The organism is Pseudobacter ginsenosidimutans, from assembly GCF_007970185.1.
Classification (GTDB): Bacteria; Bacteroidota; Bacteroidia; order Chitinophagales; family Chitinophagaceae; genus Pseudobacter; species Pseudobacter ginsenosidimutans.
The window spans coordinates 403,700-519,042 of sequence record NZ_CP042431.1; the positions used below are offsets into that span (position 1 = coordinate 403,700).

General features: G+C 47.4%; 93 protein-coding genes, 4 tRNA genes and 3 rRNA genes (2 of these 100 running past the window's edge). 35 read left to right on the forward strand and 65 right to left on the reverse strand.

Annotation, left to right across the window (positions count from 1 at the left end; all coding sequences use genetic code 11):
- Positions 1 to 843 carry the 5' portion of a sensor histidine kinase gene (locus FSB84_RS01575; protein ID WP_158643746.1) on the reverse strand. The gene continues 276 nt to the left of window position 1, outside the view, so 843 of the gene's 1,119 nt are visible here — the first part of the coding sequence; its start codon is at positions 841 to 843; its stop codon lies beyond the left edge, outside the window.
- A gap of 169 nt (positions 844 to 1,012) precedes the next feature.
- Between FSB84_RS01575 and FSB84_RS01580 the strand changes: the two genes are divergently transcribed.
- Positions 1,013 to 1,621: a Crp/Fnr family transcriptional regulator gene (locus FSB84_RS01580; RefSeq protein ID WP_130543317.1), complete on the forward strand. Its 609-nt coding sequence runs from the start codon at positions 1,013 to 1,015 to the stop codon at positions 1,619 to 1,621.
- A gap of 65 nt (positions 1,622 to 1,686) precedes the next feature.
- Here FSB84_RS01580 and FSB84_RS01585 read toward each other — a convergent pair whose 3' ends face one another.
- From FSB84_RS01585 to FSB84_RS01635, 11 genes are all read right to left on the reverse strand, one after another.
- A complete protein-coding gene (locus tag FSB84_RS01585) occupies positions 1,687 to 3,192 on the reverse strand; it encodes a glutamate synthase subunit beta (protein ID WP_130543316.1) in 1,506 nt (501 codons plus the stop codon).
- A gap of 40 nt (positions 3,193 to 3,232) precedes the next feature.
- Positions 3,233 to 7,753: a glutamate synthase large subunit gene (gene gltB, locus FSB84_RS01590; protein ID WP_130543315.1), complete on the reverse strand. Its 4,521-nt coding sequence runs from the start codon at positions 7,751 to 7,753 to the stop codon at positions 3,233 to 3,235.
- Between the two features lie 162 nt (positions 7,754 to 7,915).
- Positions 7,916 to 8,713: a hypothetical protein gene (locus FSB84_RS01595; protein WP_130543314.1), complete on the reverse strand. Its 798-nt coding sequence runs from the start codon at positions 8,711 to 8,713 to the stop codon at positions 7,916 to 7,918.
- Between the two features lie 149 nt (positions 8,714 to 8,862).
- Positions 8,863 to 9,312: a LytR/AlgR family response regulator transcription factor gene (locus FSB84_RS01600; protein ID WP_130543313.1), complete on the reverse strand. Its 450-nt coding sequence runs from the start codon at positions 9,310 to 9,312 to the stop codon at positions 8,863 to 8,865.
- Positions 9,313 to 9,840: 528 nt separating this feature from the next.
- Positions 9,841 to 10,548 carry a hypothetical protein gene (locus tag FSB84_RS01605; RefSeq protein ID WP_130543312.1) on the reverse strand — a complete coding sequence of 236 codons (708 nt, stop codon included), beginning with the start codon at positions 10,546 to 10,548 and terminating at the stop codon, positions 9,841 to 9,843.
- A gap of 174 nt (positions 10,549 to 10,722) precedes the next feature.
- Positions 10,723 to 12,792, reverse strand: coding sequence for an alpha-ketoacid dehydrogenase subunit alpha/beta (locus FSB84_RS01610; RefSeq protein WP_130543311.1), 2,070 nt, complete (start codon positions 12,790 to 12,792; stop codon positions 10,723 to 10,725).
- A gap of 132 nt (positions 12,793 to 12,924) precedes the next feature.
- The gene (locus tag FSB84_RS01615) at positions 12,925 to 13,536 is read right to left on the reverse strand and encodes a fumarylacetoacetate hydrolase family protein (RefSeq protein ID WP_130543310.1); all 612 of its coding nucleotides are present in this window, start codon (positions 13,534 to 13,536) and stop codon (positions 12,925 to 12,927) included.
- 147 nt (positions 13,537 to 13,683) lie between these two features.
- Positions 13,684 to 14,262 carry an aminoacyl-tRNA hydrolase gene (gene pth / locus FSB84_RS01620; protein ID WP_130543309.1) on the reverse strand — a complete coding sequence of 193 codons (579 nt, stop codon included), beginning with the start codon at positions 14,260 to 14,262 and terminating at the stop codon, positions 13,684 to 13,686.
- A gap of 184 nt (positions 14,263 to 14,446) precedes the next feature.
- A complete protein-coding gene (locus FSB84_RS01625) occupies positions 14,447 to 15,058 on the reverse strand; it encodes a 50S ribosomal protein L25 (RefSeq protein WP_130543308.1) in 612 nt (203 codons plus the stop codon).
- Between the two features lie 40 nt (positions 15,059 to 15,098).
- Positions 15,099 to 16,049 (reverse strand): ribose-phosphate pyrophosphokinase, encoded by a 951-nt coding sequence (locus FSB84_RS01630; protein WP_130543307.1) that lies wholly within the window; start codon positions 16,047 to 16,049, stop codon positions 15,099 to 15,101.
- Between the two features lie 175 nt (positions 16,050 to 16,224).
- On the reverse strand, positions 16,225 to 16,434 hold the full coding sequence (locus tag FSB84_RS01635; RefSeq protein ID WP_130543306.1) for a hypothetical protein: 210 nt from the start codon (positions 16,432 to 16,434) through the stop codon (positions 16,225 to 16,227).
- Between the two features lie 129 nt (positions 16,435 to 16,563).
- On the opposite strand from FSB84_RS01635, the gene radC reads away from it, so the two are divergent.
- Positions 16,564 to 17,277 carry a RadC family protein gene (gene radC / locus FSB84_RS01640; protein WP_130543305.1) on the forward strand — a complete coding sequence of 238 codons (714 nt, stop codon included), beginning with the start codon at positions 16,564 to 16,566 and terminating at the stop codon, positions 17,275 to 17,277.
- A gap of 3 nt (positions 17,278 to 17,280) precedes the next feature.
- On the opposite strand, the gene FSB84_RS01645 is transcribed toward radC, so the two are convergent.
- The 6 genes from FSB84_RS01645 to FSB84_RS01670 form a co-directional block, all read right to left on the reverse strand.
- Complete coding sequence (locus tag FSB84_RS01645) at positions 17,281 to 17,595, reverse strand: DUF3467 domain-containing protein (protein WP_130543304.1); 315 nt, start codon at positions 17,593 to 17,595, stop codon at positions 17,281 to 17,283.
- Between the two features lie 117 nt (positions 17,596 to 17,712).
- Positions 17,713 to 18,579 (reverse strand): BT_3987 domain-containing protein, encoded by an 867-nt coding sequence (locus FSB84_RS01650; RefSeq protein ID WP_130543303.1) that lies wholly within the window; start codon positions 18,577 to 18,579, stop codon positions 17,713 to 17,715.
- Positions 18,580 to 18,601: 22 nt separating this feature from the next.
- Positions 18,602 to 20,095 (reverse strand): SusD/RagB family nutrient-binding outer membrane lipoprotein, encoded by a 1,494-nt coding sequence (locus FSB84_RS01655; protein ID WP_130543302.1) that lies wholly within the window; start codon positions 20,093 to 20,095, stop codon positions 18,602 to 18,604.
- 12 nt (positions 20,096 to 20,107) lie between these two features.
- Positions 20,108 to 23,260 carry a SusC/RagA family TonB-linked outer membrane protein gene (locus FSB84_RS01660; protein WP_130543301.1) on the reverse strand — a complete coding sequence of 1,051 codons (3,153 nt, stop codon included), beginning with the start codon at positions 23,258 to 23,260 and terminating at the stop codon, positions 20,108 to 20,110.
- A 252-nt stretch (positions 23,261 to 23,512) separates the two neighbouring features.
- The gene (locus FSB84_RS31615; RefSeq protein ID WP_394367091.1) at positions 23,513 to 25,018 is read right to left on the reverse strand and encodes a hypothetical protein; all 1,506 of its coding nucleotides are present in this window, start codon (positions 25,016 to 25,018) and stop codon (positions 23,513 to 23,515) included.
- Between the two features lie 505 nt (positions 25,019 to 25,523).
- A complete protein-coding gene (locus tag FSB84_RS01670; RefSeq protein ID WP_130543299.1) occupies positions 25,524 to 26,342 on the reverse strand; it encodes a hypothetical protein in 819 nt (272 codons plus the stop codon).
- A gap of 82 nt (positions 26,343 to 26,424) precedes the next feature.
- On the opposite strand from FSB84_RS01670, the gene folD reads away from it, so the two are divergent.
- The 10 genes from folD to FSB84_RS01720 all read left to right on the forward strand — a co-directional run bounded on the left by folD (position 26,425) and on the right by FSB84_RS01720 (position 39,739).
- Complete coding sequence (folD, locus tag FSB84_RS01675) at positions 26,425 to 27,300, forward strand: bifunctional methylenetetrahydrofolate dehydrogenase/methenyltetrahydrofolate cyclohydrolase FolD (RefSeq protein ID WP_130543298.1); 876 nt, start codon at positions 26,425 to 26,427, stop codon at positions 27,298 to 27,300.
- A gap of 30 nt (positions 27,301 to 27,330) precedes the next feature.
- Positions 27,331 to 27,945, forward strand: coding sequence for a 7-carboxy-7-deazaguanine synthase QueE (locus tag FSB84_RS01680; RefSeq protein WP_225979957.1), 615 nt, complete (start codon positions 27,331 to 27,333; stop codon positions 27,943 to 27,945).
- A 101-nt stretch (positions 27,946 to 28,046) separates the two neighbouring features.
- The gene (locus FSB84_RS01685) at positions 28,047 to 29,963 is read left to right on the forward strand and encodes an OmpA family protein (RefSeq protein WP_130543297.1); all 1,917 of its coding nucleotides are present in this window, start codon (positions 28,047 to 28,049) and stop codon (positions 29,961 to 29,963) included.
- A gap of 716 nt (positions 29,964 to 30,679) precedes the next feature.
- The gene (gene dprA, locus FSB84_RS01690; RefSeq protein ID WP_130543296.1) at positions 30,680 to 31,783 is read left to right on the forward strand and encodes a DNA-processing protein DprA; all 1,104 of its coding nucleotides are present in this window, start codon (positions 30,680 to 30,682) and stop codon (positions 31,781 to 31,783) included.
- Positions 31,784 to 31,897: 114 nt separating this feature from the next.
- A complete protein-coding gene (gene guaB, locus FSB84_RS01695; protein WP_130543295.1) occupies positions 31,898 to 33,400 on the forward strand; it encodes an IMP dehydrogenase in 1,503 nt (500 codons plus the stop codon).
- Positions 33,401 to 33,427: 27 nt separating this feature from the next.
- Positions 33,428 to 34,600 carry an Lnb N-terminal periplasmic domain-containing protein gene (locus tag FSB84_RS01700; RefSeq protein ID WP_130543294.1) on the forward strand — a complete coding sequence of 391 codons (1,173 nt, stop codon included), beginning with the start codon at positions 33,428 to 33,430 and terminating at the stop codon, positions 34,598 to 34,600.
- Between the two features lie 10 nt (positions 34,601 to 34,610).
- Positions 34,611 to 35,432 (forward strand): alpha/beta fold hydrolase, encoded by an 822-nt coding sequence (locus FSB84_RS01705; RefSeq protein WP_130543293.1) that lies wholly within the window; start codon positions 34,611 to 34,613, stop codon positions 35,430 to 35,432.
- A gap of 168 nt (positions 35,433 to 35,600) precedes the next feature.
- Positions 35,601 to 38,285: a PKD domain-containing protein gene (locus FSB84_RS01710; RefSeq protein ID WP_130543292.1), complete on the forward strand. Its 2,685-nt coding sequence runs from the start codon at positions 35,601 to 35,603 to the stop codon at positions 38,283 to 38,285.
- A 72-nt stretch (positions 38,286 to 38,357) separates the two neighbouring features.
- Complete coding sequence (locus tag FSB84_RS01715; RefSeq protein ID WP_130543291.1) at positions 38,358 to 39,119, forward strand: SDR family NAD(P)-dependent oxidoreductase; 762 nt, start codon at positions 38,358 to 38,360, stop codon at positions 39,117 to 39,119.
- A 116-nt stretch (positions 39,120 to 39,235) separates the two neighbouring features.
- Entirely contained in the window at positions 39,236 to 39,739 is a 504-nt protein-coding gene (locus FSB84_RS01720; protein ID WP_130543290.1) for a hypothetical protein, read from the forward strand.
- 65 nt (positions 39,740 to 39,804) lie between these two features.
- Here FSB84_RS01720 and sov read toward each other — a convergent pair whose 3' ends face one another.
- Positions 39,805 to 46,896, reverse strand: a complete 7,092-nt coding sequence (gene sov, locus FSB84_RS01725; RefSeq protein ID WP_225979958.1) for a T9SS outer membrane translocon Sov/SprA — start codon at positions 46,894 to 46,896, stop codon at positions 39,805 to 39,807.
- A gap of 96 nt (positions 46,897 to 46,992) precedes the next feature.
- The gene (gene ruvA, locus FSB84_RS01730; RefSeq protein WP_130543289.1) at positions 46,993 to 47,577 is read right to left on the reverse strand and encodes a Holliday junction branch migration protein RuvA; all 585 of its coding nucleotides are present in this window, start codon (positions 47,575 to 47,577) and stop codon (positions 46,993 to 46,995) included.
- A 132-nt stretch (positions 47,578 to 47,709) separates the two neighbouring features.
- Between ruvA and FSB84_RS01735 the strand changes: the two genes are divergently transcribed.
- The 3 genes from FSB84_RS01735 to FSB84_RS01745 are packed head-to-tail and all read left to right on the forward strand — an operon-like array spanning position 47,710 to position 50,554.
- Positions 47,710 to 48,702, forward strand: a complete 993-nt coding sequence (locus FSB84_RS01735) for a beta-ketoacyl-ACP synthase III (protein WP_130543288.1) — start codon at positions 47,710 to 47,712, stop codon at positions 48,700 to 48,702.
- A gap of 10 nt (positions 48,703 to 48,712) precedes the next feature.
- Positions 48,713 to 49,177, forward strand: coding sequence for a GNAT family N-acetyltransferase (locus FSB84_RS01740; protein ID WP_130543287.1), 465 nt, complete (start codon positions 48,713 to 48,715; stop codon positions 49,175 to 49,177).
- Positions 49,178 to 49,216: 39 nt separating this feature from the next.
- A complete protein-coding gene (locus tag FSB84_RS01745) occupies positions 49,217 to 50,554 on the forward strand; it encodes a S41 family peptidase (RefSeq protein ID WP_130543286.1) in 1,338 nt (445 codons plus the stop codon).
- Positions 50,555 to 50,558: 4 nt separating this feature from the next.
- Here FSB84_RS01745 and FSB84_RS01750 read toward each other — a convergent pair whose 3' ends face one another.
- The 6 genes from FSB84_RS01750 to FSB84_RS01775 all read right to left on the reverse strand — a co-directional run bounded on the left by FSB84_RS01750 (position 50,559) and on the right by FSB84_RS01775 (position 54,043).
- Positions 50,559 to 51,005: a hypothetical protein gene (locus FSB84_RS01750; RefSeq protein WP_130543285.1), complete on the reverse strand. Its 447-nt coding sequence runs from the start codon at positions 51,003 to 51,005 to the stop codon at positions 50,559 to 50,561.
- 14 nt (positions 51,006 to 51,019) lie between these two features.
- Positions 51,020 to 51,442, reverse strand: coding sequence for a hypothetical protein (locus FSB84_RS01755; RefSeq protein WP_130543284.1), 423 nt, complete (start codon positions 51,440 to 51,442; stop codon positions 51,020 to 51,022).
- Positions 51,443 to 51,528: 86 nt separating this feature from the next.
- Positions 51,529 to 52,419, reverse strand: coding sequence for an ACP S-malonyltransferase (gene fabD, locus FSB84_RS01760; protein ID WP_130543283.1), 891 nt, complete (start codon positions 52,417 to 52,419; stop codon positions 51,529 to 51,531).
- 142 nt (positions 52,420 to 52,561) lie between these two features.
- Positions 52,562 to 53,158: a GTP cyclohydrolase I FolE gene (folE, locus tag FSB84_RS01765; RefSeq protein ID WP_130543282.1), complete on the reverse strand. Its 597-nt coding sequence runs from the start codon at positions 53,156 to 53,158 to the stop codon at positions 52,562 to 52,564.
- Between the two features lie 16 nt (positions 53,159 to 53,174).
- Positions 53,175 to 53,594, reverse strand: coding sequence for a 6-pyruvoyl trahydropterin synthase family protein (locus FSB84_RS01770; protein ID WP_130543281.1), 420 nt, complete (start codon positions 53,592 to 53,594; stop codon positions 53,175 to 53,177).
- A 38-nt stretch (positions 53,595 to 53,632) separates the two neighbouring features.
- Positions 53,633 to 54,043: a 6-pyruvoyl trahydropterin synthase family protein gene (locus FSB84_RS01775; RefSeq protein ID WP_130543280.1), complete on the reverse strand. Its 411-nt coding sequence runs from the start codon at positions 54,041 to 54,043 to the stop codon at positions 53,633 to 53,635.
- 66 nt (positions 54,044 to 54,109) lie between these two features.
- On the opposite strand from FSB84_RS01775, the gene mqnB reads away from it, so the two are divergent.
- Complete coding sequence (mqnB, locus tag FSB84_RS01780; RefSeq protein ID WP_130543279.1) at positions 54,110 to 54,784, forward strand: futalosine hydrolase; 675 nt, start codon at positions 54,110 to 54,112, stop codon at positions 54,782 to 54,784.
- Positions 54,785 to 54,793: 9 nt separating this feature from the next.
- The gene (locus tag FSB84_RS01785) at positions 54,794 to 55,633 is read left to right on the forward strand and encodes a 1,4-dihydroxy-6-naphthoate synthase (protein ID WP_130543278.1); all 840 of its coding nucleotides are present in this window, start codon (positions 54,794 to 54,796) and stop codon (positions 55,631 to 55,633) included.
- Between the two features lie 10 nt (positions 55,634 to 55,643).
- Here the strand turns inward: FSB84_RS01785 and FSB84_RS01790 are convergent, their stop codons facing one another.
- The 3 genes from FSB84_RS01790 to FSB84_RS01800 form a co-directional block, all read right to left on the reverse strand.
- Positions 55,644 to 56,951, reverse strand: a complete 1,308-nt coding sequence (locus FSB84_RS01790; protein ID WP_130543277.1) for a cryptochrome/photolyase family protein — start codon at positions 56,949 to 56,951, stop codon at positions 55,644 to 55,646.
- A gap of 62 nt (positions 56,952 to 57,013) precedes the next feature.
- Positions 57,014 to 57,862 carry an aminotransferase class IV gene (locus tag FSB84_RS01795; RefSeq protein WP_130543276.1) on the reverse strand — a complete coding sequence of 283 codons (849 nt, stop codon included), beginning with the start codon at positions 57,860 to 57,862 and terminating at the stop codon, positions 57,014 to 57,016.
- Positions 57,863 to 57,927: 65 nt separating this feature from the next.
- A complete protein-coding gene (locus tag FSB84_RS01800; protein WP_130543275.1) occupies positions 57,928 to 58,605 on the reverse strand; it encodes a response regulator transcription factor in 678 nt (225 codons plus the stop codon).
- Between the two features lie 1,318 nt (positions 58,606 to 59,923).
- On the opposite strand from FSB84_RS01800, the gene FSB84_RS01805 reads away from it, so the two are divergent.
- Both FSB84_RS01805 and FSB84_RS01810 read left to right on the forward strand, forming a co-directional pair.
- The gene (locus FSB84_RS01805) at positions 59,924 to 60,703 is read left to right on the forward strand and encodes a sensor histidine kinase (protein ID WP_130543274.1); all 780 of its coding nucleotides are present in this window, start codon (positions 59,924 to 59,926) and stop codon (positions 60,701 to 60,703) included.
- Between the two features lie 6 nt (positions 60,704 to 60,709).
- Positions 60,710 to 61,369 (forward strand): response regulator transcription factor, encoded by a 660-nt coding sequence (locus tag FSB84_RS01810; protein ID WP_130543273.1) that lies wholly within the window; start codon positions 60,710 to 60,712, stop codon positions 61,367 to 61,369.
- 280 nt (positions 61,370 to 61,649) lie between these two features.
- On the opposite strand, the gene FSB84_RS01815 is transcribed toward FSB84_RS01810, so the two are convergent.
- A complete protein-coding gene (locus tag FSB84_RS01815; RefSeq protein WP_127126772.1) occupies positions 61,650 to 62,309 on the reverse strand; it encodes a response regulator transcription factor in 660 nt (219 codons plus the stop codon).
- Positions 62,310 to 63,234: 925 nt separating this feature from the next.
- On the opposite strand from FSB84_RS01815, the gene FSB84_RS01820 reads away from it, so the two are divergent.
- The 4 genes from FSB84_RS01820 (at position 63,235) to FSB84_RS01835 (ending at position 66,715) form a co-directional block, all read left to right on the forward strand.
- Positions 63,235 to 63,642: a hypothetical protein gene (locus FSB84_RS01820; protein ID WP_130543272.1), complete on the forward strand. Its 408-nt coding sequence runs from the start codon at positions 63,235 to 63,237 to the stop codon at positions 63,640 to 63,642.
- Between the two features lie 795 nt (positions 63,643 to 64,437).
- Positions 64,438 to 65,277 carry a sensor histidine kinase gene (locus tag FSB84_RS01825; protein WP_130543270.1) on the forward strand — a complete coding sequence of 280 codons (840 nt, stop codon included), beginning with the start codon at positions 64,438 to 64,440 and terminating at the stop codon, positions 65,275 to 65,277.
- Between the two features lie 57 nt (positions 65,278 to 65,334).
- A complete protein-coding gene (locus FSB84_RS01830; RefSeq protein WP_127126780.1) occupies positions 65,335 to 65,991 on the forward strand; it encodes a response regulator transcription factor in 657 nt (218 codons plus the stop codon).
- Between the two features lie 43 nt (positions 65,992 to 66,034).
- Positions 66,035 to 66,715, forward strand: a complete 681-nt coding sequence (locus FSB84_RS01835) for a hypothetical protein (RefSeq protein WP_130543269.1) — start codon at positions 66,035 to 66,037, stop codon at positions 66,713 to 66,715.
- Positions 66,716 to 66,720: 5 nt separating this feature from the next.
- Here FSB84_RS01835 and FSB84_RS01840 read toward each other — a convergent pair whose 3' ends face one another.
- The 8 genes from FSB84_RS01840 to FSB84_RS01875 form a co-directional block, all read right to left on the reverse strand.
- Complete coding sequence (locus tag FSB84_RS01840; RefSeq protein WP_130543268.1) at positions 66,721 to 67,380, reverse strand: 3-oxoacid CoA-transferase subunit B; 660 nt, start codon at positions 67,378 to 67,380, stop codon at positions 66,721 to 66,723.
- A gap of 32 nt (positions 67,381 to 67,412) precedes the next feature.
- Positions 67,413 to 68,105: a CoA transferase subunit A gene (locus FSB84_RS01845; protein ID WP_130543267.1), complete on the reverse strand. Its 693-nt coding sequence runs from the start codon at positions 68,103 to 68,105 to the stop codon at positions 67,413 to 67,415.
- A 60-nt stretch (positions 68,106 to 68,165) separates the two neighbouring features.
- Positions 68,166 to 68,825 (reverse strand): DUF4296 domain-containing protein, encoded by a 660-nt coding sequence (locus FSB84_RS01850; RefSeq protein WP_130543266.1) that lies wholly within the window; start codon positions 68,823 to 68,825, stop codon positions 68,166 to 68,168.
- Complete coding sequence (porD, locus tag FSB84_RS01855; protein ID WP_130543265.1) at positions 68,822 to 69,742, reverse strand: type IX secretion system protein PorD; 921 nt, start codon at positions 69,740 to 69,742, stop codon at positions 68,822 to 68,824. Before porD ends, FSB84_RS01850 begins: the two co-directional genes overlap by 4 nt.
- The gene (coaBC, locus tag FSB84_RS01860; protein WP_130543264.1) at positions 69,735 to 70,931 is read right to left on the reverse strand and encodes a bifunctional phosphopantothenoylcysteine decarboxylase/phosphopantothenate--cysteine ligase CoaBC; all 1,197 of its coding nucleotides are present in this window, start codon (positions 70,929 to 70,931) and stop codon (positions 69,735 to 69,737) included. The genes porD and coaBC overlap by 8 nt, the downstream gene beginning before the upstream one ends.
- A 132-nt stretch (positions 70,932 to 71,063) precedes the next feature.
- Positions 71,064 to 71,405 carry a DNA-directed RNA polymerase subunit omega gene (locus FSB84_RS01865; protein ID WP_127126794.1) on the reverse strand — a complete coding sequence of 114 codons (342 nt, stop codon included), beginning with the start codon at positions 71,403 to 71,405 and terminating at the stop codon, positions 71,064 to 71,066.
- The gene (locus FSB84_RS01870) at positions 71,380 to 72,195 is read right to left on the reverse strand and encodes an outer membrane protein assembly factor BamD (protein WP_130543263.1); all 816 of its coding nucleotides are present in this window, start codon (positions 72,193 to 72,195) and stop codon (positions 71,380 to 71,382) included. Before FSB84_RS01870 ends, FSB84_RS01865 begins: the two co-directional genes overlap by 26 nt.
- Positions 72,196 to 72,354: 159 nt before the next feature.
- Positions 72,355 to 73,857, reverse strand: coding sequence for an OmpA family protein (locus FSB84_RS01875; RefSeq protein WP_225979959.1), 1,503 nt, complete (start codon positions 73,855 to 73,857; stop codon positions 72,355 to 72,357).
- A 348-nt stretch (positions 73,858 to 74,205) separates the two neighbouring features.
- On the opposite strand from FSB84_RS01875, the gene FSB84_RS01880 reads away from it, so the two are divergent.
- Positions 74,206 to 75,168, forward strand: coding sequence for a polyprenyl synthetase family protein (locus FSB84_RS01880; RefSeq protein ID WP_130543261.1), 963 nt, complete (start codon positions 74,206 to 74,208; stop codon positions 75,166 to 75,168).
- 37 nt (positions 75,169 to 75,205) lie between these two features.
- Positions 75,206 to 76,912, forward strand: coding sequence for a single-stranded-DNA-specific exonuclease RecJ (recJ, locus tag FSB84_RS01885; RefSeq protein WP_130543260.1), 1,707 nt, complete (start codon positions 75,206 to 75,208; stop codon positions 76,910 to 76,912).
- A 19-nt stretch (positions 76,913 to 76,931) separates the two neighbouring features.
- On the opposite strand, the gene htpG is transcribed toward recJ, so the two are convergent.
- Positions 76,932 to 78,773, reverse strand: coding sequence for a molecular chaperone HtpG (htpG, locus tag FSB84_RS01890; RefSeq protein WP_130543259.1), 1,842 nt, complete (start codon positions 78,771 to 78,773; stop codon positions 76,932 to 76,934).
- Between the two features lie 567 nt (positions 78,774 to 79,340).
- Between htpG and rpsF the strand changes: the two genes are divergently transcribed.
- From rpsF to FSB84_RS01920, 6 genes are all read left to right on the forward strand, one after another.
- A complete protein-coding gene (rpsF, locus tag FSB84_RS01895) occupies positions 79,341 to 79,697 on the forward strand; it encodes a 30S ribosomal protein S6 (protein ID WP_127126806.1) in 357 nt (118 codons plus the stop codon).
- Positions 79,698 to 79,702: 5 nt separating this feature from the next.
- Positions 79,703 to 79,969: a 30S ribosomal protein S18 gene (gene rpsR, locus FSB84_RS01900; protein WP_127126808.1), complete on the forward strand. Its 267-nt coding sequence runs from the start codon at positions 79,703 to 79,705 to the stop codon at positions 79,967 to 79,969.
- Between the two features lie 10 nt (positions 79,970 to 79,979).
- Positions 79,980 to 80,426: a 50S ribosomal protein L9 gene (rplI, locus tag FSB84_RS01905; protein ID WP_130543258.1), complete on the forward strand. Its 447-nt coding sequence runs from the start codon at positions 79,980 to 79,982 to the stop codon at positions 80,424 to 80,426.
- 362 nt (positions 80,427 to 80,788) lie between these two features.
- Complete coding sequence (locus FSB84_RS01910) at positions 80,789 to 81,157, forward strand: RNA recognition motif domain-containing protein (protein WP_130543257.1); 369 nt, start codon at positions 80,789 to 80,791, stop codon at positions 81,155 to 81,157.
- A 440-nt stretch (positions 81,158 to 81,597) separates the two neighbouring features.
- Positions 81,598 to 82,977 (forward strand): HAD-IB family phosphatase, encoded by a 1,380-nt coding sequence (locus FSB84_RS01915; RefSeq protein ID WP_130543256.1) that lies wholly within the window; start codon positions 81,598 to 81,600, stop codon positions 82,975 to 82,977.
- Positions 82,978 to 83,007: 30 nt separating this feature from the next.
- Positions 83,008 to 83,883, forward strand: a complete 876-nt coding sequence (locus FSB84_RS01920) for a universal stress protein (RefSeq protein WP_130543255.1) — start codon at positions 83,008 to 83,010, stop codon at positions 83,881 to 83,883.
- Between the two features lie 54 nt (positions 83,884 to 83,937).
- Here the strand turns inward: FSB84_RS01920 and FSB84_RS01925 are convergent, their stop codons facing one another.
- The 16 genes from FSB84_RS01925 to FSB84_RS02000 all read right to left on the reverse strand — a co-directional run bounded on the left by FSB84_RS01925 (position 83,938) and on the right by FSB84_RS02000 (position 101,035).
- Positions 83,938 to 84,810, reverse strand: coding sequence for a class I SAM-dependent methyltransferase (locus FSB84_RS01925; RefSeq protein ID WP_130543254.1), 873 nt, complete (start codon positions 84,808 to 84,810; stop codon positions 83,938 to 83,940).
- A 118-nt stretch (positions 84,811 to 84,928) separates the two neighbouring features.
- Positions 84,929 to 86,293, reverse strand: coding sequence for a 3-keto-disaccharide hydrolase (locus FSB84_RS01930; RefSeq protein WP_130543253.1), 1,365 nt, complete (start codon positions 86,291 to 86,293; stop codon positions 84,929 to 84,931).
- Positions 86,294 to 86,306: 13 nt separating this feature from the next.
- Positions 86,307 to 87,515: a Gfo/Idh/MocA family protein gene (locus FSB84_RS01935; RefSeq protein ID WP_130543252.1), complete on the reverse strand. Its 1,209-nt coding sequence runs from the start codon at positions 87,513 to 87,515 to the stop codon at positions 86,307 to 86,309.
- A gap of 49 nt (positions 87,516 to 87,564) precedes the next feature.
- On the reverse strand, positions 87,565 to 88,572 hold the full coding sequence (locus tag FSB84_RS01940; RefSeq protein WP_130543251.1) for an FAD:protein FMN transferase: 1,008 nt from the start codon (positions 88,570 to 88,572) through the stop codon (positions 87,565 to 87,567).
- Positions 88,573 to 88,837: 265 nt separating this feature from the next.
- Positions 88,838 to 89,653 carry a DUF3575 domain-containing protein gene (locus FSB84_RS01945; RefSeq protein ID WP_130543250.1) on the reverse strand — a complete coding sequence of 272 codons (816 nt, stop codon included), beginning with the start codon at positions 89,651 to 89,653 and terminating at the stop codon, positions 88,838 to 88,840.
- A gap of 102 nt (positions 89,654 to 89,755) precedes the next feature.
- The gene (locus FSB84_RS01950; RefSeq protein ID WP_130543249.1) at positions 89,756 to 90,454 is read right to left on the reverse strand and encodes a class I SAM-dependent methyltransferase; all 699 of its coding nucleotides are present in this window, start codon (positions 90,452 to 90,454) and stop codon (positions 89,756 to 89,758) included.
- Complete coding sequence (locus tag FSB84_RS01955; protein ID WP_130543248.1) at positions 90,447 to 91,163, reverse strand: glycosyltransferase; 717 nt, start codon at positions 91,161 to 91,163, stop codon at positions 90,447 to 90,449. Before FSB84_RS01955 ends, FSB84_RS01950 begins: the two co-directional genes overlap by 8 nt.
- Before the next feature lie 14 nt (positions 91,164 to 91,177).
- Complete coding sequence (locus FSB84_RS01960; RefSeq protein ID WP_130543247.1) at positions 91,178 to 92,689, reverse strand: DUF6056 family protein; 1,512 nt, start codon at positions 92,687 to 92,689, stop codon at positions 91,178 to 91,180.
- Between the two features lie 139 nt (positions 92,690 to 92,828).
- Positions 92,829 to 92,939, reverse strand: a 5S ribosomal RNA gene (rrf, locus tag FSB84_RS01965).
- Between the two features lie 99 nt (positions 92,940 to 93,038).
- Positions 93,039 to 95,918: ribosomal RNA gene (locus FSB84_RS01970) — 23S ribosomal RNA — on the reverse strand.
- Between the two features lie 195 nt (positions 95,919 to 96,113).
- Positions 96,114 to 96,186: transfer RNA gene (locus tag FSB84_RS01975), tRNA-Ala, on the reverse strand.
- 67 nt (positions 96,187 to 96,253) lie between these two features.
- A tRNA-Ile gene (locus FSB84_RS01980) sits at positions 96,254 to 96,331 on the reverse strand.
- Between the two features lie 108 nt (positions 96,332 to 96,439).
- Positions 96,440 to 97,966, reverse strand: a 16S ribosomal RNA gene (locus FSB84_RS01985).
- Together the 16S, 23S and 5S rRNA genes with 2 tRNA genes alongside form the textbook arrangement of a ribosomal RNA operon.
- 539 nt (positions 97,967 to 98,505) lie before the next feature.
- Positions 98,506 to 98,736 carry a hypothetical protein gene (locus tag FSB84_RS01990; protein WP_130543151.1) on the reverse strand — a complete coding sequence of 77 codons (231 nt, stop codon included), beginning with the start codon at positions 98,734 to 98,736 and terminating at the stop codon, positions 98,506 to 98,508.
- A 56-nt stretch (positions 98,737 to 98,792) separates the two neighbouring features.
- Positions 98,793 to 99,545 (reverse strand): tRNA pseudouridine(38-40) synthase TruA, encoded by a 753-nt coding sequence (truA, locus tag FSB84_RS01995; RefSeq protein WP_130543150.1) that lies wholly within the window; start codon positions 99,543 to 99,545, stop codon positions 98,793 to 98,795.
- Between the two features lie 29 nt (positions 99,546 to 99,574).
- On the reverse strand, positions 99,575 to 101,035 hold the full coding sequence (locus FSB84_RS02000) for a hypothetical protein (RefSeq protein WP_130543149.1): 1,461 nt from the start codon (positions 101,033 to 101,035) through the stop codon (positions 99,575 to 99,577).
- Between the two features lie 123 nt (positions 101,036 to 101,158).
- Between FSB84_RS02000 and FSB84_RS02005 the strand changes: the two genes are divergently transcribed.
- The gene (locus FSB84_RS02005) at positions 101,159 to 103,672 is read left to right on the forward strand and encodes a M1 family metallopeptidase (RefSeq protein ID WP_130543148.1); all 2,514 of its coding nucleotides are present in this window, start codon (positions 101,159 to 101,161) and stop codon (positions 103,670 to 103,672) included.
- Between the two features lie 317 nt (positions 103,673 to 103,989).
- Here the strand turns inward: FSB84_RS02005 and FSB84_RS02010 are convergent, their stop codons facing one another.
- From FSB84_RS02010 to FSB84_RS02025, 4 genes are all read right to left on the reverse strand, one after another.
- Positions 103,990 to 104,961, reverse strand: a complete 972-nt coding sequence (locus FSB84_RS02010; RefSeq protein ID WP_158643747.1) for a TPM domain-containing protein — start codon at positions 104,959 to 104,961, stop codon at positions 103,990 to 103,992.
- A 64-nt stretch (positions 104,962 to 105,025) separates the two neighbouring features.
- Positions 105,026 to 105,805, reverse strand: a complete 780-nt coding sequence (locus FSB84_RS02015; protein WP_130543146.1) for a TPM domain-containing protein — start codon at positions 105,803 to 105,805, stop codon at positions 105,026 to 105,028.
- 12 nt (positions 105,806 to 105,817) lie between these two features.
- On the reverse strand, positions 105,818 to 106,279 hold the full coding sequence (locus FSB84_RS02020) for a TPM domain-containing protein (RefSeq protein WP_130543145.1): 462 nt from the start codon (positions 106,277 to 106,279) through the stop codon (positions 105,818 to 105,820).
- A gap of 19 nt (positions 106,280 to 106,298) precedes the next feature.
- Positions 106,299 to 106,889: a LemA family protein gene (locus FSB84_RS02025; RefSeq protein ID WP_130543144.1), complete on the reverse strand. Its 591-nt coding sequence runs from the start codon at positions 106,887 to 106,889 to the stop codon at positions 106,299 to 106,301.
- 157 nt (positions 106,890 to 107,046) lie between these two features.
- Between FSB84_RS02025 and FSB84_RS02030 the strand changes: the two genes are divergently transcribed.
- The gene (locus FSB84_RS02030) at positions 107,047 to 108,141 is read left to right on the forward strand and encodes a PQQ-dependent sugar dehydrogenase (RefSeq protein ID WP_130543143.1); all 1,095 of its coding nucleotides are present in this window, start codon (positions 107,047 to 107,049) and stop codon (positions 108,139 to 108,141) included.
- A gap of 104 nt (positions 108,142 to 108,245) precedes the next feature.
- Here the strand turns inward: FSB84_RS02030 and FSB84_RS02035 are convergent, their stop codons facing one another.
- Positions 108,246 to 109,442 carry a phosphoglycerate kinase gene (locus FSB84_RS02035; RefSeq protein ID WP_130543142.1) on the reverse strand — a complete coding sequence of 399 codons (1,197 nt, stop codon included), beginning with the start codon at positions 109,440 to 109,442 and terminating at the stop codon, positions 108,246 to 108,248.
- 102 nt (positions 109,443 to 109,544) lie between these two features.
- A complete protein-coding gene (gap, locus tag FSB84_RS02040; protein WP_130543141.1) occupies positions 109,545 to 110,558 on the reverse strand; it encodes a type I glyceraldehyde-3-phosphate dehydrogenase in 1,014 nt (337 codons plus the stop codon).
- Between the two features lie 211 nt (positions 110,559 to 110,769).
- On the opposite strand from gap, the gene FSB84_RS02045 reads away from it, so the two are divergent.
- Positions 110,770 to 110,841 (forward strand) — tRNA-Glu (locus FSB84_RS02045).
- Between the two features lie 91 nt (positions 110,842 to 110,932).
- Here the strand turns inward: FSB84_RS02045 and FSB84_RS02050 are convergent.
- The gene (locus FSB84_RS02050) at positions 110,933 to 112,117 is read right to left on the reverse strand and encodes an ATP-binding protein (RefSeq protein WP_130543140.1); all 1,185 of its coding nucleotides are present in this window, start codon (positions 112,115 to 112,117) and stop codon (positions 110,933 to 110,935) included.
- Positions 112,118 to 112,324: 207 nt separating this feature from the next.
- Here FSB84_RS02050 and FSB84_RS02055 point away from each other — a divergent pair.
- Positions 112,325 to 112,396, forward strand: a tRNA-Glu gene (locus FSB84_RS02055).
- Between the two features lie 72 nt (positions 112,397 to 112,468).
- On the opposite strand, the gene FSB84_RS02060 is transcribed toward FSB84_RS02055, so the two are convergent.
- The 3 genes in view from FSB84_RS02060 to FSB84_RS02070 are tightly spaced (at most 21 nt apart) and all read right to left on the reverse strand, a layout consistent with a single transcriptional unit that may run on beyond the window.
- The gene (locus FSB84_RS02060; RefSeq protein ID WP_130543139.1) at positions 112,469 to 113,782 is read right to left on the reverse strand and encodes a MutS-related protein; all 1,314 of its coding nucleotides are present in this window, start codon (positions 113,780 to 113,782) and stop codon (positions 112,469 to 112,471) included.
- Entirely contained in the window at positions 113,775 to 115,100 is a 1,326-nt protein-coding gene (locus FSB84_RS02065; RefSeq protein ID WP_130543138.1) for a MutS-related protein, read from the reverse strand. The genes FSB84_RS02060 and FSB84_RS02065 overlap by 8 nt, the downstream gene beginning before the upstream one ends.
- A gap of 21 nt (positions 115,101 to 115,121) precedes the next feature.
- Positions 115,122 to 115,343, reverse strand: the final stretch of a protein-coding gene (locus FSB84_RS02070; RefSeq protein ID WP_130543137.1) for a Gldg family protein. The gene runs 2,088 nt beyond the window's last position; only the last 222 of its 2,310 coding nucleotides appear in the window; the start codon falls outside the window, past its right edge; its stop codon occupies positions 115,122 to 115,124.

Here is a 115,343-nt window from a genome sequence, read left to right on the forward strand (position 1 = left end):
TTGCGCATGCCTGGTAAGAGAAAGTACAATCACGCCGCCTTCCACGGATGGTTCGATCCCATGTTTCAGTGCGTTTTCGATCAGTGGCTGAAATAAAAGTGTTGGCACCATCACATCTTCCATTCCTTCTTCCATATGGATCACCACCTGGAGGCGTTCACCAAAGCGATGCTGCTCCAGGCTCAGATAGGTGCGGATAAAATCCACTTCCTGTTTCAATGGCACCCTGTCTTCCTGCGAAGCCATCAGCGCATACCTGAATATATCGGCCAGCCTTGCAATCAATTCGCGGGTGAACTCCTGTTGCGCAGGCACAGAACCACTGATGCTGTTGAGCGTATTAAAAAGGAAATGCGGTTGTATCTGCGCTTTGAGACCAGCGATCTCGGTCTCATATGCGATCCGGCGCAACTCTTTCTCGCGCACCACCTGCTCTTCCCTTTGCCTGAAATAATGGAAAAGGTGCAGGAAGGAGAATCCCTGTACATAGAAGAGGATATTATGCCATAGGTTTTGCAGAACCTGAGAGGCCGTCATTACGGGAAGGTTCATGAAAGAGTTATAGAAAAGATAGCCCAGCAACCATACGCCATAATAAACGGCAGCAGTAAAAACGTGCAGGAGTATACGCTTTTGCCAGTTCGCATTCTTAAAGATCCTGAAATGCAGATACCATCCGGGAATGCAGGCCAGGCTCATGATCAGGGTATCGGTGAGCACTTCTTTAATAATCCGCGCCGGAAAGCCATGATGCACCAGCTGAGGCATCGCGTAGATGAACTCAGTCACCAGGATGGTAATCACCAGCACGGCTGGCTCCTTCCAGGCAGTATGGGCATACATTGTTCTCTTTTGATTCATGGCTAACTCATTTCATGCATCGGACCGATCCGCACTTTCAATACAAATGTAATTGCTGCCGGTTCCTCCCGGTAATTTGCCGGCTACCATTCGCCATTATCCGACATAGGTCAGAATTTTAATAACTTACCACATCATTAATCATACAACCATGGATCCTTTTGAACCTGTACTAAATTGGCTGAACAGCAGAAATATCTTTCTCACCAGACGGCAAAAGGCCCTGATCCGGCAATACACCGTACCGAGAACTGCAAAAGCAAAAGAGATACTGATGGCCCAGGACAATACTGTGCATAAATTCTATTTTCTCAACAGCGGAATCGTACGACTATTCAGAATGGAAGAAGGGAATGATTATACGCTTGGACTGATCAGTAGTCGCGATTTCCTCTCGGCCCCTCAACTCATTTTTTCCGGCTGGATCTCTACCTGCAGCCTGGAAACCCTTACTGATGCGGATCTGCTGGAATGGGACAGTGAGGCACTGCATCTCATCAAATCCCAGGCGCCTGAATTATATAATATCGAACTGATGCATATGATGCGGTTACTGGATTGGGTGCAACAGAACCAGATAGAACAGATCTGTTTTCCGGCAGAGAAAAGATATCAATTGCTATTGGAGCGGCAACCAGAAGTTGTACTGACGATCCCTCTGAAATATATCGCGTCCTATCTAGGCATTCATACGGATAGCCTGAGCCGGATACGCAAGAGCCATCAGTCAGAGAGCAATCGTTCGCGCCCCCGCGAGTAACCGAAAACAGAAACGGTCCCTTACGGGACCGCCTCTACACTAAAACATTACGATCTATAGCGTAATCACATTGTTGCCAATACTGTGTTATGGTCTTTGCTTTCGAGCATGGACGATCCCATAAGGAACTCATCCACTTTGCGTGCAGCTTCGCGTCCTTCGCTGATGGCCCAAACCACCAGGCTCTGCCCTCTTCTCACATCGCCGGCCGCAAAGATCTTTTGAATGCTTGTCTGATAATCTTTTTCAGTGGCCTGCACATTGCCACGATTGTCCAGTTCAACGCCCAGTTCCTGGATAAGTCCTGTATGCTCAGGATGCACGAAGCCCATTGCCAGCAGCGCAAGCTCGCAGGGTATCTGCCTTTCACTGCCGGGGATCTCCACAAAATGAGCGGGTCTTCCGTCTTCAGTGATCTTCCATTCCAGGTCAACAATACTGAGGGCTTTGAGTTTTCCTTTTCCATCCCCGATAAATGCTTTGGTAGCGATGGCCCATTGGCGTTGTACACCTTCCTCGTGCGAAGTACTTGTTTTCAGCGTCATGGGATAGCTGGGCCAGGGCATGTAGGCAGTGCGCTTTTCAGGCGGCATCGGCATCAGCTCGAACTGGAAAATTGATTTTGCCTCCTGACGATTGGAGGTACCCACGCAATCGGAACCAGTATCTCCCCCACCGATCACTACTACATTCTTACCTGTGGCGAGGAGGTCTTTACTGAAAATATTGCTTTCGATAGTCGCATTGGCCAGCGGGTCCCTGCCGGCATTGCGCTTGTTCTGTTGTTTGAGGAACTGCATGGCGAAGTGAACGCCGTCCAGCTCACGGCCGGGGATCTCCAGGTCGCGGGGCTTTGTTGAGCCGCAGGCCAGTACAATGGCCTGATATTCGCGCAGCAACTCATTGATACTAACGTTAACGCCTATGTGCGAATTACATTTGAAAGTGATGCCTTCCTCTTCCAGGAGTTTGATGCGGCGCTCCACTACAGATTTCTCCAGTTTGAAATCAGGGATGCCGTAACGCAGCAATCCGCCGGGTGCATCATCGCGCTCATACACAGTAACGGTGTGTCCCGCATAGTTGAGCTGGGCAGCGGCGGCCATGCCTGCAGGGCCGGAACCCACTACAGCTATTTTCTTTCCCGTGCGTACATTGGGAATGCGTGGCTTCACAAATCCTTTATCGAATGCGATCTCGATGATATGCTTTTCAATTTCCTCGATCGCAACCGGAGGCTGATTGATCCCCAGCACACAGGCAGACTCACAGGGAGCAGGACAAATACGACCGGTGAACTCGGGGAAATTATTGGTTGAAGTAAGTATCTCATATGCTTCGAGCCAGTTCTTGCGATAAACGGCATCATTGAACTCAGGGATCACATTGCCGAGAGGGCAACCATTGTGACAAAAAGGAACGCCACAATTCATACAGCGCGCAGACTGCTCATTCAGCTTGGCTTCTGAATAGCGCTCCACAAATTCATCGTAGTGCTTCAAACGTTGCTCTACAGCAGTTTTGCCGGGAAGGGCACGGGTGAATTCCAAAAATCCGGTTGGCTTTGCCATATTGTAATTCGTTGACGAGGTGAGTAGTGATTGTTTAGGATCAGGAAGGTTTTACATTCCTGACCTTCGCTTTCTGCTGCAGGGCTTTCTTGTAATCAGCAGGGAATACTTTCACGAAATTCCTGGTCTGGTTCTCCAGATCATCCAGCACAAATTTCGCTACGGTGCTTCCGGTGTAAGCGTAATGCTTCGTGATCATATCCTGCAGGTACTTTATATCTTCCTGGTCCAACGGATCCAGCTCCACCATTTCGCGGTTCACACGTCCAGAGAACTGTCCTTTCACATCGTACACATAAGCGATACCACCACTCATGCCTGCTGCGAAATTGCGACCTGTTTCACCGAGGATCACCACGCGGCCGCCGGTCATGTATTCACAACCGTGATCGCCGGTTCCTTCCACCACCACTTCCGCGCCGGAGTTGCGCACACAGAAACGCTCGCCTGCTTTCCCCCTGATAAAAGCTTCACCAGCAGTAGCGCCATAGAAAGCCGTATTACCGATAATGATATTCTCTTCCGGTACAAAGGTTCCCTGACGATGCGGATACACGATCAGCTTAGCACCACTGAGGCCCTTCCCAAAGTAATCATTCGCATCGCCTTCCAGTTCCAGCGTAACACCTTTGGTATTGAAGGCGCCGAAGCTTTGACCGGCTGTACCTGTGAAATTGAAGTGGATGGTATCTTCCGGCAATCCTTCCCCTTTGTACACTTTCGTGATCTCGTTGGAAAGAATGGTGCCAATGGTACGGTCGATATTCCTGACAGGGAAAGAAGCGGTTATACGTTCCCGTGAGACAATGGCAGGTTTGGCAGCTTCCAGCAGTTTCCAGTCCAGCACTTCCGCCAGCCCATGGTCCTGGTCTTCCATATGATACAATCCAGTGAATGGAGAGGCAGGCTCTTTGTACAGGATGGGAGAAAGATCCAGTTTGCTGTATTTCCAGTGATCGATATTATCACGCATTTCAAGATTCTCCACTTGTCCAACCATTTCATTCACGGTCTTGTAACCGAGCTCAGCCATGATCTCGCGGAGTTCCTGCACAATGAATTTGAAGAAGTTCACTACATGGTCTGCATCGCCGGTAAAGCGTTTGCGCAGTTCAGGGTCTTGTGTGGCCACTCCAACAGGACAGGTATTGAGATGGCATTTGCGCATCATGATACAACCTTCCACCACCAGCGCCGCAGTAGCAACGCCCCATTCTTCTGCACCAAGCAATGTGGCAATGGCGATATCACGGCCTGTTTTCATCTGACCGTCTGCCTGCAGCACTACCCTGCTGCGTAATTTATTTTTCACCAGTGTCTGATGGGATTCAGCCAGACCGAGCTCCCAGGGCAGACCTGCATGTTTGATAGAACTGAGTGGCGATGCGCCGGTGCCGCCATCATGGCCGCTCACGAGGATCACATCGGCCTTTGCTTTGGCAACACCTGCTGCGATAGTGCCAACACCTGCTTTGGACACCAGCTTCACATTGATGCGCGCAGCGCGGTTAGCATTCTTCAGATCGAAGATCAGTTGCGCCAGGTCTTCGATAGAATAAATATCGTGGTGCGGCGGCGGAGAGATCAGACCAACACCAGGTGTGGAGTGACGGGTCTTACCGATCCATTCGTCCACTTTATGACCGGGTAATTGTCCACCTTCACCAGGCTTCGCTCCCTGCGCCATCTTGATCTGCAGCTCATCGGCTTCAGTGAGATAATAACTGGTCACACCAAATCGCGCAGATGCAACCTGCTTGATGGCACTGCGCATGCTATCGCCATTCTTCATCGGCAGATACCTGCTTTCATCTTCCCCTCCTTCACCGGTATTGCTTTTTCCTCCGAGGCGATTCATTGCGATAGCCAGTGTAGTATGGGCTTCCCATGAAATAGATCCGAAACTCATAGCGCCGGTAGCAAAACGGCGATAGATATTTTCTGCCGGTTCCACTTCGTCTATTGAAATGGCCGGACGTGTTCTCTTGAATTGGAACAGACCGCGCAGTGTAGCTGCTTTCTCGGCCTGATCGTTCACCAGTTTTGAATATTTCTTGAATGTGTTGTATTCATTCATCCTGGTGGAATACTGCAGCAGGTGGATGGTCTGTGGATTGAAGAGGTGGAATTCACCTTTGCGTTTCCACTGGTACACTCCGCCCGCCATCAGTCTGTCAACAGGAACATTCTTCCTGCTGAATGAATAAAGATGCTTGGCCAACGCTTCCTTAGCGATCTCATCCAGGCCCATGCCTTCAATACGGCTGGTTGCGCCGGAGAAATATTTGTCTACCACTTCGTGATTGATACCGATGATCTCGAAGATCTGCGCGCCCTGGTACGACTGCAGCGTACTGATCCCCATTTTGGAGAACACTTTCAGCAGGCCTTCATTCACAGCCTTGATATAATTCTTTTTCAGGTATTCTGCATCGAGGTTGGATTCGAGCTTTCCGGACAGCTTCATGTCGCGGATGGAGCTGAGCGCCAGGTATGGGTTGATAGCAGTAGCGCCAAACCCTAACAGACATGCGAAATGATGCACTTCCCAAACATCTCCTGCTTCCACCACGATGCCTACCTGGCCACGAAGTCCTTTCCGGATCAGGTGGTGATGAACTGCGGCTGTGGCTAACAGTGAGGGAATGGGCGCGTGATCGGAATCGATGGCGCGATCCTGCAATACAAGCACTTCAAATCCGTCTTCAACAGCATCCACGGCATAGCGGCAAATGCGGTCCAGCGCGGCTTTCAGCCTTCCTGGCTTTCCGTCTGCACGGAAATAGCACTGCAAGGTTTTTGCCTGGAAGATGCCCGTATCGATACTACGGATCTTTTCAAGTTCGTGATTGGTAAGTACAGGATGTTTCAGCGCAACAGTATGACAGCTCAGCGGATCTTCCTGCAGCAGGTTACCATTGTTTCCCACGAAAGTGGCAAGGCTCATTACCATTCTTTCTCGTATGGGATCGATGGGCGGATTGGTCACCTGTGCAAACAATTGTTTGAAGTAACTGCTGAGGTGTTGCGGCTGATCGCTGAGTACAGCCAGCGGCGCATCGGTGCCCATAGAACCGATCGGTTCTTTGCCATCGATGGCCATTGGCGCAATGATGGTTTCCAGGTCTTCTGTGGAATAGCCGAATGCTTTCTGGTATTTGAATACCTGCTCATGTTCCAGGTGCGTGAACATCACGCGTGGCTCCGGCAGTTCATTCAAACGGATCTTGTATTTGTTGAGCCATTCTGCGTATGGCTTTTGAGAAGTGATCTGTGCTTTCAATTCATCATCGCTGATGATGCGGCCCTGCTCCATATCCACCACAAACATCTTTCCGGGCTGCAGTCTTCCCTTCTCTTTTACGAGTGTGGGATGTACTGGCAGCGCGCCGGTCTCGGAAGCCATGATCACACGGTCATCCGTGGTAACGCAGTAGCGTGAAGGGCGGAGACCGTTACGGTCCAGCGTTGCACCGATCATCTTTCCGTCTGTGAACGAGATGGAAGCCGGACCATCCCAGGGTTCCATCATGGCGGCGTGGAATTCGTAGAATGCTTTCTTCACAGGGTCCATGTCTTCATTACCATCCCATGCTTCGGGGATGAGCATCATCATCACATGCGGCAGTGAGCGTCCGGAGAGCGTGAGCAGTTCGATCATATTATCGAGACAGGCGGAATCCGACTGACCTTCCGTTACAATGGGCAGCAGCATTTCCATTTCTTCTTTGGTGAAGAGATTGGAAGTGAAACCTTTCTCGGAAGTTTTGAGCCAGTTGAGATTTCCCTGCAGCGTATTGATCTCACCGTTATGAGCGATATAGCGGAAAGGCTGCGCCAGTTTCCAGCTGGGAAATGTATTGGTAGCAAAGCGTGAGTGTACCAGTCCGAAAGCGCTCACTACTCTTTTGTTGCTCAGGTCCGGGAAATAACCGCGAACCTGGTTACTGGTGAGCTGTCCTTTGTAAACAACCGTTTTGTATGAGAGGGAAGCGATATAGAAGCCGATGGCATCGCGCTTCACGGTATTGTTGATAGTATGGCTGGCATAGTTGCGCAGCACGAATAATTTGCGTTCGAATTCCTCAGGGTTGGTAATATGATCTGGGCAGGCAATGAATACATGTTCCATTTCCGGTTCCACACTGAGGGCTGTGGCGCCGATCCCATCGGGATTCACAGGCACTTTGCGATACGCGATCACTTCCAGTCCCATCTTTTCTACCGAGCGGTTGAAAATATCGCGGCATTCTTCACGGAGACGGATCTCGCGCGGGAAGAAGATCACACCAACGCCGTACCTTCCAAAAGCAGGCAGGGGAACGCCAAGGCGGATACATTCGTCGAAGAAGAATTCGTGGGGAGTCTGGATCATGATACCAGCACCATCGCCAGTATTGCTTTCACATCCACAGGCACCGCGATGCTCCATGTTTTCCAGAACAGTGAGGGCATCGGAGATGTGCTGGTGGGACTTATGCCCTTTGATATTGGCTACGAAACCGATACCACAGGCATCACGCTCAAAAGAAGGATGGTATAAACCCTGGTTGCTTGCCATCGTTGACAATTAGTTTTTGGAGATTATCTAATAATAAACGCACTTTTTAAAACGAATCTTAAAAAGCGGACAAGCAACTGCTTGAAATTACAACAAAAACATAATAATACCGTTGTTTTATTCAATTAATTTTTACATACAAACACTTGTTTGTATGGCCAATTATTGCAGGTCTGGAATGTCAAAAGAATGCAGGATGGTCAGATCATCTTCTTCTCTCTCGCCCAATAACTGAATAAAATATTCTCCGATATCCCATTGCTTCGAGCCCAGCATTGCAGACCAGTCTTTGAAGGTTTCGTCATCGGCGATATTTCCATTGCCGTCATAGCAATCACCCTGGCATTCAAAAGACATTGCACCCAGACTGGTTCTGTTATCGCCTGCGCCTTTTTTGTAAGCCACTCTTTCTATGTAGAAATATTTCCATCGGTCATCGTTCACATACACTTCGAAATAAGGATCTGTACAATCGAGTGGAATGGTGATATGAACGGATTTTACATTATCAGTCATCACGGTGTAGATCTTCCAGTCTTTCTTCAGTTCATTCACCGGTCCCTTGATCACAACGCCTGATTTGAGCACCTGTAAATCCTGCTCGTATCGGAACTGCCGCCAGATTGCACCATTGCCGTTTTTCATTTTTACATTGAGATGGATGGTGGTTCTGTATTTTCCTTCCTGCAGGTCATCGATATCGATCTTGAGGAATTTGTTTCCCTTCACAAAGCGTTTCAGGTATTGGTTACCGGTACCTTCCCTTTGCATCACTACAAAGCCTGAATCGTATCGTGCAAAATCCACTGTTGAATTATCGAAATAAATTTTTAGCTGGTTGGCAACTGGTGTATCCTGTTCATCCTGATCATTGTTACCGTCCCCGTTTTTCTTACAGGCGGTAAGCAGCAAGCCAAGGGTAGTAGCAAGCACCATAAATGTTCTGATTTGTTTTAACATGGTTGTTGATTGTTTAGGTATGACAAAAAAATGGGAACCGGCGCAGCAGGTGCAACCGGGCCAGTGTTCCCGATGATGAATTAAGGTTCCCCGGATGAAGCAGCAGGGTGCTGAACAGGAAAAAATCAGGGCCGGGATTGGGATGAAATTTACTCGCCCATCCAGGTTTTGAAAGCAGGCACTCTTTCACGGCTGATGATGATGGGGTCCGGATGGAGTGGCTTTACTTCCACCCGCAGTTTGCCGTGTGTACTGACCAGTACTTTTTCGATGGCCTCATGACTGATGATGAACTGGCGGCTCACGCGGAAGAAGCGTTCCGGAGAGATCAGTCTTTCAATTTCAGTGATGGTATAATCGAGAATATGTTCCCTGTTGTCTGCCATCTTCACGAAAGTGAGTTTATCGCGGAGATAGAAATACCTGATCTCACTTACTGCAAGTGAGATGAGTTGATGGCCTTTCTTTACAAGGAATCTTGATTTGTAATCAGGCAATACTTTTTCTGGAAAGTATTCCTGGAAGAATTGTTTCCAGGCGGTTTCGGAATCGGGCACAGCCTGGTTGAGTTGTTGCATAGCTGCGTGCATTGCATTCATGACTATTAGGTTTGTTGGTGATCAGAATCTGACAACAAATTTGCAGAGAACGTTTCCAATCCACCTTGCCATTCGGCCAAAACCACATGAATATGCGATCTCAAACGGTGAATTCAGCCTGTCTATCACACATTCCGGTACATAAAAAAAGCAGGTGGTAGAAACCACCTGCGAGTCACATGAGAAAAATTCTATACCGCAACTAGGTTAATGATCCAGGGATGAGTTGCGTAAGAAGTAGCATAAGGGAAATCCCCGGAGAAATATATCAAATAAAATAATTATTCAAAATCAGGAAGGAAAGGTTCGGCAGGTATAAGGCGAAGGTGTAGCAGCATACCACATGCAAAAAAAGATTTTTTTTGATCGTGGCAAACGTTAAAATGTGCGAATTGTCCTTTTATCTCTATCAACAGATCAAAAGCATATCTGATGAAGTTAAAAATAGGCAGTTCCGAAGAATCGGAACTGCGAGTCACATGAGAAAATTCGAATGCAGCAACCAATACACCGGGTGGTTGCGAGTGATTATTTTCCCGGAATGCTTTCTCTTGCAACCATAGCTTTGGACGTATGCAATGGTTGCTGATGCAATATGTCCAACAGCATTTCATAAATGTCTGATGAACGGTAATTGTATCTGAATTCAGTTTCTTTTACGTGCAGGTAAAGGGTGCTTCCATTGAGGCCGCGGAATTTCACGAGTCTCGACTTCAACATATTCCAGAACAGATCGATCTCATCCTGGCTGTTCTTATTGGAGATAGCGCCATTGATACGATGCAATCTGATATTGTTGAAATCCGCGATGCCTTTATAAATATGCAGACTATGTTTCTCTGCAATTGTTGTACCTTCTTCTATTCGTCCCTTCATCCAATCAGACAGCCATTCACTCTCAAGATCAGGCAACTTGTCTGCATGGATATGATCATCTTTACGATAGATCCCATAGAAAGGCTTCCTGTTTCCGTCACCGGAATTTTCAAGGCCGAGGGCTGTATTGTCGATTGGGATAAAAGCCAGTGTTCCTTTTGATATATGCAGGGGATTACGTTCTTCGCAGAACCTGGCAATATGCGTTCGGATCAGTTTGAAATAGGCATTCACCGTAATACGGCTGATGCCTGTAATGCTGGCGATCTGTGTGGCTGTCAGATCATCGCAGAATAGTTTAATAAGTTCCCTTACCTTCCTTTCGGAAAGGTGGGCACCTTTCAGGTATTTGTTCTTCATGGCGGCGCGAGGTGGTTAAGTACGATACTTTACGTAAATAAGGACATTTTTATGCGATTGGCATTGTTAAAATTTTACGAGCGGCCAATGGATGGGATGTATGAATTGGAAAGATAATATACTTATCTAGTCAGGTTCAACCAATTGGGTAGTATATCATTACAGGAAGCTTATTCAACAGTTCAGCAACTGATTGATGATGCTTGCAACCTTTGAGGGGTTGGGAAGCATCGCCTGCTCCAGCACCATATTCATGGGAACTGCGGGCAGATTGCGTGCGCCCAGCACTTCCACAGGTGCGTCGAGCCATTGGAAACAGTTGCGTGAGATCCTTCCTGCCAGCGCTTCTGCAAAGGAATTGTTCTGTTGTTCCTCCGTCAGCACCAGGCATTTTCCATGTTTCTTCACTGTGCTGTACACCAGCTCTTCATCCAGCGGGAAGAGTGTGCGGAGATCGATGATCTCCACCTGCCCGGGATATTGTCTGGCTGCTGCTTTCGCCCAGTAAACACCCATTCCGTATGTAATGATACAGCAGGAGCTGCCTTCATTCACTTTTGCTGTATCCGCTTCTGCTACAACCATGCCTTTTCCGAAAGGAAGTACATAATCACGGGAAGGCTCATACGCTTTTGCATCTTCAGTCCCCGGAACTTTACTCCAGTAAAGACCTTTATGCTCCAGCATTACAACAGGGTTAGGGTCCAGGAACGCTGCTTTCATCAGACCTTTCATGTCTGCAGCGTTGGAAGGATAGGCTATTTTGATGCCTTTGATGGATAACAGGGTGGTTTCAATACTGCCACTGTGGTAAGGGCCACCACCTCCATAAGCTCCTATCGGAATGCGGATCACGGTTTGCACCGGAAATTTACCACAACTCAGGTAAGAAGACTTGGAGATTTCTGTTACCAATTGGTTAAGGCCGGGATAGATATAGTCTGCGAACTGTACTTCAACAATGGGCTTAAGGCCAACAGCGCTCATTCCCACGGTTGAACCGATGATATAGGCTTCCTGGATAGCAGTATTGAAAACACGATGATCTCCAAACTGCTCGGCTAATGTGGCGGCTTCACGGAATACGCCTCCCAGCCTTCTGCCCACGTCCTGGCCATAGAGTACTGCTTCAGGAAAATCTTCCATCAGTTCCCTGATGGCAAAGAGGGCTGCATCCACCATGATGATCTTGTCGCCTTTTCCATTTCCTGTTCTGTCGCCTTTCTCTTCAGTTACTGTTGCTGGAACAAATACGTGGTCGGCAACGGTGGCAGGATCAGGCTCGGGGCTTTGTACCGCGAGAGCAAACTGATTGTCTACAAATTGAGCAGCATCTGTTTCGATCTGCTGCAAATCAAGATCAGACACGCCGGACTCCAGTAATCGCCTGCGGAGTTTGGGACCGGGATCATCCTGGAGATGTTTGTTCCAGTCTTCCTGCGATCTATAGAATTCTTTTCTCACGCCACTGGTATGATGGCCCAGCAGCGGCACTTTGGCCTGCACGAGGTATGGACTGCGATGCTGACGAACATACTGGATGATGCGGCGCATATTATCAAAGCTCTCTTCGAAGTTACTACCGTCTATGCGTACGCGCCCCATGCCGGGAAATCCTGCGGCATAATCGTAGGCATCCATGGCGCGGGCTTCATCGGAACTAACGGAGATGCCCCAGTTATTATCCTGCACCAGGTAAATGATGGGCAGTTTTTTGAGAATGGCGAACTGGAATGCTTCGCTCACCTCACCTTCGGTAACGCTGGCATCGCCGAGTGAACAGATCACAACGGGTAATTCGCCGGCGGGGCCGAGCGGTAAAGAATCTGCATGGATATTTTCCAGGAACTGCAGCCCCTGTGCCACACCTGTAGTTGGGATCACCTGCATGCCTGTGGCGCTGCTTTGGTGAATGATAGTTGGTTTATCGTTGCCCCTGTAGTTGGGGTGACTGTAATATTCGCGTCCACCAGTGAAGATGTCGTCGCGTTTGGCGAGCAATTGCAGCATCAATTGGTAGGGAGTGAATCCCAGGCCGAGGAGAATGCTCTCATCGCGATAATACGGGCTTACATAATCACAGGGAAGGAGCTGGAAGGCAGTGGCGAGTTGAATGGCTTCATGCCCGCGTGATGTGGAGTGTACATATTTACAAACCTGTCTGTTAGCTTCATATTTTTCAGCCATCGCCCTGGCAGTGCACATGAGGCGATAAGCTTTCATCATGGTGTCTATACTGGTCATAAAGTTGAAAGCGGGTATATCGGGCAAATGTAACAAAAACAATAACGATTGTTAGTTTGGTTTGGAATAAAACATAAAAAAAGCCATCCCGCAGAAGCGGAACGGCTTTTTCCTTGTAGTGATCTATAACTGTTATTTGATCTCGAGATTCAACATGCTTTCATCTTCGATGAATGCTTCCAACTCGTCTCCTACCACACACTCTCCTACTCCTGCAGGCGTGCCGGTGAAAACAAGATCCCCGATGTTCACTGAAAAATAATTCGAAATGTGAGCGATCACTTTGTCGAAATTATTGATCATGAGATTGGAGTTGCCTTGCTGAACAAGTTCTTTGTTTTTATAGAGGCAGAAGTTCAGGTCTTTTTTATTCTTGACATTTTGAAAGGGGACCCATTTGCCGATCACGGCGGAGTTGTCCCAGGCTTTCGCTTTTTCCCACGGTAAACCTTTCGATTGCAGGTCGCGTTGCACATCGCGTGCAGTGAAATCGATACCGGCTGTAACTGCGTCGTAGTATTTGTTGGCAAACCTTTCCTGGATGTATTTTCCGTTCTTTGATATTCTTAACACCAGTTCGCATTCGTAATCCAGCTCGTTTGTGAATTCAGGATAGTAGAATGGAGTGTGTGCCTGCAACAGAGCACTTTTAGGTTTCAGAAAAATAATCGGCTCATCTGGTACTTCGTTTCCCAATTCGTTTGCGTGTGCCACGTAGTTACGGCCTACACAGAATATTTTCATACACAACAAAGGGTTTAACTGTGATAATTGTTTTCAAGTTTCATAACCTGGACAGGTGTGGGTACAGTTGCATAGAAATATTGAATATCAAATTATTAGTGGCTATTCCGGGATATTATTGCGAAAATAAAGATTCAAATTAACAAATCATAGTGGAAACTCCAATTTATTCACTTCGTTCATGGTGCGTTCAATGCCAATGTGGGCAACGTTTTCAATAATTTCAACGCACTTTTCGATCTTGCGTAGAACTACTGGAATTTCTTCTTTCCACCACTTCCCGAGTACGAATTCAGCTTGCATTCCTTTGGGATAATTATTACCGATTCCAAATCTCAATCTTGGATATTGATCGGTTCCCAATGCTGCCTGAATGCTTCTTAAACCATTATGACCTCCATCACTACCCGAAGGTCTGAGTCGAAGTTTCGACAATGGTAATGCAAGCTCATCGAGTATCACCAATACGTTTGAGGTTGCGATCTTTTCTTTATCCAGCCAATATTTAACCGCCTTACCACTAAGGTTCATATAGGTGGTGGGCTTGATTATTATCAACTGTTTTCCACGATACTTAACTTCTGCAAGGTCTGCTAACCTGTCTGGCCGGAATGATGCGCCATGTTTGATTGCAAGTGCATCCGCCACTTCAAATCCAATATTGTGGCGGGTTCCTGCGTATTCTATGCCAATATTGCCTAAACCTACGATGAGGAATTTTGACATACCTGAATCTTTAAAATCTGCCCCTGTTACTGATGATGTGTAAAGGTTATGTGGGAACGACTAGTGGTTTCGAGAGCAGGATCAAAAGGATCTTTCAGTAACAGGAAATTCAACCGGAAACAAAATAAAGCCCGGCATTGGTTTTCCGGGCTTGGATCAATATCTCAGTTCTTTCTTTTCTGGATTACTTCTTGGCTGCAGGTTTAGCTGCGGCTGCGCCTTTGGCAGGAGCTGCTGCTTCTTCCTGTTTCAGTTGACGTGTCATCACCACAGAAGCGATAGGAATACGTGGAGAGTTCAGGATCTCGATATTATCGGCCTTCACGTCTTCTACACGGATATTACCGTTCAGTTCCAGGTTGGTCAGGTCTACTTCGATGTTCTCGCTCAGATGCTCGGGAGCAGCCTTCACTTTGAGTGATTTGATCTTTGTGATCAGTTTACCACCCGCTTTCACACCAGCAGAAGATCCTGTGAACTTGATAGGAATAGTGGCAACAACAGGTCGGCCAGCTACCAGTTCAAGGAAGTCGATATGGTTCAGCTCATCAGTAACCTTGTCGAATTGAATGTCTTTCAGGATAGTCCTGTAAGTCTTTCCATCCACTTTAATTTCTGCTACCTGAAATTCCGGAGTGTACACCAGCGTTTTAAAAGCCAGCACGGGAGCTGAAAAACTAACTTCCTGTGCACCGCCATAAATTACACCAGGCACCAGGCCCTGAGAGCGAAGTTGGCGGGTGGCTTTTTTCCCGGTTTCGGTCCTCAGTTGTCCTTCGATTGTAATTGCTTTCATTTTTTATGTTTGTTTAAATTGAACGCTTGGTTCTGTCAGGCTATTTATTCCTCATCTGACTATGGATGAAGAGGCCTGTGATACTTCTGTTCTCATATGCATTGCGGATGGCCACTGCAAAAAGCTCGGCTACGCTCAGCACTTTGATCTTTTGGATCTTCTGCTTCAGGGGGATGGTATCGCAAACCACCAGCTCATCCAGCACACTGTTCTCGATATTGGAGTAGGCATTGCCACTCAATACGGGGTGTGTACACAAGGCCCTTACACTTCTTGCTCCCTTTTCCATCAGCAGTCCTGCTGATTTAGCAAGGGTGCCGCCTGTATCGCAGATATCATCAATAAGAACTACATCCCTGTCTGTAACATCACCTATCACTACCATGCTGGCGATCTCATTGGCACGTTTACGGTGCTTATCGCAGATCACCATATCTGCATTGAAGTAGGTGGCAATTTCACGGATCCTGTTGGCGCTGCCTACGTCAGGGGCCGCAAAGGTAAGATTTTCCAGTTGAAGTTGCTGTATGTAGGGAATAAATATCGCGGAACTGTCCAGGTGGTCCACAGGGATGTCGAAATAGCCCTGAATCTGGGGAGCGTGGAGGTCCATCGTGATCACCCTGTCCGCCCCTGCTGCCACTAACATATTGGCAATCAATTTAGAACCGATCGCCACACGAGGCTTATCCTTCCTGTCCTGACGGGCATATCCATAATAAGGCATCACCACCACTACTTTGTAGGCGGAAGCCCTTCTGGCTGCATCGATCATCAGGAGCAGTTCAAGAATGTTCTCGGCGGGGGCGAAAGTGGATTGAACCAGGAAAACCATATCTCCACGGATACTTTCCTGGAAAACTGGCTGAATTTCACCATCACTGAATTTAGAGATCGTGATTTTGCCCAGCGTGGTGCCATATTGCTGCGCTATTTTTTCGGCGAGGTACTGCGACCCGGTGCCTGAAAAGATCTTGACAGTTGTTTCCATACCGCATTAAAAATGTGCGGCGAAGATAAAGCTAAGGTTGGGATTAGGGGTTATTCAGGGCAATAATAATTTTTCACCCCTGAACAAGAGAATAGGGTACGGATCAGCAGCAGGGCGCCGCTAAAAAGAATATAGAAAAAAAGAGCCGGCCGTGTTTCAGACCGGTTATTGATTATTACTGATTGGTAACGGTAAGCAATACCTGACGCCCGCCGGATCTTTCAACGGTAGTTTTCTTTTCTGCCATAGACTTTTTAGGATTGGCAGCATGAAAAATGGCAGAACAGATAAAGATGGAGAAGAAGAGCGCAACGAAATACATGCCTGCGCAAAATAAGAACGGTTGATAGCCACCGATGGCAGAGAGTGTAGTTTTTCGCTTCATGGATAAAAGATTTTAAGGGCTTCTGAAAAAGTATTGGATTTTCTACTGAAATATAAACGCGGGAATGGGACAATTAGTATTTCCGCTGTTTATATTAATTGGGGTAAAATTAACAACCCGCGGTGAAGTATGCAAGCGAAAAAATACGCAAAGAGGAAGAAAATTTATGGGATCCAAAAATGGGCCATGGAAGAGCGGCCCAGGGAAAAACTACTTAGTAAAAGCCCGCATCATCTTTCCAATGCAGAATTGCTGGCCCTGATCCTGAACAGTGGGGCTTCTCAAAAAACTTCTGTCGATCTGGCAACCGAGATCCTGAAATTGACGGAGAACAATCTCGCAGCATTGCAGCGAATAACCGTTCAGCAACTCATGGCCATCAAGGGCGTGGGACCTGCCAAGGCCGCGAAAGTGGCCGCCAGCCTTGAATTGGCGAGACGCATGCAGGCAGCCTTACCCGATCGGTTAGCCGAAGTGGATGGCATCAAGGATGCCGCGTATTATTTACAGAAACGCTTCAGCTATTATTCCCATGAAATATTCGGGGTAATGTTCCTGAACAATGCCAATAAAGTGAAAGCGTTCTCCGTGATCAGTGAAGGGGGCATCACCGGTACTACCGTAGATGTACGATTGATCCTGAAAAAAGCGCTGGAAACAGAAGCTACCAAACTGATACTGGGGCATAATCATCCTTCCGGCAATATGCAACCGAGCAAGGCAGACGAGGAACTGACCGCCAGGATCAGGAATGCCGCTAATCAATTAGACATTGAAGTGCTGGACCACCTGATCATCACCCAACAGGGTTATTTCAGTTTTGCCAATGAAGGAATGATATAGGTATTAAGCCTGAGCAGTAGGGCCGCCGAAGTTCATGGGAAGCTGGGTTTCCTCCAGGTCCTGGATCTTGCCATTGATGCTTTCAAATCGGCTGATGTTCTCCGTTAGGGCCTTCATAAAACGCTTGGCATGCTGGGGTGTGAGGATCACCCTGCTCTTGACCTTGCTTTTGGGAGTTCCGGGCATCACATTCACGAAGTCCACTACAAACTCTGCATGAGAATGTGTAATGATAACGAGGTTGGCATATTGACCTTCAGCTATCTCTTCCGAGATCTCGATATTCAACTGATTGTTTTGTTCCTGCTGTTCTTGCATAAGTGTAGTATTGCTGCGAAGATAACTATCAGGCTGTTTTGAATAAAAATTGGGGATATTTAAAATGATGAGGGCGGCATCTCGTGGATGACCGCCCTCAATTGTTGGTTGAAAGGATTATTTAAGTGCAATCTTTTCCCGAACGATCCTCGGCCCCCCTGCTCCATTATAGGAATAATTGAGCGTAAAGGTCTTTGTTGCCGGATCATATGTATTCGGACCCTGGTAATCGATATTGGGAGTAGCTCCGAATTTGGCAATGGAAACGGTATTGTCGGGATTGATGGTAAGGATCATCTGGTAGCCGCTGCCCCCCAAATCTCCCAGGTTAGCCTGCACTGAGTTGGGCTCTACAGTCACCAGTTCCTTATCTTCATCGATATCCCTTGTACCGGCAGTGGGGTGAATGAATTTACCGGTAGCATGATACAGGCCATGGTATTTGTTCTTCACGCGCAATGCAATTACCTGTTTGCCGTAATTGCCACTGATTGGATAGTTGGGTGAAGTGGAAGCGATCTTCATCCCCAACGCAAACTTGCCTGTTTCAAGAAAAGCAGGATTAATGATCTTTCCACTGAGTTCAGCTTCCCTGCTACCTTTTGGAATAGTGATCTGCAAAGTCTGGAAATTGTAATTATTGGCAGGAAGCGGTGAAAGCTGTGTCAGTGTTGGGTTCCGTTCATTATACTCAGTGATCACCGCAGGATCCACCACCAGCGTTACCTGGATATCTTCAGTAGCTGGCTGCTCTGATGCCAGGTTCACTGTTACCATCTTGAAAGAAGTGTCTCCAGTGCTGAAATTGAGCACCTGTCCATAAGCCCCGATGATGGGTCCCATCACTTCAATTACTTTACTGTTCTTATCGATCACAACATTGGCCATGTGATCATCATAAGCCTCGTCTTTCAGGCAACCTGTTCCGGCAACTATCAATAATCCGGCACAGGAGAAAGCAAGGAATTTATTTAGTGTGTTCATATCAGTAAGATTTTAGCGTTGTTTATTTATCCCAGAACACTGGTGTCATGGGTGTAATATTTCCCTGTGCCTGAACATTGGCGCTGTTCACGGCATATTCCGCAGAAGGATAGATCAGCCGCAATGGAATCACCCTGGATCCTCTTGCAGCGTTCACAGAGAGCGGAACATTGGCAGGTACGCCCAATCTCCTGTAATCGTTCCATGCTTCCAGCGGATTGATGCCGATCAGGGCAATATATTTTTGTCTGACGATGAATCTCACTTTTGAATCCACTGTAGCGCCAGCATTGGCCCAGTCGGCGCCTTCTGTTTCAAGGAAGGTGGCAGCTTCGTCATCCGCATCTTCCACACCTAACCAGTAGAAAGATTCATACACAGCATCTTCATAAGCTTCCTGTGCATCACCTGCCAGCCATCCCCTTGCCACTGCTTCAGCGCGCAGGAAAAGACTTTCAACAGAAGTGATGATCCATTGGTCCTGGTCAAATCCTTTCACCAGTCCTTCTCCGATATTTGAAGTACGGTCTCCATTGAAATTCACATCCGGGTCTCTTCCATATACGTTACCCACATAAGGCACTGAAGGGTTCAATGGTGAAGGTGCAGGTTTGAAGAAGTATCCCAGCCTTGGATCTGCGCCATTTCTCAGCACATCAATGATATAAGCATTGGCACGGAAATATTCGTTGGCCTGGTTACCGGAAGGTGTAAGTCCATAAGCGCCATAAAAAGGGCTTTGCTTATTGTTATCATTTAAATATCCCGGATTCACAGAAGCGCTTTCATCGAAACTCAACACACCGCCTTTGGCTTCGATCTTGGCCAGCTCAGCTGTTGGGTTGGGGTTGTTGAGGCTGTTGCGGATCAGCAGGCGCAATTTGATGGTATTGGCAAACTTCTCCCATAATGTATGTTCACCATGAAACACGATATCTACTTTTTCATCAACAGCAGTAGGAGAAGCTGCTTCCATCAGACTGATGGCAGTGTCCAGCTTAGCCTGAAGTGAAGCATATATATCTTCACCTTTATCATAAGCCGGCGTAGGGAATTCAAGTGCCTTGAAAGTTTGAGAGTACGGAACATTTCCATACAGGTCTACCAGGTTCTGGAAGAGGTGTGCTTTGGCGATCATCGCCATGGCGCGCATATAGGTCTGGCCTTTTTCACTGGCCTTCCTTTCTGCTACATCCAGGTCGAAAAGCACGTTATAAATGTTGGCCCATTTCGTTTCCTGGAAAGAGCTGGTGATATTATAGGTAGACTCTTCCGTATTCGGGTTATAGGATCCTGACGGTGACCAGTAACCCATCCAGTTGGCGAGCCAGCCATAAGCCAGTGCAGTTTGTGCTCCTGTACCGCTCAAAGCATTTGGGATGATCAGGTCTGCAGTGATATTGGATTCGGTCACCGCATTGGGATTCTTGTTGATGTCCAGTTGTTTCTTACATCCCGCCAAACCCGCTGAGAGCAAAGCAACAGGCAGTATTATTTTATAAATAGAATGTTTCATTGTAATTATAATTTAGAAGGTCAGCGTAATGTATCCTCCAAAAGTTCTGGCAGGTGGCGTAGAGAACACGTTGTTCAAACCGAAAGTGTTACCCGCAGCAGTATAGTTGAACTCAGGGTCAGTCCACTGGTTGGATGATGGTATGAATGCAAACAGGTTACGTCCGGTAAAACCAACTACAGCTTTTTTGATCACCTGTCCTTCTCCCACAAACTTGAAAGGAAGTGAGTAAGAGATGGCTATTTCGCGCAGTTTCCAATAGGCAGCGCTGGAGAAATAGTTGGTGCCAATTGAAGTGTTGGTGGCACCCACAGCCCAGAAGCTGCGGTTACCGCTGGATGTAGTTACGGTTTGATTTTCTACCATCTTGCCGGTACCATCGTCATACACTGAATTAGGGAATACGAAACGTTGACGGCCGAATTGTGCACTGCGTTGGGAGATACCGGTGAAGTCCATGTCGGAACCGATACCATGATAAGCGTAGTGACCTCCTTTATAATCCCAGGTCATGGAGATGGTAAGTCCTTTCCAGGAGAAACTCGGATTGAAACCGAGTGTCCACAGCGGCATCGATCTTCCACGAACTACCAGACTGTCTTCCAGGCTTGGGTCCCCGGTGATCCTGTCTACAATTACACGGCCCTGTTCATCACGCACATAGTCGCTGAGTTTGAACACGAATGCAGGTTTGCCCACAATAGCATAGTTGAAGGCATCTGGAGAGCTGGCAGCGATCTGCGTGAAAAAGTTGGTGCCTCCGATAGAAAGCTCATTGATACCGGGAAAGAGAGATATAATTTTATTGTCGTTATACGTAGCATTGAATCCGAAATTGAGTCTTCCGGATCCGATCTTCACTAGCGGTGTAAGATTAAGATCGATCTCAACTCCATAGTTTTTGAAGTCGGCAGTATTGGTCCTGTATAAAGTAGGTCCGGCAGCTGCAGATTGCTGTACATCCAGGATCTGGTCTGTATTTTTCTGCGTGTAATAAGTTACATCCACATTGAACCTGTTCTTCATGAATCCGAGCTCGATACCTATTTCTTTTGAATTTACTTTTTCGGGCTGGATCAGCGGATTGGTAACGAAATTATCTGCACCGAATCCGCCAAGGTTACCGAATGGGAATCCCCCTGACTGGCTGAATGTGGGTTCCAGCGCATATGTAAGGAGGTTCACGTTCGCTGATTTGGACCATGATCCGCGGAGTTTGGCGTAAGAAAGGATCTTGCTTTCTCCGAGAGCAGGTATCGCATCGGTGAGTAAGAGTGAGGCACTGACTGCAGGATAGAAGTAGGAATTGTTATCGATGTTGAGGCGGCTGTCCCAATCATTGGCTGCGGAGAATTCCAGATTGGCCCATCCCTTATAGTTCAGACTTGCCTGACCAAATAGGGAAACCAGCCTGTTCTTTGTATTGCTCTCAAAACCTACCGCCTCACCTGATCTGTTGCTCAGGTTATAGAGATAAGGAACCACCAGGTTATTACCCGTGGTGGTCATATTCTTGGTGCGGTTCTCGCGATACCGTCCACCAACGATATAATTCAAAGTGAAATCAGCTGGTAATTCTTTTCTGCCATTGAGGAAGAACTCATGTGTGATACGGCTGGCGAAATCACTTCCATCAGCCATACTGCCTGGCGCAGCATCAAATTGCTGACCACGATGATCCTGTGCAAACTGTGTTGTTTCGATGGGCTGGTTCTCGTTCTTGAAAGTGCCATAAGAAAAAGATGTACCCACACGGTAAGTGGCCTGCAGCCATTCAAAGAAATTGTAGTTGAGCTCCAGGGCGCCGAGCAGGTTATCGGTCCTTCCTTTGGAGCGATGTGCTTCAATAGCCCAGTATGGATTCACAAAATACTCATTGTAATAATTGGAGTATTGTGCATACTTGTTGTTCTTGATATCCTTGTAAGATGTGAGGGGCACATGCATCGGCGTATTGAGAACGGTGAAATATACGCTACCATTGTAACTGCTGGCGAAGCGGCCTGCATAGGCTGCATTATTCACCACATTGTAATTGCTCTGAACATAGTTGAGGTTGAGGGTTGCCTTGAGCTTTCCGTATTCCCTGCTGGTGTTGATACGCAGAGAGTTCCTCTTGTTCTGGTCTTTCGGCATCAGACCTTTCAGATCTGCAAGCTGAGCGGACATGTAGAAGTCTTTTGCAGAGAAGGCCACATCGGTCTGTAGCGTAAGACCATTGTTCCAGAATTTTTTCTTTTCGTTTTTGAGCGGGCTGTAGCGTACTCTTTGTACGTCGCCGTCTTCCAGTTCAGGACCGAGATCCACCATTTCGCCATTGAATTCCGGACCGAATTGCTGGTTCTCGATGGGGTCGTACAACGGACGTCCCAACGCATCTTCGGAAGTACCACCACCGAAGCGGGATTGCATTTTGGGCAGGAAGCTTACCCTGGCAAGCTGAACAGACTGGCCTACCTGGAGATAAGGTTTGGAGGAACCTCTTTTGGTAGTTACCAGGATCACACCGTTCACACCATCAGGACCATACAAGGCAGCGGCGGATGCGCCTTTGAGCACGTTCACATCCTCCACATCGTTCGGGTTCAGTACTGAGATGAAGCTGAGCGAAATGGGGATATTGTCCACCACCAGCAAGGGCTGGTTGTTACCCGTAAGGGAACGGAGACCGCGGAGATTGATCTTGGTTTCTTCAAACACACCGCTGTTCACCGTGGTGATGCTTAAGCCGGAAACCTTACCGGTAAGACCGTTCTGCAGATTAACGGTCTTTGCCTGGGTGATCTCACTGTTACGCACACGCGCAGTTGAGTATCCCAGCTCTTTGGCCTGACGGCGTACACCCAATGCCGTTACCACTACTTCCTGGAGATTGCCTGTTTTGGTGAGTGTAACAGAAAGAATGTCGCTGGAGCCGACAGTTACTTCGGTAGATTCGGTTCCCACCGCCGTGAAAACCAAAACATCCCCGGTAGCCGCTAAGATTCTGAAATTTCCGTTGACGTCTGAGGTGACGCCCTTTCCTGAAGATTTGAGAGTGACTGAAGTAAAAGGTACGGGTTCTCCCTGATTATCCCGGACCTGACCGGTTATATACCGGCTTTGGGCAGTTGCCGATACATATAATAGTACCAGCACTGCGAGCAGTGACAGAATTTTTCTCATGTGACTAGTGAGTTTAGATTTGAACTGTGTAAATATAGGAAGTTTTAAAACTTCCCAAAAAAATGTTAAAACAGGGAGCGGATAATTTGGTAGACAATCAGAAAAATGAAAATGCTGCCATAAATCCAAAATGTTTTTAAAAAGAAAAGCCGGCTGCGGTCCGCCACAGTAAAGGCTCCCGGCGTTTACGAATAACCGAATGATTGATAATTCGTTACACACTGCGGTTACCTGCATCCACTTATTCCGCCATTAATGAAGTTGGAACAGCCATTGAATCCGGAACTCGTTTGAAACTCCGTTTTCTTCGGGTTCTTCCGGCATTCTTACTCCTGAAGGGCGCAAAGCGAACGCATATTTGATCCAGCATTCCGCTGATAGTTTTTTCTTCATCCCCTGCGAATGCCGTCTTTCTAATTTATAACGTATAAGCGCATATGAACGAATTGCATTACCCGCGAATGCAGGCATGGAATAACTATACAGCAGATCACGTTCATAACTATAGATCCTGCTCTGGTAGCCACCGGTTTCATAGAAATGGAGCCTTGCATTGAACATCCATTTCCTGCCCGGTTTGTAACTGCCTTCCAGCCAGCAACTGAAACCAGTTTCCTCCAATGCATCTTTGCTGCCAGCCACCAGGTATTCTGTTCGCTGCGCGATTACACAACGGGAACTCATCTCCCAGCGCCATTGCAATCGCCACTGCCTGCGCTGCTGCCAGGCAGGGAACTTCAAAGCCAGGCTATCTGATTGATTCACAGGCTTGGAGGATAACTGGTACCTGCATTGCAGGCTGATCTTTTTGGAAGGCTGGTGGAGCACCAAAAACAGGTGTTCGTATCCGTTAGCCGGTGCATCGATCCTGTATTTCAACCAGGGAAAACGGAAAATATCCATTGTGGCCTGTACTTTCCACCGGCGTGCAGGCTGCCATTCAAAACGCAGGCCGATCCCTTCCTCATTGGATACTGCAGCGCTTTGTGAAACAGCAGTGCTGAACATGCTCTGGAATTCTTTACTGAAATAACGGTAGCTCAGTCCCAGTTGCAAAGCCGGATGCAGACTGCACAGCAGGCCATTGGTAAAAGCCAGCGCATTCCTTCTGTCGATCGCAGCTTCCCCGAAAAAATGAATATTACGGATCGTGACGCTATAATCAACACTGGCATTGGACCATCGATTGCCTTCGATGGCAAACAGTTTGTATAGCGGTGCAGGTTTCCGCATCGGAAATCCGAAATGATACTGAACTGCATTCAATCCCAGTTGCCAGGCTGTTTTCCGCCAGCGCAGGCTGGCCCCGGCAACGAGTATTGGCACGGATTGCCTTGCTTTTTGTTCTGATGGTGTACGATGATAACCGCTGCTGACAAAGTTGTTGAAATAAGTTCCGGCACTGTCCTGCTTCAGATGCGCCGATAATTTTCTGTGCGATACAAATGAAGTGAATTGCAAAGCCCGATGCTCAATGGTAAACCCTGCACCACGATGAAAATTGAATTCACCCGCGGAACTGTAAGGCTGCAAAACATCTGTTTGCTTTTTGAGCGAAAGCACTGCTCCAAAAGCATAGCTCATCCCCTGCCACTGGATCAGCCCCTGCCCCATATTCACCTGAAAATCGCCCAGTGCCAACACTTTGAAAGGGCCGGCCCTTCTGGCATAGAGATGAATGGAATAGAAATCGAAGCCATTCCGTTGTACGCCCTGAAAGAATGCTTCGCCTGCATCCTTCTCTGCTGTAAAACCCATTGAAGCTGCCTTTCCATTTTATAACGATACCGGATGAACGAAGATGGACTTTCTGTACTGAACAATTTCCCGCTTCTTACCAGCAGGTTCTTCTCCCCTCCCCGGAACCTATGAAAAAAGGGAAGATCAGCAGCTTCATCCGCTGCAATACTGAGAAATGGCAAGACCCTAAGGATGGTTTCATGGTCCCATCCCGGAACAGCCTGCAATTCATAAACGCTTAGTAGTTTACCGAATGTTTTCCGGTAAAGCAGCAGGCTCCTGATCTGCCAGGGCTGCAACAACTGAAGGCTTTGCAATTCTTCTTCACCGGCTCTGTTCAGTTGAAGGGGCCGCCTGCGGTATGCCGCGGCTTCCTGCCATTGTCCGTCATCTTCCGGGATCGTTTCTTCGCGGACCAGTTGCTGCTCCAGTTGCATCTCCTGGATCTCCAATTGTTCTTCTTCTTCCTGGCTCCATCCCCGGAAGCCGAGGACCATCAATAAAAGGAGGTGGATCATCTTTTTCATAACCCTCCTTTTTGGGTACCTGAAACAATCAGTAATAAGCCGGGTGAAAATCCCAGCAAGGCGTGATAACTACCGGTGACGCCTACTTGAAAGATACCGGCCTGCCATTTTACCCGGACAGATGGCCTTGTATCCGTCAGCTCCAGGAAACAGCTGGCCATCAGGTGATGATCCGCTTTATAATGAATAGCAGCCTGAAAAGATGCAGGCTGAGTTTCATATTTGAGGAAACTGCCTTCCATCAGTATTGAAGGCGCCAGCAAAAACCCTAACCCTGCCGAGTAACCGTAAGCAACTCTTTCACCCTGCCCGGCGCCCAACAATTTTCCGGAAAGATGATACAATTGCCAGCCGGCAGAAAGCGCAGAGCTCAGTTGCCAGATTGCGCCGATACCGGCGCTGAGCCATCCTTTATTGCCATAGCCATCAGTACTTTGTGCAGTGTAATTCATTTGTGCGCCCATTGAAATCTTCCCTAATTTTTTTCCAAAAGCAAGGCAGCCCTGCCATTGATGGTATACAGGCAAACCGGAATAATCCATCGAGAAAGCCCACCCTCCACCAGCGGCGGGTGCCCCTGTAACAATTGAATATTGTCTGAGTTCTTCCAGCAGGAATTTCTTTTCAACCCATGCGCCGCTATGGAACTGTGTGATGCCGGCGAGTGCAGCGGGGTTAATTTTAGATGAAAATATATCAGCAAACTGTTGATTATAAGCAGCGGCATGCATCGGTTGCAGTGCTGCAGGACGGATGATTTGGGCTACAGAACGCACGCTCAGCGTACATAACAGGCCCCAGAGGAGTGTTTTCAAATAGTAGATTTTCCATGGAAACAAAAAACGAGGAAAGTTTTACTATTCGTTCCATTTAAATTTCTTCAATTACCTTTGCGCCATGCAAATCTTAGACGGACAAGTTGTATCCCAGGCCACAAAGGACGAACTCAAAATGAAAGTAGGCCAGTTGACCGCAGCAGGAAAAAAAGTGCCCCACCTCGCAGCAGTACTGGTTGGAAGTAATGGCGCCAGTGAAACTTATGTTGGTTCCAAAGTGAAGACCTGCGAAGAGATCGGATATAAATCCACCCTGCTCCGCCTCCCGGAAGACATCAGTGAATTCAAACTGTTGCAGGCCATCGAAGACCTGAACAATGATCCGGATGTTGATGGTATCCTGGTACAACTGCCGCTCCCAAAACATATTTCTGAAGCCAAAGTGATTGAAACCATCGACCCTTCCAAAGACGTGGACGGTTTCCATCCCATGAGTGCAGGAAAATTGGTTCAGGGACTTCCCACATTCGTTTCCGCAACGCCGCACGGCATCATGCTGATGCTGGAACATTATAAGATCGATACCAAAGGCAAACATGCCGTGGTGATCGGACGCAGCAATATCGTTGGCCGTCCCATGAGTATCCTGCTCAGCGCCAATACCAATCCCGGTAACTGTACCGTAACCGTTTGCCATTCGCAAACAAAGAACCTGAAAGAGATCTGCCTGCAGGCCGACATTATCGTAGCTGCATTGGGCAGACCTGAATTCGTTACTGCTGATATGGTGAAAGAAGGCGCCGTAGTAATTGACGTTGGCATCACCCGCGTAGCTGACACTACCAAAAAAAGAGGTTACTCCATCAAAGGTGATGTAGACTTTCAGAACGTATCGCCAAAGTGCAGCTATATCACGCCCGTTCCCGGCGGTGTAGGCCCCATGACCATCGCAGCGCTGATGGCCAATACCTACCGCGCCTGCATGGAAAGGAACTAGCATTGTTCATCATTACCCTAACTTTGCATCATGTCTACCATTGTTACCACCCAGCTTCCTGTGATGGAATATTTCTACACCCTGCAGGGTGAGGGCTATCACCAGGGAAGAGCCGCTTACTTCATCCGCCTTGGCGGTTGTGATGTAGGCTGCGTATGGTGTGATGTGAAAGAAAGTTGGGACGCTTCCAAACATCCTTTACTGAGCCTGGAAACCATAGTGGAAGGTGCAGCTCAGTTCCCCGGCCGCATTGCCATCATTACCGGCGGCGAACCGCTGATGCATGATCTCGGCCCCCTCACGGATGCCCTGCACGATGCCGGCTTCCAAACACATATCGAAACCTCCGGCGCCCATCCGCTCAGCGGAGAATGGGACTGGATCTGCCTTTCGCCCAAAAAATTCAAAACCCCTCTTCCGGAGATACTCCCCCTGGCCAATGAATTGAAAGTAGTGGTATATAATAAAAGCGATTTCGAGTGGGCTGAAAAATATGCAGCACAGGTTGGCCCGAATTGCAAGCTCTACCTGCAACCGGAATGGAGCAAAAGCCAGCAGGTGACCCCGCTCATTATCGACTATATCAAGGACCATCCCCAATGGGAGTTCTCACTGCAACTGCACAAATACATTCATGTACCCTGATCCCAAAGGAATTATCCTTTCTGTAGAATAAACCGCATACACATACGTTTTTAATTTTTGGCATTATCTTTCCATCAGGAACTGACATTAAAAACACCGTCATGGGTTTCAAGCAACTCTGTACCATATCAATCGCCTTTGTATTCACTATCCAGATCAGTCAGGCTCAGTATGATCCGGAAAAGATCAATAAGAAAGTGGTAGCGCTCTACGAGCAGGCCATCACCACAGCCCAGGACGGAAATTTCAATGAGGCTCTCAAGATCCTGCAAAATGCCATTGCCAGAGAGCCAAAGTTCCTCGACGCCTGGCTCAGTATCGGCGGCCTCCATGGCGAAATGAAACAATACCAGCAGGCCATCGATGCCTACGAAAAAGCAAAATCTATCGACAGTATTTATTTCAGGGACTACAATCTTCCCTACTCCATCAATCTCGCAGGCAAAGGTGATTTTGAGAAAGCTGTTGCCGCCATCAACGATTTTCTCGGCATCAACAACCTCAGCGATAAAAGCAGGATGGTGGGTGAATACAGAAAGAAAAGCTACCAGTTCGCCATCAACTACGCAAAACAAAAGCCATTGGGCGCTTACCGTTTCGAGCCCACGAACCTTGGCGACAGTATCAACTCATCCAATTCGGAATATTATCCCACTATCACTATCGACGGAAAGGAACTGATCTTCACCCGCCGTGTGAACGGCATCAATGAAGACTTCTATGGCGCCAGCAGGAACGGTTCCGGCTGGCATGCCGCACAACCACTCAGCGGCAATATCAATACCCAGAGCAATGAGGGCGCTCAGAATATTTCACAGGATGGTCAATGGCTGATCTTCACCGGTTGTAATTTTCCCGGTGGCGCCGGCAGTTGCGATCTGTACATTTCCTATCTCACACCCAATGGCTGGAGTGAACCTCAAAGCCTCGGTAATCGCATCAACACGGAAGCATGGGAATCCGCTCCCTCGCTTTCGCCCGATAAAAAAGAATTGTATTTCGCCAGTAACCGTCCCGGCGGATTTGGTGGCAGTGATATCTGGGTGAGCCGACTCCTCCCCAACGGAAGATGGGGCGAGCCCGAGAACCTCGGCCCCGTCATCAATACAGCAGGAGAAGAAAGTTGTCCATTCATCCATGCAGACAACCATACATTCTACTTCACTTCGAATGGGCATCTGGGTTATGGAGGCGATGATCTTTTCATTTCCCGCAAGCAGGCCGATGGTCAATGGAGCAAACCCGTAAATCTCGGTTATCCCATCAACACCATCGAGAATGAAGGCAGCCTGGTAGTGTCTGCCGATGGCAAAACCGCCTGGTATGCCAGTGATCGCAGCGATAGTCGTGGTGGTCTCGATCTTTACACTTTCGAACTGCGCAGCGATATCCGTCCTGCACGCACACTCTGGGTCAAAGGCAAAGTGTTCGACAAGAAAACCGGCAAAGGCCTTCCTTCCGCAGTTGAATTAACAGATCTCAGCACACAAGCACTGCTCAGCAAAGTGCAGACAGATGAAACCGGTCATTACCTGGTAACGCTTCCTGTAGGAAAAGATTATGCTTTCAACGTAAACCGCAAGGGCTATCTCTTCTACTCTGAAAATTTCTCTCTGAGCCAGCAATCCGATTCTGTTTTCAATATCGATATCCCGCTTCAACCGATCGAAGCTGATGCCACCATCGTGCTTCGCAATGTATTCTTCGATGTAAATAAATTCGATCTCAAACCCGAATCCACTTCTGAGCTCGACAAACTTGCAGCATTACTCCACGACAATCCAACAGTCCGCATCCAGCTTAGCGGTCATACAGACAATGTAGGCAAAGCGGAAGACAACCTGGTACTTTCCAACAACCGTGCGCAGGCCGTAGTGAAATACCTTGTATCAAAAGGCATCGATCAGCAGCGCCTCACCTTCAAAGGCTATGGCGCAACGCAACCTGTTGCCGGCAATGATACCGAAGAAGGCCGTGCAAAGAACAGGAGAACCGAGCTCAAAGTAATCAGCCAATAATAGCTTTAGGCCGTTAGATGGGTAGGCCGGTGAGGGGTTATGAAACGCTGGCTGTAAAATATACCGCCGCGGGAGAATATTTGTTGAGCTGTGGATATATTGGATTGAGCTTTGGTAATTCTATTGATCTTCTTCGCTTATATTTTGAAGGCCAGGTTTTCATAACCCCTCACCGGCCCCGGCACCTTGAATGTGATGCATTTTTCTGATCATAGGAATTTCGATTGCTGATCTCTTTTTTCTTCAGCTCCCTCAATACATCCAAATTTCTCCTCCTAATGTTCTCCTGGCATTTCTTTGCCAACTATATTCGCATATCGCTATCCGTTACCATGCAAGTCAGATCCGTAATTCATCACGCATCCCGAAGCTTCCCCCCTCTCTCTCCCCTTAGCTGCTAAGTGCCGGCATCCGGAGACTCAAACTTCCATCATCAATGTGCCTGCTAATTGTGCAGCTGATGCACTATATCCGTTGCACATCCACAATGATCGGGCTGTTGCAAAGGTGGTATGAACAAGGCGCCTTCAAAACATAAGCGCAACAGCCCAATAGAATTACAAAAGCCCAATCCAATATATCCACAGCTCAAAAAAATCCTCCCGCGGCGGTATGTTTTACAGCGCCGTTTCATACCCCTTTGCAGCAGCCGAAGCAAAAAAAATAAATCTACTGAGACAGTAAATTCGTAAATAGCAACTCAACTCAATAGTCACATGAAGAAGGATTTGATCTACCAGCTGGCACTCAGCAGCGTCCCCCATATCGGTTATGTTCATGCGAAAAATTTGATACAGCATTTTCATTCGGCAGAAGCGATCTTCAAAGCTCCGATGAGACTACTGGAGAAAGTGGAGGGCATCGGAATGGCGAGAGCCAGAAGTATTGCAGGGTTCCGCGATTTTGCCGAAGCCGAACAGGAGATCAGGTTCCTGGAAAAATACCAGGTAACGCCGCTCTTCCTGAATGATGCGGCCTATCCGAAAAGATTATTGCAATGTTACGATCCGCCGACGTTGCTGTTTTACAAAGGCCAGGCGGATCTGAATGCACAAAGGATGGTGGCAGTGGTGGGTACACGCATCAGTTCGGGTTATGGGAAGAGGGTGACGGAAGAATTGATCCGCGATCTGTCTGACAGCATGCCCGGTGCCTGCATTGTAAGCGGCCTCGCTTTCGGGATCGATGCGGAGGCGCACAAGGCGGCGATGCGATATGGCCTGCCAACCATCGGCGTGCTGGCGCATGGGATGGGCACTATCTACCCGAAAGAACATGCAGGTCTGGCCAAAGAGATGATGCAGCAGGGCGCCTTACTAACGGAGTTCAGCAGCCGAAAGCAGCCCGACAAACATCATTTTCCTACCCGCAACAGGATAGTGGCCGGTTGTTGCGATGCAGTGGTGGTGATCGAAACAGGCATTAAAGGCGGTAGTATGATCACGGCGGAACTGGCCAATGGCTATAACAGGGATGTTTTTGCCGTTCCCGGCCGGATATCCGATCCGCAAAGTGCAGGATGCAACCAACTCATAAAGGAAAATAAAGCAGCATTATTACAGTCTTCAGAAGATCTGATGCAATGGATGGGATGGAAGGCAGTGGAAAAGAAAACCGTGACGCAGCCCCGGCTATTCCCCGAGCTTAATGAAACAGAATCCGTACTGGTGGAGCTCCTGCGAACAAAAGATTCCGTTCATATGGAAGAGATCTGCGTCCGTAGCGGATTTACACCCGGTACACTGGCAGGAGCCCTGCTGAACCTGGAGCTGCAGCAGGTGATAGAATCCCTGCCGGGAAAGATGTACCGGCTCCGGTAACAATTCACCACCGGAAAAAGTTTTTGGTTCAACCAAACCCGCTACCGGACTACATTGTGTGTGTTTAACAAAATTTCATTTGGAGCATATGGTTTTGTCACCATACCTTTGCACATGGCAAGAATAAATAACGCTCCCGGAACAAAATCCCCCCAATCAGGTAAGTTTTTTGGCGATGGTTTAACGTTCGACGACGTTTTACTGGTACCCGCGTACTCGCAGGTTCTCCCCCGAGATGTGAATATCTCAACCCATCTCACCAAAAATATCGTACTGAATATTCCCATGTTATCTGCGGCAATGGATACGGTCACTGAGGCCAATTTAGCTATTGCACTGGCCCGCGAAGGCGGCATCGGTATCCTCCACAAGAACATGAGCATTGAAAAGCAGGTTGAGCAGGTCCGTAAAGTGAAGCGTAGTGAAAGCGGTCTGATCATTGACCCCATCACCCTTCACAAAGATGCCACCATCGGCGATGCACTTCGCCTGATGAAAGACAACAAGATCGGTGGTATTCCCATCGTTGATAATGCAAACAAGCTCGTAGGTATCCTTACCAACCGCGATCTTCGTTTCGAAACTGATAGCAGGAAAAAGGTTGCCGAAGTAATGACCAGTGAAAACCTCATTACCGCTCCCGAAGGAACGGACCTCAAAAAAGCAGAAAAGATCCTCAAAGGATATAAGATCGAGAAACTCCCCGTGATCCGCAAGGACGGCACACTCGCCGGACTGATCACGTACAGGGATATCCTCCAGTTGTCAAGCCACCCCAATGCAGTGAAAGACAGCTACGGCCGTCTGCTCGCCGGCGCAGCCCTTGGTATCACCGGTGATCTGCTCGACAGGGCCTCGGCTCTCCAACAGATAGGTGTAGACGTGGTTTGCCTGGATAGCGCCCATGGTCATTCCAAAGGCGTGATAGATGCATTGAAAACACTGAAGAAGAATTTCAAAAAACTGCAGGTGATCGCCGGTAACGTTGGTACTGCAGCAGGTGCAGCCGCGCTCGCAGATGCAGGCGCTGACGCCGTGAAAGTAGGTATCGGACCTGGTTCCATCTGTACCACACGTATCGTGGCCGGAGCCGGTGTTCCCCAGATCACTGCCGTGATGGAAGCCGCTTCCGTTCTTCACAAAAAAGGAATTCCCCTGATTGCGGATGGTGGTATCCGTTATACCGGCGATATGGTGAAAGCCCTCGCGGCCGGCGCCAACCTGGTAATGATGGGAGGTGTGTTTGCAGGTACAGAAGAAAGCCCCGGTGAAACCATTATCTACGAAGGCCGTAAATTCAAACAATACCGCGGCATGGGCTCTATCAGCGCCATGAGCAAAGGCAGCGGCGACCGCTACTTCCAGGATGTAGAAGATGATATCAAGAAATTTGTACCGGAAGGGATCGAAGGCCGTGTGGCTTACAAAGGAAGCCTCAGCGAAATCGTTTACCAGTATATAGGCGGGCTCCGTGCAGGAATGGGATATTGCGGTGCGAAAGATATCAAAGCTTTGCAACAGGCGCAGTTCATCCGCATCACCAATGCGGCCATGAAAGAAAGCCATGCACACGATATCGAGATCACCAGGGAAGCTCCGAACTACAGCAGAAGATAATCAGCCTCATTCCCGAAAACACTGTTCATGAAAAAAGCGCCGGTCCTACTGTTGGCATTAGTCCTGCTTTGTTCAACATTTGCAAAAGCACAATCCGGAACCGATTCTTCCGACTGCCGCCTGCGCGTGAGCCTGCTCACCTGCAGCCCCGGTGATGAATTGTATTCCACATTCGGGCATACCGCCATCAGGGTGATCGACAGCGCCCGCTCCATGGATTATGTTTTCAACTACGGTACTTTCGACGACAGAGACCCGCAGTTCTATACCAAATTCACTAAAGGGATCATGCTGTACGCATTGTCTGCATATCCCTTCAGTGATTTTGTTTACGAATACAGCAGCGCTGGCAGAGGAGTAATAGAACAGGAACTCCGGCTCACCTGCGAACACAAAAAAGCGCTTATCCATGCGCTGATGAGAAACAACACGGAAGACAACCGGTACTACAATTATTATTTCCACACCGATAACTGTACTACCCGCGCCCGCGACATGATCACACAACATGCAGGCGATTCCGTTTCACTCGCCAATGTGTTACCCGGCAAAAAGATCACCTACCGTAATCTCATTCATCAATACCTCGATTCCTCCGGAATGTTCTGGAGCAAATTCGGGATCGATATCCTGCTCGGCGCCAATCTGGACGCAGCCGTCAACAATAAAGGAGCCATGTTCCTGCCGGACTACCTGATGAAAGGAATGGACAAAGCAACAGTGGACGGCCAACCGCTCGTAAGCGCCACCACTACTATCCTTCCAGCAGCAGCCCTTTCCGGCGAATCCAAAACGGCGGTGGCGCCGGTGATGTTCTTCGCTATTCTTTTGCTCACCATCACGGCTCTTTCCGTGATGAACAAAGATGGCCTGAACCAAATGCTCTACATCTTTGATGTGATCTTCTTCCTTTTCCTCGGCCTCCTGGGTACCCTTCTCCTCACCCTCTGGCTTATACGCGTAGACGATGTGTGCAGGAACAATTACAATTTGCTTTGGGCAATTCCTACCCATCTGATCGCGGCATTAGCCTTGCTGTTCAATTCGCGGAGAACCTGGTTAAGAAAGTATTTCCGCATCATCACGATGCTCACCGGACTGGTGTTGGTTTGCTGGTTCTTCCTGCCCCAACAACTCAATCCGGCCATCGCCCCGATACTCGGTCTGATACTGGTACGCTCCTTTTACAGAAGCAAATAAAACAACCCTTATGTTCATCGAGAAAACCATCCAAATAGCGGATCAGCAATGGTATTACCGCAAAGCAGGCAAGGGCACAGCCGTGGTGCTGGTGCACGGATTTGCGGAAGACAGCCAGGGATGGGGATTGCAGCAGGAATTTCTGCAGCAGCATTTCACGGTGATTGTTCCTGACCTCCCTGGCAGCGGCCATTCCACCGCAACATCCACTGAATGGTCAATGGAAATGTTTGCCGATGGCATTCACGCCATTCTGGAAGAAGAGCAGATCCAAACAGCCATTATCATCGGCCATAGCATGGGAGGTTATATCTCCCTGGCATTTGCTGAAAAATATCCGCAACAACTTCTCGGTCTCGGCCTGTTTCACAGTACAGCCATGGCCGATAGTGAAGAGCGTAAGAATATCCGCAGGCGCGGCATCGAATTCATCCAGGAACATGGCGCTCCCAAATTCCTGGAACAGGCCACGCCCAATCTTTTTGCGGAAGAAACCAGACAGCAAAATCCGCAACTGGTGCAACAGATCACAGACAGGTATGCAGGTTTCAGCGCACAATCGCTGATCAGTTATTATGAAGCGATGATCCGCCGCCCGGACCGCACTGCCCTGTTGCAGAACATCAGCCGACCAGTTCTGTTTGTGATCGGACAATACGATGCCACCATCCCCCCGGATGCCGTATTGCCGCAGACATATCTTCCTTCCTTTTCTTTCGTTGAGATCCTCAATCATTCCGGCCATATGGGAATGCTGGAAGAAACTGCCAGGGCTAACCAGCTCCTGTATCGCTATTGCGATGCCTGTCAGACAGTAGTTACTGATCACTGAATTATCTGACCTTCACACCAACGATCACCACATTTATATCGTATTAAATAATCGATCTCCAGCCCCAAAGGCTGGGCAGTTTGTTGTATATTCAATATCCCTTCTGCAACCACGGAAATAGCTTTCCGGCCAACTGCATTACACCGGCCTGACCTTAATCGGTAGTAAATGAAGAGAAAACTACTATGGACTGTTGTTCTTCTAATGACTTGTTACACATCACTCCGTGCTGCGCATATCAGGGGTGGGGAGTTGTCGTACAAGTATATCAGTCCAGGCACTACGCCCAATACCTCCATTTACGAGATCACGCTCAAATTATATATCGATTGTAACCAGAACGCTCCCGGGCAACTGGAAACCGAAGTGCCCATCACCATATTCAGGAGCGCCAGCAATACAGAGGACCAGACCATCATTGCTCCCATGAGCTTTGAAAATTTTATCCGTTACGATCCCAATTCAAATCCCTGTATTTCCAACGCCCCCACCGATGTCTGCTACCGGCTGCGGTACTTTACCAAAAGGGTTACCCTGCCAAATATTCCCGGAGGCTATACCCTGGCCTGGCAGCGCTGCTGCCGCATCAATGGCATCCAGAATGTATCAGCCCCCAGTGACAGCTATGGGGTTACCTGTGTAGCCAATATCCCCGGCACCAACGTATCGGGTGTGGCAGATGCATACAAAAATTCCAGTCCGCAATTTGACCCCCGCGATGCTGTAGCCATCTGCTATGGTTCTTATTTCACCTTCGATTTCTCCGCCATCGATTCCGATACCAACTCAGTTGGCAAGCTCACAGACTCGCTGGTATACTCGCTTTGCGAAGCATATAACGGTGGCGGACAGGGGAATTCATGGCCCAATGTTCCCAATCCCAATCCTGCCAACAATCCTCCCTACTATCCGATCGACTATAGTGGCGGCTATTCAGGTTCTTCACCCATGGGGCCCAATGCCACTATCGATCCCAAAACAGGTATTCTCTCCGGCATCGCTCCAACTGTGGAAGGACAATATGTGGTGAAAGCCTGCGTGAGCGAGTACCGCAACAATGTGCTCATCAATGTGCATCATAAAGAAATCCATATCCGCGTATCAGATTGCATTCCCCTGAAAGCAAGGCTGGAACCGGATTATTCCTATTGCGACGATTTCAATGTAACCTTCCGCAATGAACAGGTGAACCCAGCCGGCACCATGTATATCTGGGATTATGGAGATGGCTCCAAACGTGATACCGTGTTCAACGCCGATGGAATGGTCCGCCATCTTTATACCGCTCCCAACGATTATACCATCAAACTCAAAGTGATCCTCGCCGGACAATGTTTCGATTCCACTACCACCATCGCCAAAGTCTGGCCCGGCTTCAGGCCCGCCTTTACCTGGCGCGGCTCATGTGTACTCAACCCGATACAATTTGAAGACAGGACCACCACCGTTTACGGAGCAGTGAGTAAGTGGCGATGGGACTTCGGAGATGAAACAAGCAGCAGCGATGCCAGCACTCAAAAAAATCCATCCTGGCGCTATTCCACCACTGGCTTCAAGTCTGTGCGACTGATAGTGGAAAGCGATAAAGGTTGCATCGATACACTTGTGCAAAGCAATGTGGAAGTCAAAGACAAACCCACCATCACGCTTGCATTCAAAGACACGCTCATCTGCAGCAACAGACCTGTACAGGACACACTGCAACTGCAGGCCAGCGGCTTTGGTGTTTTCAGCTGGACGCCCACCACCGATATGTTGTTTCCCAATACCGGTACACCATTGGTATTCCCCGACAGGACCACTATCTACCGGGTATCATTGAACGAAGATGGCTGCGTCAACACAGACAGCGTGAAAGTGCGAACGGTTAGCTTCGTTACACTCGATGCCGGACCGGATACCACTATCTGCCTTACCGATACCATTCAACTGAGGCCCCGTTCAGACGGCCTCCGGTATACCTGGACTACCACTCCTGCCGGAAGCCCCATCGATGATCCCAATGCCAGGAACCCATTGGTGAGCCCAACAGGGAATACCAGATATGAAGTATTTGCAGAAGTGGGTAAATGCAATACCATGGACAACCTGAGTGTCACCACCGTTCCTTATCCCACTTCCATCGCCGGACCCGATACCACCATCTGCTATGCAGACACCATACGTTTGCATGGTTCTATGATTGGCGCCAGGCTCAGCTGGTCGCCCATGAACACACTAAGCAATCCTCTTATCCTCTCTCCATTTGCCTGGCCATTACGCACTACTACTTATGTGCTGCGCGTAACGGATACTATCGGTTGCCCCAAACCGAAATTCGATTCCGTGACCGTTACAGTAAGATCGCAGATCCATGCCTTTGCAGGCAACGACACAAGTATCGTGATCAATCAACCCCTCCGGCTTTCCGGAAGCGGAGCAGAATTCATAGAATGGTGGCCGTCGAATTTCCTGAGCACCACGCGCGGCTCCAATCCCGTTGCCCTGCTCACTGATCATTTCACCTATTACATGCGAGCCTACACTTCTGAAGGTTGCTACGCTGATGATACGATCAATGTGAGAGTGTTCAAAACCAAACCCGATGTATTTGTGCCCAATGCATTCCGCCCCGGAGGCACGCAGAACAATGTGCTTCGCCCTATTATGGCAGGCATCTCCAAACTGAGCTATTTCCAGGTGTTCAACCGCTGGGGACAACTCGTATTCCAAACCTCGCAACCAGGTTATGGTTGGGATGGCAGGATCGGCGGTAAACTACAGGACCCCGGAACATTTGTTTGGGTAGTGAAAGCAGAAGACTTCCTGGGGCAATCCATCATAAAAAAAGGGACCGCCATTCTTATCCGCTGATGAATTTGCACAACGGGCTGCCAGTCGCTCGCTGATTTTTTCTTTAGATTGCAGCCACAAAAAATTTCCATCATGCCACAAACAGTATTGATCACCGGAGCTACCTCAGGATTCGGAAAAGCATTTGCCTCCAAATTTGCAGCCAACGGATACAGGCTGATCATTACAGGCCGCAGGGAAGACAGACTTGAAGCCATCAAAAAAGAATTGGAATCAACATACGGCACAAACGTGCATACCCTGCATTTCGATGTACAGGACCGTGCTGCCACTTTCAACGCCATTGAATCGCTGCCCGCGGAATGGCAGCAGATCGATGTACTGATCAACAATGCAGGACTGGCGCTGGGCCGCGACTTTTTTGACGAAGCCAGCCTGGACGACTGGGAAACTATGATCGATACCAACCTGAAAGGACTGATATATGTGAGCAAAGCTGTGCTGCCCTTCATGATCAGGAACAAAAAAGGACATATCATCAATATCGGTTCTACTGCAGCAAAAGAAGTATATGAAAAAGGAAATGCTTACTGCGCTACCAAATCCGCAGTGGAAGCTCTTTCCAAAGGAATGCGGATCGACCTGCTGCGTCATGGCATCAAGGTAACCGCCATTCACCCCGGCGCCGCCGAGACGGAATTCTCCGTTGTACGCTTCAAAGGCGATGCCTCCCAGGCTTCCAAAGTGTACGATGGCTTCCAGCCTCTTAGCGCAGAAGATGTGGCAGATGTGGCGTTTTTTACCACCACCCTTCCCCAACATGTTTGCATTAACGACCTGGTTTTAACATGTACCGCTCAGGCCAACTCTTTATATTTCTACAAACAAGGGTAATACATAGAAACATTTATTCCTATATGAAAATTTGCCAGAAGACTTGGCAAAGTATTTGAATTGATTAATTTTGAAGTAGTTCCTTAATCCAAGTTCCGTCCAAAAAACCATACCGTATGCTCAAGACCCTGTTGAAATTCATTTCCGGCGCCATGCTGGCGCTAACAGTTGGCGTCCAGTCCTCACAGGCACAGGATGTGATCAGACAACAAAGCTGTGATATCAGCGGCTATACTACAGCGATAGATTCCATCAAACAATATTATGGTGAACGCGGCTTCAGCCTTCTTCGTGAGGCCAGCATGACCATGGAAAGCGAATATGAGATGCCAATCGTAATGCCAATGACTCAGGGAACCTGGTACCAGTTCGTATTCATCGGTGATCCCAGCTCCAGGCTGTACGAAGTGAGGATGTATGATTACAGTGAAAAAGAAGTGATCTTCAAGCAAAACAGGTGGGGCGATGTGGATGGCAATATCATCAACTTCGATTATGTTCCCAAGTTCTCGGAAATGCATATGATCAAACCAGTACAGGTGAACAAAAAGAAAAAGAAGCTCTGCGGCTATGTGATGTTATTCAAACGTACAGCTCCTCCCGGAACAGAACAGAAATAATTTCTTCCCATAAGATTATAGATAAAAGGAAAGTCCCGGTCTTTTGGACCGGGACTTTCCTTTTATCATTGCGCCAATGAGATCCTTACCTGCACACCTGCCCTCGTATTGGTGATAGGTGGTGAAGAGGATATTTTGGGCGTTACTCTTCTCTGTTCGAAGTACAGTTTTACATTCACGCGGTTGCTGATCACATAATCCACGGAAGGATTGATGAAGATGGTCTTGGCGCCATTCGTTGGCAATGTCTGTTCCTGGTCCAGTCGGCTGTTGGCGGTGATATCGTCACGCAGACTGAGGTCGAGGCGGAAACTTGCATCATTCTCCAGTGGTTTACCTTTCCACTTGATCCAGGAGAAAGCACCACGCTTTCTGAAACCGGCTCCGATAGTGAATTCTGTAGTGCGTGTTTCACTCAGTTGATAATCGATCAGGCTAAGGCTGAGCGTTCTTGATTTCTTATACTCAAACCTTGCCGTGAGCTGGTTGGTGAACTGCATATCCAGGTCGATCAGCGGAGAGAACTCTTCCGAGATCGTGATATTCGGTACCAGGAAATAAGGCACGTAGTTACCGGCAGAATCCAGGAAGCCCGGGAATCCATAACGCAGATCATCACGATACAGCAGAGCAGAGTTGAAACTGTTCATACCGAGTGTACTGTTGTATCCGTGCGAAACGGTAAAGTTCGTGAAGATCTTTTCCAATGCTTTGATACGGGTAAGTCCTGTATAAGTGATCCTCCAGTTCGGTCTCGGAAGGATGCCGGAGAATGGATTGGAACGGATGTTCGGATTGTTCTGTTTCAGCAGTGGCACAGATTTAGGATCCTTGCCGGTGTATGCAGCAATGAAGGCAGGGATCAGCACATCCTGCGCATAGCGGCTATAACCTCTGTAATAACCGTCGGAGAGGAATTTCTCTGTTTCGGGCAATGACTGCCAGTAAGGGTTGGACTCAGCCAATCGTTTGGAAAGAATATAACGGTAGTCCTGGAAACGCTGGAACATTTCGCTCACTGTATTCGCTTCCACTTTCTTGAACAGGGTCTGGAATGAAATATAAGTTACGCGGAAACTACCGGCACTGTACGGGTTGAGCCTTGCAAAGTGGAGGCCGGTACCGGTTGTATCTTTGTATAGTTCTGAATAGTTCTTACCAAATTGTTTATCGATGGTGATATCGATCATCAGGTCGCGGATGGGTTGCAGTTGCGCGGTGATATTGAATCGCTGCGTATAGTCCTGTCTGTTCTGGAAGTTGAAATTAGAATCAGCGGAGAGCCATCCTTTCTGCGCCATGGTACTGATGAAACTGGTGTCTGGCTGTTTACCGAAAATGAATGGCAGCCCCGGTGCGCCGGACTTGAAGTTCATTCCGAGTGCGCGTGTGGAATCCGTATAACCATAGATGGTAGCTCCTGCCACTTCGGAGTATTCGAGCTTAGCGCGTTTCACCATGGTGAGGAAGCGGCCTGCGAATTTGGCGCCGGGACTGAGCACCAGCGGTTCATTCCTGTCGCGTTTCCGTTTGGTGGTATCCTTCGGGTCCCGTGGCGCTTTGGGAGCAGCGGGATTATCATCTTCTATAGCGCGCAGGAACCTGCTTTTCGAATAGAGCTGTGTGAAGTCCATTTCGAAAGTGAGGGTCTTCCGTTGCTGGTTACTGAGCGTATTACCCAGTTCGCGTGCAATCAGTGATGCGCCGATCCAGTCGAAATCAGCAGCGTATGATGCACGGAGGGTAGTCCAGTTGAGCGCTGGTATCTTATTCATCGGCACATTGTAACTGAACTCAGCATGCTGATTGTAAGAGATGGTTCGGCCACCTTTCCAGAAATTGTGCCACATACTTTTCTTCTCACGATCATCCAGTCTGCCTGAATCTTCATCCACCCATGATTTGTTCACAGCAGTGAAATCGACATTGAATGAACGGGTCAGGTCCCAGCGAAGATTATAGAAACGATCGAACGTAAAGAATTTGTCGTAAGTCTCAGGCAATCCGCCTTTCGGTCCACCCACATTGCGCGGCCTGAATGCGCCGAACTGACGGTTCACATCCGCGCGGAATCCGAGCAGTGAAGGGATAGGATTGATATTGAAATCCTTGAACAGGGCCAGCCACGGCGATCTTGATTTGATCATACGTTTGGCAGGTTCCCAGAATTTAGGCGTGGATGTATAATTATATCCCACTGCTGCACGATGCCGGATCAGCTCATTGTTTTCGATCAGCGGGTTATGCTGCTCTTCCTTATAATAGGAGTAGCTCACATCGATATTTTCAACACTCCATATCTGTTGCTTTTTACCGGAGGTATTGTTTTTCCTTACGTTGGTAAACGCGAAGGAACGAATGGTCTTCACATCTATGGCATCGTCCCTTATGGAATCCTTGATATCGCCGGAAGCAGCTTTGAGCTTGTCCTTAAGTTTCACGTCCAGGTCATATGGATCGTATTCCGGAGTGGACACGGCTTTGGAATAGCTCGCATAGAAAGGAATGCTCATGCCCGCTTTCTGCGGGATCAGTTTACCCAGTTCCAGGTTGGTGGCAATATCAAACTGCGAGAAGTTATCGCGTGAACGTTCATTGATCCTTTGTTCAAGTGTACCGAAACCTGCAGTGTGTGCAGCGCCGGCAATGTAAAGTGTACCGAGATCTGCCAGTTGAATGTCAACGCGGCCGAGTGCAGCCCAGCCTCCTTTCTCATCGAGGTCGCTCAGTCGAAGCTCATTGAACCATATTTCAGTACAGGCTTCTTCACGATTGCGGTTCTCTACCCCAAGGAAGAAAATTCGCACTTCGCCGAGGTTGGGGTTACCTAAAATCGCATATTCCTTACCGTCAGCATCGGTCTGTTTATAATAATTGGATACCTGTCCATTATTGTTACGGGACACTTTCAATTGAATGAGTCGGTCCAGCGCAAGGTCCAGTTCATTCTGCAATGGCCAGATCAACTGTGCATCGCTGGTGAACCAGGGCGTCATCTTCAGCGGGATCTTGATCTCATAATAGTTATTGATGAGGTCAGCTCCGAGACGCACCACACCATATAATTCATTATCGCGGATATCACTGCTGGAGTTCACAGACTCTGCGTGGATGTACAACTGCATGCGGCCGTACTGACGGAGATCGAGGTTCATGGTCTTGAACACGCCTCTCGATTCCTGACGAGCAAGGTTGCACACTTTAAGGCTCATACTCTGCTCGTTCAACAGCAGGTTCACATTGTTGTTGCTCAGCGCCTGCTGACGCTCCACTCCGGGAGGTGTACGATAAGGAACAGGCCTGCGGGCATTGTTCTCTTCCACGTTCACCGCCAGTTGATTGAAAGTAGTGGTGGTGTTGGTGGGGATCGGTTTATAGGTACCGGTAGTATCCAGTTCAAAGCTGAATCGGCGCCATGTGTTGCGAACCAGTTCCAGTTTGGCAAAACGCAGCACCACTGAATCTTCAAATCCGGTGAGGAACATCCGGATAAAACGGATGGATTTGAAATCAGGGATATTACCTACTTTCTTTTCGTATTGAGCGATGGGAATGCGGAACAGATACCATTTCTCAGGGATACCGCCGTTAGGGGTGAATCCGATACTGTCTGTAATGAAGTTCTGTCCCACTTCAAATTCGCTCGACTTCAGTTCTACGCGATACTGGAAATATTCTTCCAGTTCGTTGAGGGTATTATCACGGTTGAATTCTTCCTGGTCAGGAAGCATGGTGAAGGCAGCCACATTGGTCTGGTTGGTGGCAACAGGAGAGTTACCCTGTGGTCCGTTATAGTTCTTATAACGTCCAAGGATACCCGAACGGCTCTGATCATACTGTCCGTCACGGTAATTGAGGAAGTCATCATTGCTCGGATCTTTCAAGGCATCCTGGTATATTTTGCTGCTGGTGCCGAAGCGGTTGGCCAGCTCCTGGAGATAGGCTGCAAACTTCTCTCTTTCGGCATCATTCACGAGACCGTCGAAGCCCGCATCCTGCAATTGCCTGTCGGCAGGATCATTACTGAATGCCTGTGTAACCTGGATGGGGTTGCCCGGCACCTTACCCCATCTTGTATCAGGATCTTCCAGGGCTTTGGTAACAGCTCCGCTGATACCATTTTCGAAGAATCGTTTTCCATCTTTCAACACATCTTCTGAAATATTACCGAGGTTGAAATACAGTTGGCCTCCGGTGCTGGAAGGGGTTTTGATATATGGGTCCTGCATCCAGAATTCGATGAATTCCACGTTACCGGTTTCGAAGTCCACCTGGTCAAGTCCACGCATGATACCTCCCCACCTTGTTTGCGGGTTCAGCAGTTTGCCATCGGCAGTTACATTTTCTGCATCGAAGTTATAGGGACCTTTATCAGTTGGATAATAAGCGATATCGAAAGTTACCAGCTGGCTCTGACCCAGGTCCGGTGTTCGGTTGGGATAGATCTGCGTGAGGTTCACCGGGCGGATGCGCGGATCGGAAAAATCTTCATAAGATCTTACAGGGTTATTACCCGAACGCCTGTCCTGCAATACCGGTTCGATATTGTACCATGCGATCTTGGCGCGGTTGAAACCATAGGGCAGCGAGTCCCGGTAATTGGCTTCAGGGAAGAGGCCATTGTTGGCGGGCGTACTGGAGATGCCCCAGCTCACCAGCGGGAATCGTAGGTCGATGGAGTTGCGTGATCCTTCAAAATCATCGATGAAGATGAGGCCTGCCTTTCCTTTTCCGATCTGTGGCGGGTGGCCCGGTTTCAAGAGGGCCGCTTCACCATAGGCGGTGATGGTACTCATCACATTCGTTTCATAGAATGGTAATTTGTTCAACAGGGAAGTTAGCTTGGGCGATTCTGTACGATAATTGAAATCCAGTCCGTACATGGTGTTTCGGATCGGATCATCATTGTATTGTGTTTTGGTGAAGAAGGGACGTTCACCCAGGCGCACCATACTGGCGCCGATACTCAGTGATTCACGGGCAGTATTCTTCACCTGGTACCCTAACCGGATACCCATGAAGTTCCGCTGCTGGATACCAATGCTGGCATTGTTCTCGAACTGCACATTCACGGGAACACCGGAAGCCAGGATCGCAGGGTTGATCACGCGCAGTGTACCTACGTTATAATCGATGGTATAGTCAACGTCTTCCTTGAGCAGTTGCCCCCCTGACATAACGGTAACGGACCCGCGGGGAATATTGAATGCATTGAGGTTGATCTCGGAATTGGAGTTTCCTTTCGCATAACCACTGATGATATACCTGTCCAGGTTCGCATAGGTCTGGGCGATAGCCTTGATGGTATCATAGAGCGGGTAATAAACGTATTTATCTTTCAGGTCCTGCGAGCTGTTCCGGAAGGCCACGGAATCGAGATCGCGACCAAAAGGCTCAAGGAATGGGAAGATGATCCTTGCCTGCTGGCTCATCACGGTGAATCCTTCTATATAGTCGAACACCCCATCGGGCATGGGGTCATTCCGCGCATTGAGCCTGTCCAGGTTCAGCAAGGTGATGATGGGCACTCCCACCCTGTCGCCTTCCGGCAGGAATCTTTTCTGTCCGAGGCTGGGTTGTTCATAGAGTACGTTCAGTTTGAAATCCTGTGGTTGTACACTGGAGAGATAGCTATTGTCTTTACTCTTCAGCGCATACACGTTCTTCATCATCAGGTCCCAGAGCGGCAGGTTGGTACGTTGCGAAGTAGCTTTCAGCAGTTTCAGGAAAAAGATCTTTTGAGTACCGCCTTTGTTCACCGTGGTATCCGGCGTAACATCCTGTGAGAACTCGCCCACCTGCAGGATCCGGCCGTTGTAGCTGTACTGGTAAGCAACACCCAGTACTTCATCAGGTTGAAGCGGCTGGTTCAGCGAAAGGAAGCCTACCTGCGGGTTGAAATAATATTCAGTGGGGCTCAGCTTGCGTGCGAATGTTTTTTCGAAGTCCTGCACAGGCTGCAATCCGAGCGTGGATAATTTGGAAGTGATCAGGGCGGAGTTCCGGCTATTGGGGTCACTCACGATCCGCTGATAGAGATCATTGGACTCGTTGGATGGGTAAGGCTGCGCGCTGAGCGGATTGATACCATTATTGAACGGATCAGGTTCTGCCAGGTCCATCAGACCTACCACATCGCGTGTTTCCGTAGTGGATCCATTACGGTTAGTAACCCATACCTCCATACGAAGGATCTGCACTTTCGAGCTCACCACAGGCAGTTTACTCATGGCCTGGTTGTACTGATTACGGAAATACTGCGCCAGGAGGAAGTGGCGGTTCTCTTCATAATCATTGGCCTTGAACTCGAAATACATATTGGAGCTGCCGCCGGCCACGTTCATGCTCTGGCGTTGTGAGCGCTGGTTGGCCATTACGGCAGATACGCTGAGTTTCCCGAACTGCAGTTCAGTTTTGATACCGAATAATTGCTGTGCTCCGGGAATGAGAGAGCCTTTGGAAGTCCAGCTGACGTTACCGGCTTCGATACGTTTGATGATCTCATCATCCGTTCCGGTATAGTCCAGTTTCAGCTGGTTCTCGAAATCCATATTGGCCAGGGTATTGTAATTGATCGGCAGTTTCAGCTTGTCCCCGATATTACCGATCACGCTGAGGTTGGCGTTCATATCGAAATCGAAGCCCCCGTTTCGTCTGGCCCTTTCAGGTAGTGAAGGGTTCTTGATATTCTGTCCCTGGTAACCGGCAATGAGGTTCACTTCGCCCTGTGGTCTGATCTCGATCTTTCCATTACCGAAGATGCGGTTGAAGAGATTGTCTGTAACGCTCATCCTCGGACGAAGTAATTTCCTGTTGAGGCTGCTGAGTATATTGGAGCGTTTCTGGAAATAATCGTTCTCAGACTTCCTCGCCTGCAGGTTAAGGAATTCTTCGAAAGTCATGGAGGTAGGCTTTCTGAAATAGAAATTGCCCACCTTTTCTATGATGTAATACTGTTTTGTTTTGGGATCGTACACCACGGAGTCTGTGATGTTGGCCGGATCAGGGAGATCGAAGGACCTTTTGCGGGGTGCGCTATAGCGGTCTCCCCTACGGTCATGAATAGGGTATTTGAGGGTATCTGCAGTCTTTTTTACCGAGGTATCCTGTTGAGGGGCATGATTTGCTTTGGCTGTTGTGCATAAAAGCACAAGCACAGCGATGCAAATTGCTGTTAAACAATTATGGTGGTTGATATTACGGGCCAATCTTTTTTCTCAAGAATTAGTTAAGTAGAAATCCTGACGATAGGCTTAGAGTGTTTTTAAAGCTTTCTTAATAATGTCTTCTACTACGGAAAGGCCCGGTTCAGCTTTGAGTACCTTTTGAATAGCCTGTTCACCGGCGGCACGGGCAATACCCAGCGCCATCAGAGCATTTAACGCATCCTGACCCGTTGGATTGTACGATGCTGAAGGAATATTTGCGTCCAGCCTTGATTTGGCCATCTTATCCTTCAGTTCCAGAACAATTCGTTCGGCGGATTTTTTACCGATCCCCTTGATGCTTTCCAGCAGCTTGGTATTGGCTTCGGCAATAGCCCTCACTATTTCTTCAGGCTTAACGGAAGACAGCATCATCCTTGCTGTTGCTGCACCAACACCAGACACACTGATCAGCTGGAGGAACAGTTCTTTTTCGACAGTATCAGAGAAACCATACAGAACATGTGCATCTTCCCGGATAGCGAGATGGGTATAAAGCAACCCTTTTTCGAGGCCCTGGATGGCGGAATAAGTGTTCAGACTGATCTGAAGTTCGTAGCCCACCCCATTGGCTTCCACCTGTACTACGGCCGGTGATTTATGCACGAAATTGCCCCGTATAAAAGCGATCATGACTGCGAAAATAGGGAAAAACCGCTTAATTATTATATAGATATGAATTGGTGAAATGATGATAACTTTTGGCGTATTTTTGTCGGCTTTATAAAGGCACCCTTTATTTTAATTCCATACTAAATCGCAAGGATGAGTCAAAAAATCACTGCCGCCATCACTGCCGTAGGCGGCTATGTTCCTGAAGATAAGCTGACCAATTTTGACCTGGAGAAAATGGTTGAGACCAATGACGAATGGATCCGCACCCGCACCGGGATCGAAGAAAGAAGGATATTGAAAGGTGAAGGAAAAGGTACTTCCGATATGGCAGTTCAGGTTGTGTTGCAAATCCTGGAGAAAAAGAACCTGAGCCCCCTTGACATCGACGCCGTGATCGTTGGCACTGTAACCCCGGACATGATGTTCCCCTCCACAGCCAACCTGGTTTGTCACAAGGCTGGACTGAAAAACGCCTGGGGCTTCGATCTCCTGGCCGCCTGCTCCGGATTCCTCTACTCCTTCTCTACAGGCGCCGCCCTCATAGAAAGCGGCCGCTACAAGAAAGTGATCGTGATCGGAGCTGACAAGATGAGCTCTATTATTGACTATAACGACCGCGCCACCTGCATCATTTTCGGCGATGGCGCTGCAGGTGTTCTGCTGGAACCCAATGAAGAAGGATATGGTATGAATGATACCATCCTGAAAAGCGATGGTTCCGGAGAGCCCTACCTCCACATGAAAGCCGGTGGATCACGCCGCCCCGCGAGTATGGAGACTGTTGCTAACAAGGAGCATTATGCGTACCAGGAAGGTCAGACCGTTTTCAAAGCCGCCGTTAAAGGAATGGCCGATGTAAGCGCTGAACTGCTGGAAAGAAATAATCTCACCGGTGAAGATATCGCCTGGCTGGTGCCTCACCAGGCCAACAAACGCATCATCGATGCCACTGCAGACAGAATGGGGCTGAGCCACGATAAAGTAATGCTCAATATCATGCGATATGGCAATACCACAGCCGCCACCATCCCTCTCTGTCTCTGGGAATGGGAAAAACAATTGAAGAAAGGAGATAATATAGTCCTCGCAGCCTTCGGTGGCGGATTTACCTGGGGCGCTACCTGGATCAAATGGGCTTACTAAAATAATCAAGATGGAATTCAACGTCCGGAGGGCCGTAAAGGCCGATTGCCCCCGATTGATGCAATTAGTTGTGGAACTGGCCGTGTTCGAGAAAGAACCCGATGCCGTTACCGTTTCTCCCCAACACTTTGAACAGAGCGGCTTTGGCGATAATCCCGTTTGGTGGGCATTTGTTGCTACCACCACCGACCCTTCGGGCGTTGAGACCATTCATGGATTTGCACTCTATTATATCCGCTACTCCACCTGGAAAGGTCAACGCCTTTACCTGGAAGACCTGATCGTTACAGAAGAGATGAGAGGCAAAGGCCTCGGAAAACTGTTGTTCGACAGGGTATTACAGGAAACCCGCGAAAAAAAATTCAGCGGCATGGTTTGGCAGGTGCTCGACTGGAATGAGCCGGCCATCGATTTTTATAAGAAATACGGCGCCAAACTTGATCAGGGCTGGATCAACTGTTCACTGGAATTGTGAAAAAAGGTGGTAACTTAATGGGACAGAAACTCTGTCACCATGAAACCAATCATTTTCCTGGCGATCATCCTCACACTCGCCATTTATCTTCCCGCCTGCAAGAAAAGCAGCGGAGGCGGATCCAGCAATAACGATCGCCTTAAAGATTCCACTATTCTGTACGCCCGCGATATTTATTTGTGGTACGATAAGATCCCCGCGTCTTTCAAAGCCAGGGATTATGCTGATCCCGACGCTATCATGGAAGCCATCAGGGATTATAGCATCGAGCCCGGATTTTCAGATCCGGTAGACAGATGGAGCTTTGCCGTTACCAAAAATGTATGGGACGATCTCAGCCAGGGCATCAGCAGTGATTTCGGTCTGGGCATTTTCTATTTTGCATCCAATGACCTGCGCGTAAGCTTTGTGGAACCCGCTTCACCGGCAGGTAAAGCCAATATCAAGCGCAGCTGGCAGATCAAACAGATCAACAACAGCTCCAATATCAGCACCAGCAATATCAATTTTGTATCCAACGCCATTTTCAACAGCACCAATGTTACGCTGTTACTCGGCAGGCAAGGTAAAGCAGACACCACCATTGCACTGACAGCCGCCACCTACCTGGAACAACCGATCATCCTGGATACCATCTATACAACCGGCGCCAGCAAGACCGGCTACCTGGTCTTCAACTCCTTCCTCGGAGATACAACAAAGATCAAGAACGAATTTTCACGCATCTTCAACAAGTTCAACACAGCCGGCGTGAGCGATGTGGTGCTGGACCTCCGCTATAACGGTGGCGGATATGTGCTTTTACAGGATGAGCTGGCCAATTACCTGGCCCCACCTGCTGCCAATGGCCAGATCATGGAAGAGCAAAAATTCAACAATAAATACTCCAACTACAATTCTACTTCAAGATTTAGCAGGAAAGGTTCCCTGGATCTGGACAGGCTATTCGTGATCGTTAGTCAGAACACAGCTTCTGCAAGTGAATTGCTCATCAACAGCCTGAAACCTTATCTCAATGTGCAATTGGTAGGACCAACCAGAACCCACGGCAAACCTGTGGGCTACTTCCCCATTCCTGTAATGGACTGGTATATCTTCCCTGTTTCTTTCCGCACTGTGAACAAAAATGGTGAAGGCAATTATTTCGATGGATTCACGCTGAATCACCAGGTTGGTGACGGGCTGGATAAAGCCTGGGGGGATATCACGGAGAGCTGCCTGGCAGCAGCCCTCAAATACATCAGCACCGGCGCATATGCAAGAGTGGTAGATCCGAATGGCATCATGCAACTGGAACCACAAACTGAAACCAGCAATGATCTGTTGGGAGCAAAACGGTTCAGGGGCGCCGTGGCTTTACCTAAAAATTTACGCTAATCGATTAACGTATCTGACGGAATTTGAGCTCATCTGAAAGTCCGGGCCGTTCATAAAAACGGCCGATTGTGATGGTCTTCTCTGTCGGATCCACTTTGAATTCATAGCCAGTGTAGTTACTGGAATTGTAGTAATTATAGATGTAAAGGCTATCGTTTTTCAGATAATACGCATATACACCACCGGGAGACTTGTTGCTTCCGTCCCCGGCTTTAAATGCTTCAGATCCCATAATGAACACACCTGCATTGGAAGGCGGCCTCCATGGAAGTTGCTCCAGCATGGTTTTGGGAGCATTGAAATTGAGCGTATCTTTTTGCATACTGCTCTCCACCCATACACCGGCGTAAGGGCCATTCACATCATAACTCTGGAGCTCCTGGTCCGACTTATCTTTTTTGCAAGCCGCACCCAGCACCAGCATCGTCATTAAGCAATACATCAACCTCATCAGTATCTAAGTTTTTATTCTACTTTTTCAAATTTCAGGATTGTACTTAAGCCCGGTCTGGAATAAAATTTTTCCATCATAAAACACTGTCCGTATTTGATCCATCTGAACTCAAACTGAGAAGGACCGCCAAAGACATTCAACTGCAGACTGTTCCCTTTTTTAATATAAGAACATAGTTCCGACAGATAGGCTTCAATCCCGGGAGCAGTTTCCACTTTACGGGAATAATAAAAATACCCGGCAACCTCTTTCAAAGGATATGAAGGATCATACAAAGCCAGACCCTTTGTAAAATCCAGCGTATCCTTACGTAATGTCGTTTCAACATATACACCCGTATAAGAACCTGTTTTCGGCCCTTGCTCATCTGAACTACCATTCTTACTGCAGGCACTAACTGCTAATGATAATAAAAGAAAACAGGTCAACCGCATAACGACAAGGTTTATACAGTTGACCCGTTTATGGGATAAAAACGTTGTTTCAGGCACTAAAATTTGACAAATGTCAACAATAACACTTAGGCAACTCCTTCAGTAGTGACAGTTTTGTCGATTTTGTTGATCAATCCCTGCAATACTTTGCCGGGTCCAACTTCTGTGAAGCGGTTACCGCCATCAGTGATCATCGCCTGAACGCTCTGCGTCCAGCGAACAGCGCCGGTAAGTTGATCGATAAGGTTCTTTTTGATCTCTTCCCTGTCCATTACTGCTTTGGCCACCACGTTTTGATAAACAGGGCAGGTAGGATTGTAGAAGGTAGTGGTTTCGATAGCGGCTTTCAGTTCTTCGCGGGCTGGCGCCATCAACGGAGAATGGAAAGCTCCGCCTACAGGCAGTACCAGGGCACGTTTGGCGCCGGCAGCCTTCATTCTTTCACAAGCCACTTCAATACCTTTGATGGTTCCGCTGATCACCAGCTGACCAGGGCAATTGTAATTGGCAGGCACTACCACTTCGCCGGTTTCGGCAGCAACGGCAGCACAAACCTCTTCCACTTTTGCATCATCCAGTCCCAGCACGGCAGCCATAGTGGACGGCTGGATTTCACAGGCTTTCTGCATGGCCTGCGCGCGGATGCTCACCAGTTTGAGACCATCTTCAAAGCTCAGCACGCCATTCGCCACCAGTGCAGAAAACTCACCGAGTGAATGACCTGCCACCATTTCCGGTTTCACGGAATCAATGCCCTTGAAGGCAATCACAGAATGGAGAAAAACCGCAGGCTGTGTGACTTTTGTTTGACGCAGATCTTCCTCAGTTCCCTCAAACATGATGTCGGAAATGCGAAAGCCAACAATCTCATTGGCCTGCTCAAACAACTTCTTGGCAAAAACGCTCAAATTATAATGGTCCTTTCCCATACCCGGGAATTGTGATCCTTGACCGGGAAACACAAAAGCATGCTTCATAAGTTACCTGGGGTTTAGACAGACAAAAATGCCATAAAGGAATTATAAAACCAAAATCTTTGTAGCATACGAAAATCCGATTCTTTGCAACAGCAGGTCCCGTGCGGTTTACCCGGAACAGGTCAGGTGCTGGCAAAAACTCCTAGTGTAATCTGGAGGAGATCAGTTTGGTGAATTCACTGCGTGTTTCACTTTTTTCGAATTCTCCCCAGAAAGCTGAAGTAGTGGTAACAGAATTTTGTTTCTGTACGCCACGCATCATCATACAAAGGTGGGAAGCTTCGATCACCACGGCTACGCCGAGGGGACGGAGCGTTGTTTTGATGGCATCCAGGATCTGGGTGGTAAGTCTTTCCTGTACCTGCAGTCTCCTGGAGAAAACGTCCACCACGCGGGCGATCTTGCTCAACCCGGTGATATGACCGTTAGGGATATACGCAACATGAGCTTTACCGAAGAATGGCAGCAGGTGGTGCTCGCACATGCTGTACAGTTCGATATCTTTTACGATGATCATTTCGCTTACTTCTTCACGGAACATGGCGCTGGCAAGGATTGCATTGGCATCCAACTGGTAACCCTGTGTGAGATATTGCATGGCTTTGGCCATTCTTTCGGGAGTCTTCACCAATCCTTCGCGCTGCGGGTCCTCACCCAGAAGATTCAACACTTCACGGTAGTTATCAATCAGCCCTGAAGTGATCTTATCTTCGTATTGTTCTGTTTTCTTGTAAGCCATTGTAACAGTTTTTTTGTTAGTTGTTCACCGGGTATTCCACGAAGTTCCGCTCTGTTTCATAGAGACGGACCTGCAGATCGAATTTGGGATCGATCTTTGCGCGCAGCAGTTCGTAGATCACGATGCAGATATTTTCAGCAGTCGGGTTACTGTCTTTGAAAAAAGGCGTATCAAGGTTAAGGTTACGGTGATCGAAATGTTCCAGCACTTCATCGCGGATCAGGTCACTCAGGATCTTGAGGTCCATCACATACCCGGTTTCAGGATCAGGTTCTCCCACTACTTTCACTACCAGTTCATAATTGTGCCCGTGAAAATTAGGATTGTTGCATTTTCCGAATACGGCATCATTCTTTGCCATATCCCATGCGGGATTGTACAACCGGTGAGCTGCATTGAAATGTTCTTTCCGGAATACGGCTACTTTCCTGCTCATATCAAATGTATTACGATAATAGCTTTAAAAAGTTTGGCTTACCCTCCAAAGTATTCAACAAAAATCCTTGGTGTTTCGTACAGTTTGATACAATGCAGCTTTACAGTCTGGGGCAAATGCGGCTGTAATTGCTGCCAGATGGCAATGGCCAGGTTTTCCGTAGAACAAAGCTGCCCCTGCATGAAATCCACGTCCATATTGAGATTCTTGTGGTCCAGCTTGTCCAGTACATGTTGTTGTATCAGTTTGCTCAACTGCTTCACATCATACAGGAATCCGGTATCGGGATCTGGCTTGCCTTTGATGGTGACCAGCAATTCATAATTGTGACCATGCCAATGCTCATTGGCGCATTTGCCAAAAACCTGTTCATTCTTTTCTTTGCTCCAGGCGGGGTTATAAAGCTTGTGAGCGGCATTAAAGTGTTCAACACGAGTCAGATACACCATAGATCATAATTAAATTGCCGCGCAAAGGTACAATTTAATGGGTTTACATCTCCTATCTTTGCCGGCATGGAAATAATGCTGGTGGCCGCCACTCCGCTGGAAATTGCGCCCACGCTGGAATGGCTGCAAAAAAATGAGCTCCGCACTAAAGCAGGAATAAGGGTGAATGCAGTGATCACCGGCATCGGCAGTATGCAAACCACTTACCGTCTGATGCATGCCATTCAGCAGCAAAAGCCCGATGCCATGATCCAGGCCGGTATCGCAGGCAGTTTTTCCCTCACCTGCCCACCGGGCACACTCGCCATTGTTCAGGAAGAATCTCTGGGTGATCTTGGCGTGGAAGAAGAAGGGAGTTTCAAAGACCTGTTCGATATGAACCTTCAGCAAGCTGCCGTATTCCCATTTACAGATACTGCATTGCTCAATCCTTATACATCGTATTGGGCCCATCTCGGGCTGCCATTGGTGAAAGCCGTTACCATTAACGAGATCACTACTTCGCCACAACGCATCAGGATCCTGCAACAAAAGTATTCCGCGATTGTTGAATCTATGGAAGGAGCTGCATTCCATTATGTGTCGCTTCAGCAAAAAATCCCTTTCCTGCAATTGAGAGCCGTCAGCAATATGGTGGGCGAAAGGGATAAGAAGAACTGGCTGATGAAAGAGTCTATCAACCTGCTCAACCAGCAATTGATCAACATACTGCAGGAACCGGAAATATTTAGTGAACAATAACTGATCAACATGAAACTTACTCTTGGCTTTTCTCCCTGCCCGAATGATACATTCATCTTCGATGCACTGGTGAATAAGAAGATCGATACGGAAGGTCTGGAAGTAGAACCGGTACTCGAAGATGTTCAAACCCTCAACGAATGGGCATTGAAGGGAAAGCTGGATATCACCAAGATCAGTTATGGTGTGCTTCCGCTGATCATCAAGGATTATATCGTGCTCAATGCAGGTGGAGCACTCGGCAAAGGCGTTGGGCCGCTCTTCATCACCCGAAATGATGGAGAAGTGAAACCAGTGGAGGAAATGACCGTTGCCATTCCCGGTGAACAAACCACTGCACATATGCTCTTCTCGCTCGCTTATCCGCAAGTGAGAAAAAAGAAATTCCTGCTCTTCTCTGAAATCGAAGATGCTATTTTGAATGGACAGGTGGATGCCGGTGTGATCATCCATGAAAATCGTTTTACGTATCAGGACAAAGGCCTCCTCAAACTCGCAGATCTGGGAGAATACTGGGAAACCACTACCAGCAATCCTATTCCACTGGGCGGCATCGTGATCAGGCGTAATATCGATCCTGTTCTGCAACGCCGTGCAGACAGTCTCATCCGCAGGAGCCTTGAATACTCATTTGCGCATTATCCTGCTGTTACAGATTATGTAAAACAGCACGCACAGGAAATGAGCGAGGCAGTGATGCGTCAGCATATCGATCTCTATGTAAATAATTATTCACTGGACCTGGGCTCAGATGGCAGATCAGCCGTGAAGAAATTCCTGGATATTTATGGGAACCTTCACCAGACTTCTGTGAATGGAACGGAATTGTTTTTGGAGAATAACCTGTAGCAATGAAGCATCATTCCCGTTTCAACGCTTTACTGTATGCTTCCAGGCAGCGCTTTCTTGCAAACTCATGATCCACTATCGGTTCGGGATAACCGAAATCGTCCAGCTCCGGCACCCATCTTCTTACATACTTCAATTCCGGATCAAATTTCTTTGCCTGCAGTGTGGGATTGAATACGCGGAAATATGGTGCAGCATCGCAACCGCTTCCTGCCGCCCATTGCCAGTTGCCATTGTTGGAAGCGAATTCGTAATCCAGTAATTTCTCCGCAAAATATGCCTCGCCCCATCGCCAATCGATCAGCAAATGCTTGCACAGGAATGATGCAACGATCATGCGCACACGATTATGCATGAAACCAGTAGCATTGAGCTCACGCATGCCCGCATCAACAATGGGATAACCCGTTCTTCCCTGGCACCATCTTTCAAATTCCATTTCATTATTGCGCCATCGGATCAGGTCGTACGCAGGCCTGAAAGCTTTTCCCTGTCCTACATGCGGGAAATGCCAGAGGATCATCTGGAAGAAATCGCGCCAGATGAGCTCATTCACAAAAGTGGCGCTCAATGGAATTGTCTGCTGCAACACTTTGCGAATGCTCACGGTACCGAACCGCAGGTGAACGCCCAAACGAGTAGTGCCCTGTAACGAAGGGATATCGCGCTGTTCACTGTATCGCTGGATGAGTAACTTCTTCAGCACTGTTGCAGGATATGGTTGGTCCGATTCTTTAAAACCGATCTTCCTCAATGAAGGAATGGCCATTGCTTCCTGCTGATAAAAGTTGTGGAAATATTTTCTGTTGGGATAAGACCCTTGATAAAAATCGTTCAGTGTAGCCAGCCATCGTTTACTGTAGGGCGTGAATACTGTGTAAGGTTTTCCATCATCTTTCACTACTTCGTTCTTCTCAAAGATCACCTGGTCTTTGAATGTATGAAGCGGAATATTGTGTTCATTCAGTAAGATCCGAACTGCTTCATCCCTGTCTTTTGCGTACAGTTCATAATCATGATTGGTGTATACTGCTGCAACAGGATAATGCTTCAACAACTGTGCAAATGCATTCAGCGGCGTATCGTGAACAACCAGCAATGCAGCGCCCTGTGCCAGCAGCTGCTCCTGCAAGCCTTGCAATGCGGCATGAATGAATGCCACTCTATTGTCTTGCTTATTATCGAGCTGATCGAGAATATTCGTATCGAAGATAAATACAGGCAACACAGGTTCAGCCTGCCTGAGGGCTTGATAGAGCCCGGCATTATCATCGAGACGAAGGTCTCGGCGAAACCAGAAAATGTTCAGTTTCTTCATACAACAAATGCGATTGACACATTCATCTGTGTTAGATGAAGCGTTGATGCAGCAGGATTGTTTTAATGATGCAATGGCCTGATCAGCTGATCATAGAGCTGTGTGGTGAGAGAATGACCGTATTTCTTATCTCCGCATTGCGCCACCCGGCGGATCCCGCTGATGGCATTGGTAAGAAAAACTTCATCGGCTTCTGCAAGGTCCTCTGCAGTGCCGGCCTGTTCTTTCATAGTTACTCCTGTAATGCGACCGCATTGTTCCAGGAGATGACGGCGCATAACGCCGGCCACACAGCCTTCAGTCAAAGGCGGGGTAAAGATCGTTCCATTTTTGACCCAGGCAATATTTGCGATACTTGCATCGCAAATCCGGTCGAAAACGTTCAACAAAACAGCATCATTGAGCTGATTCCGTTTTGCAAACTGTGCAGCCATCAGGTAAGGAAGATAGTTGTTCGATTTGAGATTGGCGAAAACGTCGCAGGCTTTCCGTGCGTCTGCATAGATGCCGATCTGCAATCCGTTTTGATTGAGCTGCATGGCATGTTCCGGCAATGGCCAGCATTGAATGAGCAACTGAGGTTGCATACTTTCAGGGTCATAAGGGCCGCCGTTTGACCGGAGTATACTTAAGCGGATGCGGGCAGCTTTTTCTGTTTTATTTTTTCGAACGAGCTGCAGGATGTTTTCTGTAATGAACCCGCGGGTGAAATGTTTGGGAATTTCGAATTGAAGCAAACTGAGTCCATGGAAGAGACGGTCGAAATGCGCATCGGCGAGAAGCAGCCTGTTATCGATGAGCTTCACCGTTTCGAAGAGCCCATCGCCATATCGCAGGGCGCGGCTGTTGGCGCCAGTAACCGGAGAGCCGCCGGGAATGAATGAACCGTTGAAATAATCGAATGTAGACATGGATGGTTGCGGGTGACTGTTCACAGTTGGGATCACTGTGATACAGCAACCCGCAACAAGTAGTATTAATTGCCGTTCTGATCGATAATGCCGTTCTTCACTGCATACATTACCAGGCCGGCCATTGATTTAGCTCCTGTTTTGGTTTTCAGTTTATCGCGGATCGCTTCCACAGTGCGGGGGCTTATTTCCACAATATCAGCGATCTCCTTGGTAGTTTTCTCCTCACACATAAGCTTGAGCACGCGCATTTCCTTGTCGGAAAGGTTTACATCCTGTGGACCGGCAAGGTCTGTTCTTTTGGTGCGAAGACCGGTGAGCAGTGCTTTATTGGTGAGCTCGTTGAAGAAGAACTCCTGCTCGAAACAGGTTTTGATGGCCTGGTAAATGGTTTCCGAGTCGGAGTTTTTGGTGAGATAGGAATTGGCACCGATCTCCATGAGCTTACTGATCATGGAGTGATCGTTGTGCATCGAGAGCACAATCACTTTTGCTTCGGGGCGAACCTTCCTGATCTCGGGGAGTGTTTGGATGCCATCCATGATAGGCATCTGGATATCAAGGAGAATAACATCAGGCTCTATGTGTTTCAACAGATTGATCAGTTGCATGCCATTGTCTGCTTCCGCAATGAGCTCCACATCTTTTTTAGCCGACAGGGCCGTTTTAACGCCTGCCCTGAAAAGGGCGTGATCATCCGCAATTGCTACTCTTATGAGCCTTTCTCCATCTGGTTTTTTCATACGGTTCTATTGTATTTTATATTGTGTTCCAGGTTTAGTTTGATAAGGCATCAAACTGAGGGGTTGAACACCTGGTTCTAACCGTGCTCAAAATGATAATTTTTCGTGACAATTACTATAGCAGATTTACGAAATTATACTATTTCGGAATATACAGGAAACTATTTATAAACAGGGAATCTACGATTTGAAATCGGTGTTTTACGATGATTTCAAAGGAAACTTTCTAATGCGGTTGGTAAATACCGTATTTTGAAAATGAAGCAAATCTGCTCTTGTGCACATAGTTATCCACAAGTATTTTTGTTACACAAGTTGATTGACGAGGATTAGCAACCTCACACCATCCAATGTCCTTATAATAACCGTCCAGAAAAGTATTCCAATATCTATGAAGCCAGCAAAATCCAATGTCAATCAACTTTCTTTCTTTGTATGTTTTAGCTGATTTTATTCTCCTGTCCGGCTTCTTAACTTTTTTCCTCTTATTATCAGCATCCTTTTTAATCAACTCAGGTTTTCATAATCATGGTTTTATTCAACAGCAACCTGCCACTTTGCAGCGTAAAGAATTGTGGTCTTGTTGAAGAAGTTCAATGCTTTGGAGGATGCTCTGCAGTATGAACGGAACTTTTCCCCAATAAAGACCGGACCAGATTTTGCATTATTTTTTTTCATAATTTTAGTTAGATCGCCTTCTTTCCAAACCTTTCCTTTCTGAAACCATTCAACGCTCCCCAACCTTTTTGTATTAGCCGGGTCCTGGTTACTATATTTCCCATCCCCGTCATTTGGCTAAGGTTCTGGTTAGTTTCTTAACCTGCACATTTCCCTTACAAAATTCTTCTCAAATAGCAAGGGGAAAAAAAACGCAAAATCCCGTTTTTTTTCCCCTTGCTTCTTTTTAATCTCCTCTTACTTTTGATCAGTACACATTTTTCGTATGCACATCACTGTTATACTGCATGCGCTAACATTAAACCTTTGTATCATGGTCACTGATCCTTCTGCTTTCTGCATCCAGATAATTATTCCATTTAAATGTCTTAGTTGCTCTGCCAGCAATGCCCCGGACCCTTCCGTTCTATTCGATGTTTGCTGCCCGGAGAGCTCATTCCCACCTATAAACAGCTCTCCCCCATTAAGTTCCATGGGTCTACCCGGGCCCATGGACTTATTATTCCCGGATGCTACGTCAACACAGCTGAATTAACCATTTTATCGCAATGCTTATCATTGCACTCAACTTCCCATCCCCTGATCTTACTGAGCCGCAGAAATTACACTGAATAAATCCATCATCAAAAACCAAATCTGTATGAATCAACTCTTCATCAGTTTTTTTGTAACCAGTGCTATGAGCATGCTGGTATTCATTGTACTCTTACTCATTACCATCACACTTCAGTTCCGGAAAAAACATTCCTGGTTCCACTGGTCGGTACGCAGTTTTGTTTCCGGTTTCAGGCTCCAGTTGCTCAACACAGAAATGCTGGCACAGGAAGCAATTTTCCGCATGATCTCGAGAGAGATACATGACAATATCGGACTTACCCTCACCGCTGTCAAGCATTTTCTCTACCGGCTCAAGCCAAGGCAGGATCCGGATGAAGCCCGGTATCTTAAAGGGTCTATGGGAATGCTCAGCCGGGCAATGGACCAACTCCGTCACATAAGCCACAGTATGAATGGCGATGTGCTGGAAGATCAGGGACTGGTGAATGCCCTTCAACAGGAAGTTGACAGGATCAATCAATTGGATCATTTGCAGATCGCATTGCGCGTGGAAGGTGAAGAGAAAAACTTCGAAACCTCCAAAGAGATTGCTGTACTGCGTATGATCCAGGAATCCATCAATAATGTAATCAAACATGCAAAGGCCAGGATGGTAGATATCCAGCTCAGGTTCTCTGGCAACCGTTTGGACCTTCAGGTTTGTGATGACGGCATAGGTATCGGTGCCGCGCTGGAAAAGAAAGTAATGGGCAGCGGATTGATCAACCTGCATAAACGTGCGGAATTGCTGCAGGGCTGCTGCAAAATAATCAGCAATCAACCCAAGGGAACCACTATCGCCATTTCAATACCCATCAATTGATAAACCATGAAAACAAATACTATCTATACTGTTGGTATCGCAGATGATCACAACATAATGCGTCAGGGTGTGGCAGTGATGATCAATACATTCGGCGGGTTTTCAGTAGTAATGGAAGCAGGTGATGGTGCGGAGGTACTGAAACAACTCGAAGCAGGTAATATACCTGACCTGATACTGCTGGATCAGAACATGCCTGAAATAGACGGCTATGCTACCGCCAAATATCTTATGCAGAATTATCCGGGCATCCGTGTGCTGATGTTTACCATGTATGACAACGACTCTTTCCTGATCCGTTTTTTACATGCAGGTGCAAGAGGATTTGTCCGTAAGGATGCGGACCTTGGTGAGTTGAAGCTGGCAATGCAGACCGTAATGGAGGAGGGCTTTTATCACTCAAACGATACAGCCGGCAGGATCACCACCACTTATCGCAGTCCTTTCCGCGATGAACTGCTCGGTAAAAGAACATTATCAGACCAGGAGGTCGAGTTCCTGAAACTGATCACTTCAGAAGCTACCTACAAAGCCATTTCTTCCATCATGTGTATCCCTATGCGCGCACTTGATACGATCAGGGATAATCTATTCATCCGTTTGGGAGTGAAGAACCGCGTTGGGCTGGCTATGTATGCCATCCGCAGCGGTATTGTTCATATCTGACGGATAACCTTTTGCTTTCTAGTTTGTCCATGTAATATTTAATCCCTCCCAATGAGAGCTCCGGAAGCCTGCATCCTGCAAGGCTCTGAACAAACTATGCCTGGTTCAGGAACAGCCAGGAAAGGAAACTGATTCATTACTGCGTCGTTACCGGCAATGAATACAGGGCCTGACCAGCAGGTTCAGGAATGATGCATGTTTTTCAGACAGGATGCTAAGCCGCGATCTGTGCGGGCGGCGTATCAACTGTGTAAGCTGGCAAAGGTGCAGGCTCCGGTTTTTAATCGATCAACTTATTGCGCATGCCATACATGATGAGTCCGGCAATGGTTTTTGCACCTACCTTGGATTTCATGTTTTGCCTGATAGTTTCAACCGTTCGCGGGCTGAGAAAAACCTCTTTGGAAATCTCTTCCGTGGTTTTGTCTTCCGCCAGAAGCCGGAGAATACGGATTTCCTTTTCAGAAAACTTGATGGGATTGGGGTAGAATTGTCTTACCTGTTTCTTGGTTTGAAGTTTGGAAAGTACAGCTTTATTAACGAGATCGTTGAAGTAGAAGTCTTCGTTCATGCAGGCAAGGATAGCCTGGTAGATCTCTTCAGGGTCTGATGTTTTGGTGAGATAGGCATTGGCGCCCATTTCCATCATCTTGGTGATCATTTCCTGATCATCGTACATGGTGAGCACCACAATTTTTACATCATTGTATTCTTTGCGGAGGATGCCGATAGCGTTCACACCGTCCACCTCCGGCATCCGGATGTCCATCAGGAGTACGTCAGGCTTCTTCAGCTTCATCTTGTGCATCAGGTCTTTTCCGTCCTCAGCTTCCCAAAGGATCTTCAGATATTCTTTGCCTTTGAGAGCCATCTTAATGCCGTCGCGGAAAATCTTGTGATCGTCGGCTATTGATACCTTGATTACCAGTTCAGCGCTCATAACGGGGCAGGTTTGACTTTATTGGTTGGGTTAGTAACGTAATAAACGAAGCCGGTGAACCATCATTGTATCGGGAGTAAAATCCCGTTAAAAATCCGTTGATTACACCGTGTCGGATACTCTCAATCAGCCACGCCATTGCCACGGCAAACGCTGCCGTTGCTGCTTCATGCCTTTATCTTTCTCTCCGGGTCCTTTTCAGGAACCGGATTCAGTAACAATGGTAGTTAGTTTTATTGAAACGGTATCGGGTTTTTACCAACACCCGGTACTGGAATATCTACGAACCTAAAAGTAATTACTGAACGGTCAAAATCAAGCAATAATGCTCTTGTAGCTTGAAATACACTACAATATATTTGTTCTGAAGTTGATTGGTACAGAATTGGCGACCTCTTCGATCATCCAATGTCCTGAGTTTACCGTCCAAAAACTAATTTCCAAATATCCACTGAAAGCCGTGTCAAATCCAATATCAGTCAACTTCTTCTTTTTTCCAATTATCTTCTGACAAGACCGGCTCCCTCTTTTATACTCCAGTTTATCATTTTTTACCTGAAAGGAAAAACTCAGCGGTTGATACACATTATCCACTGTTCCGGCAGCCCCGTTTTTAAAATCCGTTTAACTTTGGGAATACTTTTCCACAATCCGGCATGATTTGTGAATAAACCCGATAGGCTTCGTAAGTTTTACAGGCCAAATTTGCGATTTTTACCATAGTAAAAATACGGTCGCAAGCCAGAATTTCTACTCATTTTTGCATCGTAGTAATACCTTAAAATTTCTCGTAAACCCACGACACACTTGAATCGCAGGCAATTTAATCCATTTCGCCGAGCCTTTCTACCTGTTGCCCACCTTTTTTTTTGGAGGTTCTTTTACCACTCGGAACTACTATTCTAAACCTCTTAAACTTACTACTATGATGCAAAACGAACTCATCACTAAACGCGATATCAAGGCTATTGGTGAAGAGATCGGCTTCGAGCTCGGAGCTACAATGGTTAACGACTACCAAACAGCCAATCCACAGGACGCTTATTGCTACGTTATCGGTCGTAACATCATCGAAAACATCTTGGCTCAACCTGGTTGTGTAGGTATGCAGTTCTACAACGCTTACAACGAAATGGGCGAAAAAACTTTGGTTTATGTAGGTTTAGACGCTGATGGCAAAGCCATCCTGGAGTACTCTACTGTAAACAAAGAAGGTCAGCTGAACACAAAACAAGGTATCGTTGCTGACCGTATCGTTCGCAGGCCAAGCACTCAACCGCCTCCTGCACCTACTACACCTGATCCGGACACATTCACCTGGATCATCGATTAAATAGAATTTATTTGAACTTCATGATGCCTTTTATATATTTGACCCTAAATGCTGTTCAAATATAGAGGCTCTACTTCAACATATTACTATTTACTCTCACTTATTACCCTTATTACTGTTCGTCATTTTCTTTAAAAGAAACAGAAGAACAGAGATAAGGGTAATTTTATTTTATTGCGGATACGCTTTCCTGAATGATCTCACGATTTCCAATCTGAGCCTTCGCACCAGCGAATCGAATAATTTCCTGATCTATATCCTGTTAAGCCTCTTCACTGTTTTCGAATACCTGCTGTTCTCAGCATTTATCTGGCTCAACCTGCGGAAAGGGATCTTCAAGAACATCGTACTGATCGCATCCCCGTTCTTTCTGACCTTTTCTTTCTTTGAATTTTTCAGAACACAGGGGTCATCCATTGACTCCCTGAGCATTACGGTGGAATACCTTCTGCTTATTATTTTCTGCCTGTTCTATTTCTTCAAAGAGATCAATCAACCCGAATCTGTATTCATCTATTCTTCGTACACTTTCTGGGTTATTGTTGGCATTCTCATCTATTCCACAGGAACTTTCTTCTTTTTACCTATTCCAGGAATTTAAGTGATGAAGAATGGGCCAAATGGTCAGTCATAAATTATATATTTACTATTATTAAGAACATTCTTTTTGGAATCGCCGTGATCATGCCCAAAAAGAACGATACGCTCCAATCCCAGGAAAAACATTACAGGGATCAACTCTTTGATCCGCCACCACTAAACCCATTATAAAAACCAATTACCTGTTCATAGGCCATGCTCTTCCTCCAGATAAGCAGCACTGATAGCCCCGTTTCCCTGGTACTGTTCTTTGGTACAGTAGGTATGCTGGCATTGACCATCGGCCTCATCGTCTTTATCATATTCCACCAACGGAAAGTGATACGCTACCAATTACAGTTGCAGCGCCTGGAACAGGAGCAGCAGAAAATGTTGCTCAACGCTTCTATCCGCCTGCAGGAAGAAGAACGCCAGCGTATTGCAGCGGATCTTCACGATGATGCAGGCCCACTCCTCGCCACCGCCCGTTTATACCTGAACGAGAACCTGGTGAACCTCGATAAAACTTCGCAACTGCAAAGCATCTACAATGCCAAACAGATCATCGATGATACCATCCAGCTGATCAGGAATATCTCCCATAGCCTGATGCCTCCCACCCTGAAGAATTTCGGGTTGGAGTCTGCTGTGAACGACCTCTTCCAGAAGATCAGCGGTTCAGGCAGCATGAACGCCAGTTGCAGGTTCCATGATTATCGGGACAGGCTCCATCCGGACCAGGAACTGATCATTTTCCGCGTGATACAGGAATTGGTGAATAATATCCTCAAACACAGCAACGCCAGTTTCATTCACGTTACCCAGAACCTCGGCGGCACCAAACTGTATATCAGGATGCATCACGACGGAAAGGGAATCACCCAGAGCGATTTCGAGAAACTCAACAAGAGCAACCAGGGGCTGGGACTAAAAAATATCCAGAGCCGCCTCAAGCTCCTGCACGGAAGGATCTATTTTGAAAAAGATATGTCTCAAACCTATTATAAAGTAACCATTGAAATACCAAGAGTTGAGGAAGAAGTAGTAGCAGAATGATCCAATGGTTCATGTTCATACATTCTGTAAATTTAGACTGCCAATATCATAAAAACAATGGGACCCATTAAAGTTGCTATCGCAGACGACCACAAGATCTTTCGAAAAGGAGTGATACTTTCCCTCCGTCCCTACACCAATATCAAATTTGTGCTGGAGGCGGAGAACGGACAGGAACTGTTAGACAATCTCCCGGGATTGACAGAGCAGCCGGATGTAATTCTGATGGACCTGAGAATGCCGCTGAAAGACGGAATTGAAACCACCAAGATCATTGCCCGGCAATATCCGCAGATCCATGTGATTGCGCTTACCATGTATGAAGATGAGCGCTTCGTCAGCCATATGATGGAAATCGGCGCCAATGGATATTTGCTCAAAAGCGCTGATCCTGCCGAGATCAAGAAAGCCATTATGGAAGTAATGAGCAAAGGATATTATCTCAACAATTTCGTGAACAGGATATTGTTGAAAAAATCGCATGCCAGACAGAAAGTAGTGCCTACACTCAACAGTGAGATCACGCTGAGTGACCGTGAAAGAGATGTGATCAAGTACATCTGCATGGAATTCACAGCGCATGAAATTGCACAGAAACTGGAAGTAAGCCCCAGGACCGTGGAAGCGATAAAAGACCGGCTGATGGAGCGCTTTGGCTCCAAGAACACTGCCGGGCTCGTTTTCTTTGCCGTAAAAAACAACCTGATCGATTAGATTTATTACTCTATGAATTCCCGGTTACAGACTTGTAGCCACTATGGTAAAAGCCGGTACTATACAGAACATCCTTTGCATCATCGCCATGCTGGCTGCGCTGGCTCCGGCCCTGATCATCCTGTTCAGGCGCGTGTGGCAATCGGATATACTGAACTTCCTGATGGTGTTTTCTTTGCTCAGCTTCATGCACCAGTTGCTTGCGGGAATCATGCCAGTCAACCAGATCAGCTACCACTTCACTCATGCAGCTTTCAGTCTCAGTGAATTCATCCTATTGCTTTTCCTGCTCCGGCCACCGGCAAAACCAAAATGGATGCGCGACCTCTTCCATATCTTCTCCATCGCATTCCTCTCTGTTATCATTACGGTATATGCCATCATGGGGGCCACGTCTTCCGGCAGTACGGTAATGGTTTTACAGAACCTGATCCTGCTGGCTGCCGCCATTGCAGGTGTGATACAGCTTCTTAAATCGGATGAAGTATTCATCTTCCAGCTTCCGCTTTTCTGGATCATCGCAGGTACAATCGCCTTCTCCTGCATGGAGCTTTTGCTGGCAATGATCCCTTATAACGGGAACGGACAGCCGCAACGCGAAATGGCCATCATGCAATCGCTCGTGATCATTATCAGGAGCATCTTCTTCATCATCGCCGCTTTCACTAAAATAAAGAACCCCGCAGTGAAACACACTACAGGGTTCAAAGAGTTCAGGTATTGACCAGGTCAGATCTTCATTTCGGGAATATCTCCTTCGATGATGAGCTTACCGGCCGTTTTTGATTTGATCTCGTCCACAGACACACCGGGCGCACGTTCCAGCAATTTGAAGCCGCCTCCGGGCATTACTTCCAGCACAGCCAGGTCAGACACTATTCGTTTTACGCAGTTCACTCCTGTGAGCGGCAGCGTACAGGCAGGCAGCACTTTCGATTCTCCCCTGGGGTTAGTATGCATCATCGCCACGATGATATTCTTGGCGCTGGCCACCAGGTCCATCGCTCCTCCCATCCCTTTCACCATTTTCCCGGGGATCTTCCAGTTGGCAATATCTCCGTTCTCGGACACTTCCATCGCTCCGAGAACAGTGAGATCAACTTTCCCGGCACGGATCATTCCAAAACTTTCAGCGCTGTCGAAGAAAGCGCTGCCGGGAATGGTAGTAACCGTTTCCTTGCCTGCATTGATCAGGTCTGCATCGATCTGATCTTCGTCGGGATAAGGACCCATGCCGAGCAGTCCGTTTTCCGACTGCAGCATGATGCTCATTCCTTCAGGGATATAATTGCTCACCAGCGTGGGAATGCCGATGCCAAGATTAACATACATGCCATCGCGCAGTTCCTGCGCAATGCGTTTTGCAATACCGAATTTATCTAAAGCCATAAAAGCATTTGAAGATGAAAAAATAGAACAGGTCAGAGTTTTACGGTGCGCCTTTCAATCCGTTTCTCATAATTGGAGCCCTGAAAGATGCGGTGGACGTAGATTCCGGCCACATGTACGTCATCCGGATCGATCTCGCCGGGTTTTACCAGATGCTCTACTTCCGCAATGGTGATATCACCCGCTTTCGCCATGGAGGTAGAGAAATTCCGGGTGGTTTTGCGGAATACCAGGTTGCCCATGGTATCGCCTTTCCAGGCTTTTACGATAGAGAAAGACGCATGCAGAGCATGTTCCATCAGGTACATCTTTCCATTGAACTCGCGCACTTCTTTTCCTGCGGCTATTTCAGTTCCATAACCTGCCGGCGTATAGAAAGCGGGAATGCCCATACCGGCCATCTGTATGCGCGTAGCCAGCGTCCCTTGCGGAATAAGGTCCACTTCCAGTTCTCCATTGAGCAACTGGCGCTCGAACTCTGCATTCTCTCCCACATAGGAGCTCATCATCTTTTTGATCTGGCGGGTCTTCAGCATCAGGCCCAATCCAAAATCATCCACACCGGCATTATTGGAGATGCAGGTAAGGTTCTTCACCCCGCTGCGCACCAGCGCCGCAATACTGTTCTCGGGGATACCACAAAGACCAAAGCCACCCAACATGATGGTGGCTCCGTCCTGTATATCTTTTACTGCCTCATCGGCATTTGCAACAACTTTGTTCATATCTGACAAGCGAATTTTAGATGGCAAAAATACAGATAAACCCGAAGGTGGGTAAACGGCTTATGGCACGGGCTTCAAACGCTGGTCCCTGGCCCTGTTGCGTAATCTGTTGAGCACGGAATCCTTCCTGCGTTTCAGGTCTGCCGAATCCAGTTTCATTTTTGGATTGGCAGGTTTTATTTTTTTGGCGATAGAGTCTGCCCTCAATTTGTTGGCAACCGAATCAGCTTTCCGTTTATTGGCGATGGAATCTCTATATGATTTAGCATATACAGTATCCTTCATTTTCAGGTTCTGGAGAGAATCTTTTTTCTGCTGTTCACGCTGGCGCTCCTGCAACTCTTCGTCCCTTTTGCGATTGGCGCGGGTATAGATGGAATCGAACATCGATTTACTGATGTCCGGACGGGACAAATAGAACCTGTAGCTTTTCAGGAACTCTTCCTGTGAAATATCATGGATCTGGAATACCTGATCGTACAGCTTGAGGGTTTCAGTCTTGATATCCTTACGCTTGGAGGTATCCGAAGGGAAATAGGTGATAGCATACCGGTCTGCCAGGATCATATCCCACATTACTGCCTGCATAGACTCACGGTCCAGCACACCTGAAGGGACTTTGTTCTTATCGGAGCAAGCGCCCAAACCCAGCACCACAGCGATTCCTATGATCCATACAATACTTCCTCTCTTCCGTTTCACAAAGTGCGAACGCATCATTTCAATTCCGATTTATAGGTGTTGGCGTTGGAGATATCGATCTTCTGGAGGATATCCCGCGCTTTCTGTTTTTCTTCGGGTGTGGCTTTTTTGAAGATCCTGATCAGTTCCTGGGATTTGCCCTGGAGGAAGAAAGGGATGATCATCGTATTGCCGATATCGTTATTGAGGCTGTTGAGCATACTGAGGGTATTCAGTACTGCTGTACGGCCTTCATTTTCGTTCTCATACATATGGTCCATTCCGAGCCTGTAATAGCTGTACATGGCTTCGTGAATGGAATTGTAGCGGTTGTTCACCAGGTTCTCCACCAGCCAGTAGCGGTTGCGCAATCCGTCGAATGCTTTCCAGCCGGTGATATCCCTGTTCTCAGGAGCATTGTTCACTACATTTTGTGCTTTCTGGAAATAAGGATCGCCGCCACGGAGTGAAAAGGAATTGAAATCGAGGCCCAGGATCATGTACACATAATACGCAAACACGGCGCTGAGGTTGGATACCAGCGGATCTGAGCCGGACACGCGATTGTCGTTGAACTCGAAAGGCTGGAATTCCACGTAGCGGAAGGTAAGGCCATCGTCCTGAAAATTGATCAATGGCGTTTCGTAGTTGGTATTGAATACGGGACGTGCAGCCTGCACCGTTAGTGTGGCTTTGTAAATATTGCCAGGTTGCGCTTCCAGGATGTTCACCAGGAAATTGCAATTGATCTTTTCATTGGCCTGAAAAGTTTCATTGGTCCATTTTCTGGTATTGAGAAAATTGGTGATGGTGTTCTGCAGCGTGGAGAACACCTTCTTATCCGTTTGTGAGCTCACGCGGCCGGCATTGATACTGACGCGGGCATTGAGCTCCTGCGCCTGGATCATGATTGGCAAAACAGCCACTGTGAGTATCAGCAATATCTGTTTACGCATATAGCATTTTTACAATTCTGTCAACAATATCCCTGGCTACTTCCTTTTTGGGTTTCCGTTCGTAGGGGATCTCGTTTCCGTCTTTCTCGAAAATGGTGACCTTATTGGTATCAAAACCGAAACCGGCGCCATTATCGTTGAGCGAGTTCAGCACTATCATGTCTGCATTCTTCTTTTGCAGCTTGGATTGCGCATAGGCTTTCTCGTTACGGTTCTCCAGTGCGAAGCCAACCAGTACCTGTCCATTATGTTTGCTGGCGCCCAGGCTGGCCAGGATATCTTTTGTTTTTGATAATTCAAGGGTAAAATTATCTTCCGTTTTTTTGATCTTTTCCTGCGATAAGCTGGTTGGACTGTAATCAGCTACAGCAGCGGACATAACGGCCAGCGAGGCGGATGGCCAGTACATGGTACAGGCCTGGTACATTTCTTCGGCTGTTTGTACACGTTGTATGTGGATCCCCTTTGCAGTGGTTGTATAGGAAGAGGGGCCGAGCACCAGGTGCACTTCCGCTCCCCTGCGGGCCAGTTCTTCTGCAATGGCGATACCCATTTTACCGGAGGAATGATTTCCGATAAAACGAACCGGGTCCAGTGGTTCGTATGTGGGGCCAGCAGTAACCAGGGCGCGCTGTCCTTCCAGGTCCTGCCGTTGGAACAGGTGATCTTGCAGGTATTGCAGGATGGCTTCCGGTTCGGCCATACGGCCATCGCCGTGCAGGCCACTGGCGAGCTCGCCTTTGTCTACAGGGATCACTTTATTACCGAAGGATTCCAGGCGGGCCAGGTTTTCCCGCGTAGTGGGATGATGCCACATATCCTCATCCATTGCAGGCGCCACCACAACAGGACAGGTGGCCGAGAGATAAGTGGCGAGTACGATATTATCACATTGGCCGGTGGCCATTTTTGCGAGCGTATTGCAGCTAAGTGGCGCAATGAGCATTACATCTGCCCAGCGGCCGAGCATCACGTGATTGCTCCAGGCCTCCTCAGTGAAGAGCTCTGAAATAACCGGATGCTTTGATAGTGTTGACAGGGTAAGCGGGGTAACGAAATCTTTGGCTGAAGGAGTGAGCACTACACGAACTTCCGCGCCAGCCTTGATGAGCAGGCGGATGATGAGGATGGATTTGTAAGCTGCGATGCTTCCGGTAATGGCCAGCAGTATTTTCTTTCCCTGGAACATAGGCTAAAATTAAGAAGTTTCTGACAGGTAATGTTACGGGCGGTAAAGCAAGTTATGGGCCCTGTTCAGACAAAAAAAGCGACAGAACGATTCTGTCGCTTCACGAATTTTAGTTATCTCCAACAGCCATATTTAGCTGAACAGATCATCCTCGTTCTTGCGATGGTAGATCTTGTCTTCCAGGAATTCCTGGGTAGCCAGCAGCGCAGGATTGGGCATGCGCTCATAAGCACGGGAGATCTCGATCTGCTCTTTGTTCTCGTGGATCTCTTCGAGGCTGTCTGTATGGCTTGCAAACTCTTCCAGCTTGTTGTGCAGTTCCTCTTTCAGCCCGATATTGATCTGATTCGCACGCTTGGCAATGATGGCGATGGACTCGTACACATTACCAGTCTTGGACTTGATCACATTCAGATCTTTGGTTTCTGCTACGTTAGTGGTGTTGGCACTAATTTGGCGTCTTAGCTTGCTCATTAGATGGATCTTTGATGTTATTTTTAGATAATGTCAGATAACTGTCCACTTCCTTGCGCAATTTGCTATCAGGGAAGCGATCAATAAAATCGTTGCATTCAGTCACTACCTGCTCATAGCGGGCTAATTTCTTATCCTCGATACTGTTGGATGCGAACTGATAATATGATTTGATCACCTGAAATTTATATTCGTCGCTTTTTTCAGAATCCGGAAAATCGTTCATCAGGGAGGTGTATGCGATAGCGGCAGCCCTGAAGTGACCCATATTGAAATAGAGTGCGGCGCTTTTATGCGCTTTGTCTTCCATTTTCTCACGGCATTTATCAATGATCCCGGAAGCCTCTTTGGAGCGGGGTGATTCCGGGTGGGTATTGATAAAGGTCTGCATCAGGCCGATCGTTTTCTGGGTATTGGTCTGGTCCAGTTCAGCTTTCGGGCTCTGACGGTAAAAAGTATACGCTCTCATGTACTCCATTTCCTCTGCTTTGGGACTGTTGGGGAACACTTCCACAAATTGTTTGAAGAGTGATTCCGCATTGGGCCAGTCTTTGAGGTAATAGCTGCAATAGGCGTACTTATAAAAAAGATCTTCGAACTGTGGTTGTCCTTTGAGCAAGGGGAACAGTTCGGCGTAGAGCTGTGAAGCAAAATGATACTTCTTGGCTACATAATATTTTTCCGCCATCCTCAACTTATACTCATAATCGTTGCTCTTCTGCACTTTGGCAAATTTGGAGCAGGAAACGGCTGTAATGGCCAGGAATACGAAGATGACAGTTAATCTCATAAAAGTGGGCAAAGTTAAGGATTTAGGTACAAATATTAAAGGATTAGTTATTATCCTCAAAAAGAGGAAGTTAATAAAATTATAAAACCCTTTGATCCAGCCGCCGGTATTATCCGGCGGCCGACCAAAGGGCTTTTAGTATAGTCAAAGCAAAAATGATTATCCTCTGCGGCGTAAGTTGGGGTGAGGAGCAGGAACTGTAGTAGGTCCTTCTTCACCAGTACCATCGCGCAGGTCAACGGTGTTGCAATCTCCGTTCATTTCACCGTATTTGAAGATAAAGCGGTCAGCGCTGATACCTTCTTTTTCAACCAGGTGGTTGATCACGGCATTCACACGGTCCCAGCTCAATTGTTGTTCAGTTTTGTTGGTAGAGCAGTAGCCTACAACAGCAACTTTACAATCAGAGTGGTCGCGCATTTTCTGAGCTACGCTGGCCAGAAGGGCCTTAGAGTCGTTGCTCAGTACAACAGTTTTGCCTTTGAAAGAGATGCTTGGGAGGTCTCCGATCTGGCAGTTACCACCAGGTTTGTAGTTAGCCAGTTTATCACGGAGCTCTTTGCAGCACTCAGGCTCTGGGCATTTACCTACACCATCAGCGTCAACAGGCTGACATTGTGTGGGGGTAATGAGTTCTTTGTCTTTGTAGTCAGGAACACCGTCACCGTCAGTATCGCGGCTTACACCACGGGTATCAACAGGTGCACCGGCAGGTGTGTTTGGCTCCTGGTCGAATTGGTCAGTAACGCCGTCGCCGTCTGCATCATCCAGAACTGGCTTGGGCAGCTTCATATGACGTGGAGCGTTGAGCTCGTTGTAAGCGTAATCCAGAGGATTCAGCCACCAGAGTGGTTCAACGGATTTACCACCGATATTGAAGTTCAGACCAATTGAAGCGAAGTTGAAGATATCTTTATCGGGAGTCAGAGCAGGAGCTGTTGCATCATTCTCTTGCCATTGCATACCATCCAGCAGGTCAGTTTTAGCAACAGTAACCTTATCCTCGATAGAGAGGCTAAGTGTTTTGCTCAGCCTGAACTGCATACCGCCACCGAAAACAAAAGTTGGTTTGAAAGGCTTATCGAAGAGTTCTGCGCCTTTATCCCTTTCTGCTTGTGTTTCGTAAGAATCATCCTGCATGTCTTTCAGAGCTTTGCGGAGATCTTTTCTGTCCTTGTAAGGACGTGGGCTTGCCTGATACTGGTTATAAACATTAGTATAATCGTAAATGCTATTACCGTTCAGAGCATTCACTTTCACGTCATAAACCAGACCACCCACACCTACGAAGCCATAGATGTTGAAGCCGGATTTGGCTTTATGGAAGCGAATATTGTTCAACGTGAATACACCTTGTAAACTACCATCATACATTGTTGATTTGTAGTTGTAGAACACATGATCGCCTACGGTATAACCTGCGTATTGATTTTGAACAGTAATTCTGTTCACTGCTCCTGGTTGCCAATTCTGACCTCTCGCCTGGTAGTAACCGAAGTCGGCTCTCAGAGAGAATACATAACCTAAAGCCTTGCGAACGTGGAGACCAGCGCCCCAACCCGGCCTGGAACGAACGTCGCCGGAAATGGTAGCGTAACCGCCTTTCACGCCTATTTCCCATTTATTTCTGGGTTTGGCAGGAAAAGCGTAATTATTTGCCATGAACTCTGTGTGCTGAGGGAGTCTTTTTGAGGGAATTACAGAGGAATCCTGTACGTCATAACTTCCGCCTATCTGGGCAAACGCGCCTGACGAGAGCAGGCATAGTAAGCCAAATAAACCTGTGTACTTTTTGCTTGCCATAACTAAAATTTATGTGAAGGATTAAGAAAACCAATTATCCGAATTAGGTGCAAAAATATTAATTGCAAACTAAATACCAAATTTTTTTAACCAACGTTGCGTGCATTATCTTGCTGTCTTTCACCCTTTAAGAGTGCGCGAAAACAGGGCTGTTTTACCGTTAGTAATACACAGTAAAATAGTATGTTTGCCGTTCTTTTTCCAATCATGAAACTATCACAGGCAATACTACACGATGAACTGGCTGCTTTCGATAAAAAGTTCAGGGAGGCGGTCAAGAGTCAGGTTCCGCTGCTGGATCGCATCATGCGGTTCATCGTGAACCGCAAAGGCAAACAGCTGAGACCGATGTTTGTGCTGTTGTCTGCCAAGCTGTGCGGGCCTGTAAACGAGTCCACATACAGGACAGCATCTCTCGTTGAATTGCTGCATACAGCCAGTCTCGTACATGATGATGTAGTGGATGAATCTCCCGAACGAAGGGGATTTTTCTCTACATACGCCCTCTGGAAAAGTAAGGTGTCCGTACTCGTTGGTGACTACCTCCTCGCCAAAGGAATGCTTCTCTCACTCGATAACGACGACTATCGCATTCTGCAGATCCTCTCCCGCGCTGTTAAACAAATGAGCGAAGGAGAATTGTTGCAAATGGAGAAATCCCGCACGCTAAATCTCCGGGAAGATATCTATTTCGAGATAATTACCAATAAAACAGCCTCCCTCCTCGCCTCCGCCTGCTCCGCAGGAGCCTATTCTTCTTCCCAAAATGAAACAATTGCGGAGAAAATGCGGCTTTTTGGTGAAAAAACGGGAATTGCCTTCCAGATCAAAGACGACCTTTTCGACTACGGCAATGAGGCAGTTGGCAAGCCCACCGGTAATGATATAAAAGAAAAGAAACTTACCCTCCCGCTGATCTACACCCTCAACAATGCCGACAAGACCACACGTCGTCACCTGATCCGGATCATTAAGAATGAGAACCGTAACCCCGTGAAAGTGCAGGAAGTGATCAATACCGTGAAAGAAGCCGGCGGCATCCACTACGCCGAACAGAAGATGATGCAGTACCGGGATGATGCCCTCGCCATCCTGAATGATTTCGATAACCAGGAAGTCCGCAATGGCCTGGAAGAACTGGTGAGGTTCACCACAGATAGAAAATTCTGATCACATTTTCCTATTTTCATACACTACATATACCAACATGCAAAAACGCTGGAACATACTTTCTGCCGAAGACGCAAAACTCTCCGCACTCCGGCAGGATCTCAATATTCATCCGGCGCTCCTGCAGATCCTCATTCAACGTAATATAGATACCTACGAAAAAGCAAAAGCCTTTTTCAACCCGGACCTCTCCAACCTCCACAGCCCCTGGCTGATGAAGGATATGGGCAAAGCCGTGGACCGCATCCTCACAGCCTTCAACAACCGCGAAAAGATCCTCGTATTCGGTGATTATGATGTGGATGGCACCACAGCCGTGGCCTGCATGTACAGCTTTCTCAAAACCGTGTATGAACCTTCCAATATTGAGTATTACATTCCACATCGCTACCGCGAAGGTTACGGCGTATCCAAAGCAGGTATCGACCATGCACATACGATGGGCGCCACACTTATCATTTCCCTCGACTGCGGCATCAAATCTATAGACCTGGTGGGATATGCCAAAGAACTGGGGATCGATTTCGTGATCTGCGACCACCATACACCGGACGCCATCCTGCCTCCGGCCGTTGCCATCCTCAATCCCAAACAAGCGGATTGCAACTATCCGTTCAAAGAACTTTGCGGCTGCGGCGTAGGTTTCAAACTGATCACGGCCCTTGCCGAAAAACTTGAGCTCAGCAGCTCCGCCCCGATGGAATACCTGGACCTGCTGGCCACCGCCATCGCAGCAGACATCGTTCCCATGGTGGGCGAAAACAGGATACTCGTATACCACGGTCTGAAAAAAGCCAACGAAGAGCCCAATTACGGTATCCGTGCCCTCAAGGAGCTCGGAGGATTGCAAAAGGAACTCTACATCAATAACCTGGTATTCATGATCGCTCCGCGTGTGAACGCCGCCGGTAGAATGGACGATGGCAGCAAAGCAGTGCAGCTCTTCATCGCCAAACATATCGATGAAGCCAGGCAATACGCAGCCATGTTGCATTCAGATAATTCAGACCGTAAAGAAGCCGACAAAAATATTACAGACGAAGCGCTCGCCATCATCAGCGGGGACACAACTATGGTGAGCAGCAAATCTACCGTGGTATACCAACCGCACTGGCATAAAGGTGTAGTGGGCATCGTGGCTTCCAGGCTGATCGATCATTACTATCGTCCTACCATCGTACTTACACAATCGGGAGAATATATCGCCGGATCCGCCAGAAGTGTGGCAGGCTTCAACGTTTATGAAGCCATCCACCAGTGCCGCGACCTCCTCCTTGGATACGGCGGACATTTCTACGCAGCAGGTATGACCCTGGAACCCGGTAAGGTAGAGGCTTTCAGGGCAAGATTCGAAGAAGTGGTTTCAGCTTCCATCACGGAAGACATGCTGATCCCCGAAATCAATATAGACTCGGTAGTCACGCTCAGCGACCTCAAACAATCTTTCTTCAATATCATCAAACGCATGGAACCCTTCGGACCGGAAAACATGCAGCCCCTCTTCATGGTAAGCGGTGTTACCGATTCCGGATACTCGAAGATCGTAAAGGATGTGCATATCCGCTTCTCCGTGAAGCAAGGCAATATCCTTTTCAACGGGATCGGCTTCAACCTGGCTTCCAAATTCCATTTTTTGCAGAACGGAGAACCAGTGGATATCGTATTCACGCTGGAAGAGAATGAGTGGAATAATGAAAAGCACCTTCAGTTGAAGGTGCTTGACTTAAGGCGGCACGAAGCCTAATGATCTATTATCGTATCCTTTAATTCTTCAGGAGGTCTACACTTCGGCTAATGAAGCTGGTTAGTTCCGTTCCTTTCAGCAATCCCTGGCTCAGTAAAGCAAGATCAGCCAGGTTCCTTGTCATCTTCTCCTGTCTTCCGGCATCGGCAGTTGCCAGTACCTGCTGGTAAATAGGATGATTTCCATTGACCGTCAACGTTACCTCATCAGGCATATTGGCGTAGAAACTTCCCATTGGTCCGCTCATAGCAGCCATATCTTTCATACGGCGCATGAACTCAGGCCTGGTGGCCAGTACGGGAGGTGCTTCAGGGCTCAGTCCTTTCAACTCTACTGTTACCTGCAGCCCTGGAGGAGTAATGGAGAAAAGGCTCTTCAACTTCGTTTGATCATCCTCGTTCAACACCATCTCAGTATTCTCCTGTTTGTCTATCAGGTTGTCTGTGATATCTGAATCAACACGGTTGAAATGAACATCATTCCATTTAGGCTCCATCTGGTTGATGAAGCTGGCATCGATCAGCGTATCCAGCTTCACAACGATGTATCCTTTCGCTTCAGCGGCTTTGATGTAAGCGTCCTGCTGCACAGGGTCCGTAGTGTACAGGATCACCAGCTTCCCTTCTTTATTTTTTTGCAGTGTTTCTGCTGCGAGACGATACTCTTCCAGCGTATAGAATTTGCTGCCATCAGCGGACTGGAAGAGATGGAACTTGTTCGCCTTTTCCAGGAATTTATCATCCGTCATCATTCCATATTTCACAAACAGTCCGAGACTGTCCCATTTCTCTTCGAATGATGTTCTTTCGTTCCTGAAGATCTCATCCAGTTTATCTGCTACTTTTTTGGTGATATGATTGTTGATCTTCTTCACATTGGGATCACCCTGCAGATAGCTCCTGCTCACGTTGAGCGGGATGTCCGGAGAATCGATCACACCCTGCAGCAGCATGAGGAACTCAGGTACGATGTCTTTCACTTCATCGGTTACGAAAACCTGGTTGGCATAGAGCTGTATCTTGTCTTTCTGGATCTCGTAGTTCTGTTTGATCTTCGGGAAATACAGGATACCAGTGAGATTGAAGGGATAGTCCACATTCAGATGTATCCAGAACAAAGGCGTTTCATTGTAGGGATAGAGCTCCTTGTAGAAGTTCTGATAATCTTCCGCAGTCAGTTCCGATGGTTTCCTGACCCAGGCCGGTTGTGTATTGTTGATCGGCTGCGGATCCTCCTCTATTTCTTTTCCGATAAAGAAGATAGGAACAGGAAGGAAGCGGCAGAATCTTTTCAGTACTGATTCGATGCGCAGTTCATCCAGGAACTCTTTACTTTCTTCATTGATGTGAAGCACGATGTCTGTGCCTCTTTGTTCTTTTTCTGTTTCTTCCAGCATGTATTCCGGGCTGCCATCGCATTCCCAGCGAACAGGCTTTGCACCATCGCGGAAACTTTTGGTGAAGATCTCTACTTTGTCGCTCACCATGAAAGCGGAATAGAAGCCCAGTCCGAACTTTCCGATGATATTATTCTCGTTTTGTCCTTTGTATTTGTTCACAAATTCCTCTGCGCCGCTGAATGCCACCTGATTGATGTATTTCTCCACTTCGTCGGCAGTCATACCCAGGCCGCGGTCGGAGATGGTGATAGTTTTATTATCGATATCCAGTTTCACTTCAATCTTCAGTTCTCCCAGTTCGCCTTTGGCTTCTCCGATGGAGCTGAGTGTTTTCAGTTTTTGTGTGGCGTCTACGGCATTGCTGATGAGCTCACGAAGGAAAATATCGTGATCGCTGTAGAGGAATTTTTTAATGATAGGAAAAATGTTCTCGGTTTGTACCCTGATCGATCCTTTTTGCATAGTACCAGAAATTTGAAGGGAAGATACCAAAGATCGCTCCGGGTTTTTGAAATCCGGCGGCAAAACAAACCGGCGCGGGAGGAGATTTGATCAGCTGTGGTGGGTTGGATCTGGCGGTGGAATATCTATCGGGCTTCTTCGCTTTTGTTTTACAGGCCGGAGTTTCAATACCCCTCCACTAAGGAGCCGCGGGTGCAGCAGTGCCGATAAAATAGGTGGAGAAGTGGTTGATTTTTCTATTTTTCCTGAAATTTGTGGAATGCCGAATTTTCTTTTGCAGGTCTTTTTTATGGTGACCAGGTGACAGGAATGAGAAAAAAAGGCAGTAGAAGCGGGAATTAGGAATCAAGTTGGCTGTCAGGAGGCGACCGATAAGATAGCTAAACCTGGTAAATGATTTATTTTCAGCAAAATACGCTGCCATTATCTTCTCCAAAACTTTTCTGATTGGGCTTTTGCCACTATGGTGGTAAGTCTGTATCTTTGCAGCCCCTTAACCGAAAGTGGAAACACAGACGGGGCACGGGACAGAACAATATTTCTTTATTTCAAAACAAAACAGGGATCATGAACAATTACGAATTGATGGTGATTTTTACCCCTGTGCTTTCTGATGACGACTTCAAAACCGCTCAGAAAAAATACACTGACTTTATCAAAGATAATGGCGGTGTAGTTGTGCACGAAAATCCCTGGGGTCTGAAATCACTGGCGTATCCGATCCAGAAAAAGACCACTGGTCTGTACTGGGTACTGGAATACCAAGCGCCATCCACCTTCAATGAGCAGTTCAAAATTCAGATGCTCCGTGACGAGAACATTCTCCGTCACATGTTCACTGCACTCGATAAATACGCCGTCGAGTACAATGGTAAAAAGAGAAGTGGTGTACCTACAGGAACTGAAAAAGCAATCGAGGGTTAATCATCATGGCAAAAGCAAATGAGATCAAATACCTGACGGCCATTAAAACAGAGAAGCCAAGGAAGAAATTCTGCCGTTTCAAAAAGTATGGTATCAAGTATATCGATTATAAGGACGCAGAGTTCCTGAAAAAATTCCTGAACGAACAAGGTAAGATGCTGCCCCGCCGCATTACCGGTAACTCTCTGAAGTACCAGCGTAAAGTGGCTCAGGCTGTGAAAAAAGCCCGTCAGATGGCTTTGCTGCCTTATGTAACAGACCTTTTAAAATAAGGAGGACACCATGGACATTATACTCATTCAAGACGTAGATAACTTAGGTGCCAAAAACGAGGTTGTAAAAGTTCGCAACGGATACGCCCGTAACTTCCTTATTCCGCAAAAATTTGCGGTAGAGGCTTCTTCATCCAATCTGAAACAACTGGAAGAAAGGATGAAGATCGTTCGCAAGAAGGAAGAAGTGATGCTGGCAGCAATCAAAGAAGTAATTGCAAAACTGAAAGATGGAGTACTGAAGATCGGCGCTAAGACCGGTACCAGTGGCAAGATCTTCGGTAGCGTAACTTCCCTTCAGCTCAGCCGCGCTATCCGCGAGCAAAAAGGATATGAGATCGATCGCAAGAAGATCTCTATCGTTGACGAAGTGAAAGAACTGGGCACCTACAAAGCCAATATCGATTTCGGCAACGGTCATTCAACCGAAGTTGAATTCGAAGTTGTAGCTGAGTAATCTCAAAGTCTGCAGATAATTCAAGAGGGTGGAACAACAGTTTCCACCCTCTTTTTTTGTGGTCATCCGTATTCCCCAAACCGGGCCGGCCGCAGACAGGCCCGGCCAGGTCCCCGGAACCCCGCTCCCCACTTAATCCTTTGTATATCCAGTACATATCGTAATTTCTTCAAATGCTTGCCCAATCAGGATTTGATCGAAATTTTATTTGGTAAATCAAATTATTTCTTATCTTCATGTATGGTTAATGAAACTAGTTCTCTTGTACTGTAGTGCTTTACCTGTTTTTCCGGTTTCCTCAGTTCATTGAAGCAACTTGCGTCATTATCTGCTTTTTCAGAACATCTAAAATTATTGTTACAATGAACATTTACGTAGGGAACCTTTCCTGGCAAATGACCGACGACGATCTGAGAACCTTATTCGAACAATACGGTTCTGTTACTTCTGCAAAAATCGTAAAGGACAAAGCCAGCGGTCGCAGCAAAGGCTTCGGTTTCGTTGAAATGCCCGAAGACAGCGAAGCACAAAACGCTCTCACCAGCCTGTACGAATCTGAAGTATTAGGCAGAAAAATCATCGTTAACGAAGCGCAACCAAAACCACAAAACGGTGGTGGCGGCGGTGGCTTCAAGAAGAGAAGCTTCGGTGGCGGCTCCGGCGGTGGCGGCGGCTACAAGAAAGGCGGCTTCAACAGAGGCGGCGGCGGCGGTTACAACAGGGATTTCTAATCAACTCAACTAATCGCTTTTAGTCTAACATAATCCTCTTGTCTCCGGACAAGAGGATTTTTTTTGCACCTCCTCAGCTTATATAACGTGCATAAATAAACGTAATTGAAACCTCGATTTCAACCCCACTCTTTCCCCCACTGTTTTTTTACTCCCTCCTCCCCGGTTACAGCAACCATTGTTTAATAGTTTTTTAATACTGTTTTAACCCTATGATAAGGTTCAAAGGCCATATTACTGCGGCGCCATAACGGCCTCTTGTGAAGCCAGGAAATATATCCACAATTGATGCATTTTTTATCGTTCTCAGGGGGTTAAGGCACGGCTTTTGTCAACTATTACCTGCATCAGCCAAATTCCCTCAGAACCATTCCGGCAGGATTTTTCAGATACGTGCAGAAAGATCAATACAAACCGTAGTAAATCAAAAGGAGGTACTTGTGCTAACTGTTATTGTCCCTGTTTTAAATGAAGAAAATACGATTGCAAATGTGGTCAGGTTCTGCCTCAGTCACCCTCTTGTGAATGAAGTAATTGTTGTTGATGATAAATCTGAGGACAAAACACCACAAATTGCAGCAGAAGCGGGCGCAAAAGTGATCACCAGCCAGGTGCGGGGAAAAGGTATTTCCATGAAAGATGGTATCGATGCAGCCTCCAGCGATATTGTAATTTTCCTCGACGGAGATATAGATCCTTATCCGGAAGAAACCATTTCCCGTTTGGCAGAGCCCCTCGTATTGAATGAAGTGGATTTCGTGAAAGGAAGTTTCGCACGCAATGCAGGCCGTGTAACCGAACTGGTGGCCAAACCACTGCTCAATATCTTCTATCCCGGCCTCTCCCATTTTGAACAACCACTCAGCGGCATGATCGCCGGTAAAAAATCATTCTTCCAGAAAATAGATCTGCTCAACGATTACGGAGTAGACATCGGCATACTCATCGATATGTACCTGATGAAAGCACGCATCCGCGAAGTGAACATCGGTTATATCGAAAACAAATCCAAGCCCTGGCAGGCTCTCGGAAAAATGAGCGGAGAAGTAAGCCGCGCCATCATCAGCAAAGCGCAAAGACAGCATCCGGAAGAGATCAGTGAAGAAGATATCATGAGCATCGAAGCCGTGAGCGGAGAGATGAATAAAACAATCCGCGAAAAACTCTGCGGCTTTCACAAGATGGCCATCTTCGATATGGACGATACCATCCTGCTCGGCAGGACCATCGATGCATGCGCAAAAAAATTCGGCTTTGTTCCCAAACTGGAAGACCTGCGTGCACAGGAAAAGGACGCCATCATCCTTACCAAACGCATTGGCCTGCTGTTGAAAGGACGCACCATCGACGATATGCTCAATGTAGTGGCTGAAATTCCCATGGTGCACGATATCAAAGAAGTGGTGGCAGAACTGAAAGCACGCGGTTATATCATCGGCATTATCAGCAACAGCTATACGCTCGTCACCAATTATGTGAAGCAACAGATCGGCGCTGATTTCACTTATGCCAACCAGCTTGAATTCTTTGAAGGCAAGTGCACCGGCGAAGTGAACCTTCCCTCCTACTGGTTCGGTTCACCGGAGAGTATCTGCGGACATGCATACTGCAAAACAAATGTGCTGCAGCATGTTTGCGAAAAATATAATGTTCAACTGAAAAATTGCATCGTAGTAGGCGATAGCCGCGATGATCGTTGCATGATCGGTCATGGTGGCAAAGGCGTGTCCTTCCGTACGAAGGATGAACTGCTCAGGACCATTGCAGACACCAACATTGAAGAAGAAAGCTTCCAGTCATTACTGGAGCTGGCTGTTTAACAACATTCAAAAACCTTAAAAAGAACGTCTATGCCAAAAACTCTGTACAATATCCTGGTTCCCGTTGATTTTACGGCAAAGAACAAATGGGCCATCAGCAAAGCCATCGAACTGGCCAATACCTTCCATTGCAACGTACACCTGGTGCACGTTTCGTCGGGATCGCTGATGCCATTGCTGCCGCTTGACATGAGTATGCTGATGCCATCTTACGATGCAGCAGACATGACCAATGCCAGGAAGAAACTGGAGAACCTCCGTGATATTTACAGTAATCATATCTGCGGCGGTGGCAAGCTGGAGATCAGCCTCCTCAAAGGCAATCCCAGTCAGCAGCTGGCCGACTATATCCAGAAATTCGAGATGGACCTGGTAGTGGTGGGGCTCGCCCGCTTCAACCTCCTGCATCGTGTGCTGAGCACCGTTAGTATCAGCAGGCTGGCGCGAAAAACAAATGTGCCGGTACTCACCATCCGTTCCAGCGGACTGGTAAGTCATTTCAAGAAGATCGTGCTGCCGCTGACAGACAACCTGCCGCTGCACCGTATCAAACTGGCTACCATGCTGGCGCGCTCTTTCAAGTCCACCGTATACCTGGTAAGCCTCCGCGATGAGCAAAAGGAACAGAATGCAGCCAATGGCATCATGGATACAGCACTGGAAGTGATCCAGAGCCTCAGTACCATTCCTGTTCAATGTTTCCTGCTGGAAGGAAAGAATCTCGCGAAGAGTACACTTGAGTTCTCTAAACGCATTAATGCTGACCTGATCATGGCCAACCCACTGAAAGAATTCCATATGCCGGGCTGGTGGAACAGGATCACAAGAAAGTTATTATCATATGGCTCCAGGATCCCCGTGATCACTGACAGCCGCAACAATAATGAAACGATTTCAGCATCTTAATTTTTAAGAAGTTGTTTTTAGGGTTAACGCCTCCTCTATCCAGGGGAGGCTTTTTTAGTCCCTAACGGCCATCGCCACACGGTAAAATTCATATCCGCGCTCGGGCCTGTCCGGCATATAATCTTCCCTGTATTCAACTGCGCCTTTATCCGCTTCCAGGGTGCAATTGAATTTCCTGCAATACTCTTTCAACTCCTCGGGATCGAAACCGAATGTCCAGGTCTCTTCCAGTTCTGCCAGATCATTCAGTAATTTTTGTGCGCCGTAGAAAGAACCGGGATCATCGTAAACCTGCTGGTGAACATACGTGAAGATGAGACAGGATCCTGATGCAAACTGGCTGAAGAATTTGAAAGTGCCATCCACGGCCTGATCGGAAAGATAATTGGTAACGCCTTCCCAGATGAAAGCAGTACGAAGGCTCATATCGATATGCCTTGCCTGTGCAAGATCATCCAGGCTTTGCTCATTGAAATCGATCTGGTAGAAACGGACATTTGCAGGCAGCCTTCCCATTTCGCTTTGTAAGGCGCCGAGTTTTCTTTTGGCTGTATTGGGATGGTCTATCTCAATTACAGGAATACCCTGTAAAAAATCCAGTCTGAGCGCCCTTGTATCATAACCCGCGCCTAAAATAATGACCTGCTGAACGCCCTTTTCTATACTGGCTTTCAGCAGGTCATCGATATATCTTGTTCTGGCTACGCCGGAAGTGAATCCGCCGGGCAGCTCTTTATGAATCTTCCACCGGAGGTATTTCCTCACCAAGGGAACTGGCGAATATTGAACAGCCCTTTTCAGCTTATTGTCGAGAAAAAAGATAGCATACGGATCGTAGAACAGGCGCTTTCCTTCCGGTCTCGTGGATTCGAGCGCTCTGAAGAAAGCCATATATTGGGCGGTGCGGCTGGCCTTGTCTACTTTCATGTATATCGATTATTAACAGTAAAATAATCAATCCACCCAACAACGCCAAAACAGACTGTCTCCAGAGACAACGGAATAGCTGTCACTCGCCGGGAAGCGAGCAACTGGCCGCAATCTGCTACAACTGTTTTATTTTGATACTGCGGAAGCTCACTGCATCGCCATGGTCCTGTAAAAGTATATGGCCTTTGGGTGCTTCTCCGAAACTGGGCCACACCTTGTATTTACTATTTGCTACCAGTTCTTTGTATGCTTGTGAACCCCGATCATACTCCAGCACTTTCACTCCATTCAGATAATGCTCCACATGATTATTGGGATATACCACCAGCCTGGCCGTATTCCAGTTGCCTGGCTGCCTGATGAAGCGGGATGTTTTTTCCGCTTTGATCAGATCATACAGTGAAGCCAGTGTGCGGTTGCCGTTCAGACCGAGTTTTGCATCAGGATGAAGGGTATCATCCAGCAACTGGTATTCAAGCCCGATTGCGGAACCTTTGCTGTCTTCCCTGAGAGTAACAAAATATTTCACGCCGGAATTGGCGCCGGGCGTGAGTTTGAAATCCCAGGAGAGATCGAATGCAGCATATTCTTTCAGTGAAACTATATCGCCGCCATTGGTGGATTCCTTGCCATCCGAGCCCAATACATTCAGCTGGCCATCGCGTACTTCCCATCCTTTTGCCGGGAAAGCATTGCCCCTGGCGCTTCTCCAGCCTTTGGTGGATGTTCCGTCGAAGAGCAGCTTCCAGCCATTCTTCTTTTCGTAGTCAGATAAATTGTTGGGAATTGCATTGTAAACGTATACGCCTTTACCGAATGCTTCGGGCTTGAGATTGCTGGTTTTGATGCGGATATTCTTCCACCAGATCTTTTTGCCTTCCTGCTCGGGTTTATTGATGCTGTGCACCTGCAATGCGATGAAGCCTGCAGCATCCATCGTGTCTACCACGTATGCGCAGGGCACGCCATTGATCCATGTTTTGAGGTGATGACCTATCGCTTCTATTTTTACATGATTCCATTCTCCGTTCTTCCAGGCATCCTGTGCATTTTTATTGAGCGATAATGCGTAGAGCCATTCCCTTCTTCCTTCATCATAAATTCCCCCGGCCCATTTGCGTGCGGAAGGATCTATATCCAGCTGATAGCCGAACACACGACCTGCACCATTATTGCCTTCCGGATTGATATGGCTGCGGAACTGAACGCCGGAATTGGAAGTGATGTCTTCCATCTTCATATCACATTCAAGGATAAAATCCCCGTATTCTTTTTCTGTCATCAGAAATGTATTGGGCGACTTACCAACAGTAGTACCCACCAGCATTCCGTCTTCCACCTGGTAAGTGGCTTTGCCGAGCTTCTTCCATCCATTGAGCGTCTTTCCGTCGAAAAGGCTGGTCCAGCCTTTTTCGGGCGATTGCGCAAATGCCGCAGGGACAAACATTACAGCAAATATGAATCCGATGATCTTTCTCATGATTATAGCAGGATTATTTTGAAAAGTTATAAGAAGGTTTCCATTGCTGAATAGTATGCGTATAGGCGGCAGCGTTAGCAAGGTGAACACATACGGCAGTAGTGGCTCCCGTGATCACATTGGAAGTGGGACGCTTTTTCTCCGTAATGCATGAATGGAAATCTTTCAGTGCGTACCAGGTGCCGTCCTTCCCTTTTTCTTTAAGAATCGGGATGCCGCCATCTTTATTCCATTCTATTTTTGTAGCGCCGCTTACTCCATCCACTACCTGCAATTCCTTTCGTGTGGCGGGTTCGGGATAGAACACGCCTTCATTCACCAGCAACGCCACAGTGCCTTTGGTGCCCTTGATCTTGAAGATGTATCCTTCGCGTGAATTGCCGCAGGTAGCTCCGAAATTACCGATCATATTTTCTTTGTTGTAGCGGAGAATCACCTGTACATTGTCGAAAGTTTCCCTTCCATCTTTGTAGAAATCGATACCGCCGGTGCCCAGTACTTCATCTGGATGCGTATCGAAAGCCCAGTTGATGAAATCGATCTGGTGTGAAAGCAGTTCTGCCACCAGTCCACCGGAATATGCTTTGTACATGCGCCAGTTCACCTGTTTGTCTGTATACCCCTGGGGAACATTTCTTCGCCAGTTCCAGTTGCGGTCCCAACGGCAATCAATATGCGTTACTTTGCCGAGGTATCCTTTTTCGATCATCTCCTTCACCCTGAAATAAAGCGGCACATAACGATACTGATGCCCTACCTGCACAACCTGCGCCGGGTGCTGCTTTGCCAGCTGCACCAGTTTGGATGCTTCGGGAATATTGTAGGTCATTGTCTTTTCCAGGAACACATGTTTTCCTGCAGCGAGTGCATCGGCAGCAATTGGATAATGCATGTTCAGGGGCGTGGCGATGATCACAGCATCCAGGTTTTTATCTTCCAGCAGTTTGCGATGATCTTTGTATCCTTTTACATTTTGATCATTCGCTGCTTTCAGCATTTCCTGTAGGCGGAAATCCAGTACATCACATACGGCTGTTACCCTGAACGATTCAGGAAGTTCCTGGATGATGCTGAGGATGCCGCGGCCTCTGTCTCCACATCCGATAAAACCGATATTGATCGTTTGCTGGAATTTGCTGCTGAAAGCAGCCATGAGTTGCTGATGAAGCAAGAGGCCGCCAGTTAGTACGCCGGCCTGCTGGAGAAATTTCCGTCTGCTCATAGTCAGTGTTTCAGAACCTTTTAAAAATTGCCGGGGTCACGGGCCGGTATTATTCAACAGACATAAATTTATTGAAAAATGTACTGGCAGTATCTGCAATCCGTCCATCTTTTTCCCGGTAAATGAAATAAGCTGCCATCTCCGGATGTTGCTGCAGGTACTGTAAAGCTTTTTCAAGTCCCATGGCCATCAGGGCATTGTCGTAAGCATCAGCAGTAATGGCATCGGCTGCCCAAACGGTAACGCTGATCAGTTCATTCCTGGCGGGAAAACCGGTCCGGGCATCGATGATATGCGAAACCTTCTGTCCACCGCTCTCAAAGAATTTCCGGTAGCTTCCGGAAGTGGTCACAGCGCCATCGGCAGGGCAGATGATCCTTTGCATCACGGAGGGCTCAAACTCGCTCTCAGCGGGCGCTTCGATCCCGATCTTCATCGGTTTTGCACCGGGATATTTCAATCCTTTCAACCTGATCTCTCCCCCGATCTCGATCATATAATCCGCAATTCCCTTACTCTCCACAAAACCCGCCAGCACGTCCACGCTGTACCCCTGGGCGATACCATTCACATCGATTGACACACAGGGCCTTTGCTTGATCAATGTGGATCCTTGAAGGGATAAATATCGCACATCCACACATTGCATGAGATTAGAAATAGTAAGCGTATCTGGCATTTTAGTAACCTTGATTGGACCAAAGCCCCATGCCTGTGTAACGGGCTGGATGGTTATATCGAAAATACCATATGTGTTCCTCGAAGCAGTAAAGGAGGCGCGCACCACATTGGCCAGGTGCTCATCGATCTCCAGACTATGTTTACATTGATTGAACCGAGTGATAAGAGACCAGGGTTTGTAGATCGAAAGGGAGCTGTCGAGCTTTGTGAGGATGCTGTCTACAGCGGCCTGTGCAATGATACTGTCTGTTGCATAGTAACTGATATGCCAACTGGTGCCCTGTGCAAAGCCGGTCAGCTTCCAGGGTTGTTTTTCCCGGGGCTGTCTGCCGGCGAGGCAACAGGCGATCAGAAGCAGGATGAGTATCGGCCGCATTACAACAAATATACCCCTGTTATCAAAAAGGAAGAAAAGTGTACAGCTGAAAAAGCATGAAGAATTTACTCAGGGAGCAGTCGTTCGCCGAAGACGGGTGACCGGTAATTGTTCACCTCCGGTGCACACAGCGTCACCTCCCGGCGGCTAAATAAAAGTCACTCTCCGGGAGGCTTGTGACTGCCAGCAGCATAAGAAAAGGGTTGACCATGTTGCTGGTCAACCCTTTATAACGTTGTGCAATAACCGATAATTAAAAAACTTCTTAGAAAGCCCAGCCAATGCTGAGTCCAAGACCTCTGATGCCGGCAAAGGGGCCATCGAGTTTTCCTTTCACGCCATTGTTGTCCACTTTGGCTTCGAGGATCTTTTTGTCGTTGAACTTGGGCGCAATATCGTTGATATCGCTTTCCATGTCTGCTTTTTCTTCAGCAGTCATAGTGGAGAGATCGCTCACGCCATCTATGTTTCCGGACATTTTTCCGTAGTGTGCGCCGATGATGTAAATATCAACCACCATGTTCTTGAAGAGGTTGAATTGACCACCCAGCAGGAGTCCGCCACCAAAGCCATTGGGCTTTCCTTTGATCACCATATCGTACTCTTTTCCATTGGTGGTGAAAGTGTAATCATAGTCAAGCTGGAACATTCCGTAACGGCCATAGAGTTCTGCATAGAATCCTTTTGCGCCGGAGCGTGAGCCGGTGTAGAAACGAACGCCTGCAGTGATGGTGGTGTTGGAAGCCGCAAGCGGCTTGAGGTCTTCATTGTCTTCTTCATCCAGCTGATCGAGGATCTGTTTACCGAGCAGGGTCTCTGTGAGCCTGGTCTTGGGCATATAACGTACACCAACAGTTGCTGCGATCTTACGGGTGAGCATGCGCTCATAATACAGTGAATAGTTGTTCAGGGTCAGGGAAGACAAATTGATCTTTACTGTGTTCTTTTTGTACCAAATGAAACTGGAGCCCTTTGATCCGGATGTTGGGGACACAGCAGTATCTGCGGCAGCGGTTTCAGATTGTGCGAAAGTGGAAACAGACAGGCAAAGACCTGCGAGGAGGGTAAAAATGAATTTCATTTCAGGTTTTTTGGGGTCTATAACAAATTCGGTTAAGCGCCGCCAAGATACGGCAAACCCCTTAACGTAAAAAGTTTGGAGAAAGTATTATTCCACGGGAATTTACTGATGAAGATAGCCGGTAAATACCCAGTCCCCATCAATCAAATCACATTCGTATTTTTCCATCGCCATGAGTGAAGTGAGTATTTCCCTTTGCGGAAAGAAATTGATATGCTCATCGAGTGTATAATAGAAGTAGCGCTGCTTTGGCGTGATCACGATGATCTTTTTTCGCGCAACTCTTTTCAATTCTTTCACCAGTTCATGCGCATTGTAGATATGTTCGATGGTATGTGTACAAACAACAAGGTCAAATGACTGGTCTGCAAATGGCAGGCTTCGTGCGTCGGTTTGTGTGAAAGGTAAAGGCATGGCAGGTTGAGCCACAAAGTCAGCGCCATGCAAATTCAATTGGGGATTATGCTGATGGATCAGCTGCAGCAAGAATCCTTTGCCGCAACCAACATCAAGCACAGAATTGATGTGTTTACTGCAATGCTGAAGGATATGCTTCAAGCCGCCTTCGGAAATATCTGTTTTCCTGTTGGTGGAAATGGAATTGATATTCGAATAGAACTGTTGCAGTTGTTCAGGGCTCCACCGGAAGTAATGTTTTTTGAAATCCATCGCAGTGCCGATATTCCTGCCACGATAAGCGAAATAATAGAATGGATACATGAACCATCTCCTGTCTCTTATGAGTGGAGGCATGCATTCATCCATGATGAAGCGGATGCGGTTGGTCCATTTCCTATTCATTGATCCTGTATTTACCTTTAGCGTGATTGAACTTTATTTTGATCAGGCTGAGCATCATGCCAAGTCCATCTTTCAATACACTTACCGAACTTCCGTCCTGTTCGTATACATGCACCGGAAGTCGGCCGATTGAGAATTGATTATGTGTGGCGATGAATAACACTTCCACATCGAAGGAGAACCTTGTGAAGGTCACCCTGCTGAAGATGGCTTTGCCGGCGGCAGCCCGGAAGCCCTTGATACCACACTGGCTGTCGCTGATGCCTTTCAGATAGAACTGTCTGATGATAGCGCTTAGTATGCGGCTGCCTGCCTTTCTCAACACTACAGATTCTTTGGCATAACTGGAACCGGGTAGCGTTCTGTCGCCGATCACTACATCATTTTCCTGGAGCGACCGGTACATAGCTTCAATGATGGAAAGATGGAAAGGGAAATCGCCATCCATGAAAATGATCAGATCGCCGGTAGCGGCGAGTACGCCTCTTTTGATCGATTTTCCTTTACCGGCATTTATCTCATTGCGCAGACAGATACATTGGTGTTGTACAGCGATTGCCTGCACCTCCTCTTTGGCTGTTGAGCCATCATCGATGATGAGGATTTCGTATGTGTATTGCAGTTGGTCAAGCCGGGATTTCAATTGATCCAGCCCTTCACTTAGCAGCGGGATGCGGTTGTAAACAGGCAATACAATACTCAACATCATATTCTGACAGGATATTATTTTACTGGTTGGTCATTCGGAAAGATATTCGTCAATCCCCATCTTGCATATCTCGCAGTATCTGTAGCAATGCTGTCGATACCATAATACTCTGCATAAAAATAGGCATCTTCTTTAGAATATGGTTCATCCTTGAAATAGGCAAAGGAAGGAGGGAAAGGAAATTCATCTTTTACAAACCTGCTCTTACCCTTGAACTTCCGTTCCAGCTCTTTTTCTACCTCCTTGTGGTAAGAAGGAATGTATGCCGTATTGCGTCCGCTATCCTTTGCATCCCGGATTATTTTCACCCTTTGCTTCAAAACAATATCGTGCGTGGGTAGTGTGATGATATTGCTAACGAGTTGCATGAAATAATTTGAGCCCAGCAAGCCGAGGATAAACAGGTTACAGAAGTACAGGCGTGCTTTGTTGTGGTGGATCTGAAGCCAGTTGAGCAGTGCGCTGAAACGGTAAGCATTCATGATGATGATCCACCACCAACCTAACAGGCTAATGCAAACGAGGATATTGGTGGCTCTGGGTGGCACCACATAGTTGGCAAGTTGCCGGATCACCAGATCAAAGCCGAAAACCAGTGCAAAAAGTATGAGTATTTCCAGGAGCCAGTTACTTTTCTTTTTGCTGAAGTATCCTTTGATGTCTTGTCTGATAAATGAACATGCTACTATCACCCCTGCACAACTGATATAAAATAGCGGGTTGGAAAAGAGGAGCAGGAAGAATTTGAATGTTCTGAATACTGAACCTGTAAAAGAGGTGAATATCGATTGGGTGGATTCATAGTGATTGGTACGCGTCCCATTTCCGGGCATGTTCAGCACGATAATGGCCATGAGGATGGCGCCTGCCAACACGAGGAATACCGGTGCCGGAATCTTTTGCTGCATGCTTACCATTATGGCGGCAATAAGAAAAGGAATGGCAAACACGAAATACATCATTACCTCATTACAACCTCCCAACAGCAGTCCCAGCAGGAAGAGTATCATGGCATATTTCCATTTTTTCTCTTTTGTGAAGAATGAACACCAGGCAGCCAGGTAAAGGAGAAAGAGACTGAAAGGGAACAAATAGGTGATGCTGGTAGCGAACCAGTAATAATACGAAGCTACTTCGGGAATCACAGCCAGGAATGTGAAAGTCAGGATAGCTGATAAGAGCAGTAATTGGCCTCTCTGCAGAGTTCCGGTAAACATGTTCCTGCTGATAGTGTCCAGGAACCAATAGATGGCAAGTATAGAGAAAAGGATAAAGAAGATCAGCAGGTAAGGATAGAGCGCAACGAAGTTGTTGGATGCAGCGATCAACAGGAAGAAAGGAATGGTGGAATAGCGTCCGTTACATTTGGTGAGGTACCAATGGATGCTACCAAACTGTCCGAATTCTTTCTTCAGGTAAACCGGCACATAATCATCAAATGAGGGCGATTGAAAGAGGCAGAGAGCAATCATTGCAAGGATGAGCAAGGTCAGGATGCATCCTAACGACAGCGTCATTTTTTTCATGGAGGCGATGATAGATTTTTCTGGTCTGGTAATGAGGTGGTGCGTGCTAAAGATAACCAGAAACTGAGATAAGTTGTGCGAAGGGGTGTATAAATGCGAAAAGCCTTGCAAAACAGATTGCAAGGCTTTTGGCTAATAAATATGGCAGCTACCTACTCTCCCGCATTGTTGTGCAGTACCATCGGCCATAAGGGCTTAACTTCTCTGTTCGGGATGGGAAGAGGTGAACACCCTTGGTATAACCACCATAAGAAGGTTGATCTTATGATCTTAATAAATTACATATTGGGAATGTTGTAAAAAACGGTAGCAGTATACCTAACAATAAATTCTATCGAAATTTGTTAAAAAATTAAAGCGTACGGGTAATTAGTACTACTCGACTTTAGTGTTACCACTTTTACATCTGTAGCCTATCAACGTCATCGTCTCTGACGACCCTTAAAAGAATACTCATCTCGTGGAAGGTTTCACGCTTAGATGCTTTCAGCGTTTATCCTGGCCGGACGTAGCTACTCTGCACTGCACCTGGCGGCACAACAGATACACCAGCGGTCCGTACGACCCGGTCCTCTCGTACTAAGGTCATGTCCACTCAATATTCTAACGCCCATCACAGATAGGGACCGAACTGTCTTGCGACGTTCTGAACCCAGTTCACGTGCCACTTTAATCGGCGAACAGCCGAACCCTTGGGACCTTCTCCAGCCCCAGGATGTGACGAACCGACATCGAGGTGCCAAACCTCCCCGTCGATATGAGCTCTTGGGGGAGATCAGCCTGTTATCCCCGGAGTACCTTTTATCCTTTGAGCGATGGCCCTTCCATGCAGAACCACCGGATCACTTTAGCCGTCTTTCGACCCTGCTCGACGTGTCTGTCTCACAGTCAAGCTCCCTTATACTAATGCGCTCTGCGTACGATTACCAACCGTACTGAGGGAACCTTTGCAAGCCTCCGTTACTTTTTAGGAGGCGACCACCCCAGTCAAACTACCCACCATGCACTGTTTCCCGTCAGGGATTAGACTCTAAGCAAACAAAGGTTGGTATTTCAACGACCGCTCCACGGCACCTGGCGGCACCGCTTCAAAGCGTCCCAACTATTCTACACATTGTTTGCTCAAAATCAATGCAAAGTTGTAGTGAAGGTTCACGGGGTCTTTCCGTCCCGTGACGGGTAACCGGCATCTTCACCGATACTACAATTTCGCCGGGCTCGCGGAGGAGACAGTGTTCAACTCATTAGACCATTCGTGCAGGTCGGAACTTACCCGACAAGGAATTTCGCTACCTTAGGACCGTTATAGTTACGGCCGCCGTTTACTGGGGCTTCAGTCAGAAGCTTTGGCTTGCGCCGAACATCCTTCCTTAACCTTCCAGCACCGGGCAGGTATCAGGCTCTATACGTCATCTTACGATTTTGCAGGGCCCTGTGTTTTTGTTAAACAGTTGGTTGAACCATTTTACTGAGACCACATCACTGTGGTACGCTTTATCCCGAAGTTACAGCGTCAATTTGCCTAGTTCCTTCTCCGCGGCTCACCCGAGCACCTTAGGCTATTCGCCTCGACTACCTGTGTCGGTTTGCGGTACGGGCCGCTCTAGCCATGCCTTAGAGGTTTTTCTCGGCAGTTTGATTAGGACCACTATCACTTTGTCCGAAGACTCAGTGTACTATCACGTTCGCCATCCCGTCCGGATTTACCTGGACAGAATATAACTACACGCTTTAACGGGAACATCCGTTGCCCCGCGGGTCTTTCACTACTGCGTCACCCCATCGAAACTAGAGTGGGTACTGGAATATTAACCAGTTTTCCATCAGCTGCCCCTTTCGGGTTTGCCTAAGGACCCGACTAACCCTGATCCGATTAACGTTGATCAGGAACCCTTAGTCTTACGGTGAAGTAGTTTTTCACTACTTTTATCGCTACTTATGCCTACATTTTCTTTTCTGAACGCTCCAGCATACGTCGCCGTACACCTTCGACGCTGTTCAGAATGCTCCCCTACCGAATACCATCCTAGATGGCATCTTAGAGCTTCGGTGGTATGTTTGATGCCCGATTATTTTCCGTGCAGGACCTCTCGACCAGTGAGCTGTTACGCACTCTTTAAATGAATGGCTGCTTCCAAGCCAACATCCTGGCTGTTATAGAAGTCCCACCTCGTTTGATCAACTTAACATACGCTTAGGGACCTTAGCTGCTAATCTGGGTTATTTCCCTCTCGGCCACGGATCTTAGCACCCGCAGCCTCACTCCCGGAGATATTTACTAGCATTCGGAGTTTGTCAGGGTTTGGTAGGCGGTGAAGCCCCCTAGCCCAATCAGTAGCTCTACCTCTAGTAAATGTCTATATCCGAGGCTGTTCCTAAAAACATTTCGGGGAGAACGAGCTATCTCTCAGTTTGATTGGCCTTTCACCCCTATCCACAGGTCATCCCATAGCTTTTCAACGCTAATGAGTTCGGTCCTCCAGTGTGTGTTACCACACCTTCAACCTGCCCATGGATAGATCACAAAGTTTCGCGTCTACCCCCACTGACTAGTCGCCCTGTTCGGACTCGCTTTCGCTACGGCTCCGTTACTGAAGAACTTAACCTCGCCAGTGAGGAGTAACTCGTAGGCTCATTATGCAAAAGGCACGCCGTCACCCGTTGCCAGGCTCCGACCGCTTGTAGGCGTACGGTTTCAGGTACTATTTCACTCCCTTGTTTAGGGTGCTTTTCACCTTTCCCTTACGGTACTGGTTCACTATCGGTCTCTCAGGAGTATTTAGCCTTACCGGATGGTGCCGGCAGATTCAGGCAGGATTCCTCCGGTCCCGCCTTACTCAGGATACCGCTCGTCCCCAATTATTTATGCCTACAGGACTATCACCTGCTATGGTCCCACTTTCCAGAGGGTTCAGCTTGAAATTGGTTTCTAAATGCGGTCCTACAACCCCGGTGCAGCACGCTACACCGGTTTGGGCTGTTCCCTTTTCGCTCGCCACTACTCAGGGAATCACGTTTGTTTTCTTTTCCTCTCCCTACTTAGATGTTTCAGTTCAGGAGGTTGACTTTCCTTGCGGAATGATATACCTTCAGTATACCGGGTTGTCCCATTCGGAAATCTGCGGATCTAATGCTTGTGTGCAGCTCCCCGCAGCTTATCGCAGCTTACCACGTCCTTCTTCGTCTCTGAGAGCCAAGGCATCCACCATACGCCCTTAAGTGCTTTAAAAGAGTTATTATACTTATTACTCGTTTCTTACAACATTTATACTTGTTAGAATAACAATTATTTTCCCAATATGTCAAAGAGCTTTGTTTGATTGCCTGCCTCACGGCAAACAATAAACGAAGTTGATGTGTCGGTTACGAACCACTAGACCATTCACTTTTGAACGTCAACATCACAGTTTGAAAGAACTTTTTGTGGAGGATAACGGATTCGAACCGTTGACCCCTGCGTGCAAGGCAGGTGCTCTAGCCAGCTGAGCTAATCCCCCAGGAGTTGATGCCTTGAGGTGGTTGCCCCGAGCTTTTGTGCGCTCTCGCCCAGTCTCTCGCAGCTTGTGGTAGACCCGACCAGATTTGAACTGGTGACCCCTACATTATCAGTGTAGTGCTCTAACCAGGCTGAGCTACGGATCTGTAGTAGCCCCTTTTGATCGGGTAACTAATAAAGAAAATCTGTAAAGAACTCATCTGAAAATTGAAAGAATTTGAAAGCAACAACTAAAAAGAACCAAGCTTCTCTAAAAAGGAGGTATTCCAGCCGCACCTTCCGATACGGCTACCTTGTTACGACTTAGCCCCAGTCACCAGTTTTACCCTAGGCGGCTCCTTGCGGTTACCGACTTTAGGTACACCCGGCTTCCATGGCTTGACGGGCGGTGTGTGCAAGGTCCGGGAACGTATTCACCGTATCATTGCTGATATACGATTACTAGCGATTCCAGCTTCACGCAGTCGAGTTGCAGACTGCGATCCGAACTGAGAGGGAGTTTTTGGGATTAGCGCCTTGTTGCCAAGTGGCAGCCCTTTGTCTCCCCCATTGTAGCACGTGTGTAGCCCTGGGCATAAAGGCCATGATGACCTGACATCATCCCCTCCTTCCTCGCGTCTTACGACGGCAGTTTCATTAGAGTTCCCAGCTTTACCTGATGGCAACTAATGATGGGGGTTGCGCTCGTTGCGGGACTTAACCCAACACCTCACGGCACGAGCTGACGACGGCCATGCAGCACCTTACAATCTGTGTATTGCTACAAAATGAGCTTTCACCCACGGTCAGACTGCATTCTAGCCCAGGTAAGGTTCCTCGCGTATCATCGAATTAAACCACATGCTCCACCGCTTGTGCGGACCCCCGCCAATTCCTTTGAGTTTCAACCTTGCGGTCGTACTTCCCAGGTGGGATACTTAATGCTTTCGCTCAGACACCAACAGTGTATCGCTGATGTCGAGTATCCATAGTTTAGGGCGTGGACTACCAGGGTATCTAATCCTGTTTGCTCCCCACGCTTTCGTGCCTCAGTGTCAATGATCGTAAAGTAAGCTGCCTTCGCAATTGGTGTTCTATGTCATATCTAAGCATTTCACCGCTACATGACATATTCCGCTTACCTACACGATATTCAAGACCGATAGTATCAATGGCAGTTCCCAAGTTAAGCTCGGGGATTTCACCACTGACTTATCAGCCCACCTACGCACCCTTTAAACCCAGTGAATCCGGATAACGCTTGCACCCTCCGTATTACCGCGGCTGCTGGCACGGAGTTAGCCGGTGCTTATTCTTCTGGTACCGTCAGCTGACCAAGAAAAGCCAGGTTTCTTCCCAGAAAAAAGAAGTTTACAATCCAGAGGACCTTCATCCTCCACGCGGCATGGCTGGTTCAGACTTGCGTCCATTGACCAATATTCCTTACTGCTGCCTCCCGTAGGAGTCGGGCCCGTGTCTCAGTGCCCGTGTGACTGGTCGTGCTCTCACACCAGTTACTGATCGAAGGCTTGGTGGGCCGTTACCCCGCCAACTACCTAATCAGGCGCACGCCCATCTTTAAGCGCCGGAGCTATAATAATTAAGTGATGCCACTCAATTATATTACGTGGTATTAATCCAAGTTTCCCTGGGCTATCCCACACTTAAAGGAAGGTTGCGTACGTGTTCCGCACCCGTTTGCCGGTCGCCGCCCAGTATTGCTACCTGCGATGCCCCTCGACTTGCATGTATTAAGCCTGCCGCTAGCGTTCATCCTGAGCCAGGATCAAACTCTCCATTGTAAATGAGTTTTGATCACTTAGCTAAATTCTCTAAAGAAAATTCAACGTTGTGTTCGTTAATTAAATTACGCTTTTGTTACTTACCATAACTGTTACATTATGTGCTGCTGCTTCCAAACTTTCAAAGATCTTTCGGCCTTACTTTTCCTTTTCAAACCGCCACTCTTTCAAGCGGGGTGCAAAGGTAAGTGACCATCGTATACTTACCAAATATTTCCTTAGGTTTTTTTTCGATTCTCATCTCATTTTCACCTAAACAATATTTGAAAGAACTTGCTGTTTCTGAATGGGTTGCAAAGGTATGAGGCCAATCTCTCTTCTCCAAATCTTTCTCCAAATTTTTACCTCTTTTTTTCTTCGTTTCAACCACCGTATTCTCTAAGAACTAACTGTTTTTCCGACCTCTTTTCTCACTCTCTTTTTCTTCTTTTCTATCGGGGGTGCGAAGGTAGCAGAGTTTGTATTTCTCACCAAACTTTTTATTATCTTTTTGCTACTTTTTTTTCGCTCTGTCTGATTAGTAAAGGGGAAAGAACTGTTCACTTTTTGAAGCGGGGTGCGAAGGTAGAGCGTTTATCATTTACCACCAAAACTTTTCTCATTTTTCCGCTCTCTTTTTTTTCTTCTACCTTTTTCAACCATGCAAAGAACTCAATCACTTTTAAACGGCTTTCTCTCTTCTTCTCTCTTTCTCTATCCGTTTTTCTCAAGCGGGGTGCAAAGATAAGCGTGTTTTGTTTTCTACCAAATCTTTTCAAAACTATTTTCATACCATCATCTGAAACTCAATACTGTAGCAGGTTTCAAAGAAAATATTTTTTGTCGCTTATTCCAGTTTTCCAAAATATCCATCGGGATATTCCACCTTTACTAACAGTAACCCATGACCGGGAACGGAAAAATCAGCACCTGTACAATCCTTCGCTTCTATAACTCTTCTCAATTCATCCAGCGTTATCTTTCCCCTCCCCGCTTTCAACATCGTTCCTGTTAATCCCCTCACCATTCCACGCAGGAACCTGTTTGCCTTTACTCTATATACAAGTGTATCCTCCCTCCTTACCCACTCACTGTATTTGATACTGCAATTGAATGTCTTTACCTGTGTATTCCTCTTACTGAAACTGGTGAAATCTGTATACTCTTTTATTATACCCGCAGCCTGTTGCAATACATCTTCATTTACTGTATATGGAAAGAAATAAGCGCGGTCTGCAATAAAGGGATCTTTTGCGCGGTATACGGTGTATTCATATTCCCTGGCAATGGCATCAAAACGGCAATGGGCATTATAGGGCATTTGCCGGATGCTGTGAATGGCGATATCCCCGGGGAGGATCGCATTTAAATTATAGATCGCGCGGTCAGGCACATTGAACTCCGCATCAAACTGGAAGAAGTTCTGCCGGGCATGCACGCCGGAATCGGTGCGGGAGGATCCTGTCAGGGGCACATGCTGCCTGAAATACACAGCCAGCGCTTTTTCCACTTCACTCTGGATGGTGAGCACATCGTCCTGCACCTGGAATCCTGCATAGCGGGTTCCTTTATAACTTACTTCAATGAAGTATCGGGCCATTATAATAGAGATTATCTGTTCAAACCGGGTCAGTCTTTGATCCTGACAAGCGTTTTAAAGCGGGCAATGTACGTTTCTTCGGTCAATAATGAGATGAGAGAACGGAATTCACTGGTATCTGCAGTAAAAGGATAGCACTGCTCAAAGAACCTGTACTGCGCCTCATCATTCATGAACAACTCGGAAAGGGCCCTGATCTGGCGGGTATAGATGCATTTGGATTTGAAAAGCTTTTTGGTACTCGCGAGCTTGCTATCGAGCGTAGGCTCATCCAGGATCTTCACACGCAGTTTATCGATATCGTTGTCAGTGGCGAAATTGGAACAATCGGAATTGATCATCACCATCTTCTTTTTATCTGTTTCAGGTTCTGCAGCGGTCTCTTTCTTTACAGCAGTTGTGCCGGAGGCTGCCACAACAGTATTCGCCGGTGCAGGCGTTTCTGCCGTATTGGGTAGAACTTTTACTGAAGTATCAGGAGCGGGATTTGATTTCGTCTGCGCTACTTCGCCCGGCCTGGTAACGGTCTGCTCACCTGCGAGGCTCTTAATTGTATCAGGATCGGCATCGATGATCACGGAAATAGTATCAACGCGGCCGGCGGAGCTGTCTGTAAACACCATACTTCTCCCTTTGGGCAGGATATAGTCTTTCACCATCGTCACCGTTGGTTTGGGTGCAGTATACACGAGGATAGGACCGGCCTCAACGGCCACTGCCGAATCTTTCACGGCGGTGAGCCCATTTGCAGCCATGGTGGAATCTTTTGTCTCAACTGCAATAGCAATGGCTGAATCCGCTACCACTACTGCAGAATCGACCATCACCTCTCCGCTATTGACTGCCATAGCTCCCTTCAGGGTATCGGCAACAGAATGCTGAACCAGTGCGGAATCCACGGTGGCCCCGATAGCATTGGCAGCCATTGCGGTGCTGTCTGTCACCCCTGCAATAGCACTGTCTTTTATTATAGTTGTATTCGCCGGAGCGGGAGCAGCATTGGCAAATACTTCCTGTTTTCCGGGAAGATCTTTTACTGAAGCCACATAAAGCACGGCGGAATCGTTCACAACGGCGGCCATCAAACTGGTGAAAGCGTCATCTTTCTTCCTTTCTCCATACCAGTTTACTTCAACGGCCTGACCGGCACGGGTGGATAACCGTTCTCCATTATCCCAGTTCACCAGCGTCCAGTTCTGATCGCCGGCGGGCTTCAGGGTAAAGCCAAGATCTTTCCGGTTGAAAGTGACCAGGAAGTTCTGTTCGGGATATTTGTTGCGGGGAAATCCTACCGATACCTGGTATGTACTATCGCCCAGCCCATGCACTACCAGGTTGCCCGCAGCGCTGGAGCTCCAGGTTTTATTGGACATGCGCACATAAAAAGGCTGTTTGTCCTCCGTTTGGATACACAGGAAATAACGATCCTGGGCTGAGAGCTGCACAGCAGAGAACAGATAAATAATTATGGCTAAAACAGTTCGCATCATAATGCGGTATGGATTGCTGATAAGCAAATCTACTTATTTGCAATTACCTTGCCGCCACTTGTACAGTTTTTTAGTAATATTAAGAAAGGCAGACTCTATCTTTACGCCACTTAAATTTTCATCATGAAGAAATTCCTTATTGGAGTATTAGCCCTCGCTACCGCGCAACAGCTTGCTGCGCAGGACCACGAGGCAGAAGCTCAGGACACATCCTGGAAGAAGGAGTACCGTGGAAGCTATACGATCATCAATGACCTGGTCCATACCAAAGTGGACGCGAAATTCGACTACGACAAATCCTACATGTACGGAAAAGTATGGATCACGCTCAAACCGCATTTCTATCCCACCGATTCACTTACCCTGGACGCAAAGGGAATGGATATCCATAAAGTGGCCCTGGTGAAAGGCAGCTCCACCACTCCGCTCAAATTCGGGTACGATGGCTGGAACCTGACTATCAACCTGGACAAAACCTACAAAAACAACGAAACCTATACCATCTATATAGATTATACGGCCAAGCCCAATGAAGTGAAAGTGCAGGGCAGTGCAGCCATTACAGATGCGAAAGGTCTTTACTTCATCAATCCAAAAGGCGAGGAAAAAGATAAACCCACACAGATCTGGACCCAGGGCGAAACCGAAGCCACTTCTGTTTGGTGCCCCACCATCGACAAGCCAAACATGAAGACCACACAGGAAACCATCATGACGGTTCCTGCCAAATTTGTGACCCTCTCCAACGGTAAAATGATCAGCTCCAAAAAGAATGCTGATGGCACCCGTACAGACCACTGGAAAATGGACCTCCCCCATGCTCCCTATCTTTTCTTCATGGGCGTGGGCGATTATGCCGTGATCAAAGACAGCTGGAAAGGGAAAGAAGTGAACTACTATGTGGAACATGAATTTGCTCCCGTTGCCAAAAAGATCTTCGGCAATACTCCGGAGATGATGACCTTCTTCTCAAAGATCACCGGCCTGGATTATCCCTGGGTAAAATATTCGCAGATGACTGCGCGCGACTATGTGAGCGGTGCCATGGAAAACACCACGGCAACCCTTCACCAGGAAAGCGCACAGCAGGATGCACGCGAACTGATCGATGGCAATGGCTGGGAAAGCACCATCGCACACGAGCTGTTCCACCACTGGTTTGGTGATTATGTTACCGCCGAAAGCTGGAGCAACCTCACCGTGAACGAATCTTTCGCCAACTACAGCGAAACACTGTGGGACGAATACAAATATGGAAAAGATGCCGGCGATGCCCAGAACTACAATGATATGGCGGGTTACCTGCAAAGCGGAAGCGAGAAGAAAGATCTCGTTCGTTTCCACTACCCCGACAAAGAATCCATGTTCGATGCCGTTAGTTACAACAAAGGCGGCCGCATCCTGCATATGCTTCGCAATTATGTAGGGAACGATGCATTCAACAAAGCCCTCAATGTATACCTCACAGAAAACAAATTCCAGGCTGCTGAAGCGCATAACCTTCGTCTGGCATTCGAAAAAGTGACTGGTCAGGACCTCAACTGGTTCTTTAACCAATGGTATTTCGGCGATGGCCATCCTTTGCTGGATATCGATTACCTGTACAACGAGAATGCAAAGACCGTTCAGGTGATCATCAAACAAACACAGAAAACAGGAAAAGTATTCATCCTGCCGATCGCTATCGATGTTTATAATGGCGCTAAAAAAACACGCCACAATGTTTGGGTGAAAAATGCAGTGGACACTTTCACATTCTCCTACACCAGCAGACCTGAACTGGTGAATGTGGATGGCGACAAGATCCTGCTGGCCATCAAGAAAGACAACAAGACGCTGGATAATTATATACACCAGTACAAATATGCCGGGCTGTACCTGGACCGTCGTGAAGCCATTGAGTTTGCACAAAAGAACCAGGACAATTCCAAAGCACAGGAATTACTGAAACTGGCTTTGAAAGATAAGTACCACGGACTGCGCATACTCACGGCCACCAGACTGGATTTCAAGAACAGCGCGCTCAAATCCGCTGTTGAACCGATCCTGGCCGACCTGGCAAAGACAGATCCCAAATCAACCGTTCGCGCAGCTGCCATCTCAGCGCTCGTCAACTATGATAACGCAGCTTACAATGCTATCTACGCGAAAGGCATTACCGATTCTTCTTACAGCGTAGCAGGTGCATCACTGGAAAACCTGTCGAAGAAAGATAAGGCCGCTGCCCTCGCTGCTGCGAAGAAGATCGCCTCCGGCGGAAAGCTGAAAGGCGCCATGACTGAATCTGTACTGAAAGTACTGGCCCAGTCCGGCGACGAAAGTTCCTTTGAACTGGTAGCAAATACTTTCGATGAAATGCCTTTGTCCAATGCCAAGTTCAACCTCCTGCCTCCTTTTGCCGAGTACCTCGGTAATGTGAGCAATACTGCCAACTTCAAAAAAGGCATTGATGCCATTATCAAATTCAGGGAAGTGCTGAAGCCTTACGGTTATGAGCAAGTGGTGAACAATTTCCTGATGAATGCCACTCTGAAGAAGAAAGAAGCTGCCCTGGCAGCTGCCTCCGATAAGAAAGCGCTGCAGGAGCAGATCGATTACCTGAAAACACAGGTTCAGGGAGAAAAGAAAGGATTCTAATCTTTTTAATACTCATTATAAAAGCCTGGCTGACAGACCGTTAGCCGGGCTTTTTTATTTTTGGATGATTTAATCAAATGATTACCAAGCAATTGGAAGCGCCGGATGGTACCTTAGTTGCTGCTGAATGGGGGATTAGTTGCTGCTGAGTGGTACTCAGAGGTATGCGGGGGTGTAGTCTGAGACTAGTATGGGAGTAGTCTGAAAGTAGTACGAAAGTAGTATGATAGTAGTGAAATACTGGCTTTTTAAACGGGGAGAGTACTGAGATAGTACTGAGACAGTAGTATGAAGGTAGTGAAAGGGGCTCTTCGAATTTACCAATCACCACTTGATCCGCCTCCGCCGCTATCGCCGCCGGAATCACCTCCGCTGCTGCCACCATCGAAACCTCCGAAGTCGGAACTTCCTGAACTGTAATCATTGCTGCTGCCAGTGTTCCAGCTGCCGGCATTGTTATCGTTATTATCGGTTTTGTTGGAATTACTGAACCATTGATGGAGTAACCAGCCGGCAAATAATCCTCCAAAGAGGGAAGTTCCTGCTGACCGGGTGTTATCATATGAGCGATAACCACCACCGGAGTAAACCCCTCCGCTGTTCCTGTTTTTCATTATTGCAGAAAAGATAGCGATACCAAAGATCAATATTATAAACACAATGGCTACACGAAAACCGGAACCCAAACCGGAATTGGTTTCGCCCACATGAGTATTCTGAGTTGCGTAGTCGTAGGATGTGGGCGTTGGCACACTACCCTGTAAACTTTCGGTTGCACTTGCGTGCTGTACTGTGTCTGGAAAGGATCTTATCGCTAATTCCATCAATGAGTTGGTGGCTTTATCCAGTCCTTCAAAATATCTGGATCCTTTGAAAGATGGGCCGATATCTTCTTTGATGATGCGTGCGGCTTCTTCATTGGTAACAACTGATTCCAGGCCGTATCCCACTTCGATCCTGATCTTCCTGTCTTTAATGGCAGCGAGTATCAGCAGTCCATTATTCTCATACTTTTGTCCGATTCCCCAGTTATTGAAAAGCTTGTTGGCAGTTTCTTCCAGGTTGCGGCCATTGAGGGAAGGGATCAATACCACTGCGATCTGGGTGGATGTTCTGTTATCGAAATCCACCAGTTTCTTTTCCAGTTTTTGTCTTTCTGCTTTCGACAACGCATGCACATGATCGTTCACCAGTTGTCTGGGCCTGTTTTCGATAATGGAATCCAGGTCCTGTGCAAACGCGTGGAGGCTGCAAAACAAAACTGCAATAATTGTAAACAACCGTTTCATATAAACAGTTATTGGTTCATAAAGGTCTAAAAAAAGCGGGACCATACGATCCCGCCTGAATAATTTACCAGCTGCCGCTTGCGCCGCCACCGCCGCCGCTTCCTCCGCCGAAGCCTCCGAAGCCGCCGCCTCCACCGGACCAGCCGCCACCGCCGCCGCCTGACCAGCCTCCGCCACCACCGGGCCAGAAGATGGTAGGACCAACGCCACGATAGCCCCTGCGACTCATAAAGCCGCCACCGCCGCCGCCGCCAATGCTGCTGATTATTATAATAAAGATGATGATCCCAATGATTCCAATGATACCGTTGTTATTCTTCTTGCCGCGTTTATTATAATCCTTGGGCGCTTTGTATTCGCCTGCTGCCGCTTTGATCAGCGATGCGGCCGCTGCGGAAAGTCCCTGGTAATAATCGCTGCTCCGGAAATTGGGTGCGATATCATTACGGATGATCTGACTGGCTGTGATATCCGGGATAGCGCCTTCAAGGCCATATCCCACTTCGATCCTCACCTGACGGTCATCAATAGCCGCTAAGATCAGGATACCGTTATTGGTTTTCTTGTTACCGATTCCCCATCCCCGCAGGATCTTCAGGCCTGTTTCTTCAATGGGGTGATTATCGCCCAATGTTTTCACCAGCACTACTGCAATCTGGTTGGATGTGGAGTCGTCGTAGGCAACCAGTGTTCTTTCCAGGTTCTGTTTCTCCTCTTCGGAGAGCACGCCTGCATAATCATTTACCAGTTTGGTGGGCTTTGTCTGGATGATCTTTTCAATATCCTGGGCCCAACCAGTGGCAATGATCAACAGAAAGGAAAGTAAAAAAAGAAATCGCTTCATCTGTATACTGGTTTACCTGCCGAAGACAATATCATCCGGCAATTCATTTTTATCATTGTCCCTGTCGTACGGGAAGTGTGTATGCAATGCATCGCCTACATCCGTTACTACCTGCACCACTGCATCAGCAACATGGTTCTCTTTGAAATGACGACGCATGGCCGTGACTTCATTGTTCCAGAACACGTCGCCTACTTTGCGATGGATGCCGCCATCGGCGAGGATAGCAAACTGATGATCTTTCACCGCCAGGTAAACGAGTACTGCGTTGTGATCATCTGTCTGGTCCATTTTCAGTCCCAGGAAGATCTCAGTAGCCCTGTCCAGCGGATCTACGTAGCGGCAACGGCTTTCCACGAACACGCGTACTTCGCCGCTTGTTCTGCGTTCTGCTTCTTTGATCGCATCAGTGATTCGCTGTTGTTCTTCTGGCGTGAAGAAAACAGGTTTTCGGAAGAAAGAAAATAATGCCATGTAAGTAGTTCAGGGTTGATTAGAATTTTACTTCTGGCGCTCTTTCTGCTCCGGGATCGGCTTTGAAAGGTTCTTTCACGCGGAAACCGAACATACCTGCAAAGAGGTTATTGGGGAATCTGCGGATGGTTGTATTGTAACCCTGAACGGCAGTATTGAAATCGTTACGGGAAACTTTGATACGGTTCTCTGTGCCTTCCAGTTGTTTTTGCAGGTCCATGAAATTCTGGTTGGCCTTCAGGTCAGGGTACCTTTCAACGGTCACCAGCAGTCTGCTGAGTGCGCTGCTTACTTCGCCCTGTGCCTGTTGGAATTTCTCCAGATTTTCAGGAGTGAGATTGTCTGCATTCACCTGCACGGAAGTGGCTTTAGCTCTTGCCTCGATCACTTTGGTGAGGGTTTCCTGCTCAAAGTTGGCATATCCCTTCACGGTATTCACCAGGTTGGGGATCAGGTCTGCACGACGCTGGTAGTCACTCTGAACGTTTGCCCATTTTGCCTTCACATCTTCATCGAGCTTGATCATATTGTTATAGCCATTGCAACCGCAACCGCCGAGAATGAGAATGATGAAAACTACAATGATGAGAACAAGATTACGGGATTTCATTTTGTATAATATTTGATTACGTATTAAAATTAACAATTTTGGATCAAGGTCAAATTAAAATCTGATAAGCATTTTGGGGTATCCCCCTCCGGGAGCCGCCAACCTTCTGCGGCACAGTTTTCGTATCATTAGTATATCACTCTTCAATATTATTACAATGAAACCATCCTTTTTGCTCCTGCTGCTTACGCTGCTTACGATGCTTGCCTGCAAGCGAGATAATGATCCTCCTCAAAATCCTGTGGCATTGACAGACAAGGTGTTGGCGGAAAATCTCCGGTTGCCCTGGGAAATACTCTGGGGACCTGATAATCATATCTGGATGACAGAGCGCGGCGGGCGCATCAGCCGCGTGAACCCGGCTACCGGCGCGGTTTCTCCGTTGCTTACCATCAGCGAGGTGGTGGAACAGGGCGAAGGCGGGCTGCTGGGCATGGCCCTTCATCCGGATTTCAATGCCAACCCGCAGGTGTTTATTGCCTATAATTATGATAATGGTGGTTACAGGGAAAAGATCGTTCGTTACAATTACAGCAATGGTAGTCTGACCAATGCCGTTACCATCCTTGACAATCTTGCAGCTGCGCGTAACCATAACGGTTGCAGGCTTGTATTCGGTCCCGATAAAAAACTGTACATCAGTACAGGCGATGCAGAGAACCAAAGTTCTGCGCAAAATACATCTTCCCTCAATGGAAAGATCCTCCGGATAGAAACCGATGGCAGCATTCCATCCGATAATCCTATTGCCGGCAGCGCAATCTGGAGTACCGGGCATCGTAATGCGCAGGGACTGGTGTGGCATAACAATATTTTGTACAGTTCCGAACATGGACCCAGTAATGATGATGAGATCAATATCATCCAGAAAGGAAGGAATTACGGATGGCCGAATGTGCATGGCTTCTGCAATACCAGTGCAGAACAAACTTTCTGTGCAGCCAACAATGTGGCGGAGCCGCTGCAGGTTTGGACTCCTACTATTGCTACCTGCGGATTGGAATTCTATAATAAGGATCGTATTCCGCAGTGGAAGAATTCATTACTGCTTTGCACGCTCAAAGGCAGTACACTGTATCAGCTGGAGCTCAACAATGCAGGTACCAGTATAACCAATACCGTTACTTTCCTGGCAAATAAGTACGGTAGGCTAAGAGATATTTGTATTTCACCGGAAGGTAAAGTGTATGTGTGTACGAGTAATACGAACAATGATAAGATAATAGAGATAGACAGAACAGAAACGGAATAATCAGGGTGTGCCCAGTCACTCGCCGGGAGGCGAGCGATTGGCGGCAGCGAAATAAAAAAGTGCAGCCTGTGAAAGCTGCACTTCAATTTTTTATGGAAAGATAATTACGCTTTCACAGCAGCGATGCCGGGAAGCTCTTTTCCTTCAAAGTATTCCAGCATGGCGCCGCCGCCTGTGGATACATAACTTACTTTATCGGTGAATCCGAACTGGTTCACAGCGGCAACAGAATCGCCACCACCTACGAGTGAGAAAGCACCGTCCTGCGTTGCTTCCGCCACTGCAGTAGCGATGGTTTTGGTTCCGTGCTGGAATTTCTCCATTTCGAATACGCCCATGGGGCCGTTCCAGAGAATGGTTTTCGATTGTTTGATCACGTTAGTGAACTGCTCACAGGCATTGGGGCCGATGTCCAGTCCCATCCAGCCGTCTGGGATATTATTGCTGGGTGCTCCGGAGGTTTCTGCGTTGGCGTCGAACTTGTCTGCGATGGTAGAATCGGAAGGCAGGTGGATGCGAACACCTTTCGCTTCTGCTTTTTTCAGGAGATCCCTTGCTGTTTGCAGGCGATCATCTTCACAAAGTGAATTACCGATCTTGCCGCCCTGTGCTTTCTCGAAGGTATAGGCCATCCCGCCGCCGATGATGATATCGGTAGCGCGTTCCAGGAGATTTTCAATGATGAGGATCTTGTCAGACACTTTTGCGCCGCCGATGATGGCGGTGAAAGGTTTTTGTGCCTGGTGGAGTACTTTTTCCGCGCTGGCTACTTCGCCTTCCATGAGGAGGCCGAACATCCTTTTGTCTTTGGGGAAGAATTGCGCGATCACTGCTGTGGAAGCGTGGGCGCGGTGTGCGGTGCCGAAGGCATCGTTCACATATACATCGCCGAGTGCCGCGAGTTTTTTAGCGAAGCCTTCATCACCTTTCTCTTCTTCTTTGTAGAAGCGAAGATTTTCGAGGAGGAGGACTTCGCCTGGTTTCAGCATGTTGGCTGTCAGCACAGCCTGTTCACCGATGCAGTCGTTGGCAAACAGTACAGGCGTTCCACCGAGGATGTCTGAGAGATGTTTTACCAGGTGCTTCAGTGAATATTTATCAGAAGGACCGTCTTTCGGTCTGCCGAGATGGCTCATGAGGATCACGCTGCCACCATCTTTCAGGATCTTCTGGATGGTAGGTACAGCGGCTTTCATGCGGGTATCGTCGGTAATCTGAAATTCTGCATTGAGGGGTACGTTGAAGTCTACGCGCACCAATGCTTTAAGTCCTTTGAAGTTGAATTGGCTGAATGTTGACATATTTTCTTTTTAAGAGAAGAAAAAAGGAACCACAACAAAGCAGGCGTCATGCAAATCATGTACCTGCCTGTTGTGGTTCGAATATGTTAAAAACGAGAGAGATTATTTGCTGATGAGGCCAGCGAAATATTTCACGGTACGAACGAGCTGGCTAACATAGCTCATTTCGTTATCGTACCAGCTCACTACGCGAACGAGTTGGGTATCGCCAACAGTTTGTACGCGTGTTTGAGTAGCGTCGAACAGTGATCCGAAGTGGATACCGATGATATCGCTGCTCACGATCTCGTCTTCAGTGTAACCGAAGCTTTCGTTTGAAGCTGCTTTCATAGCGGCGTTCAGTTCATCAACGGTAGTTTTCTTATTGAGGACAGCGGTAACCTCAGTGAGAGAGCCGGTGAGAACGGGAACACGCTGAGCGGAGCCGTCGAGTTTTCCTTTCAGGTTAGGCAGAACCAGGCCGATGGCTTTGGCTGCGCCAGTGCTGTTGGGAACGATGTTCTGAGCTGCTGCGCGTGCGCGGCGCAGATCACCTTTGGGGTGAGGGGCGTCCTGAGTATTCTGATCGTTCGTGTAGGCATGGATGGTAGTCATGAGACCATTCACGATACCGAATTGTTTGTCCAGTACATCAGCCATTGGCGCGAGGCAGTTGGTGGTGCAGGAAGCACAGCTGATGATGGTTTCAGAACCGTCGAGAATATTGTGGTTAACGTTGAACACGATTGTTTTGAGATCGCCTGTAGCGGGTGCAGAGATCACAACTTTTTTGGCGCCTGCAGTGATGTGAGCGGCAGCTTTGTCTTTATCAGTGAAGAAGCCAGTGCACTCGAGAACCACGTCCACACCGTGTTGTCCCCAGGGAATATCGGCAGGATTCTTTTGAGCATAGATCTTCACTTCGTCACCATTCACTATAATGGAGTTCTCAGTGGATTTAACTTCAGCGTCGAATCGTCCCTGAGCGCTGTCGTACTTCAGGAGGTGAGCCAATACTTTGGGACTGGTGAGGTCATTGATAGCAACAACGTCGATCCCTTCCATTTTGTAGATTTGGCGATAAACCAAACGGCCGATACGGCCAAAACCATTGATCGCCACTTTAACAGTACTCATTGTGAGGTGAAATTTTAATGGTGAAAAAATGCGGAGCGAAGTTAAAGATTTGCAGTCAATTACATTAAGATTTCGAGGAAATGCAGCGCGAGTAAGCCTTCGCAAGATTTTGAAATGATTTGAAAGCGGTATGGTTGAAAATTTTCTACATTTTTTTACTTTTTATTTGGCTGAAATGGCCTCCCCCCCTATCTTTGCACTCCCTTACAACGCCGCGTTCGTCTAAGGGTTAGGACACCACCCTTTCACGGTGGTGATACGGGTTCGAATCCCGTACGCGGTACAGGTTAAAAGTCGCTCCGAGAGCGACTTTTGTTGTTTTATGAATTAATAAACTCTGTTTTAGAATACATCCGCTTACAATAAATCAAGGATCAAAATAAATCTACTGGTTTTATTTGCAGAAAATCCTGCCAGGGGTATCCAGCATTCCCAACCAACAAAACTTTATCGGGATTAAATGCTTTTTTAAACGCAGACATTCCGGAAGAAGTTTGCGCAACACCACTTTTTACTTCAATCGCAATAACTTTCCCTTTTTTTTCCAATACAAAATCCACCTCTTCATTTCTCTCCCTCCAATAATAAAGCGAAAATCCATCTGTTATCGAATGATTGATCAAATGAGCGCCAATAGCGGATTCAACAATTCTCCCCCAATCACCAGGTCTGATGAGTATATCATTGAACAAATCATTGCTATTGGCACTGATCAATGCCGTATTATGAACCTGAAATTTAGGACTCGAAGATCGTTTGTGAATGAGGTTAGTTGAATATTTTTCAATGCCAGCTAACAACCCTGCTGTATTTAACAAGTCCAGGTAATGTGACAGCGTAGTGGTATTTCCTGCATCTTGTAATTGCCCCATCATTTTGGTAAAAGATAATATCTGACCAGAATACATACACCCCAGTTCAAAAAGACGCTTCATCAATGCAGGCTTATCAATCCTGGTCAGCATTAGTATGTCGCGGGAAATACTCGATTCAATAAGAGATTGCTGAACATAAGATTTCCATCGTTGTTCCTCGTTAATCAATGAAGCAGAACCGGGATAACCTCCAAACCAGGCGTATTGATTACTATTCCAATCAAATGCCTGCTGCATTTCCAGAAAAGACCAATGCCCCATATAGGTAGTTTCAAATCGTCCCGCCAAAGACTCAGTAAGTCCTTGCTGTAACAATAGACGAGATGATCCCAACAATATTACTTTTAGTCCTCTGTTAGAACGAGTATCGTTGTCCCATAAAAGTTTTACTGTTTCGCTCCAGTTACTTATTTTTTGGATTTCATCAATAACCACCAGAAACTCCTGTGACTCTTCCTGATCCATTCTTAAGCGTGCAATTTCCCACTGCTGTTCCAGCCAAACACTATTAGATGCAGCCACGGCATCTGCCGAAGCAAAATGGCTAGGCAGCTTGATTTTTTGCAGCAATTGCCCAATCAGAGTCGTTTTGCCTACCTGACGCGGACCAAAAAGCACCTGAATAAATCTCCGCGGCTCTTGCACTCTACTTGCAATCACTTGTAAATGAGGACGTTCGAACATTTTTTACAAATTACTCAACGTATTGAGTAAAGTTACTCAAACTTTGAGTTGATTAAGCAGGTTTTCCAAAAATTGATTAAGAATGGTTGATAAGTGAAAGAGGTGCAGGAAATCCTTCTTGCTGATCAACAGATGATTTTCTCATTGCTTTTCTAAAAAGAATTTCTGATTATTTCTCTTTCTCCTATATTTGCACCCCCTTACAACGCCGCGTTCGTCTAAGGGTTAGGACACCACCCTTTCACGGTGGTGATACGGGTTCGAATCCCGTACGCGGTACAAGCACGGGCTGATCCACCAGGATCAGCCCGTTTTCCTTTTTTAATCAACGCCAGCAAACCTGGCTGTTCTCTATGCATTCAGCAATCCCAATATCCCCTCATTATTTATGATCACCATTCCCTGCCGGTCTTCAGTAATGCCACGCTCCAGCTTGTACGGATAACGCGGGCGCAAGCCTTCCATAATTGTTGGCATATATACAAATTGAATATTGCTTTTCCCCTGTAACGCTGCCCCTACCTCTATGATATGTGTAGATACGATAAAGAGACAATTGGAATAATCCGCAAACCCTTCCGTAACTGCCAGCGTACCATCATAGGCATCCTTTACATTAGTGCCCTTGAAAAGCTCATCAAACATCAGCAATAGCCGCTTGCCACTGGCAGCGGCCACTGCTGCCTGTTTTACCCGAACCACCTCTGCATAAAAATGGCTATACCCCAATCCGATATTATCTGCTACATTGATACTCGAATACAATCCTTCCCTTACAGAAAATTCCATACTGGCTGCCGATACAGGGAAACCCATATGAGCCAGATAGAAGTTGATGCCGATAGCCTTCATCAATGTAGATTTACCAGCCATATTAGCACCTGTCAAGAACAATACATTGGAAGCACCATCCATTTTCAGATCATTGCCTACAGCTTTGTCTACACAAGGGTGCGCTAAATTCTTTGCTTCGAGTTTGTTTGCAGATGCAGACAATGCTTTCGCATAATGGAAGCCTTTAGCAGCTGCTGTATTACCTACAGTGATATTCACATCCAGTTCACTGATGAATTGCAGTACAGCCACCAGCTTATCTTTCATTCGGCCTTTCAGCAGGAACTCATACCCCGCAAGCGTTTTCACAGGAAGCGCCTGGTAGATATCGATCAAACGCAACTTTTCCAGCTCCGGCGTTTCCAGCATTTCTTTGATTGCAAGGAAACGATCTTTATAAGGGCTCTCAATTTTTGAAAGAGGCTCAACAAACTGAAAACATTTATTCACCGTAACAATAGTGGCCTGCAACCCCTGCATCATTTTTTTAAAGCGCTCATCGCGGGTAATGGAAGAAAGTATCTTTTTGATCAGTGTGACTGTAAAGACCAATGCCTGATTCTTACTGGCTTCCGTATCTACATATTCACGCATAATGGTCAACTGGGAAGTATCGAATGGGAAAGCCAGTTGTTGTTCCTGAAAGAAACGAAACACACTGCTCCGTTCATTGATAGCATCTGCATCCTGTAAAGGATTACGGAACATCTGATCCAGCAGTTGTTCGCCACCACGGGTCTTTACCTGATTGAATAAACCATACACGGATCCCTGCCGGAACTTCCCCAGAATATTCAGTTCTTCGATTGTTTGTTTGTCGTTGTTAAACATGGGCCGTTGAAATTTGAGTGCTTTCTTTTTTTCCTGTTGCCAGAATGTCCAGTATGCCTTCATTGCGAATGATGATCATTCCGTGGCGGTCGTCGGTAATACCCGATTCCAGTTGATAAGTGTATGCTGGTACATTACCGTTCATACGGGTGGGCAGGTAACGGAAGTCTATATTATTGGTTGCTTGCAGTTGATCGCCTGCTTCAACGATATGTGATGAGACGATGAACATACTATTTCGTTTACGGGCAAATCCTTTGATCACTGCAACTGTGGCTTCGTGCGCATCTTTTACATTGGTGCCCCTGAACAGTTCATCAAAGAGTATAAAGAAGGAACCGTCGCCGTCTAATTCCTGCGCCATTTTTTTCACGCGCAACACTTCTACATAAAAATGGCTGGCGCCGATGCCGAGGTTGTCAGGAAGATTGATGGTAGTGTAAATTCCATCCAGCACAGAAAATTCCATGGAGGCCGCTGCTACCGGGAAGCCCATGTGTGCGATATAGAGTGCGGTGCTCAGCGAACGCAGGAAAGTTGATTTGCCGGCCATGTTGGCGCCTGTGAGGAAAAGCACATTTTTAGCATCGTGCATGTGCAGATCATTCGGCACGGGTTTTTTCAGGGAAGGATGGTACACGCCTTCCAGGTTCAAAACTGCTTTACCTTTTTCCAGGGCTTTGGGAAAAACGAATTTCCGTTCGACGGCAGTCTTTGCAACGGACATATACACGTCCAGCTGATAAATGGCTTCCAGCAATTGCTTCACTTTATCAGTTTGTGCTACGCGGAACAACGCATCAAAAGCAGTAACGGCACTATAAGACATCCTTCCTTTTTCTGATTCTTTCAATACTGGCTCAAACACCGGGGCCGTAATCAGCTTCAATATGCTTTCGCGTTCCTCAGTGTACGCATCGATCCTTTTTAATTCCGGTTGGTCCATAAAAGAAAACGTTACCCGGAATACTTCAATGATGGCGCCGACCCCGCTCTGGATTTCCTTTTCGCCCAGTGCCACCTGGTTTCCTTTAGCCTTGATTTCGGTTTCAGTATAGCTCAGGTATTTTTCGGCAGTATCGAAAACGGAAGTATGATAAGGAAACCGGATGTTCAAACGGGCGAAGTGCTCAATGATACTACTTCTCCGGTTGATGGCCTGCTTGTCTGAAAGAGGGTGACGGAACATTTCACTCAGCAGTGTTTCACCTCCGCGCGTATGTACATGATTATAGATATCGATGATACCGCCCCCGTTCTTTTTTCCAAATAGTTCCAGGTCACTGATGGTCTGCTCATCTGTTCGCAGTAGTTTCATTGCATTATTTTTATCTGATAACTATTTTCTTTTTCTCCTGATCAGGATGATCGAACCCGTCAGCAAGAGAATGCCGGGTAATACCCATATGAGGATTGTCTTTTGAATTTTAGCTGCTTTTTCGGAGATATCCAGCAATATATCCTCCTCTTCTTTTTTTGATAGTCTAACCGGGAAATGATTATCGGTAAGCCAGCTATGGGCGCCTCTTGCAAATCGCAGGTTCGATTCACCCAACCTTAA

Excerpts from the sequence above, each read along its gene's own strand:
- coaBC (WP_130543264.1), bottom strand. The coding sequence starts at position 70,931 with ATGTTCCAGGGAAAGAAAATACTGCTGGCCATTACCGGAAGCATCGCA.
- gltB (WP_130543315.1), bottom strand. The coding sequence starts at position 7,753 with ATGGCAAGCAACCAGGGTTTATACCATCCTTCTTTTGAGCGTGATGCC.
- FSB84_RS01940 (WP_130543251.1), bottom strand. The coding sequence starts at position 88,572 with ATGCGGCCGATACTCATCCTGCTTCTGATCGCCTGTTGCCTCGCCGGC.
- FSB84_RS01935 (WP_130543252.1), bottom strand. The coding sequence starts at position 87,515 with ATGAGCAGACGGAAATTTCTCCAGCAGGCCGGCGTACTAACTGGCGGC.
- FSB84_RS02010 (WP_158643747.1), bottom strand. The coding sequence starts at position 104,961 with ATGAAACGGTTGTTTACAATTATTGCAGTTTTGTTTTGCAGCCTCCAC.
- FSB84_RS01830 (WP_127126780.1), top strand. The coding sequence starts at position 65,335 with ATGGGACCCATTAAAGTTGCTATCGCAGACGACCACAAGATCTTTCGA.
- FSB84_RS01850 (WP_130543266.1), bottom strand. The coding sequence starts at position 68,825 with ATGATGCGTTCGCACTTTGTGAAACGGAAGAGAGGAAGTATTGTATGG.
- mqnB (WP_130543279.1), top strand. The coding sequence starts at position 54,110 with ATGGAAATAATGCTGGTGGCCGCCACTCCGCTGGAAATTGCGCCCACG.
- FSB84_RS01755 (WP_130543284.1), bottom strand. The coding sequence starts at position 51,442 with ATGCGGTTGACCTGTTTTCTTTTATTATCATTAGCAGTTAGTGCCTGC.
- FSB84_RS01920 (WP_130543255.1), top strand. The coding sequence starts at position 83,008 with ATGCCAAAAACTCTGTACAATATCCTGGTTCCCGTTGATTTTACGGCA.
- FSB84_RS01950 (WP_130543249.1), bottom strand. The coding sequence starts at position 90,454 with ATGAATAGGAAATGGACCAACCGCATCCGCTTCATCATGGATGAATGC.
- FSB84_RS01605 (WP_130543312.1), bottom strand. The coding sequence starts at position 10,548 with ATGAAGAACAAATACCTGAAAGGTGCCCACCTTTCCGAAAGGAAGGTA.
- FSB84_RS01655 (WP_130543302.1), bottom strand. The coding sequence starts at position 20,095 with ATGAAACATTCTATTTATAAAATAATACTGCCTGTTGCTTTGCTCTCA.
- FSB84_RS02000 (WP_130543149.1), bottom strand. The coding sequence starts at position 101,035 with ATGATGCGAACTGTTTTAGCCATAATTATTTATCTGTTCTCTGCTGTG.
- FSB84_RS01880 (WP_130543261.1), top strand. The coding sequence starts at position 74,206 with ATGAAACTATCACAGGCAATACTACACGATGAACTGGCTGCTTTCGAT.
- FSB84_RS01790 (WP_130543277.1), bottom strand. The coding sequence starts at position 56,951 with ATGAAGAAACTGAACATTTTCTGGTTTCGCCGAGACCTTCGTCTCGAT.
- FSB84_RS01800 (WP_130543275.1), bottom strand. The coding sequence starts at position 58,605 with ATGAAAAAACCAGATGGAGAAAGGCTCATAAGAGTAGCAATTGCGGAT.
- FSB84_RS31615 (WP_394367091.1), bottom strand. The coding sequence starts at position 25,018 with ATGGGTTTTACAGCAGAGAAGGATGCAGGCGAAGCATTCTTTCAGGGC.
- rplI (WP_130543258.1), top strand. The coding sequence starts at position 79,980 with ATGGACATTATACTCATTCAAGACGTAGATAACTTAGGTGCCAAAAAC.
- FSB84_RS02050 (WP_130543140.1), bottom strand. The coding sequence starts at position 112,117 with ATGTTCGAACGTCCTCATTTACAAGTGATTGCAAGTAGAGTGCAAGAG.
- FSB84_RS01925 (WP_130543254.1), bottom strand. The coding sequence starts at position 84,810 with ATGAAAGTAGACAAGGCCAGCCGCACCGCCCAATATATGGCTTTCTTC.
- FSB84_RS01875 (WP_225979959.1), bottom strand. The coding sequence starts at position 73,857 with ATGGCAAATAATTACGCTTTTCCTGCCAAACCCAGAAATAAATGGGAA.
- FSB84_RS01680 (WP_225979957.1), top strand. The coding sequence starts at position 27,331 with ATGTCTACCATTGTTACCACCCAGCTTCCTGTGATGGAATATTTCTAC.
- FSB84_RS01630 (WP_130543307.1), bottom strand. The coding sequence starts at position 16,049 with ATGGAAACAACTGTCAAGATCTTTTCAGGCACCGGGTCGCAGTACCTC.
- FSB84_RS01820 (WP_130543272.1), top strand. The coding sequence starts at position 63,235 with ATGATGCAAAACGAACTCATCACTAAACGCGATATCAAGGCTATTGGT.
- FSB84_RS01610 (WP_130543311.1), bottom strand. The coding sequence starts at position 12,792 with ATGACCAGTATAGACACCATGATGAAAGCTTATCGCCTCATGTGCACT.
- FSB84_RS01715 (WP_130543291.1), top strand. The coding sequence starts at position 38,358 with ATGCCACAAACAGTATTGATCACCGGAGCTACCTCAGGATTCGGAAAA.
- FSB84_RS01615 (WP_130543310.1), bottom strand. The coding sequence starts at position 13,536 with ATGAAAATATTCTGTGTAGGCCGTAACTACGTGGCACACGCAAACGAA.
- FSB84_RS02015 (WP_130543146.1), bottom strand. The coding sequence starts at position 105,805 with ATGAAGCGATTTCTTTTTTTACTTTCCTTTCTGTTGATCATTGCCACT.
- FSB84_RS01865 (WP_127126794.1), bottom strand. The coding sequence starts at position 71,405 with ATGAGCAAGCTAAGACGCCAAATTAGTGCCAACACCACTAACGTAGCA.
- gap (WP_130543141.1), bottom strand. The coding sequence starts at position 110,558 with ATGAGTACTGTTAAAGTGGCGATCAATGGTTTTGGCCGTATCGGCCGT.
- folD (WP_130543298.1), top strand. The coding sequence starts at position 26,425 with ATGCAAATCTTAGACGGACAAGTTGTATCCCAGGCCACAAAGGACGAA.
- FSB84_RS01740 (WP_130543287.1), top strand. The coding sequence starts at position 48,713 with ATGGAATTCAACGTCCGGAGGGCCGTAAAGGCCGATTGCCCCCGATTG.
- FSB84_RS01770 (WP_130543281.1), bottom strand. The coding sequence starts at position 53,594 with ATGAGCAGGAAAGTAGCCGTATTCCGGAAAGAACATTTCAATGCAGCT.
- FSB84_RS01735 (WP_130543288.1), top strand. The coding sequence starts at position 47,710 with ATGAGTCAAAAAATCACTGCCGCCATCACTGCCGTAGGCGGCTATGTT.
- FSB84_RS01700 (WP_130543294.1), top strand. The coding sequence starts at position 33,428 with ATGAAAAAAGCGCCGGTCCTACTGTTGGCATTAGTCCTGCTTTGTTCA.
- rpsF (WP_127126806.1), top strand. The coding sequence starts at position 79,341 with ATGAACAATTACGAATTGATGGTGATTTTTACCCCTGTGCTTTCTGAT.
- FSB84_RS01945 (WP_130543250.1), bottom strand. The coding sequence starts at position 89,653 with ATGAAATTCATTTTTACCCTCCTCGCAGGTCTTTGCCTGTCTGTTTCC.
- recJ (WP_130543260.1), top strand. The coding sequence starts at position 75,206 with ATGCAAAAACGCTGGAACATACTTTCTGCCGAAGACGCAAAACTCTCC.
- FSB84_RS01720 (WP_130543290.1), top strand. The coding sequence starts at position 39,236 with ATGCTCAAGACCCTGTTGAAATTCATTTCCGGCGCCATGCTGGCGCTA.
- FSB84_RS01660 (WP_130543301.1), bottom strand. The coding sequence starts at position 23,260 with ATGAGAAAAATTCTGTCACTGCTCGCAGTGCTGGTACTATTATATGTA.
- FSB84_RS02030 (WP_130543143.1), top strand. The coding sequence starts at position 107,047 with ATGAAACCATCCTTTTTGCTCCTGCTGCTTACGCTGCTTACGATGCTT.
- FSB84_RS01685 (WP_130543297.1), top strand. The coding sequence starts at position 28,047 with ATGGGTTTCAAGCAACTCTGTACCATATCAATCGCCTTTGTATTCACT.
- truA (WP_130543150.1), bottom strand. The coding sequence starts at position 99,545 with ATGGCCCGATACTTCATTGAAGTAAGTTATAAAGGAACCCGCTATGCA.
- FSB84_RS01775 (WP_130543280.1), bottom strand. The coding sequence starts at position 54,043 with ATGGTGTATCTGACTCGTGTTGAACACTTTAATGCCGCTCACAAGCTT.
- FSB84_RS01585 (WP_130543316.1), bottom strand. The coding sequence starts at position 3,192 with ATGGCAAAGCCAACCGGATTTTTGGAATTCACCCGTGCCCTTCCCGGC.
- FSB84_RS01750 (WP_130543285.1), bottom strand. The coding sequence starts at position 51,005 with ATGAGGTTGATGTATTGCTTAATGACGATGCTGGTGCTGGGTGCGGCT.
- guaB (WP_130543295.1), top strand. The coding sequence starts at position 31,898 with ATGGCAAGAATAAATAACGCTCCCGGAACAAAATCCCCCCAATCAGGT.
- FSB84_RS01825 (WP_130543270.1), top strand. The coding sequence starts at position 64,438 with ATGCTCTTCCTCCAGATAAGCAGCACTGATAGCCCCGTTTCCCTGGTA.
- FSB84_RS02005 (WP_130543148.1), top strand. The coding sequence starts at position 101,159 with ATGAAGAAATTCCTTATTGGAGTATTAGCCCTCGCTACCGCGCAACAG.
- FSB84_RS01710 (WP_130543292.1), top strand. The coding sequence starts at position 35,601 with ATGAAGAGAAAACTACTATGGACTGTTGTTCTTCTAATGACTTGTTAC.
- pth (WP_130543309.1), bottom strand. The coding sequence starts at position 14,262 with ATGTCAAAATTCCTCATCGTAGGTTTAGGCAATATTGGCATAGAATAC.
- FSB84_RS01625 (WP_130543308.1), bottom strand. The coding sequence starts at position 15,058 with ATGAAAGCAATTACAATCGAAGGACAACTGAGGACCGAAACCGGGAAA.
- FSB84_RS01645 (WP_130543304.1), bottom strand. The coding sequence starts at position 17,595 with ATGCAAGAACAGCAGGAACAAAACAATCAGTTGAATATCGAGATCTCG.
- FSB84_RS01805 (WP_130543274.1), top strand. The coding sequence starts at position 59,924 with ATGAATCAACTCTTCATCAGTTTTTTTGTAACCAGTGCTATGAGCATG.
- FSB84_RS01580 (WP_130543317.1), top strand. The coding sequence starts at position 1,013 with ATGGATCCTTTTGAACCTGTACTAAATTGGCTGAACAGCAGAAATATC.
- FSB84_RS01595 (WP_130543314.1), bottom strand. The coding sequence starts at position 8,713 with ATGTTAAAACAAATCAGAACATTTATGGTGCTTGCTACTACCCTTGGC.
- FSB84_RS01745 (WP_130543286.1), top strand. The coding sequence starts at position 49,217 with ATGAAACCAATCATTTTCCTGGCGATCATCCTCACACTCGCCATTTAT.
- FSB84_RS02020 (WP_130543145.1), bottom strand. The coding sequence starts at position 106,279 with ATGGCATTATTTTCTTTCTTCCGAAAACCTGTTTTCTTCACGCCAGAA.
- radC (WP_130543305.1), top strand. The coding sequence starts at position 16,564 with ATGCAAGCGAAAAAATACGCAAAGAGGAAGAAAATTTATGGGATCCAA.
- fabD (WP_130543283.1), bottom strand. The coding sequence starts at position 52,419 with ATGAAGCATGCTTTTGTGTTTCCCGGTCAAGGATCACAATTCCCGGGT.
- FSB84_RS02065 (WP_130543138.1), bottom strand. The coding sequence starts at position 115,100 with ATGAAACTACTGCGAACAGATGAGCAGACCATCAGTGACCTGGAACTA.
- FSB84_RS01960 (WP_130543247.1), bottom strand. The coding sequence starts at position 92,689 with ATGAAAAAAATGACGCTGTCGTTAGGATGCATCCTGACCTTGCTCATC.
- FSB84_RS01815 (WP_127126772.1), bottom strand. The coding sequence starts at position 62,309 with ATGAGCGCTGAACTGGTAATCAAGGTATCAATAGCCGACGATCACAAG.
- dprA (WP_130543296.1), top strand. The coding sequence starts at position 30,680 with ATGAAGAAGGATTTGATCTACCAGCTGGCACTCAGCAGCGTCCCCCAT.
- FSB84_RS02035 (WP_130543142.1), bottom strand. The coding sequence starts at position 109,442 with ATGTCAACATTCAGCCAATTCAACTTCAAAGGACTTAAAGCATTGGTG.
- FSB84_RS01635 (WP_130543306.1), bottom strand. The coding sequence starts at position 16,434 with ATGAAGCGAAAAACTACACTCTCTGCCATCGGTGGCTATCAACCGTTC.
- FSB84_RS01600 (WP_130543313.1), bottom strand. The coding sequence starts at position 9,312 with ATGAATGCAATGCACGCAGCTATGCAACAACTCAACCAGGCTGTGCCC.
- folE (WP_130543282.1), bottom strand. The coding sequence starts at position 53,158 with ATGGCTTACAAGAAAACAGAACAATACGAAGATAAGATCACTTCAGGG.
- FSB84_RS01650 (WP_130543303.1), bottom strand. The coding sequence starts at position 18,579 with ATGAACACACTAAATAAATTCCTTGCTTTCTCCTGTGCCGGATTATTG.
- FSB84_RS01845 (WP_130543267.1), bottom strand. The coding sequence starts at position 68,105 with ATGAACAAAGTTGTTGCAAATGCCGATGAGGCAGTAAAAGATATACAG.
- FSB84_RS02025 (WP_130543144.1), bottom strand. The coding sequence starts at position 106,889 with ATGAAATCCCGTAATCTTGTTCTCATCATTGTAGTTTTCATCATTCTC.
- htpG (WP_130543259.1), bottom strand. The coding sequence starts at position 78,773 with ATGCAAAAAGGATCGATCAGGGTACAAACCGAGAACATTTTTCCTATC.
- FSB84_RS01840 (WP_130543268.1), bottom strand. The coding sequence starts at position 67,380 with ATGGCTTTAGATAAATTCGGTATTGCAAAACGCATTGCGCAGGAACTG.
- FSB84_RS01810 (WP_130543273.1), top strand. The coding sequence starts at position 60,710 with ATGAAAACAAATACTATCTATACTGTTGGTATCGCAGATGATCACAAC.
- ruvA (WP_130543289.1), bottom strand. The coding sequence starts at position 47,577 with ATGATCGCTTTTATACGGGGCAATTTCGTGCATAAATCACCGGCCGTA.
- FSB84_RS01705 (WP_130543293.1), top strand. The coding sequence starts at position 34,611 with ATGTTCATCGAGAAAACCATCCAAATAGCGGATCAGCAATGGTATTAC.
- FSB84_RS01910 (WP_130543257.1), top strand. The coding sequence starts at position 80,789 with ATGAACATTTACGTAGGGAACCTTTCCTGGCAAATGACCGACGACGAT.
- FSB84_RS01930 (WP_130543253.1), bottom strand. The coding sequence starts at position 86,293 with ATGAGAAAGATCATCGGATTCATATTTGCTGTAATGTTTGTCCCTGCG.
- FSB84_RS01835 (WP_130543269.1), top strand. The coding sequence starts at position 66,035 with ATGGTAAAAGCCGGTACTATACAGAACATCCTTTGCATCATCGCCATG.
- FSB84_RS01795 (WP_130543276.1), bottom strand. The coding sequence starts at position 57,862 with ATGTCTACATTCGATTATTTCAACGGTTCATTCATTCCCGGCGGCTCT.
- FSB84_RS02060 (WP_130543139.1), bottom strand. The coding sequence starts at position 113,782 with ATGTTTAACAACGACAAACAAACAATCGAAGAACTGAATATTCTGGGG.
- FSB84_RS01955 (WP_130543248.1), bottom strand. The coding sequence starts at position 91,163 with ATGATGTTGAGTATTGTATTGCCTGTTTACAACCGCATCCCGCTGCTA.
- FSB84_RS01990 (WP_130543151.1), bottom strand. The coding sequence starts at position 98,736 with ATGAAAATAGTTTTGAAAAGATTTGGTAGAAAACAAAACACGCTTATC.
- FSB84_RS01785 (WP_130543278.1), top strand. The coding sequence starts at position 54,794 with ATGAAACTTACTCTTGGCTTTTCTCCCTGCCCGAATGATACATTCATC.
- porD (WP_130543265.1), bottom strand. The coding sequence starts at position 69,742 with ATGCGTAAACAGATATTGCTGATACTCACAGTGGCTGTTTTGCCAATC.
- rpsR (WP_127126808.1), top strand. The coding sequence starts at position 79,703 with ATGGCAAAAGCAAATGAGATCAAATACCTGACGGCCATTAAAACAGAG.
- FSB84_RS01870 (WP_130543263.1), bottom strand. The coding sequence starts at position 72,195 with ATGAGATTAACTGTCATCTTCGTATTCCTGGCCATTACAGCCGTTTCC.